This window comes from Streptomyces sp. SL06, from assembly GCF_058244745.1.
In genome coordinates, this window is sequence record NZ_JBSYOT010000002.1 from 5820073 (window position 1) to 5935415 (window position 115343).

A 115343-nucleotide genomic window follows, 5' to 3' on the forward strand; every position below is an offset into this window, starting at 1 on the left:
CGAGCTGTCGGAGGCCGTGGCCCGCCTCGGGCGGCACAAGTTCCCCGTCCGTGTCACCAAGACGACCCGGGCCTTCCTCGACGAGCTGGGCGACGCGCTCGGCACCGAACTCGACCCGGAGGACATGGAGGGCACGCTCGCCCGGCTCGGCGGCATCGCCAAGTTCATCGGCGCGACCCTGAGCAACACCGCCAACCCCACGCAGCTCGGCGCCGGTTACAAGGTCAACGTCATCCCCGGCGAGGCCACCGCGCACGTCGACGGGCGCTTCCTTCCCGGACACGAGGACGAGTTCCTGGCCGACCTCGACCGGCTCCTCGGTCCGAGGGTGCGGCGCGAGGACATCCACGCCGACAAGGCCGTCGAGACCACCTTCGACGGAGCGCTCGTGGCGGCGATGCAGACCGCGCTGGTGGCGGAGGACCCGGCCGCGAAGGCGATCCCGTACATGCTCTCCGGCGGGACGGACGCCAAGTCGTTCGACGACCTCGGCATCCGGGGCTTCGGTTTCGCCCCGCTCAAGCTCCCGCCGGAGCTGGACTTCGCCGGTATGTTCCACGGGGTGGACGAGCGGGTGCCGGTGGAGGGACTGCGGTTCGGCGTGCGGGTGCTCGACCGCTTCATCGACGCGTCCTGACCCGCCCGCCGCAGGACGACCTGCCCGCCCGGAATTCGGCCGCCCGTACGGGAGCCGACCGGGAAGAGTGAATGTGCTCATAGGCTCGTAGCCTCATTACTTCCTCCTCGTTACACGTGATGCGATCGGCAAGTTGGGATCGCGTTTGCCAACTAGGAGGAATAATGCTCAAGAAGGTCGTCGCCGCCGCGGCAGCCACCGGTGGTCTGGTTCTCGCGGGCGCGGGCATGGCCGTCGCCGACTCCGGGGCCCAGGGTGCCGCCGTGAACTCGCCCGGCGTCCTTTCCGGCAACGTCGTTCAGGTCCCCGTGCACGTCCCGGTGAACCTCTGCGGCAACACGATCTCCGTGATCGGTCTGCTCAACCCCGCCTTCGGCAACGTCTGCGTCAACAACTGACGTTGTGCCTCACCCCATGAGGGTCTGAGTTCGCCGGCCCCGGAGTGCACGCCATGCGCTCCGGGGTCGACGGCCTTTCGAGGGACCTTCCGGGCGGGGAAGTGGCGGCAGCGTCGGAATTATCGGCATTCTCGGTACCACGGCACTAGGGCAAGGCAGGGATTCAGGAAATGCGACAGGTAACCCGCAAGGGCCTGATGACTATGGCGGCGGCCACCGGTGTGATCGCCGCCGCGGGCGGTACCGCCCACGCGGACTCGGGGGCGCACGGCTCGAGTTCGGGTTCGCCCGGCGTACTGTCGGGCAACACCGTGCAGGCGCCGGTGCACGTCCCGGTGAACGTCTGCGGCAACACGATCGACGCCGTCGGCGTCCTCAACCCGGCGATGGGCAACTCGTGCGCCAACCGGGGCGGCGGCGCCTCCGGTGGGCACGGCGGCGCGCACGCCGGTGGACACGCCTCCGACTCGCCGGGCGTCGGCTCCGGCAACACCGTGCAGGCGCCGATCCACGTGCCGGTGAACGTGTGCGGCAACACCCTCGACATCATCAGCCTGCTCAACCCCACCACCGGCAACGACTGCGCCAACGAGAGCGGCGGGGGTGACGAGGATCACTCCACGCCGCCCGGCAAGCCGGGTGAGCCGCCCGCCGAGAAGCCGGGAGGCTCCTCGCACGTCAACCAGCCGGAGACCCAGACCGTCGCCGAGTCCGGGACCGACGTGAAGCTCGCCGAGACCGGCAGCGGGCTGCCGCTGGGCCTCGCTCTGCCGGTGGGCGCGGGCGCGCTGCTCGCGGGCACGGTGCTCTACCGCAAGGCGCGCGTCGCGGCGTGACGCGGACAGACCGGTACGCAGCGGGCCCCGCGTCGGCGGGGCCCGTTCCGTCTCCGTCACCCGCGGCCGGTCGGGGCCGATCACCGGCTCACCAGGTCGCGCGTACCTGGCGGATGATCCGCCGACGCAGCCGCACCTTGCGGCTGCCGTCGAGCAGCAGGGTCAGACGGTCCAACTCCCAGTGTCCGTACTCGGCATGGTCCGTGAGCAGTCGTGTCGCCTCCTTGCGGGTGACCCCGCGCGGTAGGTACACATCGACAAATTCGTATTCCGGCATCGAATCTATTGTGCGGGCTGGGGCCCGGTACGGATAGCGTCTGCACTATGTCTGATGCTGCGCAGCCCACCGCTGCCGAGGTACGCGCCGCCGCCGAGGCGGTCAAGACCGCGCTCGACCGCCACCTTGCCGCGGTCGAACGCCGGTCGGGGGAGGACGACCCGGCCGTCTACGAGGCGTTCAACGAGCTGGCCGCGGCCGCGGAGGCGTACGACGAACTGCTCTACGACCGGTACGACGAGGTCACCCCCTTCGAGATTCCCGGCGCGGACGACACGCTGCCGCCGTACACGGGGCCCGAGGAGCCCAACGCGCTGAGCGTCCTGATCCGCCGTGACTACGCCGTGGCCGAACCGCAGCGCCTCATGGCCCAGGCCCGGCGGGTCGAGTCCGCGGACGACGAGGGGGCGGGCGCGGAGGCCTCCGGCACGGTGCACGGGGCGCTCCGCCTCATGTTCGGCGAGTTCGAGCCGGACGAGATCGCCTCCCGGCACAAGGAGTTCGGCTTGGAGGAAGGGGACTCCACGCTCTGGGTGACGGCCGCGGACGAGGCCGCCGACCCGGGAGAGTGGCTGGAGGCCCCGTTCGACCAGGTCGACGCGCAACGGGTGGTCTGCCGCTTCAACGTCAGCGCCGTCTTCGACGACGAGTTCGACGACGGCTTCGACGAGGACGAGGACGAGGACGACGGCGACCTCGGCGCAGTCGAGGGCGTACCGGTAGGCGCAGGGGTGCTGGGGGAGGACCCTCTCGACACGGATCTGGACGAGGACGACGGGTCGGAGCGGCTGGGGGCGGATCGCTGAGCGCCGAGTGCTGAGCGCCGAGCCGCGCGGGCCCGCGAGGGACGGTCGGCATGGCCTGACGGCCTGACCGCGGCGCCCCCCCGGGAGACAGAGGCCGTCCACGGGCCTCTCTCCACCCCTGGAGCCGGCGCGGGACGGGCCGGGTGACCGTCCCGCGCTCGGGCTCAGCCGGCCACCGGGACCTGCGGCGCGAGCAGCACCGGCAGCCGGGTCGTGCGCGGCTTGGCCGGGACCTCGGCCACGGCACGGGGCAGTGCCTGCTCCACTCCGTGCACCACGGACAGATGACGGGCGGCCCGGCCGAACGCCGTGTAGATCCACGGTCGGCTGAGGGCCTGCGCGGCGTCTCCCGGCAGGACCACGACCACCGCGGGCCACCGGCCGCCCACCGCCTGGTGCGCGGTCAGCGCCCACCCGTGCCGCACGGACCGCTCCACCCGTTTTCTGGGTACGACCACGGCCTCGCCCGCGCACGACAGGTGCAGCCCGTCGGCGTCGGCCTTCACCACCCGGCCCGGCAGCGTACGGCCCGGCGTCGGGGAGTAGGCGATACGGTCGCCGGGGTCGAAGCCGCCGAAGCGGCCGGGGCCCGGGTTCAGCCGTTCCTTCAGCGCCGTGTTCAGCGCCCGTGTGCCCACGGCGCCGCCGTGGCCCGGCGTGATCACCTGCGTCTCCTCGGCGGGCACGCCGATCGCGCGCGGCACCGAGTCCGCGACGAGCTGGACGGTGCGGTGCACGGCCTCGCCCGGGTCCCGCACCGGCACGATCACGACCTCCTTGCCGGGCGCCTCCACCTGGCCCAGCTCCCCGACGCCGATGCCGGAGACCAGTTCGCCGAGCGGGCCCGGGTCCGGACGCCGCGAGGCGATCTGGGGGCAGATCCGCGCCGCCAGCAGATCCGCGAAGATCCGTCCGGGGCCCACGGACCACAGCACCGCCGGGTCCCCGGCAAGCACCAGCCGGGCCCCGTCCGGCAGCGACTCCGTCAGCAGGGCGCCCGCCTCGACATCGAGCTGCGGCGCGTCGAGTACGACGAGCAGATCGAGGTCCAGCGCACCGTCGGCGTCCCGCCCCGGCCCCTCGGCCCCGGCCAGCAGCCCGGCCACGGTGACGACGGCGGGACCGGCCGGAACATCCGGGGTGGAAACGTCCGTTGCGGCGGTGCCCGAGGGATGCGCCGCAGGCGGTGGGTCGCCCAGCAGGGCGGTGAAGCGGTCGCGGCCGAGCGGACCGTGCGCCGCGCCCCAGGCACGCAGGCCCAGGGCGTGCGCGGCGCGCAGCAGGGCCGCCGGCTCGGCCAGGGACGCCTCCCCGCCGGTGTGCAGGACCAGCCCGTGGTCCGCGGCGGCGCGGATCAGCTCGGCGGCGGAACCCCGCGCGGAGGCGGCGGCGCTCTCCCAGTCGGCGGCGGAACCGTCCTGCTTCGGCGCCGAGTTCGCCAGCCGGGCCAGGCCGTCGGCGAGGCTCTCCTCGGCGAGTGCGTACCGCTCCAGGCCGATCAGGACCCGGACGGGGCGCTCCTCGCCCTCGTCGGACGCCTCCGCGCCGCCCGCCGCCTTCTCCGGGCGGGCGCCGGTCTCCTCCTCCAGGGCGTCCTGGAAGGCCAGTGCCTCGCCCTCGGCTAGCGTGTTCTGTACGGCGCTGTCGGGGTCGGGCACGCCCCGCTGGGCCAGGGTGGCCGTGAGCCGCGGCAGCTCCAGGGCCGTGTGCCCGGCCAGGGCCGCCTGCTCCAGCAGCCACACGGTGACGGCCCGGCCGCGCCGCTCGTCGTCCGGACCGCACTCCGCGCCGAGCAGTGCGCGGGCGAACCCGTCGGCCTGCTCCGGCCGCACTCCGCCGACCCGGAGCAACTGCCAGGGGTCCGCGCGCAGCGCCTGTGCCGCACCCTCGCCGAGCAACTCGGTGGCCTGCGGCGCGAGCGCCTCGGGGGCGCCGCCCTCGGCCAGCACGTGCCGCACGTCCTGGACGGCCTCCGGTGCGGGGGCCGCGGGCCCGGCGGCCGACTCGACCGGCGCCGGCCGGGGCGGTCGTACCGGCTCCGGTGCGGGGGAGCGCCGCGCGGGCTCGGGGGCGCCGAAGACCGCGGCCGCCGGCTTCTCGCCGCTCTCCACGGCCCGTACGGCGGCCAGCAGATCGGCCGCCGTGCCGCTGAGCTTGGCCCCGGCGGCGATCGGCGCCTGCTTCTCGGCCTTCCGCCGCTCGATCCGCTCCCGCACGAGCCGCTGCGCGGCCAACTCGGCCTCGGCCTCGGAGACCTGCCCTGCCGCGTTGCCGTCGGGCTGCACGGTGTCGGCCTCGGACGCCTGGCCCGTCGCGTCCCCGTCGGGCTGTGCGGCGGTCGGCCCGGTGTCGGCTTCGGAGATCTGCTTCGTGGTTCCGTCGCCATCGGTACCGCGACCGCCCGGTTGCGCGGCGACGGCTTCGGTATCCGTCTCGGACGCCTGCCCCGCCCTGTCGCCGCCGCCCGGCCGCGCGGTGGGCGTCTCGTCCGGGGTGTCGTCGGACTGCGGGGTACTCGCCGAGGCGGCTCCGGTCTCCCCGGCCGCTTCGGTGGCAAGGGCCCGCGTGTCGGACGGGGCCTCGGTGGCGGGGGACGGGGCGGCCGGTCCGGCGTCCGTGGTGTCCTCGGAGGCGGGCTCGGGCTCCGTGCTCACAGCGTGCTCCAGTCGTGATCGGGATAGCGGTGCACGGGCGCCGACACGTCGTCGAGCGCCCGGCAGATCTCGTCAGGAAGACTAAGGGCCTCCACTGACAACGCCGCCGTGAGCTGCTGCGCGTTGCGCGGGCCGATGATCGGCGCGACCACGCCGGGCCGGTCGCGCACCCAGGCCAGGGCCACCTGGAGCGGCGTCACCGCGAGCCCGTCCGCCGCCGTCGCCACCGCGTCCACGATGTGCCCGGCCGTGTCGTCGAGGTAGGGCGCGACGAAGGGGGCCAGATGCTCGGAGGCGCCCCGCGAGTCCGACGGCGTCGAGTCCTTGCGGTACTTGCCCGTGAGCACCCCGCGGCCCAGCGGCGAGGAGGGCAGCAGCCCGATGCCCAGGTCCAGGGCGGCCGGCAGCACCTCGCGCTCGACGCCCCTCTGGAGCAGCGAGTACTCCATCTGTGTGCTCGCCACCCGGTTCCGCACGCCGGGCGCCGCCAGCTGCCAGGTCGCCGCCTTGGCCAACTGCCAGCCGCAGAAGTTGGACACTCCCGCGTAACGGGCCCGGCCGCTGCTCACCGCCACGTCGAGGGCGTGCAGCGTCTCCTCCATCGGCGTGTGCGGGTCGAAGGCGTGCAGGTGCCACACGTCGACGTGGTCCGTGCCGAGACGGGCGAGCGAGGCGTCCAGCGCGGAGAGCAGATGGCCGCGCGAACCGTCGAAGCGGCGGTCGGGATCCGGCACGCTGCCGGCCTTCGTCGAGATCACCAGGTCACGGCGCGGCACCAGGCCCTCGATGAGGCGCCCGAGCAGGTACTCGGACTCCCCGTCGCCATACACGTCCGCGGTGTCGACGAGGGTCCCGCCCGCTTCCCAGAAGGTCTTCAAGAGGTCCGCGGCGTCGTGCTCGTCCGTGTCCCGGCCCCAGGTCAGGGTGCCGAGACCGATGCGGGACACGCGCAGGCCGGTATGGCCGAGATGCCTCTGCTCCATGAACGCCGACATTACTGGCCACGGCTTGCCCTGTGGGCGCCTGTGGACAACCGGATCCGGCACGCTAAGGTCGGGGCACCAGCCACGTTACTGATGAGTAAGGGGAATCGGCCATGCAGCTCGGGATCAACCTCGGCTACTGGGGCGCCGGAATGGACGCGGACAACCTGGCCGTCGCCCAGGAGGCCGACCGGCTGGGATACGCCGTGTGCTGGGCCGCCGAGGCCTACGGCTCCGACGCGGCCACCGTGCTCACCTGGGTCGCGGCCCATACCGAACGCATCGACGTGGGCTCGGCCATCTTCCAGATCCCGGCCCGCCAGCCGGCGATGACCGCGATGACGGCCGCCACCCTGGACTCACTCTCCAAGGGCCGCTTCCGCCTCGGCCTCGGCGTGTCGGGACCGCAGGTCTCCGAGGGCTGGTACGGCGTCAAGTTCGACAAGCCGCTCGCCCGCACCCGCGAGTACGTCGAGATCGTACGGAAGGCCATGACGCGGGAGCGGCTGTCCTACGAGGGAGCGCACTGGACGCTCCCGCTGCCGGACGGTCCCGGCAAGCCGATCAAGCTGACCGTGCACCCGCAGCGCGAGCACATCCCGCTGTACATCGCCGCGATCGGCCCGAAGAACCTGGAGCAGACCGGCGAGATCGCCGACGGCGCCCTGCTCATCTTCCCGTCCGCCGACCATCTGGAGGAGACCGCGATCCGGTACCTGCGCGCCGGTCGGGAGAAGGCGGGCAAGACCCTCGAAGGCTTCGACATCGTCCCGACCCTGCCGCTCGCCCTGGGCGACGACAAGGACGTGGCCCAGCTCGCCGACACCTTCCGCCCCTACACGGCGCTCTACGTCGGCGGCATGGGAAGCCGCAAGCAGAACTTCTACAACCAGCTCGCCCGGCGCATGGGGTACGAGAAGGAGGCCGCCGAGATCCAGGACAAGTACCTGTCCGGCGACAAGGAGGGCGCCGCCGCCGCCGTACCGCACGACCTGATCGACCGGACGACGCTGCTCGGTTCCGTCGACCGCATCGCGGACCGGATGAAGGCCTACGCCGCGGCCGGTGTCACCACCCTGACCCTCGCCCCCGCGGGCTTCACCCTGGACGAGCGGCTCGCCGCGCTCCGCGCCGGCAGCGAGGCCCTGGAGCGCGCCGGACTGGCCTGACGGCCGACGGGCGCTTTCGGACAGGAGCCTGAGAAGTTCCGCGGCCGTGGTGGGGGCTCGGGGGTCTTCCCCGCCACGGCCGTCACGGGGAACAACGCGCCCACGCCCGTGTGGTTACGCCTCCTCGTGTTCCCGGCCGTCCTTCTTTTGGCGGAGTTGTCCGCCGCACCTGTTGCCGCGCCCCGGCTTCCGCACTTGACTCGTCCTTTGCGGAGTGTGCGGAACCTGCGGAGCCCGCAGCGGCAGAGAGGTGCCACCGATGCTTTCGGCGAAGAGCCTGTTCCAGGAGATCCTCGACAACGACGAGTCGTTCCGTCTTTTCTGCTCCGTCGCCGCCAGTGGCGAGTCGCAGGGCGGCTGGGAGAACGCGCGCATCGCGGCGCTGGTGCCGGAGAGCGAGCGCGCCCTCGCCCCCAAGATCACCCGGCATGGCGCGGACGAGGACAAGCACGGCCGGATCTTCGACGCGCTGTTGAAGAAGCGCGGCCTCGAACCCGTCGAGGTACCGCCCGAGACCGACTACACCATGCTCCTGGAGAGGCACGGCATCGGCCTCGCCCACGAGAAGCTCAAGGCCGAGCAGCCCCTCACGGTGCGGGACGTGATCACCTACCTCGCGCACAGCAGGGTCACCGAGCAGCGCGCGGCCGAGCAGATGGCGCTGCTCCTCAAGCACTTCGAGGACCACCCGGACCTCGGCCGGGCCGTGCGGATGATCTCGGCCGACGAGGACAACCACCTCGCCTACTCCCACGAGGAACTGCTGCGCTACGCCGCCGCAGGACACGGCCGGTACATCCAGCGCACGCTGCGCGAGTGCGCGCTCGCCGAGATCCGCGTCCACCGGGACGTCAGCCTCGCGGTGATGGCCCGCATGGGGCGTCTCCTCGGCTGGTCGCGCGCCAGGTCGGCGATCCTCGCGGCGGGCATCCACGCGACGTACGCCTACGAGCGGCTGGCCGGCTGGCGCCGCATGGTGACGCTGCGGACCCCCGGCCACCGCGACGCACTCGGCGGCCCCGCCCCCGCGGCCCCCGAGGTCGCCTGACAAACCCCGAACCGGAACCGGAACCGACCCTCGCCTCCGGCCCGCTGCCCGCCCGGCCCCCGGGCCCCCTGGCCCCTACAGCCACCCCCGGCGCTTGAACTGCAGGTACAGGAGTACCTCCAGGGCCGCCATCAGCAGGATCACCGCCGGGTAGCTCCAGACCCAGTGCAGTTCCGGCATGTGTTCGAAGTTCATGCCGTAGATCCCCGCGAGCATCGTGGGGACCGCCGCCATGGCCGCCCACGCGGAGATCTTCCGCATGTCGTCGTTCTGGCGGACGCTCGTCTGGGCCAGATGCGCCGACAGGATGTCCGAGACCAGCCGGTCCAGGCTCTCCACCGACTCGTTCACGCGCGTGAGGTGGTCGCCCACGTCCCGGAAGAACGGCCGCGCCCGGTCGTCCACGAACGGCACTCCGCCGCCGAACACCCCCGTCCCGGACAGCCGGGCCAGCGGCGGTGCCAACGGCCCGGTCGCCCGGCGGAACTCCAGGATCTGCCGCTTGAAGGTGTAGATCCGGGAGGCGGTGTGCCGCGAACCGCCGCCGCCCGGCGAGAAGACCTCGGCCTCCAGCTCCTCCAGGTCGTTCTGCAGCTCGACCGCCACCTCCAGGTAGTGGTCGACGGTGGCGTCCGCTATCGCGTACAGCACCGCGGTGGGACCCTTGCCGAGCAGTTCGGGCTCGTGCTCCAGGCGCCGCCGCACGGCCTTCAGCGGGGCACCCTCGCCGTGCCGGACGACGACCACGAACGCGTCGCCCAGGAAGATCATGAGTTCGCCGGAGGAGACCGCGTCGCTCTCCGGCTCGTACACCACCGGTTTGAGGACGGCGAAGAGCGAGTCCTCGTACACCTCCAGCTTCGGCCGCTGGTGCGCCTTCAGGGCGTCCTCGACCGCCAGCGGGTGCAGCCCGAACTCGTGGCTGACCAGGTCGAACTCCATCTCCGTCGGCTCGTGCAGCCCGATCCAGACGAAGCCGCCCGCGGCCCGCGCCTCGCCGAGCGCGTCGGAGAAGTCGTCGGGCCCGTCCGCGCGGTGCCCGTCCCGGTAGATGGCGCAGTCGACGATCACCGAACGCATTCTCCCCTCGTCCCGGCGCCCTCGCACCGCGCCGTACGCCTACCCTGGCCGCATGCCCACGCTGATCCTGGTCAGGCACGGACGTTCCACCGCCAACACCGAGGGGGTGCTCGCCGGCTGGACGCCCGGCGTCGCCCTCGACGAACGCGGCGCCGCACAGGCCGCCGCGCTCCCCGGGCGGCTCGCCGGCCTGCCACTCTCCGAGATCGTCGCCAGCCCGTTGCAGCGCTGCCAGGAGACGGTCCGGCCGCTGCTCGACGCCCGGCCCGAGCTGCGGGCGCACACCGACGAACGGATCGGCGAGTGCCACTACGGCGACTGGTCGGGACGCAAGCTCGCCGAACTCAAGGACGAGCCGCTGATGGAGGTGGTGCAGGCGCACCCCTCCGCCGCGGCCTTCCCCGGCGGCGAGTCGATGCGCGCCATGCAGACCCGCGCCGCCGAGGCGGTGCGCGAGTGGAACGCGCGCGTGGAGCGCGACCACGGCGCCGACGCCGTCTACCTCATGTGCTCCCACGGTGACATCATCAAGTCCCTCGTCGCGGAGGCGCTCGGCCTTCACCTCGACCTCTTCCAGCGGATCTCCGTCGAACCCTGTTCCGTCACCGCGATCCGCTACACCCGGTTGCGCCCGTTCCTCGTCCGCCTCGGCGACACCGGTGACTTCGCCTCCCTGGCCCCGCGGAAGGATTCGCCGGGCGAGGAGGCCGCGGTCGGGGGTGGTGCGGGCGCACCGTGATCGTCCGCCGCAGTAGGGTGAACCGGTCGCAGCAGCCCCCCGATCTTCCGCCCACCCCGACTTCCATGGAGACAGGACGTGTCCCGTCAGGTGTTCCTCTACGACCAACCGGAACGTTTCGTGGCCGGTACGGTCGGACTGCCCGGACGCCGTACGTTCTTCCTCCAGGCCATCGCCGGCTCCCGGGTGACCAGCGTGGCCCTGGAGAAGACTCAGGTCGCCGCGCTCGCGGAGCGCATGGACGAACTCCTGGACGAGGTCGTACGGCGCAGCGGCGGCAGCACCGCCGTCCCCGCCGTGGCACCCACCGAGCCCGCCGACACGGCGCCGCTCGACACCCCCGTCGAGGAGGAGTTCAGGGTCGGCACCATGGCGCTGGCCTGGGACGGTGAGGACCAGCGCATGATCGTCGAGGCGCAGGCCCTCGTGGAGCTGGACGCCGAGTCCGAGGAGGACCTGGCCGAGGCCGAGGAACGGCTGCTCCAGGACGAGGAGAACGGCCCGCCGATGCTCCGGGTCCGCCTCACCGGCGCGCAGGCCAGGGCCTTCGCCAAGCGCGCCCTCGACGTCGTCAATGCCGGGCGGCCGCCGTGCCCGCTGTGCAGCCTCCCGCTCGACCCGGAAGGACACGTATGTCCGCGCCAGAACGGATACCGCCGCGGAGCGTGACCACTGACGCGGCGTCCGCCGAGCTGCTCGCGCTGGGCGAACTGACCGTGCGCGGACGCATCCGTGACGCGTCCAATGCGGCGCTGTACTGCACGGTGACGCACGAGGGACGCGAGGCGGCCTGCGTCTACAAGCCGGTCGCCGGGGAGCGGCCCCTGTGGGACTTTCCCGACGGCACCCTCGCCCAGCGCGAGGTCGCCGCCTACGAGGTCTCCGAGGCCACCGGCTGGGGCCTGGTACCGCCCACCGTGCTGCGCGAGGGGCCGTACGGCGAGGGCATGGTCCAGCTGTGGATCGAGGCGGTGCCGGAGACGGAACTGCTCGCCCTGGTGGACGAGGAGGAACCCGGCCCCGGCTGGAAGGCGGTCGCCTTCGCCGAGGTCGGCGAGGGGCGCACCGCGCTGCTCGTGCACGCCGACGACGAGCGGCTGCGGCGGCTCGCCGTACTGGACGCGGTGATCAACAACGCCGACCGCAAGGGCGGCCACCTGCTGCCCGCGCGGGGGGAGCGGCTGTACGGCATCGACCACGGGGTCACCTTCCACGCCGAGAACAAGCTGCGCACCCTGCTGTGGGGCTGGGCGGGCGAGGCGCTCACCGGGGAGGCCCTGGGGGTGCTCGCCGTCCTCAAGGAGGCGCTGAAGGACGGCGGAACCCTGGCGGGCCGGCTCGGCACCCTCGTCACCCCCGCCGAACTCGACGCCACGCGCGCGCGGGTCGACGCCCTGCTGGCCTCCGCGAAGCACCCCGAGCCGAGCGGCGAGTGGCCCGCGATCCCCTGGCCGCCGGTCTAGCCGGCCGGCGTCCGGGCAAGGCACGACGGGCCGGTGTCGCGCAAGAGCGCCTCACCGGCCATCCGGTCCGGTCCGGTTCGTGTACGGATCATCCGTCCGGTTAGGCTCATGACATGCATGCCTGGCCCGCTTCCGAGGTCCCCGCCCTGCCTGGTCAGGGTCGCGACCTGAGGATCCACGACACCGCGACCGGAGGCCTGGTCACCCTCGACCCCGGTCCCGTCGCCCGCATCTACGTCTGCGGCATCACGCCGTACGACGCCACCCACATGGGGCACGCGGCGACCTACAACGCGTTCGACCTCGTGCAGCGTGTGTGGCTCGACACCAAGCGGCAGGTTCACTACGTCCAGAACGTCACCGATGTCGACGACCCGCTGCTGGAGCGGGCCGTGCGCGACGGCGTCGACTGGACCGCCCTCGCCGAGAAGGAGACCGCGCTCTTCCGCGAGGACATGACGGCGCTGCGGATGCTGCCCCCGCGGCACTACATAGGCGCCGTCGAGGCCATACCCGGCATCGTCCCGCTCGTCGAGCGGCTGCGTGACGCCGGTGCCGCCTACGACCTCGAGGGCGACGTGTACTTCTCCGTCGAGTCCGACCCCCACTTCGGCAGCGTCTCCCACCTCGACGCGGCGGCCATGCGGCAGCTCTCCGCCGAGCGGGGCGGTGACCCGGACCGGCCGGGCAAGAAGAACCCGCTCGATCCGATGCTGTGGATGGCCGCCCGCGAGGGCGAGCCCAGCTGGGACGGCGGCACGCTCGGCCGCGGGCGCCCCGGCTGGCACATCGAGTGCGTGGCCATCGCCCTCGACCACCTCGGCATGGGCTTCAACGTCCAGGGCGGCGGCTCGGACCTCGCCTTCCCGCACCACGAGATGGGCGCCTCGCACGCCCAGGTGCTCACCGGCGAGTTCCCCATGGCCAAGGCGTACGTGCACGCCGGCATGGTCGGTCTCGACGGCGAGAAGATGTCCAAGTCCAAGGGCAACCTGGTCTTCGTGTCGCAACTGCGCCGCGAGGGCGTCGACCCCGCCGCCATCCGGCTGGCGCTGCTGGCCCACCACTACCGCTCCGACTGGGAGTGGACCGACCAGGTGCTCCAAGACGCCCTCGCCCGGCTCGGCCGCTGGCGGGCGGCCGTGTCCCGCCCCGACGGCCCGCCCGCCGAGACGCTCGTCGAGGAGATCCGCGGAGCCCTCGCGAACGACCTGGACTCGCCGGCCGCCCTCGACGCGATCGACCGCTGGGCGACGACCCAGCGCAGCGCCGGCGGCCAGGACACCGGCGCCCCCGGCGTCGTCTCCCGCACGGCGGACGCCCTCCTGGGCGTGGCGCTCTAGCGACGAGGAGGGGGCCCGCCCGGACCGCGTCCGCGGGCCCCCTCCGGACATGCCTGTGGGGCGCTTCCGGCCCGGAAGCGCCCCACAGGCATGTCGGCTCAGTCCTCCGACGAATCCTCGTCGTCCCCGCCCGCCTTCGGGGGCCTCGGCGGCCGGGTCCGGCCGCTGGGGTTGTCCCGCAGGAACGGCGCCCCGGGTGTGCTGTCGCCGCCTTCCGCCGTGGCGTGGCCGCCCGGCGCGGAGCCGTCCCGGCGGCGCAGATACCGCTCGAACTCGCGGGCGATCGCCTCGCCCGACGCCTCCGGCAGCTCCGCCGTGTCCCGGGCCTCCTCCAGCGACTGCACATACTCGGCGACCTCGCTGTCCTCGGCGGCCAGCTGGTCCACCCCGACCTGCCAGGCCCGCGCGTCCTCGGGCAGCTCGCCCAGCGGGACACGCACGCCGATCAGGTCCTCGAGGCGGTTCAGGAGGGCCAGCGTCGCCTTCGGGTTCGGCGGCTGCGACACGTAGTGCGGCACCGCGGCCCACAGCGACACGGCCGGGACACCCGCGTGCGTGCATGCCTCCTGGAGGATGCCGACGATGCCCGTGGGCCCCTCGTACTTGGTCTCCTCCAGGTCCATCCGCCGGGCCAGGTCGGTGTCCGACGTGGTGCCGCTGATCGGTACCGGACGGGTGTGCGGGGTGTCGCCCAGCAGGGCGCCCAGGACGACCACCATCTCGACGCCCAGCTCATGGGCGAAGCCGAGCAGCTCGTTGCAGAACGAGCGCCAGCGCATCGAGGGTTCGATGCCCCGGACGAGCACGAGGTCGCGCGGTTTGTCGCCGCCGATCCGGACCACCGACAGCCTGGTCGTCGGCCAGGTGATCTTGCGGATGCCGTCCTCCACGAACACCGTGGGACGGTTGACCTGGAAGTCGTAGTAGTCCTCGGCGTCCAGCGCCGCGAACACCTCGCCCTTCCACTCCCTGTCGAGATGCGCGACCGCGGTGGAGGCGGCGTCGCCGGCATCGTTCCAGCCCTCGAACGCGGCCACCATGACCGGGTCGACCAGCTCGGGAACCCCCTCGAGCTCGATCACCCAGCGCCTCCTTCCGACGTGCTCTCGCGTACCCCCCAACCTTACGGCGTGCCGAGGGACCGCCCGCAGCCCCCTTGCGTGGGGGATGAACGGATCACTGCCCCGTTCCATGTGGCCGGACACCCGCCGCGCGGTCCCGGATCGCCGGCCGGACCGGCCGGTCACAGGGTGGAGCGCAGCCACTGCTCCACGGACGCGATGTGCACCGTTGCCCAGGAACGCGCCGCCTCCGCGTCCCGGTCGCGCAGCGCGCCGAGGATCGCGCGGTGCTCGTGCAGGGTCCGGCTGACCGCGTCCTCCTGGGTGAGCCCGCGCCAGACCCGGGCCCGGGTGGTCGGGCCGGACAGCCCGTCCAGGAGCGAGCAGAGCACCGAGTTGCCGCAGCCGCGCACGATGCCCCGGTGGAACTCCAGATCGCCGGCGACCAGCTCCTCCACCGAGGGCTCGGTGCCGAGCGCCGCCAGCAGGGCGTCCAGCGCGTCCAGCTCCGCGTCGGTGAGCCGGGAGGCCGCCATCGCGGTGGCGGCCGGCTCCAGGATGCGGCGCACCGCCAGGAACTCCAGCACCGTGTCGTCCCGGTGGAAGTCGACGACGAAGCTGAGGGCCTCCAGAAGCAGTTGCGGGTCGAGGCTGGTGACGTACGTGCCGTCGCCCTGCCGCACGTCCAGGATCCTGATCAGCGACAGGGCGCGGACCGCCTCGCGCAGGGAGTTGCGGGAGAGCCCGAGAGAGGCGGCGAGTTCGCTCTCCTTGGGCAGCCGGTCGCCGGGGCGCAGCGCGCCGGAGACGATCATGCCCTTGATCTTCTCGATCGCCTCGTCGGTGACCGCCACGGCCGACCTCCCTGTGTCTCCGGGATGCCGCTGAGACATCCGATGTCTCACGACATTATGGGGGTCGCCACGACCGGGACACGCAGGCGCGGGCCCGGACGCACGGGCCGGGCGGCGGCTCCGCCCGCGCGGAGCCGCCGCCCTGTCACCGACGGGTGGGCCGGTGGCTACTTCTTGTCGAGCATGTCCCGCACCCTGGCGCGGATGTCGTCCGTGGCCAGACCGCGGATCGTCAGCGTGGTCCGCCGCCGCAGCACGTCGTCCGGCGTCTCGGCCCACTCGTTGTCCCGGGCCCACACGACCTGCGCCCAGATCTCCGGGGCGTCCGGGTGGATCCGCTCGGACAGCTCCGGGTTCTCGTTCGCGAGCCGGACGATGTCGAAGGCCAGCGAGCCGTAGTGGGTGGCCAGATGCCTGGCGGTGTCCGCCGCCATGCGCGGGCCGGCCGCCGGGGCGTCCACCAGCAGCCGGTGGGCGACCGCACGCGGATTGGCGACACCGGGCAGCGGCAGCTTCTTCGGCAGCGACCCGATCGGCTCGATGTCGTCGCCCAGCGGGTGGCCCGGCAGTGTCTCCAGCTTCTTCATGACCGTACGGCCGATGTGCCGGAAGGTGGTCCACTTGCCGCCCGCGACGGACAGCATGCCGCCCCGGCCCTCGGAGACGACCGTCTCGCGCTTGGCCTTCGCGGTGTCGCCGGGGCCGCCCGGCAGCACGCGCAGACCCGCGAAGGAGTACGTGATCAGATCCCGGTCGAGCTGCTGGTCGCGGATGGAGAACGCGGCCTCGTCGAGAATCTGGGCCACGTCCCTGTCGTTGACCGCGACATCCGCCGGGTCGCCCTCGAACTCCTCGTCGGTGGTGCCGAGCAGCAGCATGTCCTCCCAGGGGAGGGCGAAGGTGATGCGGTACTTGTCGATGGGGGTCGCCAGCGCGGCCTTCCAGGGCGCGGTGCGCTTGAGGACCAGGTGGGCGCCCTTCGACAGACGGATGGACGGGGCCGCGCCCGCATCCTCCATCCGGCGCAGGTGGTCGACCCAGGGGCCGGTGGCGTTGAGCACCAGCCGGGCGTCGATCCCGAACTCGTCGCCGGACAGCCGGTCCTTCAGCTCGGCGCCGGTCACCCGGCCCTTGGTGAAGCGCAGGCCTGTCACCTCGGCGTGGTTGAGGACGACCGCGCCGGACTCGACGGCCGCGCGGACCGTCATCAGCGCCATGCGGGCGTCGTTCATCTGGTCGTCGCCGTACACGGCCACGGCCTTGAGGTTCTCGGTGCGCAGCTCCGGCACGTCCTGCGCGGCCTTGGCCGGGGAGAGCAGGTGCCCGACGCCGTCGCCGAAGGCGGACAGCGCCGAGTACGCGAAGACACCGGCACCGAGCTTCGCCGCGCCGTGCGGCCCGCCCTTGTACACGGGGAGGTAGAAGGTGAGCGGGTTCGCCAGGTGGGGGGCCACCTGGCGGGAGACCGCACGGCGCTCGAAGTGGTTCTCCGCCACCAGCCTCACCGCGCCGGTCTGCAGGTAGCGCAGTCCGCCGTGGAGCAGCTTGGAGGAGGCGGAGGAAGTGGCACCGGCGAAGTCGCCGGCGTCGACCACGGCCACCCTGAGACCGGACTGCGCGGCGTGCCAGGCGGTGGAGATGCCCAGGATGCCGCCGCCGATCACGAGAAGGTCGTACGACGCCTTGGAGAGCTGCTCCCGGGTCTCGGCCCGGCTCGGGTTGGAGCCGGAGGCCGGGTGCGTACCCAGGGCAGGCACGGACTGCAGGGTGGACTGAGTGGCCATGGCGGTTCTTACTCCTCGTCAGCTTTCGTCCTCGAGCCAGCCCATGGTCCGCTCGACGGCCTTGAGCCAGCTCTTGTACTCACGGTCGCGGGTGTCCGCGTCCATGCGGGGGGTCCACTCGGCGGCCCGGCGCCAGTTGGCGCGCAGGTCGTCGGTGTTGTTCCAGAAGTCGACGGCGAGGCCGGCGGCGTAGGCGGCGCCGAGGCAGGTGGTCTCGGCGACCATGGGGCGTACCACGGGGGCGTCCAGGAAGTCGGCGAGGGTCTGCATCAGCAGGTTGTTCGAGGTCATGCCGCCGTCGACCTTGAGGGCGGTCAGCTCGACGCCGGAGTCCTTGGTCATGGCGTCCGCGATCTCGCGGGTCTGCCAGGCGGTGGCCTCCAGCACGGCGCGCGCGAGGTGCGCCTTGGTGACGTACCGGGTGAGGCCGGCGATCACACCGCGGGCGTCGGAACGCCAGTACGGGGCGAACAGGCCGGAGAAGGCCGGTACGAAGTAGGCGCCGCCGTTGTCCTCGACCGACAGGGCGAGGGTCTCGATCTCGGCGGCGGTGGAGACCAGGCCCATCTGGTCGCGCATCCACTGCACCAGCGAGCCGGTGACGGCGATCGAGCCCTCCAGGGCGTAGACCGTGTCCTGGTCGCCGATCTTGTAGCCGACCGTGGTCAGCAGGCCCGAGTAGGAGTTGATGATCTTGTCACCGGTGTTCATCACCATGAAGGTGCCGGTGCCGTACGTCGACTTGGTCTCGCCCTCGGAGAAACAGGTCTGGCCGAACAGGGCCGCCTGCTGGTCGCCGAGCGCGGAGGCGACCGGGATGCCGCCGAGCAGCTCGCCCAGCCTGCCGCCCCTGATCTCGCCGTAGACCTCGGCGGAGGAGCGGATCTCGGGGAGCATCCGGGTCGGCACGCCGATGGACTCGGCGATCTTCTCGTCCCACTGCATGGTGTGCAGGTTCATCAGCAGGGTGCGGGAGGCGTTGGTGACGTCGGTGACGTGCCTGCCGCCGTCGACGCCGCCGGTGAGGTTCCAGATGACCCAGGAGTCCATGGTGCCGAAGAGCAGGTCTCCCGTCTCGGCACGCTCGCGCAGGCCGTCGACGTTGTCGAGCAGCCAGCGGGCCTTGGGGCCGGCGAAGTAGGAGGCGAGGGGGAGGCCGGTCTCGCGGCGGAAGCGGTCCTGGCCGACGTTGCGGCCGAGTTCCCGGCACAGGGCGTCGGTGCGGGTGTCCTGCCAGACGATGGCGTTGTGGACGGGCTCGCCGGTGGTCCTGTCCCAGACGAGGGTGGTCTCGCGCTGGTTGGTGATGCCGATGGCCTTGATGTCGTCGCGGGTGATGCCGGCCTTCTCGACGGCTCCGGCGACGACCTCCTGGACGTTGGTCCAGATCTCGGTGGCGTCGTGCTCGACCCAGCCGGGCTTGGGGAAGATCTGCTCGTGCTCCTTCTGGTCGACGGAGACGATGCGTCCGTCGCGGTCGAAGACGATGCAGCGCGAGGAGGTCGTGCCCTGGTCGATCGCGGCGATGAAGGGGCCGGTGGTGTGGGCGTCGGTCACTGTGTGCTCCTGGGTTTGCGTGGTGGGGTGGCCGGTGCGTACGGCGCGTGTGCTGCGGCTCGACGACGGCCGAGCGGATGCCCGCTCAGACGAACGCGACGTTGTAGACACCTGCGGCGAGCGCGCCGCCGATCAGCGGACCGACGATCGGGACCCAGGCGTAGGACCAGTCGGAGCCGCCCTTGTTGGGCAGGGGCAGCAGGGCGTGCACGATGCGCGGACCGAGGTCGCGGGCGGGGTTGATCGCGTAGCCGGTCGGACCGCCGAGGGACAGGCCGATCGCCACGACCACGAACGCGGTGATCAGGTAGCCCAGGACGCCGAGGCCGTCGCCCTCGCCGTTCAGGCCCTGGGTGAGGATGGCGAGCAGCAGGACGAAGGTGCCGATGACCTCGGTCGCGAGGTTCTGCACCGCGTTGCGGACCTCGGGTCCGGTGGAGAAGATGCCCAGCACCGGCCCGGCGCCCTTCTCCTGGGCCTCGACGGACTTGGCCGCGGTGTCCTGGGCGCCCGGACCGCCGACGATCTCCCGGTCGGTCAGGTGGGCCTGGAACTGGCCGTAGTAGGCGACCCAGACCAGGGCCGCGCCGATCATCGCGCCGAGCATCTGTCCGGCGAAGTACGTCGGGACGTTGCTCCATTCGCCGTCCTTGATGGCGAGGGCGAGCGTCACGGCCGGGTTGAGGTGGGCGCCGGACAGCGGGCCCGAGATGTACGCGCCCGTCAGCACGGCGAAGCCCCACCCGAAGGCGATGGCGAGCCAGCCGGCGTTGCGGGCCTTGGAGGCCTTGAGCGTCACGGCGGCGCAGACACCGCCGCCGAGCAGGATGAGTACGGCGGTACCTATGGTCTCGCCGATGAAGATGTCGGAGCTGGACACCCGCGACTCCTTTGTCCTTCGTCCAGGGGAAGCCGAACCCCCGGGTCCCTCCGGGTGTTCAGGCGCCCTCGGTGTGAGAGCGATGGCGGCCCTTGGCGTTGTCACACTCTAACGCGTATTACCGGTAGGTGTTCGACAATGCCGACCGATGGACGCGAGTCTCGCTTCGGCGTCGCGCATGCGTCAAGAGTCCTGTTATCGAAAGTACGATCGTTATTGATCGCCGCCGGTTATGGATCGGCGTTCGCCGGACCGGGCGCGTCGGGAGACGCCGGAGGCCGGAACGCCGTCCGGCGTTCCGGCCTCCCTGTCCGTGCGCGGTCAGAACCGCCCGGCGCCCAGGTCCCGCGACACCGCGCGGGCGCAGTCCCGTACCGCCGCGACCAGCTCGGGCCGCAGCTCACCCTCCCGGCACAGCCGTTCCACGGCCCCGGTGATGCCGACCGCGCCGACCGGCATGCGCCTGCGGTCGTGGATGGGGGCGGCGATGGAGGCGACGCCCTCCCAGGTCTCCTCGACGTCGGCCGCGTAACCACGCGCGCGCGTGATGTCCAGGATGTGCTCGAACCTGTCCGGCTCGCAGACGGTGCGGTCCGTGTACGCCTTGCGGTCGCTCTCCAGGACCTCGCTGTGCGCGACCGGGTCGTACGCCGACAGCACCTTGCCCAGCGCCGTGGAGTGCAGCGGCTGCATGGCGCCGATCTCCAGGACCTGCCGGCTGTCGTCGGGCCGGAAGACGTGGTGCACGACCAGGACGCCCCGCTGGTGCAGGACGCCGAGATGGACGCTCTCGCCGCTGGAGCGGGCCAGGTCGTCCGTCCACACCAGGGCGCGCGCCCGCAGCTCGTGCACGTCGAGGTACGTCGTGCCCAGGCGCAGCAGCTCGGCGCCCAGCTGATAGCGCCCGGAGGTCTCGTCCTGCTCCACGAAGCCCTCGTGCTGGAGGGTGCGCAGGATGCCGTGCGCGGTGCCCTTGGCCAGACCGAGCGACGAGGCGATGTCCGACAGGCCGAGCCGCCGTTCGCCGCCCGCGAGCAGGCGCAGCATCGCGGCCGCCCGTTCGAGCGACTGGATGTTCCGTGCCATCGACGTACTGCCTCCGTCCCCTTCGACTGCCGATCTCGGTGCCACTGACGCCGTTCGGCAATGCCGAACACTACCGGTCGATGCCGACCTCCCGCCAATGCTCGGCGGGCAACTGTCGCACTCCGGCCATGTCCCCGTGCGCCCGCCGTCCGACCGAAGCGGCCGAAGAACCGGGCGCACCCGCGCCCCGGACCTCCCGCGACCGGCGGTCCGCCCGGAGCGGCGGTTCATTCTTTCGGCGGGCGTGCGCCCCGCCATACTCGTCCGTCTCGTGGACGCCCCGACCCCCGGCCCCGGGTCCCGGCTACCCTGGCGGCGTGCGTTCTCCTCCCGGAACGTCCCTCGCGGACGGCACCGGGCAGCGCAAAGCCGACAGCCGTCGCATCCTAGGGAGCCCTTTCATGGCCTCGTCGCCGTCCACCCCGACCGCCGGCACCCGGACCCGCGTGTCCGCCCTGCGCGAGGCGCTCGCCTCCCGTGTGGTGGTCGCCGACGGTGCGATGGGCACCATGCTCCAGGCGCAGAACCCCTCGCTGGACGACTTCCAGCAGTTGGAGGGGTGCAATGAGGTCCTGAACCTGACCCGGCCCGACATCGTGCGTTCCGTGCACGAGGAGTACTTCGCCGCCGGTGTGGACTGCGTCGAGACCAACACCTTCGGGGCCAACCACTCCGCGCTCGGTGAGTACGACATCCCCGAGCGCGTCCACGAGCTGTCCGAGGCCGGTGCCCGTGTCGCCCGTGAGGTCGCCGACGAGTTCGCCGCCCGCGACGGCAGGCAGCGCTGGGTGCTCGGTTCCATCGGGCCCGGCACCAAGCTGCCCACCCTCGGTCACGCCCCGTACACCACCCTGCGCGACGCCTACCAGCGCAACGCGGAGGGCCTGGTCGCGGGCGGTGCCGACGCGCTGCTGGTGGAGACCACGCAGGACCTGCTGCAGACCAAGGCCTCCGTGCTCGGCGCCCGGCGCGCCCTGGACGCCCTGGGTCTGGACCTGCCGGTGATCGTGTCCGTCACGGTGGAGACGACCGGGACCATGCTGCTCGGCTCGGAGATCGGTGCCGCGCTCACCGCGCTGGAGCCGCTGGGCATCGACATGATCGGCCTGAACTGCGCGACCGGTCCCGCCGAGATGAGTGAGCACCTGCGCTATCTGGCCCGTCACTCCCGCGTCCCGCTGTCCTGCATGCCCAACGCGGGTCTGCCCGTCCTCGGCAAGGACGGCGCGCACTACCCGCTGAGCGCGCCCGAGCTGGCCGACGCGCAGGAGACCTTCGTCCGCGAGTACGGCCTGTCGCTGGTGGGCGGCTGCTGCGGCACCACTCCCGAGCATCTGCGCCAGGTCGTCGAGCGGGTCCGCGGCGCCGAGCCCGCCGAGCGCCGGCCGCGGCCCGAGCCGGGTGCGGCCTCGCTGTACCAGAGCGTGCCCTTCCGGCAGGACACGTCCTATCTGGCCATCGGTGAGCGGACCAATGCCAACGGTTCGAAGAAGTTCCGCGAGGCCATGCTGGAGGGCCGCTGGGACGACTGTGTGGAGATGGCCCGCGACCAGATCCGCGAGGGCGCGCACATGCTCGACCTGTGCGTGGACTATGTGGGCCGCGACGGTGTGGCCGACATGGAGGAGCTGGCCGGGCGTTTCGCCACCGCGTCCACGCTGCCGATCGTGCTGGACTCCACCGAGGTCGACGTGCTGCGCGCGGGTCTGGAGAAGCTCGGCGGCCGGGCGGTCATCAACTCGGTCAACTACGAGGACGGCGCGGGGCCCGGGTCCCGGTTCGCGAAGGTCACCGGGCTTGCGCGGGAGCACGGCGCCGCGCTGATCGCGCTGACCATCGACGAGGAGGGCCAGGCCCGCACCGCCGAGAAGAAGGTCGAGATCGCCGAGCGGCTGATCGGGGACCTCACCGGCAACTGGGGTGTCCACGAGTCGGACATCCTCGTCGACTGCCTGACCTTCACCATCTGCACCGGCCAGGAGGAGTCCCGCGGGGACGGCATCGCCACCATCGAGGGCATCCGTGAGCTGAAGCGGCGCCACCCGGACGTGCAGACCACCCTCGGCCTGTCGAACATCTCCTTCGGCCTGAACCCGGCCGCCCGTATCCTGCTCAACTCCGTCTTCCTGGACGAGTGCGTCAAGGCGGGCCTGGACTCGGCGATCGTGCACGCGAGCAAGATCCTGCCGATCGCGCGTTTCGACGAGGAGCAGGTCACCACCGCCCTCGACCTCATCTACGACCGCCGCCGCGAGGGCTACGACCCGCTGCAAAAGCTCATGGCCCTCTTCGAGGGCGCCACCGCGAAGTCTCTGCGGGCCTCCAAGTCCGAGGAACTGGCCGCGCTGCCGCTGGACGAGCGCCTCAAGCGGCGCATCATCGACGGCGAGAAGAACGGCCTTGAGGCGGACCTGGACGCCGCCCTGACCGAGCGTCCGGCTCTGGAGATCGTCAACGAGACCCTGCTGGACGGCATGAAGGTCGTCGGTGAACTGTTCGGATCCGGCCAGATGCAGCTGCCGTTCGTGCTCCAGTCCGCGGAGGTCATGAAGACCGCGGTCGCGCACCTGGAACCGCACATGGAGAAGACCGACGACGAGGGCAAGGGCACCATCGTGCTGGCCACCGTCCGCGGCGACGTCCACGACATCGGCAAGAACCTCGTCGACATCATCCTGTCCAACAACGGCTACACCGTCGTCAACCTCGGCATCAAGCAGCCGGTCTCCGCGATCCTGGAGGCGGCCGACGAACACCGGGCCAACGTCATCGGCATGTCCGGACTCCTGGTCAAGTCCACGGTGATCATGAAGGAGAACCTGGAGGAGCTGAACCAGCGCAAGCTGGCCGCCGACTACCCCGTCATCCTCGGCGGCGCCGCCCTCACCAGGGCCTACGTCGAACAGGACCTCCACGAGATCTACGACGGCGAGGTCCGCTACGCCCGCGACGCCTTCGAGGGCCTGCGCCTGATGGACGCCCTGATCGGCATCAAGCGGGGCGTGCCCGGCGCGAAGCTGCCCGAGCTGCGGCAGCGCCGGGTGCGGGCCGCCGCCGTGGAGGCCGAGGAGCGGCCCGAGGAAGGGCACGTCCGCTCCGACGTCGCCACCGACAACCCCGTCCCCGTACCGCCCTTCCGCGGCACCCGCGTCGTCAAGGGCATCCAGCTCAAGGAGTACGCGTCCTGGCTCGACGAGGGCGCCCTGTTCAAGGGCCAGTGGGGCCTGAAGCAGGCCCGCACCGGCGACGGACCCTCCTACGAGGAACTGGTCGAGTCCGAGGGCCGGCCACGGCTGCGCGGCCTGCTCGACCGGCTCCAGACCGAGAACCTGCTGGAGGCGGCCGTCGTCTACGGCTACTTCCCGTGCGTGTCCAAGGACGACGACCTGATCGTCCTCGACGACGACGGCAACGAACGCACCCGGTTCACCTTCCCGCGCCAGCGCCGCGGCCGTCGCCTGTGCCTGGCCGACTTCTTCCGCCCGGAGGAGTCCGGCGAGACCGACGTGGTCGGCTTCCAGATCGTCACCGTCGGCTCCCGCATCGGCGAGGAGACGGCCCGCATGTTCGAGGCCAACGCCTACCGCGACTACCTCGAACTGCACGGACTGTCCGTCCAGCTCGCCGAGGCCCTCGCCGAGTACTGGCACGCGCGCGTACGCTCCGAACTCGGCTTCGCCGGGGAGGACCCCGACGCCATGCAGGACATGTTCGCCCTCAAGTACCGGGGCGCCCGCTTCTCCCTCGGCTACGGCGCCTGCCCGGACCTGGAGGACCGCGCGAAGATCGCCGCCATGCTGGAGCCCGAGCGCATCGGCGTCCACCTGTCGGAGGAATTCCAGCTCCACCCCGAACAGTCCACCGACGCCATCGTCATCCACCACCCCGAGGCCAAGTACTTCAACGCCCGCTGAGGCCGCCCGCCGCCTCCCTGGCCACATCAGGCGTTCGCGACCCGCACGACGTAGACTGGTCGGTCCACTGCAGGCCGGCTCCCTCCGAGGGAGCCGGCCTTATCGTCCCTCAAGGAGGTACGTGGATGACCAGTACGGTCCCCGCGCTCGGAACCCGTACGGCCGAGGGCTCCGCCCTCCAGGCCGTGCTCCTCGACATGGACGGCACCCTGGTGGACACGGAGGGCTTCTGGTGGGACGTCGAGAAGGAGGTCTTCGCCTCCCTCGGCCACCCCCTCGACGACTCCTGGCGCCATGTGGTGGTCGGCGGCCCCATGGCCCGCAGCGCGGGCTTCCTCATCGAGGCCACCGGCGCCGACGTGTCGCTCGCCGAACTCAGCGTGCTGCTCAACGACCGCTTCGAGCAGCGCATCGGCCGCGGCCTGCCGCTCATGCCGGGAGCCGCCCGGCTGCTCGCGGAGCTGTCCAGGCACGAGATCCCCACGGCCCTGGTCTCCGCCTCGCACCGGCGCATCATCGACCGCGTTCTGGCCACACTCGGCCCCCAGCACTTCGCCCTCACGGTCGCGGGCGACGAGGTGCCGCGCACCAAGCCCCACCCGGACCCGTATCTGGCCGCCACGGCAGGGCTCGAACGTCGACCCGCTGCGGTGCGCCGTCGTCGAGGACACCGCGACCGGGGTCGCCGCCGCGGAGTCCGCCGGGTGCCATGTCGTGGCGGTGCCCTCGGTCGCCCCCATCACCCCGGCCGTCCGGCGCACGGTGGTCGGCTCGCTGGAAGAGGTCGACCTGACATTCCTGCGCGGCCTGATGACACGAATGCACTAGGCGTTCACCCAGCGTGCGGCGGTGTTAGGGCGGGAATTCCGGAAGCGGCGGCGGGGACAAACCCGGCGGGCGCGCGGGGGGCAATTCCCCCCGCGCCGGATGACTGAATTCCGGTACTGCCCGCACCCGCTCATGTGTGACGTTCCCCACGTTGCCAGGGGTCGACAGAGGGGGAAAGGTGTGCTGCCTCACGCCCCGCGAACGTTGTCCGGCAGTCTTTGTGTCCTGATTGGTGAGAGCCTGCACTAATCCTTCCACTGTCGGGTTTTCGGTGCGTCCACACCCGGTTTCACTCCGTGATGAGTCCTCAACTCCGGTGACTGCGGACCCCCGTGCGGGCGCGGACTAATCTCGTCGCGAGAACATCGGCCACTACCCCCGTGATCCGTCGCGACACCCCCCCTGCATGCCGGATACACGGACCGACAGCTCTGGAGAAACTCGAGCATGAACCGTAAGACTTTGGTGCTGCCGGCCGTCGTCGGCCTGCTCGCGCCGGTGCTCGCTGCCTGTGGCGGGTCCGACGGTGGCAGTGGCGGCGGGGACGCGATCGTCGTCGGCACCACGGACCGGTTCACCATCACGAAGGACGTTCCGGCGCCCTTCGACCCGGCCTGGGCCTATGACATCGGTGCCTGGAACATCATGCGCAACACCGTGCAGACGCTGATGACGCTGCCGCGCGGCGACGGCGAGCCCGTCCCCGAGGCCGCCGAGAAGTGCGGCTTCACCGACAAGGGCAACGAGCGGTACGCCTGCACGCTGCGCGACGGCATGAAGTTCGCGAACGGCAACCCCCTCACCGCGGAGGACGTCAAGTACTCCATCGAGCGTGCCATCTCCCTGAACACCGACAGCGGCGTGTCCGCGCTGCTGTCGACGGTGGACAAGGTCGAGACCCAGGGCGACCGCGAGGTCATCTTCCACCTCAACAGCGCCGACGCGACCTTCCCCTTCAAGCTGTCGACCCCCGTGGCCGGCATCCTGAGCAAGGACTCCTACCCGAAGGACAAGCTCCGCGACGGCTTCGACCTGGACGGATCCGGCCCCTACACGATGAAGGGCGAGTCCAAGGACGGCGTCCTCTCCAAGGTCGTGCTCACCAAGAACCCCAACTACAAGGGGAGTCTCAAGGTGAACAACGACAAGGTGGAGCTGGAGAGTTTCGACGACGCCGACTCCATGGGCGCCGCGCTCGACAAGGGCGACATCGACGTGATGACCCGCGCGATGACGCCGGAGCAGATCAACAAGCTCTCCAACAGCTCCGGCGGCAACGTCAAGCTGGTCGAGGTGGCCGGTCTCGAGATCCGGTACCTGGGCTTCAACGTGGACGCGACCAGCGTGAAGGACAAGGCCGTCCGGCAGGCGATGGCCCAGGTCATCAACCGCGACGAACTCGTCTCCAAGACCTACGGTTCGCAGGCTCAGCCGCTGTACTCGATGGTCCCGGCCGGCATCACCGGCCACTCGAACTCGTTCTTCAACAAGTACGGCGACCCGGACCCCGGCGCGGCGAAGCAGACGCTGAAGTCGGCCGGCATCGAGACGCCGGTGAAGCTGACCCTGAACTACACCACGGACCACTACGGTGCCGCGACCAAGCAGGAGTTCGAGGAACTGCAGCGGCAGCTGAACAGCAGCGGCCTCTTCGACATCGAGATCAAGGGCACGCCCTGGGACGTCTTCCGGCCGGCCGAGCGGAAGCTCAAGTACGACATCTTCGGCATGGGCTGGTTCCCCGACTTCCCGGACGCGGACAGCTTCATCGCGCCGTTCCTCGACAAGGGCAACACCCTCAACTCGCCCTACCTGAACCCGAAGATCATCAACGATCTGATCCCCGAGTCCCGCAGCGAGGCCGACCGCCTCTCCGCGGTGGACACCCTGGGGGACATCCAGGACATCACCGCCGACGACGTCCCGCTGATCCCGCTGTGGCAGGGCAAGCAGTACGTGGCCGCCTCGGACGACATCACCGGCACGGCCTACCTCCTCAGCTCCTCCTCCACGCTCCAGCTGTGGGAGCTGGGCCGGGGTGTGAGCGGCTGACGCCCCGCCCGGCACAAACCCCGAAGGGCGCCCGCTTCTCGTGAGTTCCGCGAGAAGCGGGCGCCCTTCGGGGTTCTCGAGCGCCGGTGAAGCGGGCGGGCCGTGCCGGGCGGCTACTGCGCGCCGGGACGGACCAGACCGCTCTCGTACGCGTACACCGCGGCCTGCACCCGGTCGCGCAGGCCCAGCTTGGTGAGCACATGGCCCACGTGTGTCTTCACGGTGGTCTCGCTGACGAAGAGGTCGGCGGCGATCTCCGCGTTCGACAGACCGCGGGCCACCAGCTTCAGCACCTCGACCTCACGGTCGGTCAGCGTGTGCAGGGTGTCCGGCACCGGCTCCTCGCCCGAGGGCAGGTGCGTGGCGTACTTGTCGAGCAGCCGCCGGGTGATGCTCGGGGCGAGCATCGCCTCGCCGTTCGCCACCACGCGGATGGCCTGCACCAGTTCGTTGGCCGGGGCGTCCTTGAGCAGGAAGCCGCTGGCACCCGCCTTCAGCGCCTCCACCACGTACTCGTCGAGGTCGAAGGTGGTCAGCACCAGTACCTTGGCCGGGCCGTCCCGCTCGGGCCCGGTGATCTGCCGGGTCGCCTCCACACCGTCCATCCGCGGCATGCGGATGTCCATCAGCACCACATCGGGCTGGAGCGCCCGCACCTGGTCGAGTGCCTGGAGGCCGTCTCCGGCCTCGCCGACGACCGCGATGTCCGGCTCCGCCTCCAGAATCATCCGGAAGCCGGTGCGCAGCAGCGGCTGGTCGTCGACCAGTAGGACGCGGATGGCCACGTAAGTCTCCTTCTCGCTAGTCCGGTCCCATTCTGCCCTGCTCGGCGGCGCCGGAGTCGGCCGCCCTCACCGGCAGCGGATAGGGCGGGGGAGTGCCGCCGAACTCCGGGCAGTGCGCCTGGTGGTCGCACCAGCCGCACAGCTTGGTGGGGCGCGGCCGCCAGTCGCCGGTCTCGGTCGCCTGCCGGATCGCCTCCCACAGCGCCAGCAGCTTGCGCTCGACCCGCTCCAGGTCGGCGAGGACCGGGTCGTACGTGAGCACGTCGCCGCTGCCGAGATAGACGAGTTGCAGACGGCGCGGGACGATCTTCTTCAGCCGCCACACCACCAGCGCGTAGAACTTCATCTGGAACAGCGCGCCCTCGGCATACTGCGGGCGGGGCGCCTTGCCCGTCTTGTAGTCGACGATCCGCACCTCACCGGTGGGGGCCACGTCGACCCGGTCGATGATGCCGCGCAGCCGGAGCCCGGAGTCCAGCTCGGCCTCCACGAACAGCTCACGCTCGGCGGGCTCCAGCCGGCTCGGGTCCTCCAGGGTGAACCAGCGCTCGACGAGCCGCTCCGCCTCGGTGAGCCACCGCGCCAGCCGCTCGCCCTCCGGGTCGTCCGCGAACAGCTCGCCGACCTCCGGCCTGCTCTCCCGCAGCCGGTCCCACTGGCCCGGGACCAGCTCCCTCGCCCGTGGAGCCGTGCGCTCGGCCGCCGGGGCGTCGAAGAGCCGTTCGAGCACCGCGTGCACCAGGGTGCCCCTGGTCGCCGCCTCGCTGGGCTTCTCCGGGAGCCGGTCGATGACCCGGAACCGGTACAGCAGCGGGCACTGCATGAAGTCGCCGGCCCGGGAGGGCGAGAGCGAGGCGGGCGCCATGGGCACGCGGACGGGCGCGGGCCGTGCGGCCGTCGTGCCCACCACCGCGCCCGCCCGGTCCGCCACGGTCGCCACGGCCGGTGGTACGGGTGCGCCGGCGTCCGCCGCGGCGTCCTCGATGCTCGTCTTCATGCCCCCAGACCTTACGGCCCGCCACTGACAGCGACCCGGTCCGCGGCCGTGACCCGTGCGACGGAAGGGAGGCACAGGGGTGCCGGGGCGGAACGGGCCGGGACGGACGCATACCATCGACACGAGACCCTCCCGTCCGGCAGGCGGGAGACGCTTCGAACGAGGGGAAACCGTGGACGTGAGCGGCGGGAGCGGGCAGCCGCGATCCGGCAACGACGAGCCGGCCGAGCCCCAGGCAGGGTCCACGCCTGCGGCCACCGACGCCGTCGGGCCGGACCCCACGGATTCCGACCCGCCCGAGCACGGACCCGCGCCCGAACCCCGGCCCGCCTCTGAACCTGGGTCCACGAGCGAGCTGCCGGCGTCGGGGGAAGAGCCCGGCAGGGCCGGCACCGGGAGCAGCGGTGGGGTGCCGGACCCGACGCCGCAGGGGGAGACCCCGGCCGGATCCGCCGCCGCGCGGAACGAGACGGGCGCCGGCGACAGCCCGGACGATGCCACTCCGGACCCGCGGGGAGCCCCGGAGGAGCCGGCGAGACCGGTCCCGTTGGCGAAACCGGACCAGCCGGCGCACCCCGACCCGCACGGCGGCGCCGACACCCACCCCGACCGGGCCCGTGCCGACGCCCACCAGGAGGCCGGCGGCGGTCCGGGCCGTCCGCCGCGGCGTCGGCCGGAGCCCGGGGGCGGGCTGCTGGTGGGCAGGCCCTTCGGCGTGCCCGTGTACGTGGCGCCCAGCTGGTTCCTGGTCGCCATCCTGATCACCTGGGTGTTCGGCGGCCAGCTGGACCGCGTGCTGCCCGAGCTGGGCGCCGCCCGCTATCTGGTCTCCCTCTTCTTCGCGATCGCCTTCTACGCCTCCGTCTTCGTCCACGAGCTGGCCCACACCGTCGCCGCCCTCCGCTTCAAGCTCCCGGTCCGCCGCATCCAGCTCCAGTTCTTCGGCGGCGTCTCCGAGATCGAGAAGGAGGCCGAGACCCCCGGCCGCGAATTCGTGCTGGCCTTCGTGGGCCCCCTGCTCTCCCTCGTCCTCGGCGGCCTCTTCTACGTCGCCCTGCTCGCCGTCGAACCCGGCACCGTCCCCGGCGTGCTGCTGGCCGGCCTGATGATCTCCAACCTCATCGTGGCCGCCTTCAACCTGCTGCCCGGCCTGCCCCTCGACGGCGGCCGGATGCTCCGCGCCGTCGTCTGGAAGATCACCGGCAAGCCGATGCACGGCACCGTCGCCGCCGCCTGGGTCGGCCGGGCCCTCGCCGTCTCCGTACTGATCGGACTGCCGCTGCTCACCCAGTCGGGCGCGCTCGGCTCCGACGCCGTGGACAACGTCGGCATGGACACCGTGATGGACGCCCTGCTGGCCGCGATCCTCGCCGCGATCATCTGGACCGGCGCCGGAAACAGCCTGCGCATGGCCCGCCTGCGCGAACACCTCCCGGAGCTGCGCGCCCGCGCCCTCACCCGGCGCGCCGTCCCCGTCCCGGCCGACACCCCGCTCTCCGAGGCGCTGCGCCGCGCCAACGCCTCCGGGGCCCGCGCCCTGGTCGTCGTCGACCCGGACGGCAGGCCCGTCTCGCTGGTCCGCGAGGCCGCCATCGTCGGCGTACCCGAGCACCGCCGCCCCTGGGTGCCCGTCAGCACCCTCGCCCAGGACCTCACCGACGGCATGCGGGTCTCGGCCGAGCTGTCGGGCGAAGAGCTGCTGGACGCCCTGCGCACCAACCCGGCGACCGAGTATCTGGTGGTCGAGGAGACCGGCGAGATCTACGGCGTCCTCTCCGCGGCCGACGTGGAACGCGCCTTCGTCAAGGCCATGGCCCGGCCCTCCCAGGGGCTTTGACGGGTACCCCGCGTGGTCGGTGGCCCCCGTCGGGACCGGTAGGCTGGTCACATGTCCGAACCGACCGGTGCCGCCCGCAGGCGCGGGCCCTTCAAGGTCGGGGACCAGGTTCAGCTGACCGACCCCAAGGGCCGCCACTACACGTTCACGCTCGAGGCCGGGAAGAACTTCCACACCCACAAGGGTTCCTTCCCCCACGACGAACTGATCGGTGCTCCCGAGGGCAGCGTCGTCCGCACCACCGGGAACGTCGCCTACCTCGCGCTGCGCCCCCTGCTCCCCGACTACGTCCTGTCCATGCCCCGCGGGGCCGCAGTCGTCTACCCGAAGGACGCGGGGCAGATCCTCGCCTTCGCCGACGTCTTCCCCGGCGCACGCGTCGTGGAGGCGGGCGTGGGCTCCGGCTCACTCAGCAGCTTCCTGCTGCGCGCCATCGGCGACCAGGGCATGCTGCACTCCTACGAGCGCCGCGAGGACTTCGCCGACATCGCCCGGCAGAACGTGGAGCGCTACTTCGGCGGCCCGCACCCCGCCTGGCAGTTGACCGTCGGCGACCTCCAGGACAACCTGTCCGACGCCGACGTCGACCGCGTCATCCTGGACATGCTCGCCCCCTGGGAGTGCCTGGACGCCGTCTCCAAGGCGCTCGTGCCCGGCGGCATCCTGTGCTGCTACGTCGCGACGACGACCCAGCTGGCCCGGACCGTCGAGTCCATCCGTGAGATCGGCTGCTTCAACGAGCCGACCTCCTGGGAGACGATGATCCGCAACTGGCACGTCGAGGGCCTCGCCGTCCGCCCGGACCACCGGATGATCGGCCACACCGGCTTCCTGCTCACCGCCCGCCGCCTCGCCGACGGCGTCGAGCCGCCGATGCGGCGCCGCCGCCCCGCCAAGGGCGCCTACGGCGAGGACTACGACGGCCCCAACGCAGGCGGCGGCTCCGGCCGCTGAGGCGGCCCGTGCCGCGACCGACGCATGGACGCCGTGGTGAAGTCCCGGACACTCCGGAACTTCGCCACGGCGTCCCCGCGTTGACGGGCACCCGTCGAGGGAAGCGGCGGGTCCGGAAATCCGTGCGAGTAACCACCCCGCCGTTCCCACTCACTGTGACGTGTGGCACGATGCTGGCCACCCCTCCCCCCGCCGGCACAGCCCTCACAGGAGACACTCCTCGTGCAGCATCCCGCCGTTCCGGACCTGTCGCACACGCACACCCGCCCGATCCACTGGGTCGCCACGGCCACGGCCCTCGCCGGAGTGGTGGCCCTGTCCTCGGTCCTGCAGCCCGACGCCGCGACGGCGGCGCAGCCCGGCGCCCACAAACCGAAGAGCGCCCCGGCGCACGCCGCGGCGCCCGATCCGGCGGCCGTCACCTTCCCCCTGGAGTGCGGTCCGGTCGACGCGGTGGTGCAGAAGAAGGCCTCCGGCGACCTCGACGGCGACGGCCGGCCCGAGACGGTTGCGGTCGTGCACTGCGACGCGCCCATGGGCACCCCGCCCGACGGGGTGTACGTCATCACGGCGGACGCGGACAGCGGCAAGCCCCGTGTCGTGGCCACCCTCGTGGACCCTCAAGAACGCAGGACGGTCACCGACCTCTCCGTGCGTGACGGCGCCGTACTCGCCACACTCCTCGGCTACTCGTCGGCCGACGTGCCCAGTTGCTGCCCCAACGTCACGGACGACGTGAAGTGGCAGTGGAAGAACGGGTCCTTCGTCAGCGACACGCCGTCCCGGGCACGCACCGTGTGAGCGGCACCCTGCGGCAGGCGGTGTGACACAACAGACAGCGGTCACGCGGCGTGACCAAGAGGTCACATTTTGATTACTCTGAGTCCGGCCCGTAGACCTCGGCCCTGTCCGAAACGCGACGTACGTGGATGCACTCGCCCGGACACTCCTTGGCGGAGTCGACCACGTCCGTGAGCAGCGGCAGCGGCACGGGTGTTGTCGCCCCCCTGGCCTGCAGAAGCTCGTCGTCGGCGCCCTTGACGTAGGCCAGACCGTCGATGTCCAGCTCGAACACCTCGGGCGCGTACTGGGCGCAGATGCCGTCGCCGGTACACAGGTCCTGGTCGATCCAGACCTCCAGGGCCTCGCCCTCGACTCCGGCCTCCTGCTGCACGCTCATCTCTCCTGCCGCTTCCTGCGCCGAGCCGCTCGGGAATCCGGCCAGCTCTGACGGGTGTTGAACACTTCGACCCTACCTCCGGCTGGGTTCCCGTCACGTTCGGTGGGTATTCCCCTGGCGTGAGGGAGAGCGCAAGGGTGAAGATCGGACACACCCCCATAGTCTTTGTGATCTAGGGGTTTCAATCGACACCCACCCAGGTAGGGTCTGGAAGCGTCCAGCTCCCCTTGGAGGAGGTGAGGACCGTGGCAGCCCACGACGACGACATGAACCGCGGCATCCGCCCGGGACGCGGGTCCGAGGACCCGGCCGGGCAGGTGGCCTACCTTGAGCAGGAGATCGCCGTCCTGCGACGCAAGCTCGCCGAATCTCCGCGACACACGAGAATTCTCGAAGAGCGGATCGTCGAACTGCAGACCAATCTGGCCGGCGTGTCCGCCCAGAACGAACGACTCGCCGGCACGCTCCGCGAGGCCCGCGACCAGATCGTGGCCCTCAAGGAGGAGGTCGACCGTCTGGCCCAGCCGCCGGCCGGTTTCGGCGTCTTCCTGCAAGCGAATGAGGACGGCACCGCCGACATCTTCACCGGCGGCCGCAAACTCCGGGTGAACGTCAGCCCGAGTGTCGAGCTGGACGAGCTGCGGCGCGGCCAGGAACTGATGCTCAACGAAGCCCTCAACGTGGTCGAGGCCATGGAGTACGAGAGCGTCGGCGACATCGTCACCCTCAAGGAGATCCTGGAGGACGGCGAGCGGGCCCTGGTGCTCGGACACACGGACGAGGAGAGGGTGGTGCGGCTCGCCGAGCCGCTGCGCGGCCTCACCATCCGTCCGGGCGACGCCCTCCTGCTCGAACCCCGCTCCGGCTATGTGTACGAGGTCGTGCCCAAGAGCGAGGTCGAGGAACTCGTCCTCGAAGAGGTCCCCGACATCGGCTACGAGCAGATCGGCGGCCTCGGCGGACAGATCGAGGCCATCCGGGACGCGGTCGAGCTTCCCTATCTCTACCCCGACCTCTTCCGGGAGCACGAGCTGCGTCCGCCCAAGGGCGTCCTGCTCTACGGACCTCCCGGCTGCGGCAAGACGCTCATCGCCAAGGCCGTCGCCAACTCGCTGGCCAAGAAGGTCGCCGAGGTGACCGGCCAGGCCGCGGGCAAGAGCTTCTTCCTCAACATCAAGGGCCCCGAGCTGCTCAACAAGTACGTCGGCGAGACCGAGCGGCAGATCCGCCTGGTCTTCCAGCGGGCCCGTGAGAAGGCCAGCGAGGGCACTCCCGTCATCGTCTTCTTCGACGAGATGGAGTCCCTCTTCCGCACCCGCGGCTCCGGTGTCAGCTCGGACGTGGAGAACACCATCGTCCCCCAGCTGCTCGCCGAGATCGACGGTGTGGAGGGCCTGCAGAACGTGGTGGTGATCGGTGCCTCCAACCGTGAGGACATGATCGACCCCGCCATCCTGCGGCCCGGCCGGCTCGATGTGAAGATCAAGATCGAGCGTCCGGACGCCGAGGCGGCCAAGGACATCTTCGGCAAGTACCTCACCGAGCGCCTCCCGCTCCACTCGGACGACCTCGCGGAGCACGAGAAGGACAAGTCGGCCACCGTCCAGAGCATGATCCAGACGGCGGTGGAACACATGTACGCCGAATCCGACGAGAACCGCTTCCTGGAGGTCACCTACGCCAATGGCGACAAGGAAGTCCTCTATTTCAAGGACTTCAATTCCGGTGCCATGATCGAGAACATCGTGGGCCGCGCCAAGAAGATGGCGATCAAGGACTTCCTCGACAAGGACCAGAAGGGCCTTCGCGTCTCCCATCTCCTCCAGGCCTGCGTGGACGAGTTCAAGGAGAACGAGGACCTGCCCAACACCACCAACCCGGACGACTGGGCCCGGATCTCCGGAAAGAAGGGCGAGCGGATCGTGTACATCCGTACGCTCGTCACCGGAAAGCAGGGCGCGGACACCGGACGCTCCATCGACACGGTGGCGAACACCGGTCAGTACCTGTAATAGGCGGGGCGGCTGCGGGTGCCCTCGACGGGGGTACCCGCAGCCGACTGTTTTTCGGAGCCCCGGCTGGAGCAAGGCAATGACGCAAATGATCTCCCCACCAGCGCAAAGGCGTTCTAGGCTCTTCCGTACCGCCGAGTCGCGCAGTGCGGGGACGGGTACCGCACACGCATCGGAGCGCCAGCGGTACTTGAGCGGAGCCCACGACCGAGGGCACCGCCGGGCAAGGAGGGCCGCATGACCGTACGGCGAGTAATGGGCATCGAGACGGAGTACGGGATCTCCGTCCCCGGCCACCCGAACGCCAATGCCATGCTCACCTCGTCCCAGATCGTCAACGCCTACGCGGCGGCGATGCACCGGGCCCGCCGGGCCCGCTGGGACTTCGAGGAGGAGAACCCGCTGCGGGACGCGCGAGGCTTCGACCTCGCCCGTGAGGCCGCCGACTCCAGCCAGCTCACCGACGAGGACATCGGCCTGGCCAACGTGATCCTCACCAATGGAGCACGCCTCTACGTCGACCACGCCCACCCCGAGTACAGCGCTCCGGAGGTCACCAACCCGCGGGACGCCGTGCTGTGGGACAAGGCCGGCGAGCGGATCATGGCCGAGGCCGCCGAGCGGGCCTCCCAGCTGCCCGGTGCCCAGCCCATCCATCTCTACAAGAACAACACCGACAACAAGGGCGCCTCCTACGGCACGCACGAGAACTACCTGATGAAGCGGGAGACCGCCTTCTCGGACATCGTGCGCCACCTGACGCCCTTCTTCGTCTCCCGCCAGGTCTTCACCGGCGCCGGCCGCGTCGGCATCGGTCAGGACGGGCACGAGCACGGCTTCCAGCTCAGTCAGCGCGCGGACTACTTCGAGGTCGAGGTGGGCCTGGAGACGACGCTGAAGCGCCCCATCATCAACACGCGCGACGAACCGCACGCGGACGCCGAGAAGTACCGGCGGCTGCACGTGATCATCGGCGACGCGAACCTGTCGGAGATCTCGACCTATCTGAAGCTGGGCACGACGGCGCTGGTCCTGTCCATGATCGAGGACGGGTTCATCGCCGTGGACCTGGCCGTGGACCAGCCGGTGCGCACCCTCCACCAGGTGTCGCACGACCCGTCCCTCAAACAGCTGGTCACTCTGCGCAGCGGCCGGACACTGACTGCGGTGCAGCTCCAGATGGAGTACTACGAGCTGGCGCGCAAATACGTCGAGGAACGGTACGGGGCGGACGCCGACGACCAGACCAAGGACGTCCTGGGCCGCTGGGAGGACACCCTCAACCGGCTCGAGAACGACCCGATGAGCCTGGCCGGCGAGCTGGACTGGGTCGCCAAGCGGGAACTCATGGAGGGCTACCGGCGCCGGGACGACCTGGACTGGGACGCCGCCCGGCTGCACCTCGTGGACCTCCAGTACGCCGACGTACGGCCCGACAAGGGCCTGTACAACCGTCTCGTGGACCGCGGCCGCATCAACCGGCTGCTGGACGAGGCGGAGGTCGAGCGGGCCCGTACGAAGCCGCCGGAGGACACCCGGGCGTACTTCCGGGGACGCTGTCTGGAGCAGTACGCGGACAACGTCGCGGCGGCCTCCTGGGACTCGGTGATCTTCGATCTGCCGGGCCGGGACTCGCTCCAGCGGGTCCCAACCCTGGAACCGCTTCGCGGAACGCGTAATCACGTCAAGGAGCTTCTGGACCGCTGCCGTACCGCGGAAGACCTGGTCAAGGTCCTTTCCGGCGGGTGACGGCGCCGAGCGGGTACACGGGAGGAGACCGCCGGGCAGGGTGGAAAGTCATCCGGTCCGGGAACCATCGAGATGGCCCCCGTACGTTGTGCAAACAGCGGGGCCGATGTCGGACCCGGCTTGTAGGGTCTGATCTTGACCGAGCAACTGTGTCGGGCGAACCGAGCGGGGTGAGGGTTATGGCGACCAAGGACACCGGCGGCGGGCAGCAGAAGGCCACGCGTTCCACCGAGGAGGCCGAGGAGCAGACACAGGAGGCGCAGGCTTCCGAGGACCTCAAGGAGCGTCAGGAGAAGCTCAACGACGACGTGGACTCCGTCCTGGACGAGATCGACGACGTCCTCGAGGAGAACGCGGAGGACTTCGTGCGGTCCTTCGTGCAAAAGGGTGGCCAGTAGGCCTGCTCCTCCTCCGTCTCGAAGGCCCGCGGGCTCGAAGGGACGGACGAGCAGTGCGTGAGGCGCGGCGCGCGGTGCGGTGGGAACCGTGCCGCGCGCGGCTCGCGACGGGGGCCGGGGCGTTCGTCCCGTGGTTCCCGCCGAGTATGTGGATCACCGCCGTGGGGCGGGTAGGGTCCGTGACACAGCTGTCGCATACGTGGAAGGAATCGCGTGGAAGCCAACACTCGTAGCACCGGGCGTCTGCCGGCTGCCTTCCTGACGCCCGGGTCCTCTTCGTTCATGGACTTCCTCGGTGAGCACCAGCCCGAGCTGCTCCCGGGAAACCGGCAGCTGCCGCCGGTGCAGGGCGTGGTCGAGGCGCCGCACGGCACCACGATCGTGGCGGTCACGTTCCCCGGCGGTGTCGTCCTCGCCGGTGACCGGCGGGCCACCATGGGCAACATGATCGCGCAGCGGGACATCGAGAAGGTGTTCCCCGCCGACGAGTACTCGGCGGTGGGCATCGCCGGTACGGCGGGTCTGGCCGTGGAGATGGTGAAGCTGTTCCAGCTGGAGCTGGAGCACTTCGAGAAGGTCGAGGGCGCCCAGCTTTCCCTGGAGGGCAAGGCGAACCGCCTGTCCACCATGATCCGGTCCAACCTGGCCATGGCCATGCAGGGGCTCGCCGTGGTGCCGCTCTTCGCCGGGTACGACGTGGACCGCGACCGGGGCCGCATCTTCTCGTACGACGTGACGGGCGGGCGGTCCGAGGAGCGGCACTTCGCGAGCACGGGGTCGGGATCGATCTTCGCGCGCGGTGCGATGAAGAAGCTCTTCCGTGAGGATCTCACCGAGGAGCAGGCCACGACGCTCGTGGTTCAGGCGTTGTACGACGCGGCGGACGACGACTCGGCGACCGGTGGTCCCGATGTCGCGCGCCGGATCTACCCGATCATCACTGTGATCACCGCGGACGGCTTCCGCCGACTGGCCGAGGACGAGTCCTCGCAGCTCGCCCGTTCGGTCCTGGAGCGGCGGCTGGAGCAGCCCGACGGGCCTCGGGCCGCGCTGCTGTAGCGGTCGCGGTCGCGTTTGTTGTGTTGAGGGCAGGTGGTCCAGTGACTTCCACAGAAAGGGACGGATAACCGGTGTCGACGCCGTTCTATGTCTCACCCCAGCAGGCCATGGCCGACCGGGCGGAGTACGCCCGCAAGGGCATCGCCCGTGGCCGCAGCCTGGTCGTGCTGCAGTATGCCGACGGCATCGTGTTCGTCGGCGAGAACCCGTCCCGTGCGCTGCACAAGTTCAGCGAGATCTACGACCGGATCGGCTTCGCCGCCGCCGGCAAGTACAACGAGTACGAGAACCTGCGGATCGGCGGAGTGCGCTACGCCGACCTGCGTGGCTACACCTACGACAGGGACGACGTGACGGCCCGGGGGCTGGCCAACGTCTACGCCCAGACGCTGGGCACGATCTTCTCCAGCTCGGCCGAGAAGCCGTACGAGGTGGAGCTGGTCGTCGCCGAGGTGGGGGAGAGTCCCGACGGCGATCAGATCTACCGGCTGCCGCACGACGGCTCGATCGTGGACGAGCACGGCTCGGTCGCGGTCGGTGGTAACGCGGAGCAGATCAGCGGGTACCTGGACCAGCGGCACCGGGACGGCATGACGCTGGCCGAGGCGCTGAAGCTGGCGGTGCAGGCGCTGTCCCGCGACACGAACGGCAGCGAGCGGGAGATTCCGGCGGAGCGGCTGGAGGTCGCCGTGCTGGACCGTACGCGGCCGCAGAAGCGGAAGTTCAAGCGGATCGTGGGGTCGCAGTTGTCGCGGTTGTTGGAGGCGGGGGGTGGCGATGTGTCCCTCGACGACGCGGACGCGGACACCGGTGGCGATTCGGGTGATGCCGAGGAGTAGGGGTGCGGCCGTCGTGGGTGGCGGGTGCCTGCGGCGGCCTGTTCGGGTTCGGTGGGGGCTTGGGCGCGCGTTCGGTTGTGTGGGGGTCGGGGGCGTGCCGGGGGGTGTCCGTCCCCGGAACGGCGGGGAATCGGTCACTTGTGAGGGTGCGGGGTGTTGACGCGCCAACCGCTGCGGGCGGACGCCCCCGTTCCGCCCCCTCCTCGCCGTACGCGGCTACCGGTTCGGTTCTTGGCGTGGGTGGGCTGTGGAGGCTCGGGTCATCAGGGTCACCGGGATGTCGCCCTCTTCCACGGGGCGGCCTTCCATGACTGCCAGTAGGGCGTGCATGCCGCGTTCGCCGAAGAGTTCCGCGTCCAGGCGGACGGTCGTCAGTTCGGGGTCGATGGCCGTGGCCAGGCCCAGGTCGTCCAGGCCCGTGACCGAGAGGTCGTCGGGGATGCGCAGGCCCACCCGGCGGGCCGCCTTGTAGGCGCCGGCCGCCAGTTTGTCGTCGTCGCAGACCAGTGCCGTCGGCCGCGGGCCCGGGGCGGTGAGCGCGGCCTCCGCGGCGGTGCGGGCGCCCTCGATCGAGATGGGGGCGCGGATCGTGCGCAGGTCGGTGCCGGGGACGGCGGCCAGCCGTGTCGCCAGTTCGCGGGCGCGCACCTCGAAGGTCCAGGACGGGACGTCCGCCGCGAGGTGGAGAAAGCGGCGGTGGCCCAGGGACAGCAGGTGTTCCGTGACCTGGCGTATGCCGTCGGCGATGTCCAGATTGACCGTCGCGGCGCCCAGGCTGCCCTCCGGGTCGCTGTCCAGCATGACCAGGGGGAGCTGGTCGCCCCGGATCGCGGTCAGCGCCTCGGCGGCCATGGAGGAGGCGAGCACGCCGTCCAGGGCCGCCTGCGCGGAGGCGAAGGGGTCCCGGGCCGGGCCCACGCCCTCGGGGGAGGGGTAGAGGACCACCCCGAAGCCGTGCTCGGCGGCGACCCGGGCGGCGCCCGTGTACACCTCCGCGAAGAACTCCGTGGTGAGCGCGGGGACGACCAGCAGGATCGTGCGGGTGCGGCCCAGGCGCAGGTTGCGCGCGGCCAGGTTGGGGCGGTAGCCGAGGTCGTGCGCGGCCTCGCGGACCCGCTGGGCCGTGGACTCCGACACCCGGCCGCGCCACTTGTCGCCGAGGACCAGGGACACCGCTGCCTGGGACACGCCGGCGGCGCGGGCGACGTCCCGGCTCGTGGGGCGGGTGCTGCCTCGTGCCACCGTTCGCCTGCGCTTTCGTCTGGACTCGTGAACAGGCGACATGGTACGTATGGCCACGGTAGTTATACGTAACACGTGGCAGAAGGAGGTGCGTCGTGGTCGCCGGGTATCTGGAGGTTCTCCGGGCGCGGCACGCGGTACGGCTGCTCGCCGGCACGCTGGTGGGGCGGCTGCCCAACGCCACCGCGGCGATCGCGATCGTGCTGTTCGTACGGTCCGAGGGCGGCTCGTACAGCCTGGCGGGGGCGCTGGCCGCCGTGTACGGCGTCGCCAACGCCGTGGGCCAGCCGGTGCTGGGGCGGCTCGTGGACCTGCGCGGGCAGCCGCGGGTGCAGTTGCCGGCGGCCGTGCTGTCGGGGCTGGCCATGGCCGCGTTCGCCTTCGCAGGAACCGGGACGGCCGTGCTCGCGTACGTGGCCGTGGGCGCCGGAGGGCTGTTCACACCGCCGCTGGAGGGCGGGCTGCGGGCGCTGTGGCCGAGTGTGCTCGGCGAGGAGGGGCGGGTGCACACGGCCTACGCCATGGACGCCGTGGCGCAGGAGGTCATGTTCACCGTCGGACCGCTGCTCGTGACGGTGTGCGTGTCCCTGTGGTCGCCGCTGGTCGCGCTGCTCGCGCTGAACGCGGTGGGTGTGCTCGGTGCCCTGTCCGTCGTGGTCTCGCCGCCCTCGCGCGCGTGGCGGTCGGCGCCGCGCGAGGCGCACTGGCTGGGGGCGCTGCGTTCGTCGGGGCTGCTGGCGCTGCTGGGCGCGTTCCTGTTCGTCGGGACGGCGCTCGGGTCCATCACCGTCGCCTCCGTGCCGTACGCCGATGAGCACGGCGGTGACGCCGTCTACGGGTGGCTGATGGCCGCCCTGGGGCTCGGCGCGCTGATCGGCGGGAGCGTCTACGGGGCGCGGCAGTGGGCCGGTGAGCCCGCTCGGCGACTGCGCGTGCTGGTGGCGCTGCTGGCGGTCTGTTACCTGCCGCTGATGCTGATGCCGGGCGCGGTGGCCATGGTGCTGCTCGCGGTGGTCGCGGGTGTCTTCCTCGCGCCGTGCATCGCGTGCGCGTTCGTCCTCGTCGATCTGCACGCGCCGCGCGGCACGGTGACGGAGGCGTTCTCCTGGCTCGTGACGACGTTCACCGTGGGCGCCTCGCTGGGCACGGGCCTCGCGGGGCCCGTCGTGGAGCACGGCGGGGTGCTGTGGGGCTTCGCCGTGCCCGGGGCGGCCGGGGCCGTGTCCCTGCTCGTACTGATGTGCACGGGACGGGTCCTCGCAGCTCCCGCGCGGGAGGCGGTCGTTGCGGCTTCACCGGAAAATGATCCAAACCGTGCCGTCGAACCCCGTTTCAGTTCGGGTCATCAGGCGTAATGTTCAGTCATGGACCGCCGCATTTTCGGGCTGGAGAACGAGTACGGCGTCACGTGCACGTTCAGGGGACAGCGCCGCCTGTCGCCTGACGAGGTGGCGCGGTACCTCTTCCGCCGTGTCGTGTCATGGGGCCGCAGCAGCAATGTCTTTCTGCGCAACGGGGCCCGCCTCTATCTCGACGTGGGATCACATCCGGAATACGCCACACCCGAATGTGACAATGTGATCGAACTCGTCACCCACGACAAGGCGGGCGAGCGCATTCTCGAAGGACTCCTGGTGGACGCCGAACGACGCCTGCACGAGGAGGGAATCGCGGGCAACGTCTACCTCTTCAAGAACAACACCGACTCCGCCGGAAACTCCTACGGCTGCCACGAGAACTATCTGGTGGCGCGGCACGGGGAGTTCTCACGGCTCGCGGACATTCTCATCCCGTTCCTGGTGACCCGGCAGCTGCTCTGCGGCGCCGGCAAGGTGCTCCAGACCCCGCGCGGTGCCGTGTACTGCGTCAGTCAGCGCGCCGAGCACATCTGGGAGGGCGTGTCCTCCGCGACCACCCGGTCCCGGCCCATCATCAACACCCGCGACGAGCCGCACGCCGACGCCGAGCGCTACCGGCGCCTGCACGTCATCGTGGGCGACTCCAACATGTCCGAGACGACCATGCTGCTCAAGGTCGGCGCCACCGACCTGGTGCTGCGCATGATCGAGGCGGGCACGGTGATGCGCGACCTCACCCTGGAGAACCCGATCCGGGCCATCCGCGAGGTCAGTCACGACATCACCGGGCGCCGCAAGGTGCGCCTGGCCAGCGGCCGGGAGGCCTCCGCCCTCGAGGTGCAGCGGGAGTACTTCGAGAAGGCCGTGGACTTCTGCGAGCGCCGCGGTATCCGCACCGGGACGGTGGAGCGGGTCCTGGAGCTGTGGGGGCGCACGCTCGACGCCATCGAGGCCGAGGACCTCGACCGCATCGACACCGAGATCGACTGGGTCATGAAGTACAAGCTCATCGAGCGGTACCGGGCCAAGCACAACATGACCATGTCGCACCCGCGGGTCGCGCAGATAGACCTCGCCTACCACGACATCCACCGTCGTCGTGGCCTGTACTACCTGCTCGAGAAGAAGGGCCAGGCCGCCCGGGTCGCCAACGACCTGAAGATCTTCGAGGGCAAGTCCGTACCGCCGCAGACCACTCGGGCCCGGCTGCGCGGCGACTTCATCCGGCGGGCCCAGGAGCAGCGCCGGGACTTCACCGTCGACTGGGTCCACCTCAAGCTCAACGACCAGGCCCAGCGCACGGTGTTGTGCAAGGACCCGTTCCGTTCGGTGGACGACCGGGTGGAGAAGCTGATCGCCGGGATGTGACCCGGACGAGGTGAGACAAGCGTTCCCGCGCGAAGGGGCGGAACGCCACACGGGCACCGTACGTTAGCCGTGCGGTGCCCTTCTCACGCCGTAGAGTTGCGCGCACGCCATCAGGCAGGACCGACCGACACACCGATACGAGGCCCCCACCGTGCGCCGACGCTCACTCCTTATCGCCGTACCCGCCGGACTGGTCACGCTCGCCGCATGCGGAGACGACGACGACTCCGGTTCGAGCGTCGCCGACGACTCCGCGAGCCCCGAGGCCTCGGCCTCGTCCGCCCCGCCGCCGAAGATCGTCGACGGTCCGCTGCCGGCGATCACCGCGGGGACGAAGTTCGACGAGAAGCCGACCGTCGCCAAGGGCAGCGGCGATCCCTCCAAGGACCTCGCGGTCAAGACGGCCATCGCCGGCGGCGGCAGGGCCGTCGCCGAGAACGACTTCGTCGTGGCCAACTACCTGGGCCAGATCTGGAGCAGCGCGAAGGTCTTCGACAACTCCTACGACCGCAAGACCCCGCTCGTCATCCAGCTCGCCCAGGGCAGCATCATCGAGGGCTGGCGGTACGCGCTCACGGGCAAGAAGGCGGGCAGCCGCGTCCAGTTCGCCGTGCCGCCCACCTGGGGCTACGGCGAGCAGGGCAACGAGGAGGCGGGCATCAAGGGCACCGACACGCTCGTGTTCGTCGTCGACGTGCAGGACACCTTCAACGCCAACAGCTCCGCCAAGGGCAAGGAGGTCCCGCAGGACGACGCGGGGCTCCCCAAGGTGGGCATCAACACCGACGGCAAGGCGCCCTCCATCGAGGTGCCCAAGGCCGACGCGCCGAAGAAGCTCGTGGCGGACTACATCCTGGAGGGTGACGGCGCCGAGGTCGGGGCCGAGGACAGCGTGCTCGTGCAGTACAAGGGCGTGGTGTGGGACGGCGGCAAGGAGTTCGACTCGACGTACGGCAGGAAGCAGCTGACGTTGTTCTCGCTCCAGCAGGTCGTCAAGGGGTGGTCGCAGGGGCTGACCGGCAAGAAGGTCGGCAGCCGTGTCCTCGTGGTCATCCCGCCCGACCTGGGCTACGGCGACAACCCGCCGCAGGGCAGCGGCATCGAGAAGGACTCCACCCTGGTCTTCTCGGTCGACATCCTGGCGAAGATGTGACCCCTCGGGGATGTAAGACTTGGCCCGTTGCCTTTCCGCAGACAAGCAGGAGCTGAACACGTGAGCATCGACAAGCCCGAGGTCGACTTCCCGGGCGGCGAGCCCCCGGCGGACCTCGAGATCAAGGACATCTGGGAGGGCGACGGCCCGGTGGCCGAGGCCGGCCAGACCGTCACCGTGCACTACGTGGGTGTCGCCTTCAGCACCGGCGAGGAGTTCGACGCCAGCTGGAACCGCGGCGCGCCGTTCCGCTTCCCGCTGGGCGGCGGCCGGGTCATCGCCGGCTGGGACCGGGGCGTGCAGGGCATGAAGGTCGGTGGCCGCCGCCAGCTGACCGTCCCGGCCCACCTCGCCTACGGCGACCAGAGCCCCACCCCGGCGATCAAGCCCGGCGAGACGCTGATCTTCGTGGTCGATCTGCTCGGAGTCTGATCGAAGTCCGATCGGAGCCGGTCACCTGGGGTCCATGCCTGTCCGGGCGTGGGCCCTCGGCTTTTGCCGCGCCCCCGCGGGGCGGTACGGTCATCCGTCGTAAGCACCATAGGGAGAAGGGCGTCGATGGCCATTGCCAAGGCCGAGCGGCTGATGAACCTGGCGCTGTGTCTGCTCGGGACACGGCGGCCACTCAGCAAGCGCGAGCTGCGCGATTCCATCGAGGCCTACGTCGAGGCTTCCCGGCCGGGGCAGGGCACGGCGGGTTCCGAGGACTCCTTCAACCGCATGTTCGAGCGCGACAAGGACGACCTGCGGGAACTCGGGCTGGTCATCGAGACCGTCGAGAGCCTCGACGGCGAGTTCGGCTATCTGGCCCGCCGCGACAGCAACCGCCTGCCGCCCATCACGCTGGACGCCGAGGAGGCCGCCGCGCTCGGGCTCGCCGCCAAGGTGTGGCAGCAGGCCCGGCTCGCCGGTGCCGCGAGCGGCGCCCTGCAGAAGCTGCGCGCGGCCGGGCTGCCCGAGGACGTTGACCCGTACGAGGCGCACAGCGCGCTGGAGCCGCGCATCCCCGTGCACGAGGCCGCGTTCGAGCCGCTGATGCTGGCCTGCCGCGACCGCCGGCCGGTCGTCTTCGACTACCGCAAGGCCAACGCCGCCCAGCCCGAGCCCCGGCACGTCGAACCCTGGGCGCTGGAGTGCTGGCGCGGCCACTGGTACCTGGCCGGCTTCGACCGCGACCGCGGCGCCGAGCGGGTCTTCAGGCTGTCCAGGATCACGGGCCGGGTGCGCTCGCGCGGCGCGCGGTTCACGGCGCCCGTGCCCGATGTCGTCACCGTCCGGGAGACGGTCGCGAGCTGGGCCGGCGAGACCGCCGACCGCTCCGCCCTGATCCGGCTGCGTACCGGCGCCGGGTACCCCCTGCGGGCGAGGGCCTCCCGGGTGCGGGAACTCGGCGACGGCTGGGACGAGTTGGAGATTCCGTACGGGCACGGCCTGGACGCCTGGCTGGTCGAGTTCGGGCCCGACGTGGTGGTGCTGGAGCCCGCGGAGTTGCGTGCGGACGTGGTGGACCGGCTGCGTGCCGTCGCCAAGGGCTGAGGGGGAGCGGACAACACAGTGGCAGGCAAACCGGCCAGGGCAGTGAACGCCATCGACCAGACCCGACGGATGCTGTCCCTGGTGACGTATCTGCGCGAGCGCCCCGGCGCCCGGGTCGAGGATGTCGCGCGGGCCTTCGGCATCACCGAGGACGAGCTGGTCTCCGACCTCGATGTGCTGCCCATGTGCGGCACCAGCTTCCGCGGCGGTGATCTGCTCGACATCGACACCGACGGCGAGCGCATCTGGTGGCACAATCCCGCCGCCCTCGGCGCGGACGCCGCCGAGCCGCTGCGGCTCGCCGCCGACGAGGCCACCGCGCTGCTCGTCGCCGCCCGAGCCGTGGCGACCCTGCCCGGCCTGCGCGAGAGCGACCGGCAGGCGCTGGTGCGGGCCACCGCCAAGGTGGAGACGGCGGCCGGCGAGACGGCCGGCGCCAGCTCCCGCCTGTCGGTCACCTTCGAGTCCGAGGGCGGTGTCTTCGCCGACGTCGACCGGGCGATCTCCGAGCGCCGCCGGCTGTGGATCCGCTACTACTCGCCGGCCCGGGACGAACTCACCGAGCGCGAGATCGACCCCATCCGCCTCGTCAGCGTGGGGCACACATATGTGGAGGCCTGGTGCCGCCGCTCCGAGGCCCGGCGCACCTTCCGGCTCGACCGGGTCGCCGAGATCCGCATCCTGGACGAGCCGTCCGCGCCGCCCGAGGTCGAGCTGCGGGACCTGTCGGAGGGGCTGGTGCAGCCCGCGGCCGAGGACCCCGAGGTCGTCGTGGAGGTCGGTCCGGGCGGACGCTGGGTCGCCGAGTACTACCCGCACGACAGCGCGGAGGAACTGGACGACGGCGGGCTGCGCATCACCCTGCGCACCCCGGACCCGGCCCACCTGCGGCGGCTGGCGCTGCGGCTCGGGCGGGACGGCCGGATCGTCTCCCCGCCCGCGCTCGCCGACAGCGCCCGGCACGCGGCCCGCGAGGCGCTGGCCGCGTACGACGGGATCGAGGCGGCAAAGACGCACGGCGGCACCGAGCCGGACGAGGTGCGCGGCGGGACGGACGCGAGGCGGCACGACAGGCAGGAGCGAGGACTGTGAGCGAGCCCCTGGGCCCGGGTGTGACGGGCACGCCGGTTGTGACAGGTGCGCCGGGTGTGACGGCGGCGTCGGCGTTCGCCGGCATGAGACGCGTGTCACCGGTCGTGTTCAAGGCGGGCTGCCCGGACTGCCGGGGCCGCTTCGAGCTGGCCGCGAGCGCCCTGCGCCTGGCCATCGGTGCCACGAGCCGCACCACGTTCTACTCGTTCACCTGTCCCGACTGCGGGACCGTCGTCCGCAAGCCGGCCGGGGAGCGGGTCGTGGAACTGCTCACGGGCGGCGGGGTCAGGACCCTGCGGCTGCACTCCACCGTCTAGGCTCGGTGTCATGTTCTGGCCGATGTTCGCGGTTGCCGTGGGTTTTCTGGGTCTCGCCGTTCTCGCGGTGTTCGCCGTGAAGGTGTTCGTGGAGGCGCGGCGCCTGGGCCTCCAGGTGACGGACTCGGCCCGCAGGATCGGCCGGGCCGCGGAGGACCTGGAGCGCGCGGCCGGGAGTGCCGCCCGTGCCGCGGACGCGCTCTGACGGATCCCGCCGCGGGGCTTCGGGGGTGGCCCGACAGACACGTGTGAGTTGCGTTTTGGGGCACTTCGCCCTGTCACCTCACAGGCCCCTGACGGTACGCTGCTGGTCGCGGCCCGGAATACGAGGCTCGGTCGCGGACGGGAGTATGCAGGGGGATTGCCTCCCGTTTACCCCTGAGCGTTACGATCGCTGCACAAGACGATCGATCGGACGTGTGTCCGACCGGTTGGACAGCACCCCCACCCAACCGCCTCGGTGAGAAGGTAAAGACTTATGTTCGGAAGGCTCGGCGCTCCCGAGATCATTCTCATCCTCGTCGTCATCGTCCTGCTGTTCGGCGCGAAGAAGCTTCCGGACATGGCGCGGTCGCTCGGCAAGTCGGCGCGCATCCTCAAGAGCGAGGCCAAGGCCATGAAGAGCGAGGGCAGGTCCGACGAGGCCGCCCCCGCCGACCCGCCCCAGCCGGAGCAGGGCGCGGCACACCGCACCATCCAGGCCGCCCCCGGCGACGTGAGCAGCTCCCGGCCGGTCACCGAGCCGACGGACACGACCAAGCGCTGACGCAGGGCCGGTGACCTCCGGCCCGCCGCACGAGATGGGAACGTGGGTTGCTGAAGCCTGCCCGCAACAAGGAGAAGGACCCGGAGGGCCGGATGCCCCTCGGGGAGCACCTTCGTGAGCTACGCAACCGGCTCGCGAAGGCCCTGCTGGCCGTCGTCGTCGTCACCGTGGTCGCCGCCTTCTTCTATCAGGAGATCATCAATCTCCTCACCGAGCCGATCCTCAAGTCGGTCGGATGCGCGAAGTCGTTCGAAGAGCTGGCCAATGAGTCGGACAGCTCGCAGCCGTGCGCGCAGATCACCATCAACGGTCTGCTCGGTCCCTTCACCCTGGCCCTGAAGGTGTCGCTGACCGCCGGCATCGTGCTGGCCTCGCCGGTCTGGCTCTACCAGCTGTGGGCGTTCGTCGCCCCGGGACTGCACAGGAACGAGAAGAAGTACGCCTACGCCTTCGTCGCAAGCGGTGCGCCGCTGTTCCTGATCGGCGCCTACTTCGCCTACGCGGTGCTGCCCACCTCCGCGAAGGTGCTGATCGACTTCACCCCGAACGACGTTCGACAACCTGCTGCCGCTGGACGACCTGCTCGACCTCGTCACCCGTATGGTGATCGTCTTCGGTCTCTCCTTCGAGCTGCCCCTGCTGCTGGTGATGCTCAACCTCACCGGCGTGCTGTCCGGCAAGCGGATGCTCGGCTGGTGGCGCGGAATGATCATGGGTATCACCGTGTTCGCGGCCGTCGCCACGCCGAGCACGGACCCGCTGACCATGATGATGCTGGCCGGTCCGATCTGGGTCCTGTACTTCGGCGCGGTCGTCATCGCGCTGGTCAACGACAGACGCAAAGCCCGCCGCAGGGCCCTGGAGCCCGACGACGACGAGGCGTCCGAGCTGGACCTCACCCCCGAGGACATCGGCGAGGCCGAGGCCGTGACCACCTCCCGCGCCCTGCCCGAGCAGGCCACCAGGGACCGGGTCAACGGCTACGACGACGTGACCTGATGAGGGCCGGGGGCGGTGACGGCACACCGCGCCGCCCCCACGCAACCCCCACAGGGCCGATCCGATAATGATCGTCCTGTTGTCAGTGCGGCCCGGTACGCTCGAAAGCACGATGACAGAGGATCTCTCACCGGCCGAGCGGTACGCGGCAGCCCGCCGGCGTGCTGCCGAGCAGGCCACCGCGCTCGCCTCCTTCCGCGAGATGTACGACTTCGGCCTCGACCCCTTCCAGATCGAGGCCTGTCAGGCGCTCGAAGCGGGCAAGGGTGTGCTGGTGGCCGCGCCCACGGGCTCCGGCAAGACGATCGTCGGCGAGTTCGCCGTCCACCTCGCCCTCCAGCAGGGCAAGAAGTGCTTCTACACCACGCCCATCAAGGCCCTGTCCAACCAGAAGTACGCCGACCTGTGCCGTCGCTACGGCGCGGACCGGGTCGGCCTGCTCACCGGCGACAACAGCGTGAACTCCGACGCCCCGGTCGTCGTGATGACCACCGAGGTCCTGCGGAACATGCTGTATGCCGGTTCCCGGACCCTCCTGGGCCTCGGGCACGTGGTCATGGACGAGGTGCACTACCTCTCCGACCGCTTCCGCGGCGCCGTGTGGGAGGAGGTGATCATCCACCTCCCCGAGTCCGTGACCCTGGTCTCCCTGTCGGCCACCGTGTCGAACGCGGAGGAGTTCGGCGACTGGCTCGACACCGTGCGCGGCGACACCCAGGTGATCGTCTCCGAGCACCGGCCCGTGCCGCTGTTCCAGCACGTGCTGGCCGGGCGCCGGATGTACGACCTGTTCGAGGAGGGCGAGGGCCACAAGAAGGCCGTCAATCCCGACCTCACCCGCATGGCCCGGCTGGAGGCGAGCCGCCCGTCCTACCAGGACCGCAGGCGGGGCCGTGCCATGAAGGAGGCCGACCGGGAGCGTGAGCGCAGACAGCGCTCCCGCGTGTGGACGCCGAGCCGCCCCGAGGTCATCGACCGGCTCGACTCCGAGGGGCTGCTGCCCGCGATCACCTTCATCTTCAGCCGCGCCGCCTGCGAGGCCGCCGTCCAGCAGTGCCTCCACGCCGGCCTGCGGCTCAACGACGAGCGGGCGCGGGGGAGAGTGCGCGCCCTGGTCGAGGAGCGCACCGCCTCCATCCCGACCGAGGACCTGCACGTCCTCGGGTACTACGAGTGGCTGGAGGGCCTGGAGCGGGGCATCGCCGCCCACCACGCGGGCATGCTCCCGACGTTCAAGGAGGTCGTCGAGGAGCTGTTCGTCCGCGGGCTGGTCAAGGCCGTCTTCGCGACCGAGACCCTGGCCCTCGGCATCAACATGCCCGCCCGCTCGGTCGTGCTGGAGAAGCTCGTCAAGTGGAACGGCGAGCAGCACGCCGACATCACCCCCGGCGAGTACACCCAGCTCACCGGCCGGGCCGGGCGGCGCGGCATCGACGTCGAGGGCCACGCCGTCGTGCTGTGGCAGCGCGGGATGAGCCCCGAGCACCTCGCGGGACTGGCCGGCACCCGCACGTATCCGCTGCGCTCCAGCTTCAAGCCGTCGTACAACATGGCGGTCAACCTGGTCGAGCAGTTCGGCCGGCATCGCTCGCGGGAGCTGCTGGAGAACGTCCTTCGCGCAGTTCCAGGCGGACAAGTCGGTCGTCGGGATCTCCCGGCAGGTGCAGCGCAACGAGGAGGGCCTCGAAGGCTACAAGGCCTCCATGACCTGCCACCTCGGCGACTTCGAGGAGTACGCGCGGCTGCGCCGTGAGCTGAAGGACCGGGAGAACGAGCTGGCCAGGCAGGGCGCCAACCAGCGGCGTGCCGAGGCCGCCGTGGCGCTGGAGAAGCTGAAGCCGGGCGACGTCATCCATGTGCCGACCGGCAAGTACGCCGGCCTCGCCCTGGTGCTGGACCCGGGGCTGCCCGCCGGGCGGTCCAACGGCCACCGCGGCTTCGAGCACCACGACGGACCGCGCCCGCTGGTGCTGACCGCCGAGCGGCAGGTCAAGCGGCTGGCGTCGATGGACTTCCCGGTGCCGGTCGAGGCGCTGGAGCGGATGCGGATCCCCAAGTCCTTCAACCCGCGCTCGCCCCAGTCCCGCCGGGACCTCGCCTCCGCGCTGCGCACCAAGGCCGGGCACATCCCGCCGGAGCGGGCCCGCAAGAAGCGGTCCCAGGCGGCCGACGACCGGGAGATCGCCCGGCTGCGCAAGGACCTGCGGGCCCATCCCTGCCACGGCTGCGACGACCGCGAGGACCACGCCCGCTGGGCCGAGCGCTACCACCGGCTGATGCGCGACACCACGCAGCTGGAGCGCCGGATCGAGGGCCGGACGAACACCATCGCCCGCACCTTCGACCGCATCGTCGCGCTGCTGACGGAGCTGGACTACCTGCGCGGCGACGAGGTCACCGAGCACGGCAAGCGCCTCGCCCGGCTCTACGGCGAACTCGACCTGCTCGCCAGCGAATGCCTGCGCGAGGGAGTCTGGGAGGGCCTGTCCCCGGCCGAGCTGGCCGCCTGCGTGTCGGCGCTGGTCTACGAGTCCCGGGCCGCCGACGACGCGATGGCGCCGAAGGCCCCCTCGGGCAGGGCCAAGGCCGCGCTCGGCGAGACGGTCCGCATCTGGGGCCGCCTGGACGCCCTGGAGGAGGACTTCCGGATCAGCCAGACCGAGGGCGTCGGCCAGCGCGAGCCCGACCTCGGCTTCGCCTGGGCGGCGTACATGTGGGCATCCGGCAAGGGCCTCGACGAGGTGCTGCGCGAGGTGGAGATGCCGGCCGGCGACTTCGTGCGCTGGTGCAAGCAGGTCATCGACGTCCTCGGCCAGATCTCGGCCGCCGCGCCCGTTGCGGGCTCGACGGTCCCGAAGAACGCGCGCAAGGCGGTCGACGGACTGCTGCGCGGGGTGGTCGCCTACTCGTCCGTGGGGTAGCCACCGCCCCCGCCACCGCGCGGAAGCAGACATGCGAAGGCCCGGCGTACCCCGCCGGGCCTTCGCATGCGCGTTCGCATGCCTTTTCTTCGTTACGCAAAGTGTTCGAATGGCTCCTCGTCGTACAAATGGGCCCGACCCTACTTCAGTCCAGGTGTCCGTTTCAGGTGCTTGCTGAATATGACATGGCGATGATCCCCTCGGGCTAAGCTCGCCCGCAGCGCACCGAGTTGAGGTGTAATCGCGCGCTTGTTCCCAATGCGCCGAAAATCCCGACAACTCCCCGACATACCCAGCTGCAAGCTTCCCCATCCCAGCCGATTCGTTTCAGAAGGCCTACATGGTGAGTGTTGATTCCCCTCCAGGTCGCGGTGAAGTTCCCTACGCGCGAACGCTGTTGCTGCCGGCCCTCGTGATGGTCGCGGCCACCGGGGCCGCCGTCGCCGCGGTGACGGAACCGGCCCGGCTCGCCGTCGGCTGGTGCGGTGCCGTCGCCACCCTGCTGGTGCTCGCCATGGCGTACGAGGCGGTACGCCGCGGCCGTGCGCTGCGGGCGCTGCGCGCCGAGCACGCCCGGCACAGCGAGTACCTGGAACGCCGCGCCGCGAGCCACCACGAGGAGATGGTCCGCCTCGGCGGCGAAGTCATCCCCAACATCCTGGACTTCATGCGCTCGGGGAGCACCCCCCAGGAAGTGATGCACCGCCTCGGCGAGGTGGACCCCTCCTACACCGGACTCGGCGAGCCGCAGCGTCAGTTGATCCGCATGGTCTGCGGCATCGTCGACCACCAGGACTCCATGCGCGAGTCCGCCGAGCGCTCCTTCGTCGACATCGCCCGCCGCGTCCAGGCGATCGTCCACCAGCAGAACAAGGAACTCCGCGAGATGGAGGAGGACCACGGGCGCAACCCCGAGGTCTTCGACGACCTCCTGCGCATCGACCACGGCACCTCCCTGATCGGCCGCCTCGCCGACTCGATCTCCGTCATCGGCGGCGGCCGGCCCGGACGCCAGTGGCCCCAGCCGGTCGCCCTGTACAGCGTGCTGCGCGGCGCCATGTCCCGGATCCTGGAGTACCGCCGGATCAACCTGGCCTCCATCGCCAAGGTCAACATCAAGGGCACCGCGGTCGAGCCGGTCATCCACGCCGCCGCCGAACTCCTCGACAACGCCACCCGCTACTCGCCGCCCGGCTCCAAGGTGCACGTCACCGCGACCGAGGTGCAGAGCGGTGTCTGCATCGAGATCGAGGACGCCGGCGTCAGCCTCAGCGAGGAGTCCCGCGCCCGTATCGAGGGCCTGCTGGAGCACGCCAAGCGCGGCACCGACGTACAGGACCTCGCCCACCACCCGCGCCTCGGCCTGTCCGTCGTCGGCCGGCTGTGCACGCAGTTCGACATGGACGTGTCGCTGCGCGCCTCCGCGTACGGCGGAGTGCGGGCCATCCTGATCGTGCCCAGCAAGATGATGACCACCGAGCCCGGCGTCGGACTCGCCCACGGCATCGGCGCCACCTCGATCCCCACCCCCGGCCCCGACGCCCTTCCCGGGCCCGAGCGCAAGCCCAAGAAGCGCCGTCCCACCAGCCCCCGCATCCCGGCCACGGTCTCCCTGGAGGACGACGTTCCCGAGGTGACCGAGTGGACGGCGGGCGGCCTCCCGCAGCGTCGCAGCCGGGTCAGGATGCCGCTCAGCCAGCGCCTTGCCGAACAGGCCGTCTGGGAGCGGGAGGACGCCGAGCGCGAGGCCCGCGAGGCCGCCGAGCGCGCCCGGAGGGGCCTGCCGGCACAGGCGGCCCCCGAGCCCGAACGCGACAAGAGCGAGGAACTCCCGCCGGGGCACTGGATCGGCGCCTTCTGGGAGGGCCTCAAGCAGCACCCGGGCATCACCCAGGCCCACCAGCAGTCCAGCAGCAACGAGCCGGCCAACGCCCCGGCAGACGACGAGGGGAACCTCAAGTGATCGAGCAGCAAGGCAAGTTCGACTGGATGCTCAGGGATCTCTACGACGGTGTCCCGGGCATCGAGATGATCGTCGTGCTCTCCGCCGACGGCCTGCGCATCGCCCGGTACTCCGGCGACCCGGACGCCGCCGACCGGGTCGCCGCGGCCTGCGCCGGCCTGCAGAGCCTCGCGAGCGCCGTCAGCCAGGAGATCCCGACCAGCGACGGCGAGATGAAGATGGTCCTCATCGAGATGAACGGCGGCTACTTCTACCTGATGGCCGCCGGTCCCAACGCCTACCTCGCCGTGCTCTCCGACGTGCGCTGCGAACCCGGCCGGATGGGCCTCAGCATGGCCGACCTGGTCGCCCGTATCGGCCCGCATCTGACCAGTCCCGCACGGCGCAACGGGCAGACCGTATGACTCCTCCGCAGCGCCAGAGGCGATCTCCGGGGCAGGGCGGGGCCGCCGCGCCCGGCCCACCCGCGGGGGAGGGCGAGACCCGCAACCCCGAGCGGCTCTTCGTCATCGGCGGCGAGGGGGGAGGCGAGCGCGCCGACATCGACCTGGTCACCCTGATCGTGGCCCGCGCCGACCCCCCGGTGTCCGCCACACCGGAACAGGCGGCCCTGCTGCGGCTGTGCGCCGCACCCCTGTCCGCAGCCGAGCTGTCGGCCTACCTGAGCCTGCCGTTCAGCGTGGTGACCGTGCTGCTCACCGATCTCCTGGCGACGGAACAGGTGCAGGCCCGCGCCCCGATCGTCCGCCAGAAGGTCGCCGACCGAAACCTCCTCGAAGCGGTGATGCATGGACTCCAAAAACTCTGACACCATCCCTGGCCCGCGGACCGAGGACCGGCTGCCGCACACGGCAGAGGCGGCCGTGAAGATCGTCATCGTGGGCGGCTTCGGCGTCGGCAAGACCACGATGGTCGGCTCGGTCAGTGAGATCAGACCGCTGACCACCGAGGAGACGATGACCCAGGCCGGCATCGGGGTCGACGACAACTTCGGTTCCGCCTCCAAGACGGCCACCACGGTGGCCATGGACTTCGGCCGCATCAGCATCACCGACCAACTGGTGCTCTACCTCTTCGGCACGCCCGGCCAGGAGCGCTTCTGGTTCCTGTGGAACGGCCTGTTCGAGGGCGCCCTCGGCGCCGTCGTACTCGTCGACACCCGCCGGCTCGAGGTCAGCTTCGACGTCATGGGGCGTCTGGAGGAGCGCGGCGTGCCGTTCGTGGTCGCCGTCAACACCTTCCCCGACGCGCCCCGTTACCCCCTGGCGGAGCTGCGGACCGCGCTCGACCTGCCCGAGGAGATCCCCATCCTCGACTGCGACGTCAGGCGCCGTGCCTCCAGCCGGGACGTCCTGCTGACCCTGATGCGGCTCCTGCACTCCCTCGCCATGAAGGGCGCGCTCACCTGACCCCGAGCGGCCCACCCCCTACGTGACCCACACCTCTGTTGCGGAGCGACACTGTGACGCCTGAACGCCACTCCCTGACCGGAACGGGCGACCCCCTGCTCGAACCACCGCCCGGCTGCCCCGCGCACGGCCTCGGACCGGGCGGACTGCACCGGCTGCACGAGGCGGACGACCTGGACCAGCTGTACGAGAAGCTGCGCGAGCGGCACGGGCCGGTGGCACCGGCGCTGCTCCACGACGACGTACCCGTGTGGGTGGTCCTCGGACACGCCGAGAACCTGCACATGGTGAGCACCCCCGCCCAGTTCTGCCGCGACAGCCGGATCTGGACGCCGCTCAACGAGGGCATGGTCAAGCCCGACCACCCGCTCATGCCGCACATCGCCTGGCAGCCCGTCTGCTCCCACGCCGAGGGCGACGAGCACAAGCGGCTGCGCGGCGCGGTCACCAGCGCCATGTCCGACATCGACTTCCGCGAACTGCGCCGGCACATCAAGCGCTACACCCAGCGCATCGTCAACCGGTTCTGCGAGGAGGGCCGCGCCGACCTCGTCGGCCAGTTCGCCGAGCACCTCCCGATGGGCGTGATGTGCCATCTCCTCGGCACGCCGGAGGAGTACAGCGACCGGATGGTGGAGGCGGCCCGCGACACGCTCAAGGGCACCGAGACGGCGATCGCCAGCCACACCTACGTCATGGAGGCCCTCGGCCGGCTCACCGCCGCCCGCCGGGAAAAGCCCGAGGACGACATCGCCGGCCACCTCGTCACCCACCCGGCCGGACTCACCGACGACGAGGTCAGGGAGCATCTGCGGGTGGTCCTCCTGGCCGCCTACGAGGCGACCGTCAACCTCATCGGCAACGTGCTGCGCGTGGTCCTCACCGACCCCGGCTTCCGCGCCCAGCTCAGCGGCGGCCAGATGACGGTGCCCGAGGCGGTCGAGCAGTCCCTGTGGGACGAGCCGCCGTTCAGCACCGTCTTCGCCTACTTCGCCAAGCAGGAGACGGAACTGGGCGGTCAGCGCATCCGGGCCGGCGACGGGCTGCTGTTCGGCGTCGCACCGGGCAACGTCGACCCGCGCATCCGCCCCGACCTGGACGCGAGCATGCAGGGCAACCGCGCCCACCTCGCCTTCGGCGGCGGCCCGCACGAGTGCCCCGGCCAGGACATCGGGCGGGCCATCGCGGACGCGGGCATCGACGCGCTGCTGATGCGGCTGCCCGACGTCCGGCTCGACTGCGACGAGGACGCGCTGCGGTGGCGGTCCTCGATCGCGTCGCGGCACCTGGTGGAGCTGCCGGTGCGGTTCGAGCCCAAGGCGCAGCAGGACATCAGGCAGCAGCCGAGCCACGCCCCGGCCCCGGCGCCGCGCCCCGCCTGGCGCGTCGGCATCCCGAAGCCGCAGGAGCCGCCGGCGCAACCGTCCGTCGCGTCGTCCCCTGCGCCGGAGTCCGTGTCGGTGACGGCCGCGGAGCCGCAGCGGGCGCCGGTGCCGGAGCAGCCCCGCCCGAGCGGCACCCTGCAGCGCTTCCTGCTCTGGTGGCGCGGCTACTGACCGCCGGCCCAGTCCTCGTACGCCGCCCAGGCCGCCAGGGACCGCCCGCTGCGGAAGCGGTGCTCGCGTCCCGTCACCGGATCGGTGAACGCCAGCTCCCGCGCCAGCAGTTGCAGCGGGCGCCGGAAGTCGCCGGCCGGCACGGGGGAGGTCACCTCGGGGTAGAGGGGGTCGCCGAGGACCGGCACGCCGAGGGCGCTCATGTGCACGCGCAACTGGTGGGTCTGGCCGGTGCCGGGCACCAGCCGGTACCGGCCCAGCTCACCGCGCGGTCCCGGTGCGGTCCGCGGGCGGGGGCGGTGTCCGAGCAGTTCGACGCGGCTCACGGCGTTCGGCTCGCCCTCGACCTCGCGGGCGGCCGGCACGCCGCGCTCCTTGCGGATCCGGCTGCGCACCGTCCGGGGCAGGGCGAGCGCGGGATCGTACGGGGCGAGGGCCTCGTACTCCTTGTGGACCCGCCTCTCGCGGAACAGGCCCTGGTACGCGCCACGCTCCTCGGGGCGCACCGTGAACAGGACGAGTCCGGCGGTGAGCCGGTCCAGGCGGTGCGCGGCGCCGAGCGACGGGATGCCCAGCTCCCGGCGGAGCCGGGCCAGCGCGGTCTGGGTGACATGGCCGCCGCGCGGGGTGGTGGCCAGGAAGTGCGGCTTGTCGGCGACGACGATGTGCTCGTCGCGGTGGACGACCTCCAGCGGGAAGGGCACCGGCACCTCGGCGGGCGGCTCGCGGTGGAACCACACGAACATCCCCGGCTCGTACGGCGTGTCCCCCGGCACCGCCCGTCCGTCCGCCCCCACGAACAGCCCGGCGTCGAACATGCCGTCGACCACGCCGGCACCGGCACGCGACAGCCGCTCGGCGAGGTGTTCGCGCACTGTGGACCACGGCCCGCCCGCGGGCAGCCGCACCCGCACCGCGTCGATGCCGTCGCGCTGCGGGAGGGGTGAGGGCGGGGGAGGGGTACGGCGTCTCATCAGCGGCCAGCCTACGGGCGGTGGAGGGCGCCGAAAACCGCTGGGCGCCCGGACCGCTCCGTTGGCAGGATGCGGCCCATGCCCTATCTGACCCGCCCGGTCCTCGCCGCGAACGCCCTGGCCCGTGCCCCGCAGCCCACGATCCCCACCGGCGACGGGCTGCTGCTGCGCCCGTGGCGCGCCGAGGACGCTCCCGCCGTCCACGCGGCCTTCCAGGATCCGGTGATCCACCAGTGGCACGCGCGCGCCGCCGACTCCGAGGAGGAGGTGCGCGGCTGGATCACCGAGTGGCAGCGGGCCTGGGAGCAGGAGCGCGGCGTCCAGTGGGCCGTCGCCGACGCGTCGCGGGACCTGCTGCTCGGCCGGGTCGCGCTGCGGGAGGTCAGGCTCGGGGACGGGGTGGGCGAGGTCGCCTACTGGACCACGGCGGCGGCACGCGGCCGGGGCGTCGCCACCCGCGCCACGCGGGCGCTCGCCCACTGGGCCCTGGACGAGATCGGCTTCCAGCGCCTGGAACTCCTGCACTCCGTCGCCAACGACGCCTCCTGCCGGGTCGCCCGAAAGACCGGCTTCGCCCTGGAGGGCACCAAGCGCCGCGCCCTGCTCCATCCCGACGGCTGGCACGACATGCATCTGCACGCGCGCGTACAGGGCGACTGAGACGGCTCCGGGCCGGGCGCCGCCTTCGGCGGCCTCCGGCGGGCCGGGGTGTGCGGGACGGGTCGCCGCGGGTGCCCGCGGGCAGGGGTGGGCGGCCTGCGATGTGCGGGAGGCGGGGCGGCTACGCGGCCGGCGTGCCCTCCTGCTCGGCCTCGATGCGCGCGTTCCACTCCCGCTTCGAGGCCTGCCAGCCGTCCTCGTTGTGGCCAAGCCGCCAGTAGCCGGAGATGGACAGGTCCTCGCGGGGCAGCCCGCGCTCCACCCGCAGGAACTTGCGCAGCTCCTTCACGCAGGCGGCCTCGCCGTGCACGAACGCGTGCACCCGGCCCTCGGGGAAGTCCAGCCCGCGCACCGCCTCGACCAGGGCCTGGCCGACCGGCCGCGCGCCGCGGTGCAGCCAGACGACCTCCACGTCGGAGTCGATCTTCTGCTCCTCCTGGGGCCCGTCGACCTCGACGAAGGCGAAGGCACGGGCGCCGTTGGGCAGCGCCTCCAGGGACCGGGCAATCGCCGGCAGCGCGCTCTCGTCACCGGCGAGCAGATGCCAGTCGGCGGTGGTGTCGGGCGCGTAGGCGCCGCCGGGGCCCATGAAGCGGACGACCTCGCCCGGCCGCACGCGCCTGGCCCAGGGGCCGGCCAGCCCCTCGTCGCCGTGGATGACGAAGTCCAGCGTCATCTCGCGGGCCTCGGCGTCCCAGTGGCGCACCGTGTACGTCCGGGTCACCGGCCACTGGTCACGGGGGAACTCCTCGCGGATCCGCTCCAGGTCGAAGGGCTCCGGGTAGATCACATTCCCGGGGGCGAACAGCAGCTTCACATAGTGGTCGGTGCAGGTGTCCGCGGAGAGAGCGGAGAGTTCCTCGCCGCCGAGCACCACGCGCTGCATGTGCGGGGTCAGCCGCTCGGTGCGGACGACCCGCGCGGTGTGTGGTTTGCGTGGTTTGCGTCCCGGACGGTCTGCCATGACGGCCTCCCTGCTCCCTGCGTGAGGGTCCCTGAGTTAGGTTAACCTAAGTTAGCATCTCCGCCCCACTTGTCGCGTCATGGGGAAAAGCTCCACGACGCCCCGCGCGCAGCGTACGACTTCCCCCCGCGGGCGCACCGATGCGCGGCGCAAGCATTGCTTGCCCCGCGCGGCACGGCTCAGGCGGTGAGCGTCCTCAGCAGGCGTTGCAGTGATCCGCCCAGGCCCCAGCGGGTCGCCAGTCCGTCCAGCGCCGCGGCGTCGCGCGGGGCGTGCGGCAGCGTGGTGTCGACGTCCGGCAGCGGGACGTCGTCGGCGACCCGGACGACCTTCGGGGCGAGGGCGAGATACGGGGCGGCCTCGGTCAGCCGCTTGCGCTGCGAGGGCGTGAGCCTCGCCCCGGGGTCGTCCACGGCGGCCCGGATCCCGGCCAGGTCCCCGAACTCGGCGAGCAGCTTGGCCGCCGTCTTCTCGCCGATGCCGGCCACGCCGGGCAGGCCGTCGCTCGGGTCGCCCCGCAGCAGCGCCAGATCGGCGTATCCGCGGCCGTCGACGCCGTACTTCTCGCGCAGCGCGGCCTCGTCGGTGAGGTCGAGGGTGCCGACGCCCTTGACCGGGTAGAGCACGCGCACACCGCGGGCGTCGTCGACGAGCTGGTAGAGGTCCCGGTCGCCGGTGACGATGTCGACCGGGCCCGTGGCCCGCGCGGTGTACGTGCCGATCACGTCGTCCGCCTCGTACCCGGCCACGCCGACACGGGCGATGCCGAGCGCGTCGAGGACGGCCTCGATGACCGGCACTTGCGGCGACAGCGCGTCGGGCACCTCCTCCTCGTCCGGGCCCGCCCCCCGCTCCTCGGCGACGCGGTGCGCCTTGTAGGAGGGGATCAGCTCCACCCGCCACCGCGGGCGCCAGTCGGCGTCCATGCAGGCGACCAGATGGTCGGGCCGGTGGTCCTTCACCAGGCGGTCGATGAAGTCGAGGAGGCCGCGCACGGCGTTCACCGGGCTGCCGTCGGGTGCCTTCACCGATTCCGGCACGCCGAAGTAGGCGCGGAAGTAGAGGGAGGCGGTGTCGAGAAGCATCAGTCGTCCGGTCACGCCTCGCAATCATGCCGCAGGCCGGGTGAACGAACGGGGGACGCCATGTGAACTGGGTCACACAAAAGTTTGGCTCATAAGGATCGGGGCAGGCGCGCACCCGTGCCGAAGCTGGTTGATGCATTCAACTGTTAGAGGTGCTTCGCACCCTGTCCCTGCCCCCGACTCAAGAGGTAAGCGTGTCAGCCAGACTAGAGGCCGAAAACCTGTACAAGGTCTTCGGCAGGAAACCGGACCAGGCAGTCGAACGACTGCGTCAGGGAACCGACCGGGAGGAACTGCGTGCCGACGGCACCACGGCCGCCGTCATCGACGCGTCCTTCACCGTGGAACCCGGCGAGATCTTCGTGGTCATGGGGCTGTCCGGATCCGGCAAGTCCACGCTGCTGCGCATGCTCAACGGTCTGCTGGAGCCGACCGCCGGGCACGTCCGCTTCGGTGGCGAGGATCTGACGAAACTCGGCGACCGCGGACTGCGCGAGGTCCGCTCCAAGAAGATCAGCATGGTCTTCCAGCACTTCGCGCTCTTCCCGCACCGCAGCGTCCGTGACAACGCCGCCTACGGTCTTGAAGTGCAGGGCGTGCCCCGCGCCGAGCGCGAACGCCGCGCCGACGAGGCGCTCGCCCTGTGCGGCCTGGCCGGCTGGGAGAAGTCCTGGCCCGACGAGCTGTCCGGCGGTATGAAGCAGCGCGTGGGCCTCGCCCGCGCGCTCGCCACCAACGCCGACCTGCTGCTGATGGACGAGTCCTTCAGCGCCCTCGACCCGCTGATCCGCCGCGACATGCAGGACCAGCTGATCGAACTGCAGAAGAGCCTGAAGAAGACCATCGTCTTCATCACCCACGACCTCAACGAGGCCATGCGCCTGGGCGACCGCATCGCCATGATGCGCGACGGCGAGATCGTGCAGATAGGCACGGCGCAGGACATCCTGATACGTCCCGCCAACGACTACGTCGCCTCCTTCACCCAGGACGTCGACCGCTCCCGCGTCCTGACCGCCGGTGCCGTCATGGAGACCGACGTACGCGGCGACGAGGCCGACTGCACCTGCGAGACCGCGACGCCAAAGACGCCGTTCACCGAACTGTGCGCGATCAGCGCCCGCGTGCCGCACGCCGTCGCGGTCGTCGACGGCGACGGCGAACTCGTCGGAGTCGTCCCGACCCGCCGCCTCGTCGGCTTCCTGGGCGACGAGCAGGCCGAACCCGGCACCTGCGACTCCCCGCGCGACAAGGGACCCAAGGTGATGGCCCGTGCCTAGGATTCCGCTCGGCGACTGGGTCAACGACACCGTCGACTGGCTGCTCGACCACGTCGCGTGGCTCTTCGACTTCCTCAAGACCATCTTCACCGGCACCTACGACGGCATCAACGCCGTCCTCCAGGCGCCCGAACCGCTGCTCCTCGTCGGCATCTTCGCGATCATCGCCTTCTGGCTGCGCGGCACGGTCGCCGGTGTTCTCACCTTCCTGGGATTCGCGTTCATCGTCTCCATGGAGCTGTGGGAGAACGCGATGGTCACCCTGGCGCTGGTGCTCGTCGCCACGATCATCGCGCTGGTCGTCGCGGTGCCCGTCGGCATCTGGGCGGCCCGCTCCGACCGGGTCAGCGGCTTCGTGCGGCCCGTGCTGGACTTCATGCAGACGCTGCCCGCGATGATCTACCTCATCCCGGCGATCCTGTTCTTCGGCACCGGCGCCTCCGCGGGCATCGTCGCCACCCTGATCTTCGCGCTCGCCCCCGGCGTGCGCATGACCGAGCTGGGCATCCGCCAGGTCGACAAGGAACTGGTCGAGGCCGCCGAGGCCTTCGGCACCACCCCCCGCAACACCCTGCTGCGCGTCCAGCTCCCGCTGGCGCTGCCGACCGTGATGGCGGGCGTCAACCAGGTCATCATGCTCGGCCTTTCCATGGCCGCGATCGCCGGCATGGTCGGCACCGGCGGCCTCGGCGGCGACGTCAACGAGGCCATCGGCCAGCTCAACGTCGGCCTCGGCTCCGAGTCCGGTGTCGCCATCGTGATCCTCGCGATCTACCTGGACCGCATGACCAGCGCCCTGGGCACCCAGGTCTCGCCGCTCGGCCGGCGTGCCGCCGCACGCGCCCGCAGCGTGCAGGGTCTCAAGATCTGGACCTACCGGCCGAACCCCAGGATCGCCGTGGTCGGCGTCTTGGTCCTCGCCCTCGTCGCCGGCGGCATGGGACTCTTCGGCGGCAGCGACAGCTCCTCCGACACCGCGGCCGACGCGAAGAACGTCGGCCAGGGCAAGAAGATCAGCATCGGCTACATCCCCTGGGACGAGGGCGTCGCCTCCACCTTCCTGTGGAAGGAGGTCCTCGAACAGCGCGGCTTCCAGGTCGACGCCAAGCAGTTCGAGGCCGGACCGCTGTACACCTCCCTCGCGCAGGGCGACATCGACTTCCAGACCGACTCCTGGCTGCCCACGACCCACGAGCAGTACTGGAAGAAGTACGGCGAGCAGCTCGAGGACCTCGGCTCCTGGTACGACGAGACCTCCCTCGAACTGTCCGTCCCCGCGTACATGAAGGACGTCAACTCCCTGGCCGACCTCAAGGGCAAGGCCGCCGAGTTCGACGGGAAGATCACCGGCATCGAGGCCAGCGCCGGTGAGATGGGCCTGCTGAAGAGCAAGGTCCTCAAGGAGTACGGCCTCGACAAGGAGTACAAGGTCGTCGACAGCTCCACGCCCGCGATGCTGGCGGAGCTGAAGCGCAAGATCGCGAACGAGGAACCGGTCGTCGTCACGCTCTGGTCGCCGCACTGGGCGTACAACGACTACGAGCTGAAGAAGCTGAAGGACCCCAAGGGCGCCTGGGGCAAGGGCGACGGCGTGCACACGCTGTCCCGCAAGGGCTTCACGGGCGACAACCCCACCGTCGCCGAGTGGCTCAAGAACTTCTCGATGACCGAGAAGCAGCTCACCAGCCTCGAAGCCGAGATCAACAAGGCCGGCAAGGGCAAGCAGCAGGACGCCGTCCGCACCTGGCTCAAGGCCAACCCGGAGGTCGTCGACAAGCTCGCCCCGGTCAAGGAGAGCGCCGGCACCCCGGCCGAGGCCAAGCGCGCGCTGGACATCGCCTGGTTCCCCTGGGACGAGGACATCGCCGTCACCTACCTGTGGCAGAACGTCCTGGAACGGCGCGGCTACAAGCTGAACCTGAAGCAGATGGACGTGGGTCCGGCCTACACCGGCCTGGCCTCCGGCGACCTCGACCTCAACTTCGACGCCTGGCTGCCCTACGGCCAGAAGAACTACTGGGACAAGAACAAGGACAACCTCAACGACCTGGGCACCTGGTACGAACCGACCTCCCTGGAGATCGCCGTCCCCTCGTACGTGAAGGACGTCAAGTCCCTCGCGGACCTCAAGGGCAAGGGCAACCTCTTCGGCGGCAGGATCATCGGCATCGAGCCCGGCACCGGCGAGATGCAGTTGCTGAAGAGCGAGGTCATGCCGGGCTACGGCCTGGAGGGCGAGTACAAGGTCGTCGACGGCTCCACGCCGGCGATGCTGGCCGAACTCAAGCGCGCGATCGCCAAGAAGCAGCCGGTCGCGGTCGTCCTGTGGTCGCCGCACTGGGCGTACAGCGACTACGAGCTGACCAAGCTGGCCGACCCCAAGAAGGCCTTCGGCGAGGGCAACACCATCCGCACCATCTCCAGCAAGAAGTTCCCCGAGCAGTACCCGGAACTCACCAAGTGGATCAAGGGTTTCCATATGAGTGAGGACGAACTCGGCAGCCTGGAGGCCGAGATCAACAAGGGCGGTCAGGGCCACGAGAAGGAAGCCGTGGCGACCTGGCTGGAGGAGCACCCGGACATGGTCGACCGGATGACCCCGCAGCAGTAGCACCGCACTTGTACGGCAGCCCCGTACCGGCCACCTCGACGAGGGGTGGGTCCGGCAGCGCCTCCCCGGAGCGCGCGGCCTGGCCCGCCCCTCGGGTCGTCCGGGGCTGCGACACGGTAAGGATTTGGACAACCACGGAGCGACAACCCCGCGCCTGAACCTCGCCTCTGTGAGACATGAAGGGCTGGCGGGAACACGGAGAGCCGTCGACGACTTGAACCGGTAGGGCGTCCGACACGCGGACGGACGGGTCCCGCGGTGGCGAGAACTGTGAGGTCCCGGCCACCGCACCGTGACGTCGATGTGACGGCCGCATGAAACGGTTTGCCGAACATGCGTAGGGTGCAGAGAACTCATCAGGAGGACGGCGCCCCGCGGACGGCGCGGCGGCGGTACGGCGACGGGCGAAGGAGGGAGCGGGAGCGATGGGCGACCACAAGGATCAGCCCCTTCGGGTGGGCGCGGCCGTACGGCGACGGCGCCGGACCCTCGAACTCACCCTCTCCGTGGTGGCCGAGCGCAGCGGCCTGTCCGTGCCCTTCCTGAGCCAGATCGAGAACGACCGGGCACGGCCCAGCCAGAGTTCCCTGGAGAAGGTGGCCGACGCCCTGCGCACCACCGCCGTGGAACTGCTCGCCGCCGCCGACCCCGCGTGCAGCGTCGACGTGGTCAGGGCCGAGGACCCCGGCCCAGGGCTGTCGCCCAGGGTGCGCTCCCTGGTGCGCGGACACCACCAGATGCACGCCTCCGAGTTCACCGGCGACCACGACGCGGGCCGCGAACTGCAGTACCGAAACGACCAGTTGATGTTCGTCACGGAGGGCGCCGTGGAGATCGAGGCGGAGGGCCGCGCCTACCGGCTGGGGCGCGGCGACACGCTGTACCTCACCGGCGGGGTGCGGCACCGGTGGCGGGCCACGGTGCCCGACACCCGGCTGATCGTGGTCGCCGTCGCCGAGCACATCGAGGCGGTCCGGGAGGGACCCCGCCGGTGAGGGTGGTCTCCCTGGTGCCGTCCCTGACCGAGGCCGTGGCCCGTACGGTCCCGGGCGCCCTGGCCGGTGCCACCGACTGGTGCACCCACCCGGCAGGCCTCGACGTCGTGCGCGTGGGCGGCACCAAGAACCCGAAGACCGACCGGATCCTCTCCCTCGCTCCCGACCTGGTGATCGCCAACGAGGAGGAGAACCGCGCCCCCGACCTGGACGCCCTGCGCACGGCGGGCGTCGAGGTGCTGGTGACCGAGGTGCGCACCGTGCCGCAGGCCCTCACCGAGCTGGACCGGGTGCTGACCGCCTGCGGCGCGCCGTCCCGGCCCCGGTGGCTGGACGAGGCGGAGGCGGCCTGGTCGGCCCTGGAGCCGCCGTCCCCGCGGCGGCGCCGTACGGCCGTGGTGCCGGTGTGGCGCAGGCCGTGGATGGTGCTGGGCCGCGACACCTTCGCCGGCGACGTGCTGTCCCGGCTGGGCGTCGACCACCTGTACGCCTCGCACGCCGAGCGCTATCCGAAGATCCCGGTGGAGGAACTGCGGGCGGCCCGCCCCGACCTCGTGGTCCTGCCCGACGAGCCGTACCGCTTCACCGCCGACGACGGCCCGGAGGCCTTCCCCGACGTGCCCAGCGCCCTCGTCGACGGGCGGTACCTCACCTGGTACGGACCGTCGCTGGCCGAGGCACCCCGGGCACTGGACCGGGCGCTGCGGGCGGCGCACCGCTGACCGGGTGCGTACGGCGCGCCCGACCGCGAGGCGCCTGACCAGGGGCCCTTTCCGGACAGGACATAAGCTGGGGTTATGGGCAGTGGTACGGAGAGCGGACAGGGCGCGGCGGAGCGGCACGTGGCGGGCTCACTGGCGCACCGGGTGCCGGACCTGCGGGCCATGGAACTGCTGCTGGCGGTGGCACGCCTGGGCAGCCTCGGCGGCGCGGCCCGCGAGCTGGGCATCACCCAGCCGGCCGCCAGCAGCCGCATCCGCTCGATGGAACGCCAGCTGGGGGTCGCCCTGGTGGACCGTTCACCGCGCGGCTCCCGGCTCACCGACGCGGGTGCGCTGGTCACGGACTGGGCGCGGCGCATCGTGGGGGCCGCCGAGGCCTTCGACGCGGGCGTGCAGGCGCTCCGGGACCGGCGGGACTCGCGGCTGCGGGTGGCGGCGAGCATGACCATTGCCGAGTATCTGCTGCCGGGCTGGCTGGTGGCGCTGCGCACCCAGCTCCCGGACACCGCCGTGTCGCTGCTCGCCGGGAACTCGGCGACGGTGGCCGAGCGGCTGCTGTCCGGCGCGGCCGACCTCGGCTTCGTGGAGGGGGTGGGCGTCCCGGCGGGCCTCGACTCCGCGGTCATCGCCCACGACCGGCTGATCGTCGTGACCGCGCCCGGCCATCCGTGGGCCCGGCGCCGGCGCCCGCTCGCGGCGGCGGAACTCGCGGCGACCCCGCTCATCCTGCGCGAGAAGGGCTCGGGCACCCGGCAGGTCCTGGACGCGGCCCTGGGCGGACTGGCCCGCCCCCTGATCGAGCTGTCGTCGACCACGGCGGTGAAGGCGGCGGCCGTGAGCGGCGCGGGACCGTCCGTCCTCAGCGAACTCGCCGTCGGCGAGGAGCTGACCACCCGACGCCTGGTGAGCGTGCCCGTGACGGGCGTCGCCCTGGCCCGCGACCTCCGGGCGGTATGGCCCACGGGCCACCGCCCGACGGGCCCGGCCCGGCACCTGCTGTCCCTGACGCGGTCGTAGGGGCGGCGCCGGGGACGGGCACTGCGGCCGACCGCGCCGCGCGAGGCGGCACGCGCTCAGGCGCGCCGCGCCGCGTCCACCAGGGCCCGCATCACCCGTACGTCCTCGCCCATCTCGGGGTGCCACTGCACCCCGAGGACCCAGCTCGGGCCGGAGGGCAGCTCCAGCGCCTCCACGGTGCCGTCCGCCGCGTGGGCCGACGCGACCAGGCCCGCGCCGAGCCGGTCCACCGCCTGGTGGTGGTACGTCGGCACGAACGTCTCCTCGGGCACGACAGCGGCGTACAGCGTCCCCGGCACCGGCTTGACCGGGTGGCCGCCGAACACGCCCACCACCTCGGCGTGGCCCTCGATGTGCTGGACGAGGGTGCCGCCGAGGGCGACGTTGAGCAACTGCATGCCCCGGCAGATCCCCAGCAGCGGGACGCGCGCGGCCAGGGCCGCCTCGACGAGCGCCAGCTCCCAGGTGTCCCGGGCCCGGTCGGGCGGACCCGTGCGCGGGCCGGCTTCCGCGCCGTAGCGGACCGGCTCCACGTCCGGGCCGCCCGCGATCACCAGGGCGTCGAGGCGGGCGACGGTGGCGGCGGCCCGCTCCGGCGCGTCCGGCGGCAGCATCGCGGCCAGCCCGCCCGCGCGCTGCACCAGCCGGGGATACCCGGCGGGCAGCAGCGCCGCCTCCAGCTCCCACACACCCCAGCGCGCCCCGGACTCCAGGTACGTGCTGACGCCGATCAGCGGCCCGTCCGGCTCCATCCGACCTCCCCGCAATGGATCGATCTCATACCTTTATGTCCTCTCCGTCCTTGCCGTCCTTGGCGCTCCTGTCGCCCGGTGCCGGCACGGCGACACGCTCACGCGAGGAACCCGCGCAGCAGCGCCGCCGTCCCCGCACAGTGTTCCCGCGCGATCTCCCGCGCCCTCTCCGCGTCCCCGTCGAGCACGGCCTCCACGAGCGCGGTGTGCTGCCGCTGGGAGTGCTCCAGGTTGCGCACCAGCAGCGGGATGCAGTCCAGCAGGTCGTTCACGGTGGCCCGGACGGCCGCGTACTGGGCCGCGAGGGACGGCGAGCCGCACAGCTCCGCGAGGGTGAGGTGCAGCCGCGTGTCCAGCCGCCGGTACTCCGCGAGCGGCGCGTCCCGCGTGCCGGCCAGCGCCTCGCGCAGCCGCGCCGCCCGCGCGTCCGCCGGCCCGTGCGTCGCGCACAGCCCGGCCGCGCCCACCTCCAGCACCTCCCGGAAGCGCAGCACGTCCTCGATGTCGGTCCCGGCCACCCGCCGCCGCAGTTCGTCCTCGCCGGCCGCGTCCGCGCGGGGCAGCACGAAGGTTCCGCCGTACCGGCCGCGCCGCGCCTCCAGCAGCCCCTGCTCCTGGAGCACCTTCAGCGCCTCGCGCAGCGTCACCCGGCTGACCCCGAGCCGTTCCGCCAGCTCCCGCTCGGCCGGCAGCCGCTCGCCCCCCGCCACCAGGCCCAGCCTGACGACCTGGAGAATCTGCTCCAGCGCCTCCTCGAAGCCGTTTCCGGCCCGCACCGCCCGCAGCACCGGTGCGAGCCGGTCCGTCACACTCCCGGCGGTATCCTCCCGCATGCGGCCGCGCCCCCTTCCCAAGCAAAGGTTCTCGGCAATACCTTATGGCTCCCGGCCAGAAGGAGGCTCTCCCCGTGGCAGACCGCACACCCCCGCTCGGGACCGAGGCGTTGCAGGCCCTCGTCGCCGCCGGTGACATCGACACCGTCGTCCTCGCCTTCCCCGACATGCAGGGCCGCCTCCAGGGCAAGCGGTTCGCCGCACGCTTCTTCCTCGACGAGGTCCTGGCGCACGGCACCGAGGGCTGCAACTACCTCCTCGCCGTCGACGCCGACATGAACACCGTCGACGGCTACGCGATGTCCTCCTGGGACCGCGGCTACGGCGACTTCGCCATGCACGCCGACCCGGACACCCTGCGCCACCTGCCGTGGAACGAGGGCACCGCGATGGCCGTCGCCGACCTCGCCTGGGCGGACGGCTCACCGGTGCTCGCCGCGCCCCGCCAGATCCTGCGCCGCCAACTGGAGCGCCTCGCCGGGCACGGATACACCGCGCAGGTCGGCACCGAGCTGGAGTTCATCGTCTTCCGGGACACCTACGAACAGGCCTGGGACGCCGACTACCGCGGCCTGACCCCGGCCAACCAGTACAACATCGACTACTCGGTCCTCGGCACCGGCCGCATCGAACCCCTGCTGCGCCGCATCCGCAACGAGATGGCCGGCGCCGGCCTCACCGTCGAGTCCGCCAAGGGCGAGTGCAACCCGGGCCAGCACGAGATCGTCTTCCGCTACGACGAGGCCCTGGTCACCTGCGACCAGCACGCGGTCTACAAGACCGGCGCCAAGGAGATCGCCGCCCAGGAGGGCATGTCCCTCACCTTCATGGCCAAGTACAACGAGCGCGAGGGCAACTCCTGCCACATCCACCTCTCGCTCGCCGACGAGAACGGCGACAACGCCATGGCCGGCGAAGAGGCGGACGGGATGTCCGAGGTCATGCGGCACTTCCTCGCCGGACAGCTCGCCGCGCTCCGCGACTTCTCCCTCCTCTACGCCCCGCACATCAACTCCTACAAGCGCTTCCAGCCCGGCTCCTTCGCCCCGACCGCCGTCGCCTGGGGACACGACAACCGCACCTGCGCCCTGCGCGTCGTCGGCCACGGGCGCTCCCTGCGCTTCGAGAACCGGCTCCCCGGCGGCGACGTCAACCCCTACCTCGCGGTTGCGGGCATGGTCGCGGCCGGTCTGCACGGCGTGGAGCACCGCCTCGAACTGCCCGAACCCTGCGCCGGCAACGCCTACACCGCCGACTTCGCCCACGTCCCCAGCACCCTGCGCGAGGCCGCCGAGCTGTGGGAGAACAGCCCCGTCGCCAGGGCCGCCTTCGGGGACGAGGTCGTCGCCCACTACCGCAACATGGCGCGCGTCGAACTGGACGCCTTCGACGCCGCGGTCACCGACTGGGAGCTGCGCCGCTCCTTCGAACGCATGTGAGGCCCCACGTGTCCGAGCAGCCCGAACCCCTTGGTGAGCTGCGGGTACTGAACCCCGCCAGCGAAGAGGTCGTCGCCACCGTCCCCGCCGCCTCGGCCGCCGACGTGGACGCCGCCGTCCTGCGGGCCGCGCGGGCCCAGACCGCCTGGGCCGCCCTCGCCCCCGGCGACCGGGCCCGGCTGCTGCGCCGCTTCGCCGCCGCCGTCGACGAGCACCTGGAGGAGCTGGCCCGTCTGGAGGTCCGCGAGGCCGGGCACACCCTCGGCAACGCCCGCTGGGAGGCAGGCAACGTCCGCGACCTGCTCGACTACGCCGCCGGGGGAGTGGAGCGGCTCACCGGGCGGCAGATCCCCGTCGCCGGCGGCCTGGACGTGACGATCCTCGAACCACTCGGCGTCGTCGGCGTCATCGCCCCCTGGAACTTCCCCATGCCCATCGCCGCCTGGGGCACCGCACCCGCGCTCGCGGCGGGCAACGCGGTCCTCCTCAAGCCCGCCGAGACCACCCCGCTGACCGCGCTGCGCCTGGCCGGGCTCGCCCTGGAGGCGGGCCTTCCCGAGGGCCTGTTCCAGGTGCTGCCGGGCCACGGGCCGGTCGCGGGCGAGGCGCTCGTCACGCATCCGGGCGTGGCGAAGGTCGTCTTCACCGGGTCGACCGCCGTGGGCCGGCGGGTCGCGGCCAGGGGCGCGGCCCTCCTCAAGCCCGTCACCCTCGAACTCGGCGGCAAGAGCCCCAACATCGTCTTCGCCGACGCCGACATCGAGGCCGCCGCGGCCGCCACGCCCATGTCCTTCCTCGACAACTGCGGCCAGGACTGCTGCGCCCGCACCCGCGTCCTCGTCCAGCGCACGGTGTACGACCGCTTCCTCGCCCTGCTCGCCCCCGCGATCGAAGCCGTCCGGGTCGGCGACCCGGCCGACCCGGACACCGACATGGGCCCGCTGATCTCCCGGGCCCAGCTCGACCGCGTCCGCTCCTACGTCCCCGCCGACGCCGAAGGCATCCGCGGCGGGGCACCCGAGGGCGGCCCCGGTTTCTGGTTCCCGCCCACCGTCCTCACCGGCGTCGACGCGCAAGCGCGCGTGGCCGTCGAGGAGGTCTTCGGACCCGTCGCCGTCGTCCTGCCCTTCGACGACGAGGCCGACGCGGTCCGCCTGGCCAACGCCACCGACTACGGCCTGTCCGGCTCGCTGTGGACCCGGGACGTCGGCCGCGCCCTGCGGGTGTCGAGCGCGGTCCGGGCCGGGAACCTGTCCGTCAACTCCCACTCCAGCGTCCGCTACTGGACGCCGTTCGGCGGGTTCAAGCAGTCCGGCCTCGGACGCGAACTCGGCCCGGACGCGCTGACCGCCTTCACCGAGACCAAGAACGTCTTCATCAGCAACGTCCCGTCGAGCACGGAGGCCTAGCCACTCATGACCGAGGACATCATCTGCCGCCGCCTGGTCGGCCGTACCGCCGTCGTCACCGGGGCCGGCAGCGGAATCGGCCTCGCCGCAGCCCGCCGGCTCGCCGCCGAGGGCGCGCACGTCGTGTGCGGCGACGTGGACGAGACCCGGGGCAGGGCGGCTGCCGAGGCGAGCGGCGGGACCTTCGTCAAGGTCAACGTCACCGACCCCGAGCAGGTCGAGGCGCTGTTCAAGGCGGCGTACGACACCTACGGCAGCGTGGACGTCGCGTTCAACAACGCCGGTATCTCGCCGCCCGACGACGACTCCATCCTGGAAACCGGCCTCGATGCGTGGAAGCGGGTCCAGGAGGTCAACCTCACCTCCGTCTACCTGTGCTGCAAGGAGGCCATCCCCTACATGCGGCGCCAGGGCAGGGGGTCCGTCATCAACACCGCGTCCTTCGTGGCCAGGATGGGCGCGGCCACCTCGCAGATCTCGTACACCGCGTCCAAGGGCGGCGTGCTCGCCATGTCCCGGGAACTGGGTGTGCAGTTCGCACGGGAGGGCATCCGCGTCAACGCGCTGTGCCCCGGCCCGGTCAACACACCACTGCTGCGGGAGCTGTTCGCCAAGGATCCGGAGCGGGCCGCGCGCCGCCTCGTCCACATTCCGGTCGGGCGGTTCGCCGAGGCCGAGGAGATCGCCGCCGCCGTCGCGTTCCTGGCCAGCGACGACTCCTCCTTCGTGAACGCCACGGACTTCCTGGTGGACGGCGGGATCTCCGGGGCGTACGTCACTCCGCTGTAGATCACCGCGGGCGGCGTCCTACAGTGCCGGAATGAGCATGACGCCGCCGCCCGGCTGGTACCGCGATCCGTCGGCCCCCCACCAGGAACGCTGGTGGGACGGCACGGCCTGGACGGAACACCGGCGCGCCCCCGGGCCCGCCGGGTACGGACCGGCGCAGCCCCCGCAGCAGCCGGTGCCCCAGGCGCCGCCCGGCGGGGCGCCGACCGTGCCGTTGTCCACGGGCGGCGGCGGTACCGGGAGCGGGAAGGCCGTGGCCCTCACCGCCGCCGCGGCCGTGCTGGTCGCGGCGGTCGTCGCCGGCGTACTCGTCCTGCGCGAGGACGACGACGGCGGACCGCAGGCGCGGACCCCGCCGGTCACGGCGACCCCCACCGACCCCGCGCCGGTGAGCGAGCCGCCGTCGCCCTCGCCCACCCCCACCGAGCCGTCCGCCGACGACCCGGCCGTGGTCGAGGACCAGCTCAACGGCATCACCTTCCCGATGCCGGACGGTTGGGTCCTGCCGAAGTACGTCACCGAGCACAACGTCATGATGACCACGGACGGCACCTACGACTGCCCCGGCGACAGCGGCCGGTGCCGGCACGGCCTCGTCATCTCCCGCACCGTCACGGCGAACGCCGAGTCCTCCCCGAAAGTCCTCGCCACGCAGGACATCGAGGACGCGGCCGACGACGCCTACGAGGAGGACCTGATCGGCAACAAGCCCTTCGGCGGCATCGAGTCCCACCAGGAGGTGGCGTCCGGGCCGGTCGCGGTCGCCGGACGCGCCGGGTACTACGTGCGCTGGCGGGTGACGACGGCCAAGGGCCCCGGCGGTTATGTGCAGTCGCTGGTGTTCCCCTCCACCGTCGGCACCGAGTCCCCGATCCTGGTCCGCTACGTGTTCGACGCCGGCGAGGACGGACCGCCGCTCGCCGACATGGACCGGATCACCAAGGGCATCCGGCCCGCCGGCGACGCGGACACCGCCGGCGGCGTGGGCAGCGGCATCGGCCCGTCGAGCTGACCGGTCCGGGCCATGGAGGGCCGGCCGCCGGGCTACAGGAAGGTGTGCCCCTCGCCCCGGTACGTCGGAACCGTCTGCGTCACCGCGTCCCCCTCCACCAGGTGCAGCGTGTCGAACCGCTCGCACAGCTCACCGGCCTTGGCGTGCCGGAACCACACCTTGTCGCCGATGAGGAGGTCGTCGGCGGGGGAACCGAGCAGCGGCGTCTGCACCTCGCCCGGCCCCTCCTGGGGGTCGTAGCGCAGCCCCTCGGGCAGGTACGGCACCGGCAGCCGGTCGGCGCCGGCCGCACCGGAGGCCGGGTATCCGCCGCCGAGCACGGTCACGACCCCCACTGCCGGCCGCCGCACGACGGGCTGCGCGAACAGCGCCGCCGGACGCCCGCTGAACGACGTGTAGTTGTCGAAGAGACGCGGTACGTACAGCCCCGACCCGGCGGCGATCTCCGTGACCGCGTCCTCGGCGGCGGTGTGCTGCACGCTGCCCGTGCCGCCGCCGTTGACGAACTCCAGGCCGGGCACCACGGCCCGGACCGCCCGCACCACGGCGGCACGCCGCTCGGTGAGTTCCCGCCGGGCGGCGGCCTGCATCAGCCGCACCGCCCGCGACCGCAGCGGCCGGCCGGCCACCGCGTCGCCGACCCCGGCGACATGGCCCTCGTACGCCATGACGCCGACGACCTCGAACCCCGGCCGGCGCTCCACCGTCCGCGCCAGGTCGGCGAGCTGGGCGGGGGAGTACAGCGGGGAGCGGAGCGCGCCGACCCGCACCCGCCCGCCGAGCAGCTTCAGCGAGGTGTCCAACTCCAGGCAGACCCGCACGACTTCCCGTCCGCCGTCGCGGGCCGCGTCGATGAGGTTCAGCTGCGCCGGGTCGTCGATCATCACGGTCACGGCGGAGGCGAGCTTGGGATCGGCGGTCAGCTCGGCGTACCCGGCGCGGTCCACCGACGGATAGGCGAGGAGCACGTCCTCGAAACCGGAGCGGGCCAGCCACAGGGACTCGGCCAGCGTGAACGACATGACGCCCGCGAAACCGTCCCTTGCCAGAACCCGTTCCAGCAGCGCACGGCAGCGTACGGACTTGCTGGCGACCCGGATCGGCTTGCCGCCGGCCCGGCGGACCAGGTCGTCCGCGTTGCTGTCGAAGGCATCCAGGTCCACGATCGCCACGGGGGCGTCCAGATGGGCGGTGGCCCGGTCGTATCGGGCCCGGTCGGTGGCGCGCGCAGTCATGGTCGCAGCCTGCCAGACAGGATTACCGCAGGGTAGGGGGACGTTCCGGGCCAATGCCACGGGCCTGCGCACTGGTTCCCCGCCGGGCGGGGTCACGCCGTAGAGTGACGCGCACGCACGGCGGGACGACTCCGGCGGCAGGGCCTCGGGGGCCCGCGCCGGGATGGCGGTCCTCCCGTGCGGGTATGCGTGCCCGGGACGGATCGATCCGCGCCGGGCCGGGGCAGGAGACCACATCACCGGCCCGCGCCGGAGAAGCGGCCCGGACCCGAGGAAACGGGGGGTGCATGAGCACGGAAGCGCGCCGCGCCCCCCTTCCCCCCAACACCCCGCCCCGCCCCACCGCCCCGCCGGCCCCGGAGGCCCCACCGCGCCCCGACGCCGCCGCCTCCGATCCGCAGGCGCCGCCGCGTGCCGGTACCTCACCCCGTCCCGGTCCCGCCGCGCCCAGGCCGCAGACACCGCCGCCCCCCGGGACACCGCCCCGCCCCAGCGCCGCCCCGCGTTCGAGCGCCCCGCCCCGGCCCACCGCGCCGCCCCGCCCCGGCGTTCCGCCGCGTCCCGCCCAGGGGCCCGCCGCGGGCGGCGCGGGCGAGGACGGCCGGCGCTCGTCGAATACGCCGGCCGCCGACGCCGGACGGCCGGCGCGGGCTCCGTACCGGAACAGCGCGGACACCTCGGCCCGGGGAAGCGACGACGCCGCGTACCGACGGCCGGAGACGGGCGGCGGGCGCGCGTACCGGCCCGGCTCCGCGCGGCCCGAGGGCCCGTCGGACGACCGGACGGCGCCGGGAGACGGCGCCTCCGGGAACACCCGGCCCACCTACCCGCGCTTCCGACTCGGCCGCTCCCTCGGCACCGACCCCACGCCCTCGCCCCCGAGTACCGCCGTCCCGTTCCCGGACGCCCCGCCGCCCCGTACGCCCGGCGGGTCCTCCGACGATCCGCCGCGGCCTGCCTCTGCCTCTTTCCCGGACGACCCGTCCCCGCGTGCCTCCGCTTCTTTCCCGGACGACCCGCCGCCGCGGGCGTCCAGTCGTCTCCCCGACGGCGCGTCCCCGCGCGGCTCCGCTTCTTTCTCCGGTGAGTTGCCCTCGCGCGGCTCTGCTTCTTTCTCCGGTGAGTTGCCCTCGCGCGGCTCTGCTTCTTTCTCGGCCGAGCCGCCGCCGCGGGCGTCCAGTCGTCTTCCCGACGGCCCGTCCCCGCGCGGCTCTGCCGCATTCCCGGACGACCCGCCCCCGCGGGCCTCCAGTCGTCTCCCCGACGATCCGGCCCCGCGTGCCTCCTCCTCTCTCTCCGACGCCCCGCCCCCGCGGGCCTCCAGCCGGCTGCCCGATGGTCCGCCCTCGCGTGGGCCCGGTCGGTTCCCCGACGATCAGCCCCCGCGTGCCTCCACCCGATTCCCCGATGTCCCGCCGGTCGTCGGTCGGGCGGAGACGGCCGGGGCACGCCGTACGGGTGAGGCGGCGGGAGGCGGCGGTGAGCCGCAGGCGCTGTTCCAGCGGGGCGGTGCCCCCGTGGAGAGTCCGTCCGAGACGACCAGGCGTCTGCGGCCGGTCCCGGCACAGCCGGAGCGGAAGTCCGAGTGGAGACCCGGGCCGGCGGACGAGTCCGTGGGTGTCTCCGCCACCGGGCCCGACCCCACGTTCTCCTGGAGCGCACCGACGCCCCCCGGCGACGGGCGGCCCCGGGTGTCGTTCGGGGAGCCGGAGGGCTACGACGAGCGCGCCCGGCCACGGCCGCTCGGCGGGCGGCTGCGGTCCCAGGCCGTCGCCGCGGCCGCCTGTCTCGTGCTCGGGACGGGACTCATCACCGGTGCCGTCACCGGCAGTTGGCTCGCCGGAGACTCCGCGGACAGCGGCACGCGCAGCGCGTTCAGCGAGGCCGGGGACCTGTGGCACAGCGTGCCGGTCGACCAGCTGTTCCCGCCCACCGTGCAGGGGCAGGGCGCGGGCCCCGGCGGCGCCGACCGCGTCTGGACCCGCGTCGCAGTCGCCCCGGACGGCGACTGCGCGGGCGCCCTCGACCGGCTGCTGGCCCAGGTGCTCGACCCCCTCGGCTGCCGGCGCCTGCTGCGCGCCACCTACACCGACGCCACCCAGAGCCACGTCACCACCGTCGGCCTGCTCTTCACCAAGGCCGACGCCGCCGCCATGACCTCGCTGGCGACCCGGTTCGAGAAGGAGGGCCTGGCCCGCCGCGACGACCTCATGCCGCTGCCGTACGCCGCCAAGGACACCGTCGCCGCCGGCTTCGGCGCGCCGCAGCGGGCCTCGTGGACCGTCTCCGTCCTCACCGACGCCCCCGTCGTCGTCTACGCGGTCTCCGGCTGGTCCGACGGCCGCACCGTCGACGAACCCGAGCCCGCCCAGGAGGCCACCGAGTCCGGCGCCACGTCGGCCCCCGCCCAGGCCGGCCTCGGCCACGAGGCGCAGGGCCTCGCCGACCGCGTCGAACGTGCCCTGCGCAAGAACGTCGGCCCGGCCACGGAGCGCCCGTCGTGAGCGCCCCCGGGATCCGCCGGACGGGCCGCGCGCTGAGCCTGTTCCTCGCCGCCGCCCTCGTCCTCGTCCCCGCGCCCGCCGCCCACGCCGACGGCATCCGCGCCCAGCAGTGGGCCCTGGACGCCATGCACACCGAGGACGCCTGGCGCACCACCAAGGGCGCGGGCGTCACCGTCGCCGTCCTGGACACCGGCGTCGAGGCCGACCACCCCGACCTGACCGGCAACGTCCTCACCGGCAAGGACCTGGTCGGCTTCGGCGCGAGCGAGGGCGACCGCGCCTGGGCCCGGCACGGCACCGCCATGGCCGGGATCATCGCCGGGCACGGCCACGGCGACGGCAACTCCGACGGCGTCATGGGCATCGCCCCGGAGTCGAAGATCCTTCCCCTGCGCGTGATCCTGGAGGACGGCGACCCCGCCCGCGCCAAGGCCCGCAAGACCCGCGGCAACGCCCTCGCCGAGGGCATCCGCTGGGCCGCCGACCACGGCGCGGACATCATCAACCTCTCCCTCGGCGACGACTCCGCCTCCGCCCACCCGGAGCCCGCCGAGGACGAGGCCATCCAGTACGCCCTGAAGAAGGGCGTGATCGTCGTCGCCTCGGCCGGCAACGGCGGCGAGAAGGGCGACCACGTCTCCTACCCGGCCGCCTACCCGGGCGTCATCGCCGCGACCGCCGTCGACCGCTACGGCACCCGCGCCTCGTTCTCCACCCGCCGCTGGTACGCCACGGTCAGCGCACCCGGCGTCGACGTGATCATCGCCGACCCCGACCACCGCTACTACGAGGGCTGGGGCACCAGCGCCGCCTCCGCCTTCGTCTCCGGTGCCGCCGCCCTGGTGAAGGCGGCCCACCCCGGCCTCACCCCGGCCCAGGTCAAGTCCCTGCTGGAGGACACCGCCCGCAACGCCCCCACCGGGGGCCGCGACGACTCCCGCGGCTTCGGCTTCGTCGACCCCGCCGCCGCCATCGAGGCCGCCGGGCGGCTGAAGCCGCAGGGCCTGAAGGCGGCGGCGTACGGCGACGAGTACTTCGGCTCGGGCCCGCGTGACCCCGACTCCGACGGCGGCACCTCCGCCTGGGCGGCCCCGCTGGCCGGCGGCGCGGGCGGCGTCCTGGTGGTCGCCGCCGTGGTCCTGTGGCGGGGCCGGCGCGAACGCTACGACGACTTCTGACCCTGCCCGGCCCCGGCCCCGTCGGCGAACACGGACACCGCCGCCCGCGCCGCCGCCTCGGTCAGCGTGATCCCCTCCGCCTCGGTCGCGCTGCCCCGCGACACCACCGCCACCAGGTAGTCGTGGCCGTCCGACGTGACCCGCCCGATGCTGTTGACCACCCACAGCCCGCTGGTACTGCGCCGCAGCCAGCCGTTCTTCAGCGCCCACGCCGAGCCGTCCGCGCCGTCGGCCGCCGCCGACACACCCCACCGCTGACCGTCGGCTATCCGCCCCATCAGCCCGCTCACATACGCCCGCGAGGCCTCGCTCAGCGCGGAGCCGTCCGCCACGAACACCTGCCGCAGCAGCGCGATCTGGTCGGCGGCCGTGGTCTGCGTCAGCCCCCACAGCGCCCCGTCGCCGCCCTTGGTCCGGGTGAGCCCGAGGCGCTCGTTGGCGGCGTCGAGCCCGTCCGCCGTGCCGATCGCCCGCCACAGCGCCGACGCCGAGTCGTTGTCACTGTCCTCGATCATGGCGACGGCGTACGCCTTCTCCTCGGCGGTCGGCGAACGCCCCGCGTCCTGCGTCTGGAGCAGCAGCGCCGCCAGGATGTCGACCTTGACGATGCTCGCCGTGTCGAAGGCGCCGGAGCCGTACGACGCGCTGTCGCCGGAGTCCGGGTCGAGCACCGCCGCCGACACCTCGGCACCCTCCGGCACGGTCACCGAGGCCATGGCCTCGGCCAGCAGCGCGTCCCGGTCCACGGCCGGCTCGACGGTCTTCACCGATGCCTCCCCGCCCGCGGTTGCCGAGGCCGACGACGATACGGATACGGCGCCGGGCCGCGCGTGCACCTGCCAGTACGCGCCACCGGTGGCCGTACCGGCCACGACGACGAACGCGACCAGCGCGACACTCACCGGTGCGCGCCGGTGCCGCCCGGCCCCGTGGGCTCCCCGCGCCCTTCGCGCTCGGCGGGCTCGCCGGGTTCTGGAGGGATCCATGCCCGCGATGATTCAGGCGGCGGCTGTGCGATCCATTGGGCGGACGTTAAATCTGGGTCAGATCTCCGTGAGAGGCCGGTGAGGACCGCCGGCCGCCCCCCGATAGGCTCGTCGACCGTGGCGAACAAGAACATCCCCGACTCCCCCTTCTCCGACGACGACGGCTCCGCCGATCCCCGGCTGAGCGCCGCGCTCGCCGCCTGGGCCGAGGACCGCACCGCCCTGGCACCCGTACTGGAGGCGCTCAGCGGCGCCCGGCTGCTCGTCCCCGTCGTGGCCGTCCTCGGCGAGGTGACGGAGGACGACAACGGGCTGCGCCGTGAGAAGACCAGCGACATGGCCGTACCCACGCTGAAGGCCGGCGACCGCACCGCGCTGCCCGCCTTCACGTCCACGGACTCGCTCGCCCGCTGGGATCCGGGAGCCCGCCCCGTCGCCGTACCCGTGCACCAGGCGTTGCGGGCCGCCGCGCACGAGAAGGCGGACACGGTCGTACTGGACATGGCGGGACCGGTGCCGTTCGAGCTGACCGGGCCGGTGCTGCTGGCGCTGGCCGAGGGCCGTACGACGACCGACCCGCTCGCCGACCCGGCCGTCACCGGGGCGGTACGTGCCGCGCTGGCCGCCGAGCCCGCCGTGCTCCGCGCCCATCTGGGCCCCGGGCAGGCCGACGGCACCCTGGCGCTGGTCCTGGACCCCGGGGCACGGCCGGGGGAGGCCGCCCGCGCCGTCGCCGAGCGCCTTGCCGCCGACGAGACACTGAGGGCCCGCCTGGTGCGCGGCCTCGACCTGGCACTGCTGCCGGCCGGGGCGGCGCCGTCGGGCGAGCCCCTGTACGTCGCGGCGGCGGCTCAGCCGTAGATCGCGCCGGTGTACTTCTCGCCCGGACCCCGGCCCGGCTCGTCCGGGACCAGGGAGGCCTCGCGGAAGGCCAGCTGGAGCGACTTCAGACCGTCCCGCAGCGGCGCCGCGTGGAACGAGCTGATCTCGGTCGCGGTCGCGTCCAGCAGACCGGCCAGCGCGTGCACCAGCTTGCGGGCCTCGTCCAGGTCCTTGTGCTCCTCGCCCTCCTCGGTCAGGCCCAGCTTCACGGCGGCGGCGCTCATCAGATTGACGGCGACCGTCACGATCACCTCGACCGCGGGAACCTCGGCGATGTCGCGGGCCATGGCGTCGAAGTCGGGCGTCTCAGGAGGGGTCTCACTCATGCCGCACACGATAGGGGCACCGGGCGGCACGGCCCCACCCGGTCTCGGTTAGCCCTTCCCCCGCCGAGCTGCTAACCTTGTGTTACGACCGGTCGGACACGCACGCCTCATGGCAGCGGATCCGGCCCACAAGTGGAGGCTTCGAACTCCCACCTGGCCGTCCTCCGGGCGGCGGGTCACCGGTCAGGCGGTCCCGTCCCAGCGGCGGTGACCAGCCCGAAATCGCGCCCCGCGACTGTCGCGGCGGTGCTCCGGTAGCAGTTCGAGGAGCCCCGCCTGTGATCGGCCGGGGCATTTTTCTTGTCCCGGTGCGGTTAGGTCCGTCGAACCCAGATGTTACGCGGCTGTCCGCCAGACCGTCGCGTGGTGCTACCGAGGAGGATCCATCAGCGCCGAGCCCCGCATCAACGACCGGATTCGCGTTCCCGAGGTGCGACTTGTCGGTCCCAGTGGCGAGCAGGTCGGGATTGTCCCGCTTGCCAAGGCCCTGGAGCTTGCGCAGGAGTACGACCTCGACCTCGTCGAGGTCGCGGCGAACGCCCGTCCGCCCGTGTGCAAGCTCATGGACTACGGGAAGTTCAAGTACGAGTCGGCCATGAAGGCCCGTGAGGCGCGCAAGAACCAGGCGCACACGGTCATCAAGGAGATGAAGCTCCGGCCGAAGATCGACCCGCACGACTATGACACCAAGAAGGGTCACGTCGTCCGGTTCCTCAAGCAGGGCGACAAGGTCAAGATCACGATCATGTTCCGTGGCCGCGAGCAGTCCCGCCCCGAGCTGGGCTACCGACTGCTCCAGCGTCTCGCGGAGGATGTCGCCGACCTCGGGTTCGTGGAGTCGAACCCGAAGCAGGACGGCCGAAACATGATCATGGTCCTCGGTCCGCACAAGAAGAAGACCGAGGCGATGGCCGAGGCTCGCCAGGCGCAGGAAGCCCGCAAGGCCGAAGCGAAGGCCAACCCGGGCCGCTCGCAGAACGCCGCGGACGACGACGCCGTGAACGCCGAGGCCTCGGCCGAAGCTCCGGCCGAGGCTTCCGCCGAGGCGTGACTGCGGGGGACGCCAGTCCCCAGGACGTAACCGATACAAGCGACGCTCCACCGTGCCCGGTTCTCACGACCGGGCACCGGAGCGCCATCGACGAGGAGAGAACGGCGCCATGCCGAAGAACAAGTCGCACAGCGGTGCCAGCAAGCGCTTCAAGGTCACCGGTTCCGGCAAGGTGCTCCGTGAGCGCGCCGGCAAGCGCCACCTGCTCGAGCACAAGTCGTCGCGCCTGACGCGCCGCCTCACCGGCAACGCCGAGATGGCCCCGGGCGACGCCAAGAAGATCAAGAAGCTTCTCGGCAAGTGACGTACGGGCGCCACTGAGCGCCGTACGACAGGACCGGGACCCATTCGATACCGGGCCGCGTGAGGACCACCGCGGCCCCGCTACAAGGAGTCAACAAGTGGCACGCGTCAAGCGGGCAGTCAACGCCCACAAGAAGCGCCGGGCGATCCTCGAGCAGGCCTCCGGCTACCGCGGTCAGCGTTCGCGCCTGTACCGCAAGGCCAAGGAGCAGGTCACCCACTCGCTGGTCTACAACTACAACGACCGCAAGAAGCGCAAGGGTGACTTCCGCCAGCTGTGGATCCAGCGCATCAACGCCGCCGCCCGCGCCAACGGCATCACGTACAACCGCTTCATCCAGGGTCTGAAGGCCGCCAGCGTCGAGGTCGACCGCAAGATCCTCGCCGAGCTGGCCGTCAACGACCCGAACGCGTTCGCCGCGCTCGTCGAGGTCGCCCAGAAGGCGCTGCCGAGTGACGTGAACGCGCCGAAGGCCGCGTGACGCCGCGCCGGCCCTGAGCCGACGTGACCGGACCCGCAGGTTTTGATGCCTGCGGGTCCTGTTGTTGCCGCCTGGACCTCGGTTCTTCGGCTGCGGGTGCGTCGTGGCTTGTCGCGCAGTTCCCCGCGCCCCTTCGGGGCGTGTCGCGGTCGGCGTCGATCCAAGAGCGAAGGTGAGTAAGAGTGCGTCCCGTCAGCCCCGAGCTGATCTCCCCCCGGTCCTCCCGGGTCGCCGCCGCGCGGCGGCTGGGGAAGCGGAACTTCCGGGGGAAGGAGCGGTTGTTCCTGGCCGAGGGGCCGCAGGCGGTGCGGGAGGCCGCGGTGGGCGCGGACCTGCTGGTCGAGCTGTTCGTCACCGTCGAGGCCGCCGAGCGGTACGCCGACATCGTCGGCGCCGCCCGGGAGGCCGGCGCCCGGGTCCACCTCGCCGCCGAGCAGGTGATCGAGGACATCTCCACCACCGTCACCCCGCAGGGCCTGGTCGGGGTGTGCCGGTTCCTGGACACCCCCTTCGACGAGATCCTCGCCGCCCGCCCCAAACTCGTCGCCGTCCTCGCCCACGTCCGCGACCCCGGCAACGCCGGCACCGTACTGCGCTGCGCCGACGCCGCGGGCGCCGAGGCCGTCGTCCTCACCGACGCCTCCGTCGACCTGTACAACCCCAAGGCCGTACGCGCCTCCGTCGGTTCCCTCTTCCATCTGCCGGTCGCCGTCGGCGTCCCCGTCGAACGGGCCGTCACCGGGCTGCGGGAGGCCGGCGTCCGCGTGCTGGCCGCCGACGGAGCGGGCGAGCACGACCTCGACGCCGAACTGGACGCGGGCACCATGGGCGGGCCCACTGCCTGGGTGTTCGGCAACGAGGCCTGGGGCCTGCCGGAGGAGACCAGGGCGCTCGCCGACGCCGTGCTGCGGGTTCCGATCCACGGGAAGGCCGAGAGTCTGAACCTCGCGACCGCCGCCGCCGTATGTCTCTACGCGTCGGCGCGTGCACAGCGCGCCGCCGGAGGGTGCCGCTCCGTCACCAAGGCCTAGTAGGGTGACCGGCTCAAGGCCCCCGCGCGGCTGAGAGGTGGGGTACGGGGATGAGCGTCGGCACGAGCAGCGCACCGGGAGCACGGGAGGCGCCGCGACCGCCCGCGCCCCGCCCGCCCGGCGATCTCTCCGACCTCGGCGTCGACCCCGACGACCTGCCCGACGGCCTGGTCGTCGCGGACGAGCACGGCCGCGTCGTCTGCTTCAACGCGGCCGCCGCCCGGATCACCGCCGTCCCCGCCGCCGCTGCCCTCGGACGGCGCCTGGAGCAGGCGCTCCCGCTGGAGGACATCGAGGGCCGGCGCTGGTGGCAGCTGACCGACCCCTACGGCGGACTCGCCATCCGGGTCCGCCAGCCCGAGCGCAACCTCCTCCTGCCCGGCGGCAGGGAGGTCCTCGTCTCCGCCCGCTACGTCCGCACCGAGCCCACCGGCCCCGTCCACCGCGTCGTCGTCGGCCTGCGCGACACCGAGGCCCGCCGCCGCACCGAGCGCAGCCACGCCGAGCTGATCGCCACCGTCGCCCACGAACTGCGCTCACCGCTCACCTCCGTCAAGGGCTTCACGGCCACGCTGCTGGCCAAGTGGGAGAGGTTCACCGACGACCAGAAGCGGCTGATGCTGGAGACCGTCGACGCCGACGCCGACCGGGTCACCCGGCTCATCGCCGAACTCCTCGACATCTCGCGGATCGACTCGGGCCGCCTCGAGGTCCGCCGCCAGCCCGTCGACATCGGCGCCGCCGTCGGCCGGCACATCCAGGCGTACGTCGCCGCGGGCCTGGAGGCCGACCGCTTCCTGCTCCGCCTCGCCCAGCCGCTGCCCGATCTGTGGGCCGACCCCGACAAGATCGACCAGGTACTGAGCAACCTGCTGGAAAATGCCGTGCGACACGGCGAGGGAACCGTCACCATCGACATCACGCCCACGGCGTCCCCCCGGGAAGGGGAGGAGGCCGGCACGTCGGTCACGGTGAGCGACGAAGGGGCCGGCATCCCGGAGGAGTCCATGAACCGCGTCTTCACCCGCTTCTGGCGGGGCAGCAAGCGCGGCGGCACCGGCCTCGGGCTCTACATCGTCAAGGGCATCGTCGAGGCCCACGGCGGCACCATCACCGTCGGCCGCGCCCCCGGCGGCGGCGCCGAGTTCCGATTTACGCTGCCCGTGGCGGCACCGGCGTACCTCAGCTGAGACGGCCGACGACCCCACGGGCGCATTCGCCTTCCTCCACCCCGTTAGACTCGGCCTTTGGCACCTTTGTGTCCCGCAGACGAAGACGCCCGCACGCGGACGCCTCGTCCGCAGAGGCTTCGTCCACGAGCCGGTGACGGGGACCATCAGCCAGCCAATCGGAAGCACGGGAAGAGATGTCGGCACCGAATAAGTCGTACGACCCTGTCGAGGTCGAGGCGTTGAAACCGGAAGAGATCGAGCGCATGCGGGACGAGGCGCTCGCCGCCTTCGCCGCCGCGGACTCCCTCGACGCCCTCCAGGAGGCCAAGGTCGCCCACACCGGCGGTGCCTCCCCGCTGGCGCTGGCCAACCGCGAGATCGGCGCCCTGCCCCCGCAGGCCAAGGCCGAGGCCGGCAAGCGCGTCGGCATGGCCCGGGGCGCCGTGAACAAGGCGCTGGCCGCCCGCCAGGAGCAGCTGGAGGCCGAGCGGGACGCCCGCGTCCTGGTCGAGGAGGCCGTGGACGTCACGCTGCCCTACGACCGGGTACCGGCCGGCGCCCGCCATCCGCTCACCACGCTCTCGGAGCGCATCGAGGACGTCTTCGTGGCCATGGGCTACGAGGTCGCCGAGGGCCCCGAGGCGGAGGCCGAGTGGTTCAACTTCGACGCCCTCAACATCGGCCCGGACCACCCGGCCCGCGGCGAGGCCGACACGTTCTTCGTCGCGGGGCCGGACGGCGGCACCGAGTCCGGCGTCGTGCTGCGCACCCACACCTCGCCCGTGCAGATCCGCTCCGCGCTCGGCCGCGAGCTGCCGGTCTACGTGATCTGCCCCGGCCGCGTGTACCGCACCGACGAGCTGGACGCCACGCACACCCCCGTCTTCCACCAGGTCGAGCTGCTCGCCATCGACGAGGGCCTGACCATGGCGGACCTCAAGGGCACCCTGGACCACATGGTCCAGTCGCTGTTCGGCGCGGAGATGAAGACCCGGCTGCGGCCGAACTTCTTCCCCTTCACCGAGCCGTCCGCCGAGATGGACATGCTCTGCTACGTCTGCAGGGGCGCGTCCGTCGGCAACCCCGACCGGCCCTGCCGCACCTGCTCGAACGAGGGCTGGATCGAGCTGGGCGGCTGCGGCATGGTCAACCCGCGGGTGCTCACCGCCTGCGGCGTCGACCCGGAGAAGTACAGCGGCTTCGCCTTCGGGTTCGGCATCGAGCGGATGCTGATGTTCCGCCACAACGTCGAGGACATGCGAGACATGGTCGAGGGTGACGTCCGGTTCACCCGGCCGTTCGGGATGGAGATCTGATGCGGGTCCCGCTTTCCTGGCTGCGGGAGTACGTCGACCTGCCGGCCACCGAGACCGGCCGCGACGTGCAGGCCAAGCTGATTTCGGCCGGCCTCGAGGTCGAGACCGTCGAGCACCTGGGCGCCGACCTCAAGGGGCCCCTCGTCGTCGGCCAGGTGCTGACCATCGAGGAGCTGGAGGGCTTCAAGAAGCCGATCCGCTTCTGCACGGTGAACGTGGGGCAGGCCAACGGCACCGGTGAGCCGCAGGAGATCGTCTGCGGCGCGCGGAACTTCGCCGTCGGCGACAAGGTCGTCGTGGTCCTGCCCGGCGCCACCCTGCCGGGCGGCTTCTCGATCTCCGCCCGCAAGACCTACGGCAAAACGTCCCACGGCATGATCTGCTCCAGCGACGAGCTGGGCATGGGCGACGACGGCACCCACGGCATCATCGTGCTGCCGCCGGAGACCGAGGTCGGCAAGGACGCCGTCGAGCTGCTGGAGCTGGTCGACGAGGTCCTGGACATCGCCGTCACCGCCAACCGCGGCGACTGCCTGTCCATCCGCGGTGTCGCCCGCGAGACCGCCATCGCCTACGGCCTGCCGCTGCGCGACCCGGCGCTGCTCGACGTGCCCGGCCCCAACGCCTACGGCTACCCGGTGAAGATCGCCGACCCCGCGGGTTGCGACCGCTTCACCGCCCGCACCGTGACCGGCCTCGGCGCCGAGGCACGCTCCCCGATCTGGCTCCGGCGAAGGCTGCAGAAGGTCGGCATGCGCCCGATCTCGCTCGCCGTCAACGTCACCAACTACGTGATGATGGAGCTGGGCCAGCCGCTGCACGCCTACGACCGCGCACTGGTCCGGGGCACCATCGGCGTGCGCCGGGCCGAGCCGGGCGAGAAGCTCACCACCCTCGACGGGGTGAAGCGCACGCTGTCCCCCGAGGACCTGGTCATCACCGACGACCGCGGCCCGATCGGTCTCGCCGGTGTCATGGGCGGCGCCAACACGGAGATCGCGGACCACGGCGACGCCGAGAACGCGACGAGTGACGTGGTGATCGAGGCCGCGCACTTCGACCAGGTGTCCATCGCGCGCACCGCCCGCCGGCACAAGCTGTCCTCCGAGGCGTCCCGGCGCTTCGAGCGCGGCGTCGACCCGCAGGCCGCCGCCGCTGCCGCGCAGCGCACCGTCGACCTGCTCGTGCTGCTCGCGGGCGGCACCGCCGAGGCCGGCGTCACCGAGATCAGCGCCCCGTCCGCGCCGCACACCATCAGCCTCCCGGCCGACCACCCGGACAAGGTCGCGGGCGTGGTCTACGGCCGCGAGAGCGTCGTACGCCGCCTCCAGGAGGTGGGCTGCGACGTGTACGGACAGGACGAGCTGATCGTCACCGTGCCGTCCTGGCGGCCCGACCTCACCGACCCGAACGACCTGGCCGAAGAGGTCATCCGCCTGGAGGGCTACGAGAACCTGCCCGCCACCCTGCCCAGGCCGCCCGCGGGCCGCGGCCTGACCCCCCGGCAGCGGCTGCACCGCCGGGTCGGCCGGGCACTGGCAGGCGCCGGTTACGTCGAGGCGCCGAACTACCCGTTCGTCAGCGAGCAGGTCTTCGACCGGCTCGGCTTCGACGCCGACGACCCGGTCCGCCGTGTCGTCAAGCTGGTCAACCCGCTCAGCGACGAGGAGCCCGCGCTGCGGACCTCGCTGCTGCCGGGCCTGCTCGGCGCGCTGCGCCGCAACGACGGCCGGGGCTCGCACGACCTGGCCCTCTTCGAGACCGGCCTGGTCTTCCACCCGCGCGAGGAGCGGCGGGTCGCCGTGAACCTGCCCGTCGACCGGCGCCCCGGCGAGGACGACCTCGCCGCGCTGGACGCCGCGCTGCCCGACCAGCCGCGGCACGTCGCCGTCGTCCTGGCCGGCGCCCGGGAACAGGCCGGCTGGTGGGGCAGGGGCCGTCCGGCCGACTGGGCCGACGCGGTCGAGGCGGGCCGCCTCGTCGCGCGGGAGGCCGGAGCCGGGCTGATCGTCCGCAAGGGCCAGTACGGGCCCTGGCACCCCGGGCGCTGCGCCGAGCTGGCGGTCACCACCGACGGTACCGAGCGGGTCGTCGGGCACGCCGGTGAGCTGCACCCGCGGGTGCTCAAGGCGCTCGGTCTGCCCGCACGCACCTGTGCGATGGAACTGGACCTCGACGCGGTGGAGCGGGCCGGCGACGACACGCCCCAGGCGCCGGGCATCTCCACGTTTCCCGTCGCCACGCAGGATGTCGCCCTGGTGGTCGACGAGTTCGTCCCGGCGAGCGAGGTCGAGGCGGCGCTGCGCGAGGGCGCGGGCGAACTGCTGGAGTCCATCCGGCTGTTCGACGTCTACGACAACGCGGAGCAACTGGGCGACGGGCGCAAGTCGCTGGCGTACGCGCTGCGCTTTCGCGCGGGGGACCGGACGCTGACGGTCGACGAGGCGTCCGCCGCCCGCGACGCCGCGGTCGCCCTCGCGGGCGACCGGGTGGGAGCGGTGCTGCGCGGTTAGCGGTCCGCCCCAGGGGGCGCGTCGCTCGCGCGGTTGCCCGCGCCCCTTTCGGGGGCGCGGGCAACCGCGCGACCAGTCACAGCGCACCCGGCGGCGCCGTCCGCCCTGCCGCGGAGCGTCGGGCAGGCAGCCGGGCGGACGGCGTGAACGCGGGCCGCCGCACTGTACGAGGGGGGAGCCGGCGGCCCGGCCGGCCTCTTTCGAGGCATTTCAGTCAACCGGCCCGGAACTCTCCGCGACAGTGCGCGCACGGTGCGGATGCACGTACTCCGTTCACACCCCGTGCGAAGGCAGACGCACTACGCTGTCGGCACCGAGCCACCGGGGGCACCCATGCAGCCCAACACCCTGCTCGACGCGATCCTGGACGAGGCCGGGATCTCGCACGCGGGACTGGCCGCGCACGTCAACCAGGCGGGCCGGACCCGTGGACTCGCACTGAGATACGAACACACCGCCGTCGCACGGTGGTTGAAGGGGCAGCGCCCGCGCGGCCAGGTGCCCGACCTGATCTGCGAGGTCCTCGCGACCCGGCTGCACCGCCCCGTCACCCTGGACGACATCGGCCTCGGCGTGCCCGGTGAGCCGGCCGCAGCGCACACCGGCTCGCTCTGCGGGTTCGTGGAGCGGGCCACCGCCCTGTGGCGCTCCGACCAGCAGCGCCGCCCGCACGTCCTCGGCGCCCCCGCGCTCACCGGCACGCCCGCCGTGATGCCGGTGTGGGAGTGGGAGAACCCGCCCGGGGACGTGGACGTCTCCCGCGGCGGCCGGCACCGGGTCACCGCGGCCGACCTGGAGATGCTGCGCAGCGCGCGCGCCCACTACGAGCAGATGTACCGCAAGACCGGCGGCATGGCGACCCGCGCCCGCATCGTCGGCTTCCTCAACTCCGAGGCCGCCCCGCTGCTGCGCGGCGGCTACACGGACGCCACCGGCCGCCAACTGCACCGGGCCACCGGCGGTCTGGTCGCGGTGGCCGGCATCTGCGCGTACGACTCCGACGCGCACGGCCTCGCGCAGCGCTACTTCCACCAGGCGCTCAGGCTCGCGAAGGCCAGCGAGGACCGGGGACTCGGCGCCTACGTCATCGCTCTGCTGGTCAACCAGGCGCTGTTCATGCGGGAGAACCGGCAGGCCGTCGCCTTCGCCGAGGCCGCCCTGCGCGCCGCCGGCCGGCACATCACCCCGGCGCTCGCCTCCGACCTGTACGCGATGCAGGCGAAGGCGTACGCGCACCTCGGCGACGGGACCAGCGCCCTGTCCTGCATCCGGCGGGCCGAGCAGGCCGCCGAACGCATCCGGCGCGGACACGAACCCGACGAGACCGGCTATGTCCAGCCCGGCCTGGTCAATGTGCAGGTCGCCGAGGCCCTGCTCAGCCTGGGTGAACTCGCGGCGGCGGGGGAGCACGCCGCGGCGGCCGTCGACAACCCGGCGCACGACCGGGGCCGGGTGCACCGCCTGGCCATGCTCAGCACGATCGAACTGCGCCGGGGCAACGCCGACAAGGCGGCGGCCAGCGCCGTGCAGATGGCCGAGCAGGCCCGTGGGATGGAGTCGCAGCGGCTGCGCGACAGGCTCCGCGCGGTCCGCGAGCACCTGGTGCGCAGTGGCCACGCGGGCACGGCCGAGGCCGCCGAACTCATCGACGGGGCACTGCGCGTACCGCTGTAGGCCCTGGCGTCCGGGGCGGTGTCCCCGCCGCGCCCGTCGCCGCGCCCGTCGCCGCGCCGTGAGCGGGCGTCGTGCGCCTGCTGCCGGGGCGTTCCTGCTGCGATATTGCCACCTACCCAAGGAAAGGTGGCAGAACCGTGCAGTGGACGAAACTGAACGAACAGAACGTGTACTCAAATCGCTGGTTCAGCGTCAATCTCGCCGATGTGGAGTTGCCGGACGGCCGGCATCTGGACCACTTCCTCATACGGATGCGCCCCGTGGCCGTGGCCACGGTCGTGAACGAGGCCAACGAGGTCCTCCTGCTGTGGCGGCACCGGTTCATCACCGACAGCTGGGGCTGGGAACTCGCGGCCGGCGTCGTCGAGGACGGCGAGGACGTGGCGGTGGCGGCGGCCCGGGAACTGGAGGAGGAGACCGGCTGGCGGCCGGGACCGCTGCACCACCTCATGAGCGTGGAGCCGTCCAACGGACTCACCGACGCCCGGCACCACATCTACTGGGCCGGCGAGGGGGCGTATGTCGGGCACCCCGTGGACGACTTCGAGTCGGACCGCCGGGAGTGGGTCCCTCTCAAGCTGGTTCCCGACCTGGTCGCCCGGGGCGAGGTCCCGGCCGCCAACATGGCGGCCGCGTTACTGCTGCTCCACCACCTCCGGCTCGGGCAGGACGCTCCGCCCGGCCTCGGTGGCGGAGCCTAGTGCCCGAAGGCCTGCCAGACCGCCACGGCCAGGGCGCCCACGGCCGCGACGACCGCGATGGAGGGAAGCGGCCAGCGGGCGTGTTCCAGGGCGGTCAGCCGTGTGCTCAGTTCCGCCAGTTCCTTGGCGGTCTCCTCGGTGCGGTGGGAGAGCAGGGCCAGTCCGCCCTCGACGCGGGCGTAGGCCACGTCCAGTCGGCGTCGTAACTCCGCGAGTTCTCCCTGGGCGACGGAATGCTCGGGATCGGCGGTCACGAACCGCTCCTTTCCGTAGTCGTCTCACATCCCTTGCATGTGCATGGCTAGTCAACTCCGCCAGGTGGGCGCCCGGGAGAGTGTGCGCGGGGCATATGCGGGCCCGATGCGCACACTCCGTGTGAACGCCGCGGGCCCGGCACCTCATCAGGTGCCGGGCCCGTAGCCGTCGCTCTGTGTGATCAGCCGTAGGTGTAGAACCCCGAGCCGCTCTTGCGGCCCAGCCGGCCCGCGTCGACCATGCGCTGGAGCAGCGGGGGAGCGGCGTACAGCGGCTCCTTGTACTCCTCGTACATCGAATACGCCACCGAGGCGACCGTGTCCAGGCCGATCAGATCGGCCAGCTTCAGCGGGCCCATCGGGTGGGCGCAGCCCAGCTCCATGCCGTTGTCGATGTCCTCGCGGCTGGCGATGCCCGACTCGAACATCCGGATCGCGGAGAGCAGGTACGGGATCAGCAGCGCGTTCACCACGAAGCCGGAGCGGTCCTGGGCGCGGATGGCGTGCTTGCCGAGCACCTTCTCGGTGAACACCTGCGCCCGGCTGAGCGTGCCCTCGGAGGTGGTGAGCGCCGGGATCAGCTCGACCAGCTTCTGCACCGGGGCCGGGTTGAAGAAGTGGATGCCGATGACGTGGTCGGGCCGCGAGGTGGCGACCGCCAGCTTCACCAGCGGGATCGAGGAGGTGTTGGAGGCCAGGATCGCGTCCGGGCGGGTCACCACCTGGTCGAGCACCTGGAAGATCTCGGTCTTGACCTGTTCGTTCTCGACGACGGCCTCGATCACCAGATCACGGTCGGCGAACTCGCCGAGGTCGGTGGTGAAGCGCAGCCGCGCCTGTGTCGCGTCCCGCTCCTCCTCGGTGATCTTGCCGCGTTCGGCGGCCTTGGCGAGCGAGTTGTACAAGCGGGTGCGGCCGATCTCCAGAGCCTCGCCGGTGGTCTCGGCGACCATCACCTCCAGACCGGAGCGGGCGCACACCTCGGCGATGCCCGCCCCCATCTGACCGCAGCCCACCACGCCGACGCGTGCGATATCTCCCGAGATTCCGGTCACATCGTCCCCTTCGCTGATCCACGGCTGTGGCAGCAGGCGGGCCGGGGTCCCCGGTGCCTGCTCCGATCGAGCACGTTACCCCCGAATGGCCACGGATCCGTCCCCCGGGTCGGGCATCCTGAAGGGCCGTACACGATCCGTGACCGAGCGGATCCGCAGCGTTCAGGAGGTCTTCCCATGGGTGGTGTCTCGCGCCGTGCCTTCGCGGTGGCGGCGTTGTCGGCGTTGACGACGATCCCCCGCGCGTCGGCGGCACCGGTCCCGTCGGACGCGCCCGCGCACCGCGCCGACACCGGGATGCGGGGCATGTGGCTGGCCACGGTGGCGGGCCGCGACTGGCCCAGCCGCGCGGGGCTGCGCGCCTTCGAGCAGCGCGCCGAGCTGATCGGGTACCTCGACACGGCGGTACGGCACCACCTCAACACGGTGTTCCTCCAGGTCCGCCCGACGGCCGACGCGCTGTGGCCCTCGGCGTACGAACCGTGGTCGCAGTACCTGTCCGGCAGCCAGGGCCGGGACCCGGGCTGGGACCCGCTGGGCACGGCCGTGAAGGAGGCACACGCCCGCGGCCTGGAACTGCACGCCTGGTTCAACCCGTACCGCGTCGCCGTGCACGACGACCCGAGCCACCTGGTGCCCTCCCACCCCGCGCGCAAGCACCCCGGGTGGGTGGTGCCGTACGCCGGAAAGCTCTACTACAACCCCGGGCTTCCCGAGGTCAGGGCCTTCGTGCAGGACGCGATGATGGACGCGGTCAAGAAGTACGCCGTGGACGGCGTCCACTTCGACGACTACTTCTACCCCTACCCGGTGGCCGGCCGGAGCTTCGACGACGCCGGGACCTACCGCGCGTACGGCGGCGGCTTCGCCACCCGGGCCGCCTGGCGGCGGGACAACATCGACCGGCTGGTGCGCGAGACGGCGGCCCGCGTCAAAAAGGTCCGGCCGGCCGCCCGCTTCGGCGTCAGCCCCTTCGGCGTGTGGCGCAACGCGGCCACCGACGCGCTCGGCTCGGACACCCGGGCGGGCGTGCAGACCTACGACGACCTGCACGCGGACACCCGCAAGTGGGTGCGCGAGGGCTGGCTCGACTACATCGTGCCGCAGCTCTACTGGAACATCGGCCTGGACGAGGCCGACTACGCGAAGCTGCTCCCCTGGTGGGCCGAGGTGGCGCGCGGCAGCCGGACGCAGCTGTACGTGGGGGAGGCGCTGTACAAGTCCGGGGACCCGGCGCAGCCCGCCGCCTGGCAGGACCGGGGCGAACTCTCCCGCCACCTCGCGCTGGCCCGGGACCACCCCGAGGTGCGCGGACACGTCTTCTTCTCCGCGAAGGACGTGGCCCAGGACCGGTCGGGAGCGATGGCGCGGGTGGCCACCGACCACTACGCGCGGCCGGCCGCCGCCCCGCGCTGAGCTACCGCCGGGTCTTCTTCTGCCGGATCTCGGAATCGGGTCCGGGCGAGCACACGCTCTCGTGCCCGTCCTCGAACCGGACCCGGTACGGGGGAGAGCCCTTCTCGCCCATCACTTCGACGATCTCCGCGACCTGGTCGTGCTCACCGACCACCCGGCCGTGCCTGACCAGTCGGTCGCCCTTGGTTGCGCGCATGTGTGAGGCCTCCTCACCTGTGTGCGGGCTCACTTGTGTGCGGGCTCACTTGTGTTCGGCTCAGCCCCGGGCCCGCTGGGTGACCGCGATGCACACCAGTACCGCCGCGGCCGTCAGCGGAGCGGCCACCGTCAGGTGCTCGCCCAGGAGAAGTACCGACCACACCAGTGTGAGCAGCGGCTGGGCCAGCTGCAACTGGCTGGCCTTCGGGATGCCGATGGCCGCCATGCCCCGGTACCAGAGGACCAGGCCGAGGAACTGCGAACCCGCCGCCACCCACAGCAGCCCGGTCACACTGTGCGCCGTCATGCGCACCGGCTCGAACGACAGGGCCACGGCGGCCAGCGGCACCGTCAGCGGCAGGCACAGCGCCAGCGCCCAGCCGATGACCTGCCAGCCCGGCATCACCCGGGCCAGCCGCCCGCCCTCCGTGTAGCCGGCCGCGCACACCAGCAGCGCCCCGAAGAGATAAACGTCCGCAGCGGTCAGGGCGCCGCCGCTCTGCTGCACCGTGAAGGCGAGCACGGCCGCCGCACCCGCGAGGGCGGCGATCCAGAAGGTGCGCGAGGGGCGGGTGCCGACGCGCAGGGCGGACAGCAGCGCGGTGGTCAGCGGAAGCAGGCCGACCACGACGGCGGCGTGCGCGGTGGTCGAGGTGCGCAGGGCGAGAGTGGTCAGGAGGGGGAAGCCGAGGACCACTCCCGCGCCCACCACCGCCAGCCCGGACCAGTGCCGGCGCTCCGGCGGCGGCACCCTCAGCGCCAGCAGGCAGCCGCCGGCGATCACCGCGGCGAGGATGCTGCGCACCGCGATCAGGGACCAGAGGCCGAAGCCCTCCAGCCCCCAGGCGGTGGCCGGGAAGGTGAGGGAGAAGGCGACGACACCGAGCGCGGCCTGAAGGGTGCCGGGGGCCGTACTCCCGTGGGCCGCGCCTGCGCTGTTGACTGCTATCGCGGACGGATCGGTAGCGCTACTCTGTGCTCTCATGCACGAGCGTAGCAGCGTTGCTGACCTGGCGAACGAGCTGCGACGGGAGCTGGACCGCTACTCTCCCGGCGGAAAGCTCCCATCCAGCCGGGCCCTCGTCGACCGATTCCGGGTGAGCCCGGTGACCGTCTCCCGGGCCCTGGCGCAACTGGCCGCCGAGGGACTGGTGGTCACCCGTCCCGGCGCCGGTGCCTTCCGTGCCCGGCCGCGCCCCTCGGCCGCGCCCGCCGGGGACACCTCCTGGCAGGAGGTCGCGCTCAGCGCCGACGGCGCCGCCGACCTCGTACCGCGCTCGGTGGACGCCTCCGGGGTACTGGTCTCGCTGGCCGCCCCGCCGCCCGGTGTCGTGGAGTTCAACGGCGGCTATCTGCACCCGTCGTTGCAGCCGGAGCGGGCGATGGCGGCGGCCCTCTCCCGGGCGGGGCGGCGGCCCGGCGCGTGGGGGAGGCCGCCCATGGAGGGGCTGCCCGAGCTGCGGGAGTGGTTCGCGCGCAGCATCGGCGGGCCCGGGGGAGGTGTCAGCGCCGCCGAGGTACTGGTCACCGCGGGCGGCCAGTCCGCGCTGACCACCGCCCTGCGCGCCCTCGCCCCGCCCGGCACCCCCGTGCTGGTCGAGTCCCCGACCTACCCCGGCATGCTGGCCATCGCGCGCGCGGCCGGACTGCGCCCGGTTCCGGTCCCGGTGGACGCCGACGGCGTGCGGCCGGCCCTGCTCGCCGACGCCTTCCGGGCCACCGGCGCCCGCGTCTTCGTCTGCCAGCCGCTGTTCCAGAACCCGACCGGCGCCGTGCTCGCCCCCGAGCGGCGCGGCGAGGTGCTGCGCATCGCCCGCGCGGCCGGCGCCTTCGTCGTCGAGGACGACTTCGTCAGGCGGCTCGTGCACGAGGACGCGGGCCCGCTGCCGGCCCCGCTCGCCGCCGACGACCCGGACGGCGTGGTCGTCCACGTCTGCTCGCTGACCAAGGCGACCTCGCCCAGCTTCCGGGTCAGCGCCCTGGCCGCGCGCGGACCGGTGCTGGAGCGGCTGCGGGCCATCCAGGTCGTCGACACCTTCTTCGTGCCCAGGCCCCTCCAGGAGGCGGCGCTGGAACTCGTCGGTTCGCCCGCCTGGCCGCGCCATCTGCGCGTGATCTCGGCGGAGCTGAAGGCCCGCCGGGATGCGATGACGTCCGCGCTCGGCCTGCATCTGCCCGAGGTGTCGCTGCCGCACGTCCCGTCCGGCGGCTACCACCTGTGGCCGCGCCTGCCCGAGGGCACCGACGAGGCCGCCCTCACCGCGGCCGCCCTGCGGGCCGGCGTCGCGATCACGCCGGGCCGCCCGTACTTCAGCGCCGAACCCCCCGCCGCCCACCTCCGGCTGAGCTTCGCGGCGGTCGCGGGCGTCGGGGAGATCGCGCAAGGGGTACGGCGTCTGCGCACGGCCTGCGCCGAGGTGTGGGGCGGCTGACGCGGACGGCGGCGTCCCGCCCGAAGGGACGCGCGCACGGGTGTCCACGGCGGCCTAGGTCCGACGGCGCCGGACCGATCGGGCCGGTGGCTGCCGCCCGCCCTCGCCGAGTGAACCGGGGCGTACTGTGGATAACCCACAGCTAACGCCCCTTGACCTGCCCACTTTTGCGCAGCACCATCACCGCATGGCGCTTCGGCTCACGTTCGTCGCGGCTGCGCGCAGCTCACCGCTGCTCGCGGAGCGCTTCGAGGACGACCGGCCGCTGGACCAGGGCGGCTGGGACGAGGTGCTGCGCGTCGCGGGGGAGCTGCTGCCGCTCGCCGCGGCCGAACTGCGCTACTGCTCGCCGACCCCCCGCAGCCGGGCCACCGCGGACGCCCTCGGTTACGCGGCGCTGATGCAACTCGCCCTGAGAGAATGCGACATGGGCCGCTGGCGCGGGCTGACCCTGGGCGAGGCCATGGCCCGCGAGCCGACCGCCGTGGACGCCTGGTTCGCCGATCCGCGCTCGGCCCCGCACGGCGGGGAGTCACTGCTGGACTTCATCACCCGCGTCGGCGGCTGGCTCGACACCCGTCCGGGCGACGACGGCGACCGCATCGTCGCCGTGGCCGAACCCTCCGTGATCCGGGCCGCACTGGTCTACGCGCTGAAGGCACCGCCCGCGACCTACTGGAACCTGGACGTACGCCCGCTGTCGGCGACCACGGTCACCGGTCACGCGGGCCGCTGGAGCCTTCGCTTCGAGGGGACGCCGGCCCGGGGCTCACCCAATCCGGCGTTTCGCGGCGGTAATCCGTTGTGAGCAGCAGGTCCTTGGCCGGACCGCCCACACGCCACACGGTCCGCCAGCGGTTCTCGTCCCGGACGGTGAACTCGCCGCGGTAGAGGTCGGCGGCGCACGGATGGTCGGCCACATGGCGCCCGGAGGTCAGATCAAGGCCGTGGAAGGGCCGGCCGTCCGCGAAGCGCACATCGGCGGTGCCCGGCACGGCCCCCGGCGCGTAGCGCAGCGTCCGCTCGGCGGGGCGGGCCACACCCTGCCAGGTGAAGGCGCCGGACTCCCGGCTCAGCAGTCCGCCGCCGGCGAGCGCCTCGAACACCGTGGTCCCCTCGAAGCGGCCCTCCGCGCCGCTCGCCAGATCCCGCACCGACCGCTCGGTGCGCCACCGGCCCGCGAGATACGCCAGCACGTCCGGCACCGGCCACGACTCGCCCATTTCCACTCGCTTTCCCGCTCCGGCCCACTGGTTGCCGCGCGACCCATTGACGTGCCCACGCGCCCTCCCTATCTTGCCGTTCGAAGTGCTGACCAATGTCCGACATCTCGAACGATCTGGTGAGAGCCGCGGAGGATCCATGTCACGCACCCGCCGGAGAATCGGTCTCGGCGTCACCGCCCTCCAGAAGCTGTTCATGAACAACACCGGCGACCGCGTCGTGCCCTCGAAGGCGACCGGCACGCCCGCCGTCAGCGGTCCCATCACCGGCGCCGTCGGCCTGTCCACCTGGGCGACCAGTGCGGCCTACGACGACGTGGAGGTGACCTCGGCGGACGGGAGGACCCTGCTGTCCGACGACTTCTCCGGCGGCGCGGCGCGGTGGACCCACACCGGCGCCGGCGACTGGACGGTCCGGGACGGCGCGTACGTCCAGACGGACGAGTCCGCCGAGAACACCATGGTCACGGCGGGCGACCCGGCCTGGCACGACTACGACCTGCGGGTGAGGGCCACCAAGAAGTCCGGCAGGGAGGGCTTCCTCGTCGCCTTCGGCGTCCAGGACACCGGCAACTACTACTGGTGGAACCTGGGCGGCTGGGACAACACCCGGTCCGCCGTCGAACAGGCCTCGGACGGCGGCAAGTCGACGCTCCTGCCGAAGGCCGGGTCGATCGAGACGGGCCGCGCCTACGGCATCGACATCCGGGTGCGGGGCCGGCAGGTCACCCTCTACCTCGACGGAGAGGAGTGGGGCGGCTTCACCGACGACAGGCCGGCCGAGCCGTTCCGCCAGATCGTCACCGAGGACGAGCGGACCGGCGAGCTGATCGTCAAGGTCGTCAACGCCCAGGACACGCCGGCCCCTACGACCGTCGACCTCGGGGGCGCCGAGGTCGAACCCAACGCCCAGGTCACCACGCTGTCCGCCGACCGCGACGCCGTCAACACCGAGACGGAGACGCCGGTCGCCCCGGTGCGGTCGAACTTCACGGGGGTGGCGGACGCGTTCACGTACACCTTCCCGCCGAACTCGGTGACCTTCCTGCGGATCGGACGGCGGTGAAGCCCTGCCTGTCGACCACGGCACGGGCCTCGCCCGCCCCGACCCATGGATTGCATAAACGTGCAACCTTACGTATAGTCATGCCATCCAGGAGGAGGGTTTTTCATGGCGGTACGTGCGGCGGTGGCCGGGGCGAGTGGGTATGCGGGCGGTGAGCTGCTGCGTCTGCTCCTGACCCACCCCGAGGTCGAGATCGGCGCCCTGACCGGCAACTCCAACGCGGGTCAGCGCCTCGGCGCGCTCCAGCCGCAGCTGCTGCCGCTGGCCGACCGGGTGCTTGAGCCGACCGCGCCCGAGGTGCTCGCCGGGCACGACGTGGTCTTCCTCGCGCTGCCGCACGGGCAGTCGGCGGCCGTCGCCGAGCAGCTCGGGCCGGATGTGCTGGTCGTCGACATGGGCGCCGACTTCCGACTCAAGGACGCGGCCGACTGGGAGACGTTCTACGGCTCCCCGCACGCCGGCACCTGGCCCTACGGCCTGCCCGAACTGCCGGGTGCCCGCGCCTCGCTCGAAGGGTCCAGGCGCATCGCGGTGCCCGGCTGCTACCCGACCGCCGTGTCGCTGGCCCTCTTCCCGGCCTACGCCGCGGGCCTCGCCGAGCCCGAGGCCGTGATCGTCGCCGCCTCCGGCACCTCCGGCGCGGGCAGGACCGCCAAGCCGCACCTGCTGGGCAGCGAGGTCATGGGCTCCATGTCGCCGTACGGCGTCGGCGGCGGCCACCGGCACACCCCCGAGATGATCCAGAACCTCGGCGCGGTCGCCGGCGAGCCGGTCACCGTCTCCTTCACACCGACCCTCGCGCCGATGGCCCGCGGCATCCTCGCCACGTGCAGCGCCAGGGCCCGCGCGGGAGTCACCGCCGAGTCGGTCCGCGCCGCCTACGAGAAGGCCTTCGCCGACGAGCCCTTCGTGCACCTGCTCCCCGAGGGCCAGTGGCCCGCGACCGCGTCCGTCCACGCCTCCAACGCCGTCCACGTGCAGGTCGCCCACGACACCGCCGCGGGCCGCGTCATCGCCGTCGCCGCCATCGACAACCTGACCAAGGGCACCGCCGGCGGTGCCGTCCAGAGCATGAACATCGCCCTGGGTCTCGACGAGACCACCGGACTGACGACGATCGGAGTTGCGCCGTGAGTGTGACGGCAGCGAAGGGATTCACGGCGGCCGGCGTCGCCGCCGGAATCAAGGAGAGCGGCAACCCCGACCTGGCCCTCGTGGTCAACACCGGCCCCCGCCGCGCCGCCGCGGGCGTCTTCACCGCCAACCGCGTCAAGGCCGCGCCGGTGCTGTGGTCCGAGCAGGTCCTCAAGAGCGGCGAGCTGACCGCCGTCGTCCTCAACTCCGGCGGCGCCAACGCCTGTACCGGTCCCAAGGGCTTCCAGGACACCCACGCCACCGCCGAGAAGGCCGCCGAGGTGCTCGGCATCGGCGCGGGCGAGGTCGCCGTCTGCTCGACGGGACTCATCGGCCTGCTCCTGCCCATGGACAAGCTGCTCCCGGGGGTCGAGAAGGCCGCGGGCCGGCTCTCCGAGCACGGCGGCGAGAAGGCCGCCCTCGCCATCAAGACCACCGACACCGTGCACAAGACCTCCGTGGTGACCAAGGACCGCTGGACCGTCGGCGGCATGGCCAAGGGCGCCGGCATGCTCGCCCCCGGCCTCGCCACCATGCTCGTCGTGATCACCACCGACGCCGACCTGGACGCCGAGGCCCTCGACCGCGCCCTGCGCGCCGCCACCCGGGTCACCTTCGACCGGGTCGACTCCGACGGCTGCATGTCCACCAACGACACGGTGCTGCTGCTCGCCTCGGGCGCCTCCGGCGTCACCCCGGAGTACGCGGACTTCGCCGAGGCCCTGCGGACCGTCTGCGACGACCTCGGCCGGCAGCTCATCCGGGACGCCGAGGGCGCCAGCAAGGACATCAAGGTCGAGGTCGTGAACGCCGCCACCGAGGACGACGCCGTCCAGGTGGGCCGCACCATCGCCCGCAACAACCTCCTCAAGTGCGCCATCCACGGCGAGGACCCCAACTGGGGCCGCGTCCTGTCCGCCATCGGCACCACCTCCGCCGCCTTCGAACCGGACCGGCTGAACGTCGCCATCAACGGCGTCTGGGTCTGCAAGAACGGCGGCGTCGGCGAGGACCGCGAGCTGGTCGACATGCGCTACCGCGAGGTGCACGTCGTCGCCGACCTCGCCGCCGGTGACGCCACGGCCACCATCTGGACCAACGACCTCACCGCCGACTACGTCCACGAGAACAGCGCCTACTCCTCATGACCGACGGACCCACGCGGAAGCACACCGCGCTCCCCAAGGCCCAGATCCTCATCGAGGCGCTGCCCTGGCTGACCCGGCACCACGGCAAGACGGTTGTCATCAAGTTCGGCGGCAACGCCATGGTGGACGAGGACCTCAAGGCCGCCTTCGCCCAGGACGTCGTCTTCCTGCGCCACGCCGGTCTCAGGCCCGTCGTCGTGCACGGCGGCGGCCCCCAGATCAGCGCCGCCCTTGACCGGCACGGCATCGTCAGCGAGTTCAAGGCCGGCCTGCGGGTCACCACCGAGGACGCCATGGACGTCGTACGGATGGTGCTGGCCGGGCAGGTCCAGCGCGAACTGGTCGGGCTGCTCAACCGGCACGGACCGCTCGCCGTCGGCCTCACCGGCGAGGACGCGCACACCCTCACCGCCACCAAGCACCAGCCCGAGATCGACGGCGAGTTCGTCGACATCGGGCGGGTTGGCGAGATCACCGAGATCGACACCGGCGCCATCGAGGCGCTGCTCGCCGACGGCCGCATCCCGGTCGTCTCGTCGATCGCCCGCTCCCAGGACGATCACCATGTCTACAACGTCAATGCTGATACGGCGGCTGCGGCACTCGCTGCGGCGCTCGGCGCCGAGACTCTCATGGTCCTCACCGACGTGGAGGGCCTCTACGAGGACTGGCCGAACTCCGACGAGGTGATCAGCCGCCTCACCGCGACCCAGCTGGAGAAACTGCTGCCCGACCTGTCCTCGGGCATGGTGCCCAAGATGGAGGGCTGCCTGCACGCCGTACGGGGCGGCGTCACCACCGCCCGCGTCATCGACGGCCGGGTCCAGCACTCGATCCTGCTGGAGATCTTCACCGACGAGGGCATCGGCACGATGGTCGTGCCGGACGAACAGGGGGAGCCGTGAGCAACACAGCGGGAGCCGTGACCAACGCGGAGCTGACCGAGCGGTGGCAGGGCACGCTCATGAACAACTACGGCACGCCGCGCCTGCCGCTGGTGCGCGGTGAGGGCAGCCGGCTCTGGGACGCCGACGGCAAGGAGTACCTCGACCTCGTCGGCGGCATCGCGGTCAACGCCCTGGGCCACGCCCACCCGGCGGTGGTGGAGGCGGTGAGCCGGCAGATCGCCTCCCTCGGACATGTCTCCAACCTCTTCATCGCCGAGCCCCCCGTCGCCCTCGCCGAACGGCTGCTCCAGCGCTTCGGCCGGGACGGCAAGGTCTTCTTCTGCAACTCGGGCGCGGAGGCCAACGAGGGCGCCTTCAAGATCGGCCGGCGCACCGGGCGACCGCACATGGTCGCCACCCGGGGCGGCTTCCACGGCCGCACCATGGGCGCCCTGGCACTCACCGGCCAGCCCGCCAAGCAGGAGCCGTTCCTGCCGCTGCCCGGCGACGTCACCCATGTGCCGTACGGCGATCCGCAGGCGCTGGCCGCGGCCGTCACCGAGGACACCGCCCTCGTCGTCATCGAGCCGATCCAGGGCGAGAGCGGCGTCGTCGTCCCGCCCCCCGGCTATCTGAAGGCGGCTCGCGCCATCACCGCCGCCACCGGGGCGCTGCTGGTCCTCGACGAGGTCCAGACCGGGGTCGGCCGGACCGGGCACTGGTTCGAGTACCAGGCCCACGAGGGCGTCCTGCCGGACGTGGTCACCCTCGCCAAGGGCCTCGGCGGCGGACTGCCGCTGGGCGCGACGGTCGCCTTCGGCCGCGCCGCCGAACTCCTCGGGCCCGGCCAGCACGGCACGACCTTCGGCGGCAACCCGGTCGCCTGCGCCGCCGGACTCGCCGTCCTCGACACCATCGCCGACGAGGGACTGCTCGACAACGTCAAGCGGCAGAGCGAGCGGATCCGCGGTGGGATCGAGGCTCTCGGGCACCCGTTGGCCGGTCACGTCCGGGGCGCGGGACTGCTCCTGGGTATCGTGCTCACCGAGCCGTTCGCGCCCCAGGTGCAGCAGGCGGCTCAGGACGCCGGAATCCTGGTGAACGCGCCCGCGCCCGATGTCGTACGCCTGATGCCCGCCCTGAACCTCGGCGACGACGAGGTGGACGCGTTCCTCGGGGCGCTGCCCGGCATCCTTGACCAGGCCGCCGACACGGCCCACGGGGACGGACGATCCGGAGAATGAGACGACGATGAGCCACGCGCAGGAGCACGAGCAGACGGCGGGGCCCGCCCTGCCGCAGACCCGCACCGCACGCCACCGCCGGATCGTGGACATCCTCAACCGGCAGCCGGTGCGCTCGCAGAGCCAGTTGGCGAGGCTGCTCGCCGACGACGGGCTGACCGTCACCCAGGCGACGCTCTCCCGGGATCTCGACGAGCTGAACGCGGTGAAGATCCGCAACGCCGAGGGCGACCTCATCTACGCGGTGCCCAGCGAGGGCGGCTTCCGTACCCCGCGGGCCCCGCTCGGGGAGTCGGCGAAGGAGGAGCGGATGCGGCGGCTCTCCGCGGAGCTGCTGATCTCGGCGGAGGCGTCCGCGAACCTCGTGGTTTTGCGGACCCCTCCGGGGGCGGCGCAGTTCCTCGCCTCGGCGATCGACCAGGCGGAGCTGCACGACATCCTCGGGACGATCGCGGGCGACGACACGCTGATGCTGATCAGCAGGGAGCCGATGGGTGGGCAGGCGCTGGCGGACCATCTGCTGCGGTTGACTCAGAACGGCAACTGAGGAGGGGGAGAGGGGCGGCGCGCTGGTCGGCCGGCCGAGGACGCGGCGAGTCAAAACGCCGGTACCTCGGCCACCGCACGGTTACCCCAGCCACCCCGCCAGACCGCCCGTGCACCGCACCTCGTCCCCCGCGGTGATCAGCAGCGCCTCCACCCCGTCGAGGGACTCCAGCCAGCGCAGTCCCTCCCGCGCCCCCATCGCGAAGGCCGCCGTGGCCCAGCAGTCCGCCCAGGTCAGTCGGGGGGCCACCACGGTCACCGAGAGCAGGTCGGTCACCGCCGAGCGGCCGGTGCGGGGGTCGACGACATGGGCGCCGCGCTCGGCGGAACCGGATGTCGCCACGGCCAGTTCGTCCGCGCCCGCCGCCGAGACGACCGCCGCGAGCCCGCCCGGACGCAGCGGGTCCGACACCCCGACCCGCCAGGGCCGCCGTGCCCCCGGTGTCCCGAGCAACTGCACGTCCCCGCCGCCGTTGACGCTGACCCCGCTCGCGCCCGCCGCCGCGATCCGCCGGGCGGCGCGCTCCACGGCCCAGCCCTTGACGATCCCGGTCGGATCGAGCCGGCCCTCGTAGCGCGTGCTGAACCAGCCGTCGCTGACCCGCTCCGCCTCGGCCGCCAGCTCCAGCACCTCGGCGACCTCGGGTCCGCACGCCTCGACGGTCAGTTCACCGCGCGCCAGCCGGGAGACCTGGCTGTCCTCCCGGTAGGTGCTGAACACCTCGTCGGCACGGCGCAGCGCGGCGACGGCCTCGTCCAGCGCAGTCCGCACCGCCGTGGATTCCCCGCCGCGGACGTCGAAGGAGAAGACGGTCCCCATCGTCTCCTCCACCCGACGCACCGCGGCGGGAGCCTGTGCGGACTCGGCCACGGTGTCAGCCACCGGCCCGGTCCAGGGCCGACTGCAACGACTGCTTGTATCCGGCGCTGGTGTAGGTGGCGCCGGAGACGGCGTCGATGTCGGCGGTGCCGGCGGTGATGGCGGCCTTGTTGAGTTTGGGCATGGCGTCGGCGGTGACCTGGTCGCTCCGGCCGCCCTTGGGCGCCTGGAGCGCCTCGACGTCGGTGATCCTGCCGCCGCTGACGGTGACCCGGACCTGTACGGCCCCGTACTGGGTCTGGGCGGCGTCACCGGTGAGGACCTGTGTGCCCTGGTTGCCGCCGCCCGCTTCCTGGCCGGCGTCGTCCGAGCCCTGTTCGGCGGGGGCGGCGGCCAGTTTGTCCAGGGCCGATTGGAGGGACTTCTGGTATCCGGCGCTGGTGTAGGTGGCGCCGGAGACGGCGTCGATGTCGGCGGTGCCGGCGGTGATGGCGGCCTTGTTGAGTTTGGGTACGGCGTCGGCGGTGATCTGGTCGCTCTGCCCGCCCTTGGGTGCCTGCACGGCCTGGGCGTCGGTGATCTTCCCGCCGCTGACGGTGACCCGGACCTGTACGGGCCCGTACTGGGTCTGGGCGGCGTCACCGGTGAGGACCTGTGCGCCTTGGCCGCCGCCGCCCGCTTCCTGTTCGGCGGAGGCGGCCAGTTTGTCCAGGGCCGATTGGAGGGACTTCTGGTATCCGGCGCTGGTGTAGGTGGCGCCGGAGACGGCGTCGATGTCGGCGGTGCCGGCGGTGATGGCGGCCTTGTTGAGTTTGGGTACGGCGTCGGCGGTGATCTGGTCGCTCTGCCCGCCCTTGGGTGCCTGCACGGCCTCGGCATCGGTGATCTTCCCGCCGCTCACCGTGAGCCGGACCTGTACGGGCCCGTACTGGGTCGTGGCCGCGTCACCCGTGACCGTGCCGTCCCCGGCCCCCCGGCCGCCCTGCGGCGACTGGGCGGCCACGGGCGGAGCGGCGCCGCCCGCCGCAGAGGCGGAGCCCGGGTCGGACGCCGGTTTCAGCGACAGCAGCAGCACGATCCCGGACACGGTCGCGGCGCCGGCGATCACGGCACGTCGTACGGGGTGGCTTTTCCTCATCTGTCCTGGACTCCTGATGTCCGTCGCTCACATCTCGAACGACTCGTGGTGGATACGGCGGGCGGGGACCCCCGCACCGCGCAGTGCCTCGTACACCGACTGGGCGAAACCGGGCGGTCCGCACAGGAAGACGTCGTGGCGCTCAACGTCCGGAATCTTGCGGGTCAGGCTCTCCGCGGAGATGTCGGGGCGCTCGCCCTCCGGGCTGTTGACCGCGTACATCAGCCGGGCCCCGCGCTCGTCGGCGATCCCGGCGAGTTCGTCCCACAGCGCCAGCTCCTGCGTGCTGTTGGCCCGGTAGAGCAGAGTGATGTCGCCGGCCGCGCCGGGCAGCGTCTCGAACAGCGCCCGCATCGGAGTGATGCCCACCCCGCCCGCCACCAGCAGCACCTTGCCGCGGCTGCGGCGCTGGGCGGTCAGGGCGCCGTACGGGCCCTCCGCCCACACCCGGGTGCCGGGCGTCAGCTCCCGCAGCCGGGTGCTGTGGTCGCCGATCGCCTTCACCGTGATGCGCAGCATGTCCGGCCGGGGCGCCGCCGACAGCGAGTACGGGTGCGAGCTGAACCGCATGCCGGGGGCCAGGAACCGCCAGCGGAAGAACTGCCCGGCCTCCGCGCCCATCCGGTGCAGCCGGCGCCCGCCGATCAGCACCGACACGATCCCAGGAGCCTCCTCGATCACCGCCTCGACCCGCATCCGGTGCCGCAGGTTCAGGCGGAGCGGGGTCAGCACGCGGTACCAGAGCACGAGCGCGGTCACCGTCCCGTACAGCACGTACCAGACGGTCTTGGCGACCGGTTCGACGGCGAAGTCGTTGCCGGTGGTCAACTGGTGCCAGAAGGTCAGGAACACCGCCGCGTAGGTGAGCAGATGCACGTGGTACCAGGCGTCGTACGGGATCCGGCGGCGGACCGGGCCGATGGAGAGCAGCCCGATCAGCACCAGCAGTCCGGTGCCGATGGCGGCCTTGCCCATGTCCGGCAACTGGTTCACGGAGTCGACGGTCTGCGCGACGATGTCGCCGAGGCCCTTGCCGGCCTGCGCGGCGTAGCCCCACATGATCAGGAAGACATGGGCGAGGACCAGGCAGAGCGTGTAGCGGCCGGTCATGGCGTGCCAGCGGGCGACCCGGTCCGAGCCGACCCGCCGCTCCAGCGCCGGTACCCGGGCCATCTGGAGCACCACCAGGGCCATCAGGTACCCGGCGAGCAGACCGGTGATCCGGCCGGCGTTGATGATCTTGCCGGTGTCGTCGGAAATGGCGGGCGTGTTGCGCCACCACAGCCACAACACGCCCGCCGCGCCCGCCCATACGGCGAGCAGTAGGGGGACGGCGGGGGAGCGGCGCGGACGGATGCGCCGCATCGTCTGACGGCGGGCGGCACGGCCGCCGGCGAGCGTGGTGGTCACGGTTCCTCCGTGGGGACTTGACCCTTGACCCACAGATACGCGCCGCGCCGTCCGAGCGTTCAGCCGGTGCCGGTACTCCTGCCCGCGTTCAGTAGCGGGTGACGGCCGTCGCCCCGTCCGCGGTGCCGATCGCGATGTGCGGCCGCTTCCGCGGCTCGGCCCAGCGCAGGATCCGGCGCATCGCCTCCGCCGGCACCGACACGCAACCGGCGGTCGCCCCGCTCCCGTTGACATGCAGGAAGATGCCCGCGCCGCGTCCGCGCACCGGACGCCGGTAGTTGAAGCCGACGACCAGGGCGTGCGCGTACTGCGCGGTGTAGGTGACCAGATGCTCGGCCTCGGCGGCGCGGCAGTCGGCGGGCAGTGGTTCGCTCCAGCGGTTGTAGGAGCGGGAGGCGTTGTCCTGGCACCACCAGGAGTCCTGGCGCACCGGGCGGTAGGGGTAGGCCGTGCCGTGCGGCGCCACCCGGATGCCGAAGGCGTACGGCAGGTCGTACAGGCCGGTCGGGGTGGTGCTGGTGCCCTGTTCGCGGGCCGCCCCGTCGGTCAGCCCGCCGGCGCCGAAGCGGGCGCGCGCGGAACCGGCCCTCACCCATCGGCCGCCGCTGCCGCGCCCGCGGTCCCACCAGGTGACGGTGCCTGTCGTCGAGCCGGTGTCCGGCGCGACCGCGGTGATCAGCTGGCTGCCGCCGCCGGTGTCCGCCATCCGGGCGGGCAGTGGCCGGGGCGGTGGCCCGCCGGCGGGCGCGGCACCGAGCGCGAGGAGGGACGCGGAGACGAGGACGGCGACGACACCGGGGCGCATGCCTCAGACGCCAGACGGGGGGAGCGGCAACGGCAGCCCGGGAAGGCCGTCCAGGCTCGTGGCCACGTGCTCCTTCTTGGTGAAGTACGCGCTCAGCGAGGCATCGTCCTCGCGGGCGAACCGCTTGCCGTGCACGTCCCGGTCGCTCTCGTACGTCATGAGCGGGACGGCGAATCCGCAGGCGTCGCGGATGAGTTCGGCGGCCACGACGATGATGGCGCGCAGCCCGTGGTCGTGGGCGTCGATGTCCGGGAAGCGGGTGAGCAGGTCCGGGAAGCGCGGGTCGTCGCGGAAGACCGGCTCGCCGCGGCCGTGCACCCGGACGATGGTCGGCGGGCCCTGGAAGGCGCACCACATCAGGGTGATCCGCCCGTTCTCCCGCAGATGGGCGATGGTCTCGGCGTTGGAGCCGGCGAAGTCGAGGTAGGCCACGGTGAGTTCGTCGAGCACCGCGAAGCTGCCGGTGAGACCCTTGGGGGACAGGTTGACCGTGCCGTCGCCGGCCAGCGGAGCGGTGGCGGTGAAGAACAGGGGCTGTGCCTCGATGAAGGCGCGGAGTCTGCCGTCGATGCGCTCATAAGTCTTTCCCATGTCCAACGATTATGGGGCGCGCTCCCGCGTCTGTCCGGAGAAGATCCGGCGAGATTGACGAGTCATGCATTACTCTGCATACTCATGCATAGCAACGTCCCTGATGAGGAGCGAGTCAAGTGAGCAGCAACAGCGGTGACGTCCGGCTCTGGGGCGGCCGTTTCGCCGACGGTCCCGCCGAGGCCCTGGCGAAGCTGTCCGCGTCCGTCCACTTCGACTGGCGCCTCGCGCCCTACGACATCGCCGGATCGCGCGCCCACGCGCGCGTGCTGCACGCGGCGGGGCTGCTCACCGAGGACGAGCTGGCCCGGATGATCGCCGGCCTCGACCGGCTGGAGGCGGATGTCGCCGACGGCTCCTTCACCGGCACCATCGCCGACGAGGACGTCCACACCGCCCTGGAGCGCGGCCTGCTGGAACGGCTCGGCCCCGACCTCGGCGGCAAGCTGCGCGCCGGCCGCTCCCGCAACGACCAGGTGGCCACCCTCTTCCGGATGTACCTGCGCGACCACGCCCGCACCGTCGGCGCCCTGGTCGCCGACCTCCAGGACGCGCTGATCGGCCTCGCCGAGGCCCACCCCGGCGTGGCGATGCCCGGCCGCACCCACCTCCAGCACGCCCAGCCGGTGCTCTTCGCCCACCATGTCCTCGCCCATGTCCAGGCCCTGTCCCGGGACGCGGAGCGGCTGCGCCAGTGGGACGAGCGCACGGCCGTCTCGCCGTACGGCTCGGGAGCGCTCGCGGGCAGCAGCCTCGGCCTGGACCCGGAGGCGGTCGCCCGCGACCTCGGGTTCGAGCACGGCAGCGCGGCCAACTCCATCGACGGCACGGCCTCCCGCGACTTCGTCGCCGAGTTCGCCTTCATCACCGCGATGATCGGCGTCAACGTCTCCCGGATCGCCGAGGAGATCATCATCTGGAACACGAAGGAGTTCTCCTTCGTGACCCTGCACGACGCCTTCTCCACCGGCTCCTCGATCATGCCGCAGAAGAAGAACCCCGACATCGCCGAGCTGGCCCGCGGCAAGTCCGGCCGCCTCATCGGCAACCTCACCGGGCTGATGGCCACTCTCAAGGCCCTCCCGCTCGCCTACAACCGCGACCTCCAGGAGGACAAGGAGCCGGTCTTCGACTCCATCGACCAGCTGGAGATCCTGCTCCCCGCCTTCACCGGCATGATGGCCACCCTCACCGTGCACCGCGAGCGGATGGAGGAGCTGGCCCCGGCCGGGTTCTCCCTCGCCACCGACATCGCCGAGTGGCTGGTCAGGCAGGGCGTGCCGTTCCGTGTCGCGCACGAGGTGGCCGGTGAGTGCGTGAAGGTGGCCGAGGCCGACGGCAAGGAGCTGGACGAGCTGACCGACGAGCAGTTCGCGAAGATCTCCGCCCACCTCACCCCCGAGGTGCGCACCGTCCTCAACGTCCCCGGCGCCCTCGCCTCCCGCGACGGCCGGGGCGGTACGGCGCCCGCCGCGGTCGCCGTCCAGCTCGCCGAGGTGAAGGCGGACGTGGCGGCCCAGCACGAGTGGGCGGCCGGGAAGCGGGGCTGACCCGGATCCGGGTCCCGGGGCGAGCCGCGGGGCCTCGCGGGTTACGTTGGTCGCGAGCCCCACCGGAGCCGACCGAACGGAGCCCGCGATGCCCTTCGCCCGACTGGCCACAGCAACGACCCCGACCTGCCACCTCGGCCTCGGTCTCGCCGCCGTCGGGCGCCCCGGCTACATCAACCTCGGCCGGGACAGGGACCTCGGGGAGGACCGCGGCGTCGAGGCGCTGCGCACCCGCACCCACGACCTCCTCGACGCGGCCTACGCGCAGGGTGTCCGGTACTTCGACGTGGCCCGCTCCTACGGGCGCTCCGAGGAGTTCCTCGCCGAGTGGCTCCGGGACCGCCCGGACGCCGACGACGTGGTGGTCGGCAGCAAGTGGGGCTACACCTACACGGCCGGCTGGTCGACCGACGCCGAGCAGCACGAGGTCAAGGACCACGGCCCGGCCACGTACGAACGCCAGCGCGCCGAGACCGACGCCCTGCTCGGCGACCGCCTGGACCTCTACCAGATCCACTCGCTCACCCCCGACAGTCCGGCCCTCACCGACAAGGAGCTGCACGCGAAGCTGGCCGAGTCGGCCGCGCGCGGCAGGAGTGTCGGCTTCTCCACCAGCGGCCCCGCCCAGGCCGACGCCATTCGCGCCGCGCTCGCCGTGACCGTCGACGGCGAGCCCCTCTTCCGTACCGTGCAGTCGACGTACAACGCGCTGGAGACCTCGGCAGGACCGGCGCTGGCCGAGGCGCACGAGGCCGGGCTCACCGTGATCGTCAAGGAGGGCATGGCCAACGGCCGCCTCGCCGAGCCCCACGCGCCCGCCGTGCTGAAGGCCGTCGCGCGGGAGACCGCCCTGGGCTGCGACGCGGTCGCCCTCGCGCTGGTGCTGCGGCAGCCCTGGGCCGGTGTCGTCCTCTCGGGCGCCGTGACCGTGAACCAGCTCGGCTCCAACCTGCACGCCGCCGCCGTCGACCTCGACGACGAGCAGGTGGCCCGCCTCGGTGGCCTCGCCGAGGACCCGGCCGCCTACTGGGAGCGGCGCGGGCAGCTTCCCTGGCACTGAGTCCCTCCCCCGTAATCCGTGACCCGCCCCGAGAGGTGAGTCACACATGTCCGGGGTGAGACATTGGTGTCTCATGTGGGTTATGGTCGTCTCATGGCTGTAGATCGCGACCACGTACTGCGCAGTGCCGCCGCCCTGCTCACCCGCAGAGCCACGGCGACCATGGACGAGGTCGCCAGGGCCGCCGGACTGAGCCGGGCCACGCTGCACAGGCACTTCGCCGGGCGCGACGCCCTGGTCCGGGCGCTGGAGTCCCTCGGCATCGCCGAGTGCGAGGCCGCCCTGGACGCGGCCCGCCTCGACGACGGGCCGGCGGCCGACGCGGTGCGCCGGCTGGTCCGCGAGATCGAGCCCGCCGCCGGTCTGCTCGCCTTCCTCTACACCGAGAACCAGCTGTTCGAGGGCGAGGCGCAGAACGAGGGCTGGGCCCGCCTCGACGCCCGGGTGGCCGCGCTCTTCCGCCGTGGCCAGGACAGCGGAGAGTTCCGCATCGACCTCACCCCGGCCTGGCTCACCGAGGCGCTCTACGGCCTGCTGGCCTCCGGCGCCTGGGCGGTGGCCGAGGGCCGCGTGGCCCGCAACGACCTGACCCACATGATCGTCGAGCTGCTGCTCGGCGGTGCGCTCCGGAGAGACGAACCATGACCTCTGCCCTGCGGCCGGCCCGCCCCGTCGAGGAGGTGAGGCGCCCCGGCCGCTGGCTCGCGCTGTCCGTCCTCGTGCTCGCCGTGCTGCTGGTGGCCGTCGACGCGACCGTGCTCGGTCTCGCGACCCCCTACATCAGTGAGGATCTCGCCCCCTCCGGCACCCAGTTGCTCTGGATCGGCGACATCTACTCCTTCGTCATCGCCGGTCTGCTCGTCTCCATGGGCAGCCTCGGCGACCGCATCGGCCGCAAGCGGATCCTGCTCCTCGGCGCCACCGCGTTCGGCGCGATCTCCGTCCTCAACGCCTACGCGCACACGCCCGAGTTGATGATCGTGGCTCGGGCGCTCCTCGGCGTCGCGGGCGCCACCCTGATGCCCGCCACCCTCGCCCTGATCCGCAACCTCTTCCACGACCCGCGCGAACGCAGCCTGGCCGTCGGCATCTGGGGCGCCGCTGCCTCGGCCGGCGCGGCGGTCGGCCCGGTCGTCGGCGGGTTCCTGCTGGAGCACTTCTGGTGGGGCTCGGTCTTCCTGATCAACCTGCCCGTGATGGCCGTCCTGGTCCTCGTCGGCGTCAAGCTGCTGCCCGAGTCCCGCAATCCCGCCCCGGGCCCCTGGGACCTGCGCAGCGTCACCCTCTCCCTGGTCGGCATGGTCGGCGTCGTGTACGCCGTCAAGGAGGCCGCCGCACACGGATTCGCGTGGTCCGCGCTCGGCGCCGGTCTGCTGGGCGCCGCCGCGCTCTGCGCGTTCGTCCGCCGCCAACTGGCGATGCCGGTCCCGCTGCTCGACATGCGGCTGTTCCGCAACCGCGGTTTCAGCGGCGCGGTCCTGGCCGACCTGCTGACCATCCTGGGCCTGTCCGGGCTGGTGTTCTTCCTCTCCCAGTACCTGCAACTCGTCCAGGGCCGGGGGCCCTTCGAAGCGGGCCTGGCCGAACTGCCCGCCGCCGTCGGCGCGGTGGCGGCCGGACTGGTCGCCGGCCGGGTGGCCCGGCGCTTCTCGGTGCGTGCCGTGGTCTCGGGCGGACTCGCCGCCGTCGGTCTCGCGCTCGGCGCGCTGACCGTCCTCGGCCAGAACACCGGCTATCCGCTGCTCGGCGCGGCCCTGCTGGTGGTCGGCGTCGGCGCCGGGTTCGCGTTCACCGTCACCGCCGACGTGATCCTCTCCAGCGTGCCCGGGGAGCAGGCGGGCGCCGCCTCCGCGGTCTCCGAGACGGCGTACGAACTGGGCGCCGCCCTCGGCATCGCCGTACTCGGCTCCATCGTGACCGGCGTCTACCGCGACTTCAGCGGGCCCGCGGGCACCCCCGCCGCGGCCCACGAGTCACTGGGCGGCGCGGTGGAGGCCGCCGCCGGCCTGCCCGCCCGGACGGCGGGGGCCCTGCTGGACGCCGCCCGGCAGGCCTTCGTCGACGGCCTGACCCTCGCGGCGGGCGTCGGCGCCGGCTTCCTCCTGGCCGCCGCCGCGGCGTCCTGGTTCCTGCTGCGGGGCCGGCGCCTGGAGGACGGGGTCGAGCATCCGTGACGAGGCGTCCGCCGTCCGTGCGTTCCGCGGCCCCGCGCCGCCCCGACCCCGAGGAGCCCCGCTCTCAGGCCGCCTTGGCCTTGCTCGCGTACATGTCCACGTACTCCTGGCCGGACAGCCGCATGACCTCGGTCATCACGGAGTCGGTCACGGCCCGCAGGACATAGCGGTCGCGGTCCATGCCCTCGTAGCGGGAGAACTCCATCGCCTCGCCGAAGCGGACGGTGACCTTGCCCGGCCGGGGCAGACCCGTGCCGCCCGGCTGGAGCTTGTCGGTGCCGATCACGGCGAACGGGACGACGGGGGCGCCGGTCATCAGGGTGAGGCGCGCGATGCCGGTACGGCCCCGGTAGAGGCGGCCGTCGGGGGAGCGGGTGCCCTCCGGGTAGATGCCGAAGACCTTGCCCTCCTCCAGCACGCGGCGGCCGGTCATCAGCGCCGCGACCCCGCCCCGGCCGCCGTCCCGGTCGACCGGGATCATGCCGACGCCGGTGAAGAACCAGGCCATCAGCCGGCCCTTGAAGCCCTTGCCGGTGACGTACTCGTCCTTGCCGATGAAGAAGACCTGCCGGTCGCAGTTCAGGGGCATGATCACCGAGTCGATGAAGGTCAGGTGGTTGCCGGCCAGGATCACCGGACCGTCGCCGGGGATGTTCTCCACGCCCTCCACCCGTGGGCGGAACATCAGGCGCATGATCGGGCCGAGCACTGCCTTGATGAACGCGAAGCGGGACAACGGGTCCTCCGGTGTCGGGGATGCGGTATGAGTCTGTGCAGGTGAGGACATTACTCGCGATCCAGGGGGTTGCGCACGTCGGGTCACCTGGGTCTTACGCACTGTTGACGCGTGTTCACCTGTGGTGCGGGGGTGTTGCACGGCCGTAACGGCCACGGGAACGCGAGGCAGGTCACGCGCGCGGGAGCCGGCGCCGCCCCGGCGACCGCGGCCACTGACCGGGTACCCCGCCCCGCCCCCGCCAAGCCGACGCCACGTCAGACATCCGGCTCCCTGGTCCCCGTCGGCCCCTTCATACCTGCCCACCGATTTCCCCCCTTCCCGACAACACGCGCACGCGACATTCCCACGCACCCGCGTGTTCCGGTCGCGGTCTCCCGTTCGTCATGTACGCGCCCCTACGATCGGCCCGCACTGACGGTCAACGGCAGGAGGGCACCATGGGAACGCAGGAGTCGGACGAGCGGACGGGCGGCGCAACCGGACGGCGGGCGCTTCTCGGTGCGGCGGTGCTCGGCGCGGGTGGGGCCGTGCTCGGCCTGTCCGGCACGGCGAGAGCCGCCGACGCCCGGCACGGCGGCGGACACGGCGGCGGCGTCAAGAGCCTGCCCGTGCCGACCGTCATCGGCCACCGCGGCGCCAGCGGCTACCGCCCCGAGCACACCTTCGGCTCCTACGAGCTGGCCCTCGACATGGGCGCCGACATCGTCGAGGCCGGCGATCTGGTCCCGACCCGGGACGGCCACCTCGTCTGCCGGCACGAGCCGGAGATCGGCGGCACCACCGACGTCGCCGACCACCCCGAGTTCGCCGACCGCAAGCGCACCAAGCTCCTCGACGGCGTCTCCACCACCGGCTGGTTCACCGAGGACTTCACGCTCGCCGAGCTGAAGACGCTCAGGGCGACCGAACGCATCCCGGCCAACCGGCCGCACAACACCCTCTACGACGGCCGCTGGGAGATCCCCACCTTCGAGGAGGTGCTGCGCTGGCAGAACGAGCAGACCCGCAGGCGCGGCAGGCAGGTCTGGATCTACCCCGAACTCAAGCACCCCGCCCACTTCCGCAAGCTGGGCCTCGGCACCGAGGAGCGCCTCGCGCGGCTGCTGCGCAAGTACGGCAAGGACAAGAAGGACTCGCCCGTCATCATCCAGTCCTTCGAGCCCACCAGTGTCCGGCGGATGAGCGGGCTCGTCGGCAACCCCCTCGCCGTCCTGCTGTCCGACGCCGACACCCGCCCCTGGGACTTCGTCGAGGCCGGCGACCCGCGCACCACGGCCGACCTCATCACACCGAAGGGCCTGAAGGAGATCGCCTCCTACGCGCAGGGCATCGGCCCGACCCTGGACCTGATCATCCCCCGGGACCCGGCCGGCCGGCTCACCGAGCCGACGACACTCGTCCGCGACGCGCACCGCGCGGGCCTGATCCTGCACCCCTACACCATGCGCAACGAGAACCCCTTCCTGCCCGCGGACTTCGCCAAGGGCAGCGGCCCCGACGCCTACGGCGACGCCTTCGGCGCGTTCAGGACGTACTTCGCCACCGGCATCGACGGCGTCTTCACCGACAACCCGGACACGGGCGTGCTGGCCCGCGAGGACTTCGTCAACAACTGAGC

Annotated in this window: 101 protein-coding genes and 6 pseudogenes (1 of these 107 running past the window's edge); 74 read left to right on the top strand and 33 right to left on the bottom strand. The window is 72.0% G+C overall.

The features are described from left to right. The 3 genes from AC4IHM_RS26695 to AC4IHM_RS26705 all read left to right on the top strand — a co-directional run. Positions 1-637: the end of a M20/M25/M40 family metallo-hydrolase gene (locus AC4IHM_RS26695; protein ID WP_490869530.1), read on the top strand. 689 nt of this gene lie to the left of the window's left edge; the window shows 637 of its 1326 coding nt (coding positions 690-1326); its start codon lies off the left edge, out of view; it ends in the stop codon at positions 635-637. Positions 638-801: 164 nt separating this feature from the next. After that, positions 802-1035: a chaplin ChpH gene (chpH, locus tag AC4IHM_RS26700; protein WP_490869531.1), complete on the top strand. Its 234-nt coding sequence runs from the start codon at positions 802-804 to the stop codon at positions 1033-1035. Between the two features lie 170 nt (positions 1036-1205). Further along, positions 1206-1871 (top strand): chaplin, encoded by a 666-nt coding sequence (locus AC4IHM_RS26705; protein WP_490869532.1) that lies wholly within the window; start codon positions 1206-1208, stop codon positions 1869-1871. An 88-nt stretch (positions 1872-1959) separates the two neighbouring features. Here the strand turns inward: AC4IHM_RS26705 and AC4IHM_RS26710 are convergent, their stop codons facing one another. Continuing rightward, on the bottom strand, positions 1960-2148 hold the full coding sequence (locus AC4IHM_RS26710; protein WP_490869533.1) for a DUF5703 family protein: 189 nt from the start codon (positions 2146-2148) through the stop codon (positions 1960-1962). A gap of 47 nt (positions 2149-2195) precedes the next feature. Between AC4IHM_RS26710 and AC4IHM_RS26715 the strand changes: the two genes are divergently transcribed. Next, positions 2196-2954: a hypothetical protein gene (locus AC4IHM_RS26715; protein ID WP_490869534.1), complete on the top strand. Its 759-nt coding sequence runs from the start codon at positions 2196-2198 to the stop codon at positions 2952-2954. Between the two features lie 164 nt (positions 2955-3118). Here the strand turns inward: AC4IHM_RS26715 and AC4IHM_RS26720 are convergent, their stop codons facing one another. Then, a complete protein-coding gene (locus tag AC4IHM_RS26720) occupies positions 3119-5608 on the bottom strand; it encodes a helix-hairpin-helix domain-containing protein (RefSeq protein ID WP_490869535.1) in 2490 nt (829 codons plus the stop codon). Continuing rightward, a complete protein-coding gene (locus tag AC4IHM_RS26725; RefSeq protein ID WP_490869536.1) occupies positions 5605-6591 on the bottom strand; it encodes an aldo/keto reductase in 987 nt (328 codons plus the stop codon). Before AC4IHM_RS26725 ends, AC4IHM_RS26720 begins: the two co-directional genes overlap by 4 nt. Positions 6592-6704: 113 nt before the next feature. On the opposite strand from AC4IHM_RS26725, the gene AC4IHM_RS26730 reads away from it, so the two are divergent. Together AC4IHM_RS26730 and AC4IHM_RS26735 are read left to right on the top strand one after the other, a co-directional pair. After that, positions 6705-7760 carry an LLM class F420-dependent oxidoreductase gene (locus AC4IHM_RS26730; protein WP_490869537.1) on the top strand — a complete coding sequence of 352 codons (1056 nt, stop codon included), beginning with the start codon at positions 6705-6707 and terminating at the stop codon, positions 7758-7760. Between the two features lie 259 nt (positions 7761-8019). Then, positions 8020-8808, top strand: coding sequence for a ferritin-like domain-containing protein (locus tag AC4IHM_RS26735; protein WP_490869538.1), 789 nt, complete (start codon positions 8020-8022; stop codon positions 8806-8808). Positions 8809-8883: 75 nt separating this feature from the next. Here the strand turns inward: AC4IHM_RS26735 and AC4IHM_RS26740 are convergent, their stop codons facing one another. Continuing rightward, positions 8884-9879 (bottom strand): magnesium and cobalt transport protein CorA, encoded by a 996-nt coding sequence (locus tag AC4IHM_RS26740; protein WP_490870946.1) that lies wholly within the window; start codon positions 9877-9879, stop codon positions 8884-8886. 61 nt (positions 9880-9940) lie between these two features. Here AC4IHM_RS26740 and AC4IHM_RS26745 point away from each other — a divergent pair, with 61 nt between their 5' ends. The 4 genes from AC4IHM_RS26745 to mshC all read left to right on the top strand — a co-directional run bounded on the left by AC4IHM_RS26745 (position 9941) and on the right by mshC (position 13433). Continuing rightward, a complete protein-coding gene (locus AC4IHM_RS26745) occupies positions 9941-10627 on the top strand; it encodes a histidine phosphatase family protein (RefSeq protein WP_490869539.1) in 687 nt (228 codons plus the stop codon). Between the two features lie 78 nt (positions 10628-10705). After that, a complete protein-coding gene (locus tag AC4IHM_RS26750; RefSeq protein WP_490869540.1) occupies positions 10706-11296 on the top strand; it encodes a DUF3090 domain-containing protein in 591 nt (196 codons plus the stop codon). Next, a complete protein-coding gene (locus tag AC4IHM_RS26755; RefSeq protein WP_490869541.1) occupies positions 11260-12090 on the top strand; it encodes an SCO1664 family protein in 831 nt (276 codons plus the stop codon). The genes AC4IHM_RS26750 and AC4IHM_RS26755 overlap by 37 nt, the downstream gene beginning before the upstream one ends. A 113-nt stretch (positions 12091-12203) precedes the next feature. Continuing rightward, positions 12204-13433: a cysteine--1-D-myo-inosityl 2-amino-2-deoxy-alpha-D-glucopyranoside ligase gene (gene mshC, locus AC4IHM_RS26760; protein ID WP_490869542.1), complete on the top strand. Its 1230-nt coding sequence runs from the start codon at positions 12204-12206 to the stop codon at positions 13431-13433. Positions 13434-13531: 98 nt separating this feature from the next. On the opposite strand, the gene AC4IHM_RS26765 is transcribed toward mshC, so the two are convergent. The 6 genes from AC4IHM_RS26765 to AC4IHM_RS26790 form a co-directional block, all read right to left on the bottom strand. Beyond that, entirely contained in the window at positions 13532-14515 is a 984-nt protein-coding gene (locus AC4IHM_RS26765; RefSeq protein WP_490869543.1) for a PAC2 family protein, read from the bottom strand. Positions 14516-14676: 161 nt separating this feature from the next. Beyond that, positions 14677-15348 (bottom strand): FadR/GntR family transcriptional regulator, encoded by a 672-nt coding sequence (locus AC4IHM_RS26770; RefSeq protein WP_490869544.1) that lies wholly within the window; start codon positions 15346-15348, stop codon positions 14677-14679. 167 nt (positions 15349-15515) lie between these two features. Continuing rightward, positions 15516-17132 (bottom strand): glycerol-3-phosphate dehydrogenase/oxidase, encoded by a 1617-nt coding sequence (locus AC4IHM_RS26775; protein WP_490869545.1) that lies wholly within the window; start codon positions 17130-17132, stop codon positions 15516-15518. A gap of 18 nt (positions 17133-17150) precedes the next feature. Continuing rightward, positions 17151-18689 (bottom strand): glycerol kinase GlpK, encoded by a 1539-nt coding sequence (gene glpK / locus AC4IHM_RS26780; RefSeq protein WP_490869546.1) that lies wholly within the window; start codon positions 18687-18689, stop codon positions 17151-17153. A gap of 85 nt (positions 18690-18774) precedes the next feature. Further along, positions 18775-19569, bottom strand: a complete 795-nt coding sequence (locus AC4IHM_RS26785) for an MIP/aquaporin family protein (RefSeq protein WP_490869547.1) — start codon at positions 19567-19569, stop codon at positions 18775-18777. A gap of 321 nt (positions 19570-19890) precedes the next feature. Then, positions 19891-20655 (bottom strand): IclR family transcriptional regulator, encoded by a 765-nt coding sequence (locus AC4IHM_RS26790; RefSeq protein WP_490869548.1) that lies wholly within the window; start codon positions 20653-20655, stop codon positions 19891-19893. Between the two features lie 401 nt (positions 20656-21056). Here AC4IHM_RS26790 and metH point away from each other — a divergent pair, with 401 nt between their 5' ends. From metH to AC4IHM_RS26805, 3 genes and pseudogenes are all read left to right on the top strand, one after another. Further along, positions 21057-24569 (top strand): methionine synthase, encoded by a 3513-nt coding sequence (gene metH, locus AC4IHM_RS26795; RefSeq protein WP_490869549.1) that lies wholly within the window; start codon positions 21057-21059, stop codon positions 24567-24569. A 125-nt stretch (positions 24570-24694) separates the two neighbouring features. Next, positions 24695-25397 (top strand): annotated as a pseudogene (locus tag AC4IHM_RS26800) (HAD family hydrolase). Positions 25398-25844: 447 nt separating this feature from the next. Next, on the top strand, positions 25845-27449 hold the full coding sequence (locus tag AC4IHM_RS26805) for an ABC transporter substrate-binding protein (RefSeq protein WP_490869550.1): 1605 nt from the start codon (positions 25845-25847) through the stop codon (positions 27447-27449). Between the two features lie 113 nt (positions 27450-27562). On the opposite strand, the gene AC4IHM_RS26810 is transcribed toward AC4IHM_RS26805, so the two are convergent. Both AC4IHM_RS26810 and AC4IHM_RS26815 read right to left on the bottom strand, forming a co-directional pair. After that, positions 27563-28234 (bottom strand): response regulator, encoded by a 672-nt coding sequence (locus AC4IHM_RS26810; RefSeq protein WP_490869551.1) that lies wholly within the window; start codon positions 28232-28234, stop codon positions 27563-27565. 16 nt (positions 28235-28250) lie between these two features. Next, a complete protein-coding gene (locus AC4IHM_RS26815) occupies positions 28251-29231 on the bottom strand; it encodes a RecB family exonuclease (RefSeq protein ID WP_490869552.1) in 981 nt (326 codons plus the stop codon). A gap of 172 nt (positions 29232-29403) precedes the next feature. On the opposite strand from AC4IHM_RS26815, the gene AC4IHM_RS26820 reads away from it, so the two are divergent. The 3 genes from AC4IHM_RS26820 (at position 29404) to AC4IHM_RS26830 (ending at position 32823) form a co-directional block, all read left to right on the top strand. After that, positions 29404-31068, top strand: coding sequence for a site-2 protease family protein (locus AC4IHM_RS26820; RefSeq protein ID WP_490869553.1), 1665 nt, complete (start codon positions 29404-29406; stop codon positions 31066-31068). 51 nt (positions 31069-31119) lie between these two features. Then, complete coding sequence (locus AC4IHM_RS26825; RefSeq protein WP_490869554.1) at positions 31120-32022, top strand: tRNA (adenine-N1)-methyltransferase; 903 nt, start codon at positions 31120-31122, stop codon at positions 32020-32022. Positions 32023-32244: 222 nt separating this feature from the next. Next, complete coding sequence (locus AC4IHM_RS26830; RefSeq protein ID WP_490869555.1) at positions 32245-32823, top strand: hypothetical protein; 579 nt, start codon at positions 32245-32247, stop codon at positions 32821-32823. Positions 32824-32896: 73 nt separating this feature from the next. On the opposite strand, the gene AC4IHM_RS26835 is transcribed toward AC4IHM_RS26830, so the two are convergent. Then, entirely contained in the window at positions 32897-33202 is a 306-nt protein-coding gene (locus AC4IHM_RS26835; RefSeq protein ID WP_490869556.1) for a ferredoxin, read from the bottom strand. A 245-nt stretch (positions 33203-33447) separates the two neighbouring features. On the opposite strand from AC4IHM_RS26835, the gene arc reads away from it, so the two are divergent. The 6 genes and pseudogenes from arc (at position 33448) to prcA (ending at position 39259) form a co-directional block, all read left to right on the top strand. Continuing rightward, a complete protein-coding gene (gene arc / locus AC4IHM_RS26840; RefSeq protein WP_490869557.1) occupies positions 33448-35214 on the top strand; it encodes a proteasome ATPase in 1767 nt (588 codons plus the stop codon). Positions 35215-35451: 237 nt separating this feature from the next. After that, on the top strand, positions 35452-36963 hold the full coding sequence (gene dop, locus AC4IHM_RS26845; protein WP_490869558.1) for a depupylase/deamidase Dop: 1512 nt from the start codon (positions 35452-35454) through the stop codon (positions 36961-36963). 179 nt (positions 36964-37142) lie between these two features. Further along, positions 37143-37361: a ubiquitin-like protein Pup gene (locus tag AC4IHM_RS26850; protein WP_490869559.1), complete on the top strand. Its 219-nt coding sequence runs from the start codon at positions 37143-37145 to the stop codon at positions 37359-37361. A gap of 136 nt (positions 37362-37497) precedes the next feature. After that, positions 37498-37623, top strand: a pseudogene (locus AC4IHM_RS26855) (endonuclease VII domain-containing protein); the annotation flags it as partial. Beyond that, positions 37575-38420: a proteasome subunit beta gene (gene prcB, locus AC4IHM_RS26860; RefSeq protein WP_490869560.1), complete on the top strand. Its 846-nt coding sequence runs from the start codon at positions 37575-37577 to the stop codon at positions 38418-38420. The pseudogene AC4IHM_RS26855 and the gene prcB, both read left to right, overlap by 49 nt. Positions 38421-38491: 71 nt before the next feature. Continuing rightward, the gene (gene prcA / locus AC4IHM_RS26865; protein ID WP_490869561.1) at positions 38492-39259 is read left to right on the top strand and encodes a proteasome subunit alpha; all 768 of its coding nucleotides are present in this window, start codon (positions 38492-38494) and stop codon (positions 39257-39259) included. A gap of 216 nt (positions 39260-39475) precedes the next feature. Here prcA and AC4IHM_RS26870 read toward each other — a convergent pair whose 3' ends face one another. Next, positions 39476-40501, bottom strand: a complete 1026-nt coding sequence (locus AC4IHM_RS26870; protein WP_490869562.1) for a LacI family DNA-binding transcriptional regulator — start codon at positions 40499-40501, stop codon at positions 39476-39478. Positions 40502-40596: 95 nt separating this feature from the next. Here AC4IHM_RS26870 and AC4IHM_RS26875 point away from each other — a divergent pair, with 95 nt between their 5' ends. The 16 genes and pseudogenes from AC4IHM_RS26875 to AC4IHM_RS26950 all read left to right on the top strand — a co-directional run bounded on the left by AC4IHM_RS26875 (position 40597) and on the right by AC4IHM_RS26950 (position 56939). Beyond that, on the top strand, positions 40597-41856 hold the full coding sequence (locus AC4IHM_RS26875; protein ID WP_490869563.1) for an MFS transporter: 1260 nt from the start codon (positions 40597-40599) through the stop codon (positions 41854-41856). 9 nt (positions 41857-41865) lie between these two features. Beyond that, a complete protein-coding gene (gene pafA / locus AC4IHM_RS26880; protein ID WP_490869564.1) occupies positions 41866-43227 on the top strand; it encodes a Pup--protein ligase in 1362 nt (453 codons plus the stop codon). A 151-nt stretch (positions 43228-43378) separates the two neighbouring features. Next, positions 43379-44380: an FKBP-type peptidyl-prolyl cis-trans isomerase gene (locus tag AC4IHM_RS26885; protein ID WP_490869565.1), complete on the top strand. Its 1002-nt coding sequence runs from the start codon at positions 43379-43381 to the stop codon at positions 44378-44380. A 60-nt stretch (positions 44381-44440) separates the two neighbouring features. Further along, a complete protein-coding gene (locus AC4IHM_RS26890) occupies positions 44441-44812 on the top strand; it encodes an FKBP-type peptidyl-prolyl cis-trans isomerase (protein ID WP_217170754.1) in 372 nt (123 codons plus the stop codon). Positions 44813-44938: 126 nt separating this feature from the next. Then, on the top strand, positions 44939-45916 hold the full coding sequence (locus AC4IHM_RS26895) for a helix-turn-helix transcriptional regulator (RefSeq protein ID WP_490869566.1): 978 nt from the start codon (positions 44939-44941) through the stop codon (positions 45914-45916). Between the two features lie 18 nt (positions 45917-45934). Next, the gene (locus AC4IHM_RS26900) at positions 45935-47008 is read left to right on the top strand and encodes a helix-turn-helix transcriptional regulator (RefSeq protein WP_490869567.1); all 1074 of its coding nucleotides are present in this window, start codon (positions 45935-45937) and stop codon (positions 47006-47008) included. Further along, positions 47005-47325 carry a hypothetical protein gene (locus AC4IHM_RS26905; RefSeq protein ID WP_490869568.1) on the top strand — a complete coding sequence of 107 codons (321 nt, stop codon included), beginning with the start codon at positions 47005-47007 and terminating at the stop codon, positions 47323-47325. The genes AC4IHM_RS26900 and AC4IHM_RS26905 overlap by 4 nt, the downstream gene beginning before the upstream one ends. 10 nt (positions 47326-47335) lie before the next feature. Beyond that, entirely contained in the window at positions 47336-47530 is a 195-nt protein-coding gene (locus AC4IHM_RS26910) for a hypothetical protein (protein ID WP_490869569.1), read from the top strand. 273 nt (positions 47531-47803) lie between these two features. Beyond that, entirely contained in the window at positions 47804-48091 is a 288-nt protein-coding gene (gene tatA, locus AC4IHM_RS26915; RefSeq protein ID WP_490869570.1) for a Sec-independent protein translocase subunit TatA, read from the top strand. Between the two features lie 47 nt (positions 48092-48138). After that, positions 48139-49090, top strand: a pseudogene (gene tatC, locus AC4IHM_RS26920) (twin-arginine translocase subunit TatC). A gap of 67 nt (positions 49091-49157) precedes the next feature. Further along, positions 49158-52011: pseudogene (locus tag AC4IHM_RS26925) on the top strand (DEAD/DEAH box helicase). Positions 52012-52351: 340 nt separating this feature from the next. After that, positions 52352-53974: a sensor histidine kinase gene (locus tag AC4IHM_RS26930; RefSeq protein ID WP_490869571.1), complete on the top strand. Its 1623-nt coding sequence runs from the start codon at positions 52352-52354 to the stop codon at positions 53972-53974. Between the two features lie 26 nt (positions 53975-54000). Further along, positions 54001-54378, top strand: coding sequence for a roadblock/LC7 domain-containing protein (locus AC4IHM_RS26935; RefSeq protein WP_490870947.1), 378 nt, complete (start codon positions 54001-54003; stop codon positions 54376-54378). Continuing rightward, the gene (locus tag AC4IHM_RS26940; RefSeq protein WP_490869572.1) at positions 54375-54782 is read left to right on the top strand and encodes a DUF742 domain-containing protein; all 408 of its coding nucleotides are present in this window, start codon (positions 54375-54377) and stop codon (positions 54780-54782) included. The genes AC4IHM_RS26935 and AC4IHM_RS26940 overlap by 4 nt, the downstream gene beginning before the upstream one ends. Continuing rightward, positions 54763-55383, top strand: coding sequence for a GTP-binding protein (locus AC4IHM_RS26945; RefSeq protein WP_490869573.1), 621 nt, complete (start codon positions 54763-54765; stop codon positions 55381-55383). Before AC4IHM_RS26940 ends, AC4IHM_RS26945 begins: the two co-directional genes overlap by 20 nt. A gap of 53 nt (positions 55384-55436) precedes the next feature. Further along, on the top strand, positions 55437-56939 hold the full coding sequence (locus AC4IHM_RS26950) for a cytochrome P450 (RefSeq protein ID WP_490869574.1): 1503 nt from the start codon (positions 55437-55439) through the stop codon (positions 56937-56939). On the opposite strand, the gene AC4IHM_RS26955 is transcribed toward AC4IHM_RS26950, so the two are convergent. Next, entirely contained in the window at positions 56933-57913 is a 981-nt protein-coding gene (locus AC4IHM_RS26955) for an RluA family pseudouridine synthase (RefSeq protein ID WP_490869575.1), read from the bottom strand. The genes AC4IHM_RS26950 and AC4IHM_RS26955 overlap by 7 nt on opposite strands. Before the next feature lie 78 nt (positions 57914-57991). On the opposite strand from AC4IHM_RS26955, the gene AC4IHM_RS26960 reads away from it, so the two are divergent. Next, positions 57992-58573: a GNAT family N-acetyltransferase gene (locus AC4IHM_RS26960; protein ID WP_490869576.1), complete on the top strand. Its 582-nt coding sequence runs from the start codon at positions 57992-57994 to the stop codon at positions 58571-58573. A gap of 121 nt (positions 58574-58694) precedes the next feature. Here AC4IHM_RS26960 and AC4IHM_RS26965 read toward each other — a convergent pair whose 3' ends face one another. Together AC4IHM_RS26965 and AC4IHM_RS26970 are read right to left on the bottom strand one after the other, a co-directional pair. Continuing rightward, on the bottom strand, positions 58695-59537 hold the full coding sequence (locus AC4IHM_RS26965; protein ID WP_490869577.1) for a siderophore-interacting protein: 843 nt from the start codon (positions 59535-59537) through the stop codon (positions 58695-58697). Between the two features lie 179 nt (positions 59538-59716). Continuing rightward, entirely contained in the window at positions 59717-60622 is a 906-nt protein-coding gene (locus AC4IHM_RS26970) for a 5'-3' exonuclease (RefSeq protein WP_490870948.1), read from the bottom strand. Between the two features lie 194 nt (positions 60623-60816). Here AC4IHM_RS26970 and AC4IHM_RS26975 point away from each other — a divergent pair, with 194 nt between their 5' ends. From AC4IHM_RS26975 to AC4IHM_RS26995, 5 genes are all read left to right on the top strand, one after another. Next, positions 60817-61902 (top strand): quaternary amine ABC transporter ATP-binding protein, encoded by a 1086-nt coding sequence (locus tag AC4IHM_RS26975; protein ID WP_490869578.1) that lies wholly within the window; start codon positions 60817-60819, stop codon positions 61900-61902. After that, complete coding sequence (locus AC4IHM_RS26980; protein ID WP_490869579.1) at positions 61895-64513, top strand: ABC transporter permease/substrate binding protein; 2619 nt, start codon at positions 61895-61897, stop codon at positions 64511-64513. Before AC4IHM_RS26975 ends, AC4IHM_RS26980 begins: the two co-directional genes overlap by 8 nt. 425 nt (positions 64514-64938) lie before the next feature. Continuing rightward, a complete protein-coding gene (locus tag AC4IHM_RS26985) occupies positions 64939-65508 on the top strand; it encodes a helix-turn-helix domain-containing protein (protein ID WP_490869580.1) in 570 nt (189 codons plus the stop codon). Next, positions 65505-66230: a helical backbone metal receptor gene (locus AC4IHM_RS26990; protein ID WP_490869581.1), complete on the top strand. Its 726-nt coding sequence runs from the start codon at positions 65505-65507 to the stop codon at positions 66228-66230. The genes AC4IHM_RS26985 and AC4IHM_RS26990 overlap by 4 nt, the downstream gene beginning before the upstream one ends. A gap of 75 nt (positions 66231-66305) precedes the next feature. Continuing rightward, positions 66306-67247: a LysR family transcriptional regulator gene (locus AC4IHM_RS26995; protein WP_490869582.1), complete on the top strand. Its 942-nt coding sequence runs from the start codon at positions 66306-66308 to the stop codon at positions 67245-67247. A gap of 56 nt (positions 67248-67303) precedes the next feature. Here the strand turns inward: AC4IHM_RS26995 and AC4IHM_RS27000 are convergent, their stop codons facing one another. Together AC4IHM_RS27000 and AC4IHM_RS27005 are read right to left on the bottom strand one after the other, a co-directional pair. Next, on the bottom strand, positions 67304-67999 hold the full coding sequence (locus tag AC4IHM_RS27000; protein ID WP_490869583.1) for a gamma-glutamyl-gamma-aminobutyrate hydrolase family protein: 696 nt from the start codon (positions 67997-67999) through the stop codon (positions 67304-67306). Positions 68000-68097: 98 nt separating this feature from the next. Further along, the gene (locus tag AC4IHM_RS27005) at positions 68098-68832 is read right to left on the bottom strand and encodes a FadR/GntR family transcriptional regulator (RefSeq protein WP_490869584.1); all 735 of its coding nucleotides are present in this window, start codon (positions 68830-68832) and stop codon (positions 68098-68100) included. 74 nt (positions 68833-68906) lie between these two features. Between AC4IHM_RS27005 and AC4IHM_RS27010 the strand changes: the two genes are divergently transcribed. From AC4IHM_RS27010 to AC4IHM_RS27025, 4 genes are read left to right on the top strand one after another with little or no spacing between them, the layout of a single operon-like run. Then, positions 68907-70271 carry a glutamine synthetase family protein gene (locus AC4IHM_RS27010; protein ID WP_490869585.1) on the top strand — a complete coding sequence of 455 codons (1365 nt, stop codon included), beginning with the start codon at positions 68907-68909 and terminating at the stop codon, positions 70269-70271. Between the two features lie 8 nt (positions 70272-70279). Then, on the top strand, positions 70280-71680 hold the full coding sequence (locus AC4IHM_RS27015; protein WP_490869586.1) for an aldehyde dehydrogenase family protein: 1401 nt from the start codon (positions 70280-70282) through the stop codon (positions 71678-71680). Positions 71681-71686: 6 nt separating this feature from the next. Further along, positions 71687-72469, top strand: a complete 783-nt coding sequence (locus AC4IHM_RS27020) for a 3-oxoacyl-ACP reductase (protein ID WP_490869587.1) — start codon at positions 71687-71689, stop codon at positions 72467-72469. 37 nt (positions 72470-72506) lie between these two features. Further along, on the top strand, positions 72507-73481 hold the full coding sequence (locus tag AC4IHM_RS27025; protein ID WP_490870949.1) for a DUF2510 domain-containing protein: 975 nt from the start codon (positions 72507-72509) through the stop codon (positions 73479-73481). A gap of 32 nt (positions 73482-73513) precedes the next feature. On the opposite strand, the gene AC4IHM_RS27030 is transcribed toward AC4IHM_RS27025, so the two are convergent. Beyond that, on the bottom strand, positions 73514-74716 hold the full coding sequence (locus tag AC4IHM_RS27030) for an amino acid deaminase/aldolase (RefSeq protein WP_490869588.1): 1203 nt from the start codon (positions 74714-74716) through the stop codon (positions 73514-73516). Positions 74717-76407: 1691 nt separating this feature from the next. Between AC4IHM_RS27030 and AC4IHM_RS27035 the strand changes: the two genes are divergently transcribed. Both AC4IHM_RS27035 and mycP read left to right on the top strand, forming a co-directional pair. Continuing rightward, positions 76408-77220, top strand: a complete 813-nt coding sequence (locus AC4IHM_RS27035; protein ID WP_490870950.1) for a hypothetical protein — start codon at positions 76408-76410, stop codon at positions 77218-77220. Continuing rightward, positions 77217-78398: a type VII secretion-associated serine protease mycosin gene (gene mycP / locus AC4IHM_RS27040; RefSeq protein WP_490869589.1), complete on the top strand. Its 1182-nt coding sequence runs from the start codon at positions 77217-77219 to the stop codon at positions 78396-78398. Before AC4IHM_RS27035 ends, mycP begins: the two co-directional genes overlap by 4 nt. Here mycP and AC4IHM_RS27045 read toward each other — a convergent pair. Beyond that, positions 78383-79384 carry a serine hydrolase gene (locus AC4IHM_RS27045; RefSeq protein WP_490869590.1) on the bottom strand — a complete coding sequence of 334 codons (1002 nt, stop codon included), beginning with the start codon at positions 79382-79384 and terminating at the stop codon, positions 78383-78385. The two genes, mycP and AC4IHM_RS27045, sit on opposite strands and share 16 nt — an antisense overlap. 117 nt (positions 79385-79501) lie before the next feature. On the opposite strand from AC4IHM_RS27045, the gene AC4IHM_RS27050 reads away from it, so the two are divergent. Further along, complete coding sequence (locus AC4IHM_RS27050) at positions 79502-80245, top strand: SseB family protein (RefSeq protein ID WP_490869591.1); 744 nt, start codon at positions 79502-79504, stop codon at positions 80243-80245. Here AC4IHM_RS27050 and AC4IHM_RS27055 read toward each other — a convergent pair. Next, positions 80236-80592 carry a DUF1844 domain-containing protein gene (locus AC4IHM_RS27055; RefSeq protein WP_490869592.1) on the bottom strand — a complete coding sequence of 119 codons (357 nt, stop codon included), beginning with the start codon at positions 80590-80592 and terminating at the stop codon, positions 80236-80238. The genes AC4IHM_RS27050 and AC4IHM_RS27055 overlap by 10 nt on opposite strands. A gap of 385 nt (positions 80593-80977) precedes the next feature. On the opposite strand from AC4IHM_RS27055, the gene infC reads away from it, so the two are divergent. From infC to AC4IHM_RS27100, 9 genes are all read left to right on the top strand, one after another. After that, a complete protein-coding gene (infC, locus tag AC4IHM_RS27060) occupies positions 80978-81643 on the top strand; it encodes a translation initiation factor IF-3 (protein WP_490870951.1) in 666 nt (221 codons plus the stop codon). A 109-nt stretch (positions 81644-81752) separates the two neighbouring features. Next, positions 81753-81947: a 50S ribosomal protein L35 gene (rpmI, locus tag AC4IHM_RS27065; protein ID WP_007829094.1), complete on the top strand. Its 195-nt coding sequence runs from the start codon at positions 81753-81755 to the stop codon at positions 81945-81947. A gap of 97 nt (positions 81948-82044) precedes the next feature. Further along, positions 82045-82428: a 50S ribosomal protein L20 gene (rplT, locus tag AC4IHM_RS27070; protein WP_490869593.1), complete on the top strand. Its 384-nt coding sequence runs from the start codon at positions 82045-82047 to the stop codon at positions 82426-82428. 182 nt (positions 82429-82610) lie between these two features. Continuing rightward, positions 82611-83459, top strand: coding sequence for a TrmH family RNA methyltransferase (locus AC4IHM_RS27075; protein WP_490869594.1), 849 nt, complete (start codon positions 82611-82613; stop codon positions 83457-83459). A 50-nt stretch (positions 83460-83509) separates the two neighbouring features. After that, the gene (locus tag AC4IHM_RS27080) at positions 83510-84649 is read left to right on the top strand and encodes a sensor histidine kinase (protein ID WP_490869595.1); all 1140 of its coding nucleotides are present in this window, start codon (positions 83510-83512) and stop codon (positions 84647-84649) included. Positions 84650-84825: 176 nt separating this feature from the next. Further along, complete coding sequence (gene pheS, locus AC4IHM_RS27085) at positions 84826-85947, top strand: phenylalanine--tRNA ligase subunit alpha (RefSeq protein WP_490869596.1); 1122 nt, start codon at positions 84826-84828, stop codon at positions 85945-85947. Further along, positions 85947-88460 (top strand): phenylalanine--tRNA ligase subunit beta, encoded by a 2514-nt coding sequence (gene pheT, locus AC4IHM_RS27090; protein ID WP_490869597.1) that lies wholly within the window; start codon positions 85947-85949, stop codon positions 88458-88460. The genes pheS and pheT overlap by 1 nt, the downstream gene beginning before the upstream one ends. 333 nt (positions 88461-88793) lie before the next feature. Further along, positions 88794-90134 (top strand): NsdA family TPR-like regulatory protein, encoded by a 1341-nt coding sequence (locus AC4IHM_RS27095; protein ID WP_490869598.1) that lies wholly within the window; start codon positions 88794-88796, stop codon positions 90132-90134. 137 nt (positions 90135-90271) lie between these two features. Then, positions 90272-90835 (top strand): NUDIX hydrolase, encoded by a 564-nt coding sequence (locus AC4IHM_RS27100; protein WP_490869599.1) that lies wholly within the window; start codon positions 90272-90274, stop codon positions 90833-90835. Here the strand turns inward: AC4IHM_RS27100 and AC4IHM_RS27105 are convergent. Then, positions 90832-91089 carry a hypothetical protein gene (locus AC4IHM_RS27105; protein ID WP_490869600.1) on the bottom strand — a complete coding sequence of 86 codons (258 nt, stop codon included), beginning with the start codon at positions 91087-91089 and terminating at the stop codon, positions 90832-90834. The two genes, AC4IHM_RS27100 and AC4IHM_RS27105, sit on opposite strands and share 4 nt — an antisense overlap. Positions 91090-91271: 182 nt before the next feature. Further along, complete coding sequence (locus tag AC4IHM_RS27110; protein WP_490869601.1) at positions 91272-92144, bottom strand: 3-hydroxybutyryl-CoA dehydrogenase; 873 nt, start codon at positions 92142-92144, stop codon at positions 91272-91274. A 177-nt stretch (positions 92145-92321) separates the two neighbouring features. Between AC4IHM_RS27110 and AC4IHM_RS27115 the strand changes: the two genes are divergently transcribed. Beyond that, positions 92322-93560: a glycoside hydrolase family 10-like protein gene (locus AC4IHM_RS27115; protein WP_490869602.1), complete on the top strand. Its 1239-nt coding sequence runs from the start codon at positions 92322-92324 to the stop codon at positions 93558-93560. A gap of 1 nt (position 93561) precedes the next feature. Here AC4IHM_RS27115 and AC4IHM_RS27120 read toward each other — a convergent pair whose 3' ends face one another. Both AC4IHM_RS27120 and AC4IHM_RS27125 read right to left on the bottom strand, forming a co-directional pair. Further along, positions 93562-93756 carry a DUF1918 domain-containing protein gene (locus tag AC4IHM_RS27120; RefSeq protein ID WP_490869603.1) on the bottom strand — a complete coding sequence of 65 codons (195 nt, stop codon included), beginning with the start codon at positions 93754-93756 and terminating at the stop codon, positions 93562-93564. 60 nt (positions 93757-93816) lie between these two features. Beyond that, the gene (locus tag AC4IHM_RS27125; RefSeq protein ID WP_490869604.1) at positions 93817-94743 is read right to left on the bottom strand and encodes a DMT family transporter; all 927 of its coding nucleotides are present in this window, start codon (positions 94741-94743) and stop codon (positions 93817-93819) included. Here AC4IHM_RS27125 and AC4IHM_RS27130 point away from each other — a divergent pair. Continuing rightward, positions 94742-96190 (top strand): aminotransferase-like domain-containing protein, encoded by a 1449-nt coding sequence (locus AC4IHM_RS27130; protein WP_490869605.1) that lies wholly within the window; start codon positions 94742-94744, stop codon positions 96188-96190. The genes AC4IHM_RS27125 and AC4IHM_RS27130 overlap by 2 nt on opposite strands. Before the next feature lie 187 nt (positions 96191-96377). Beyond that, positions 96378-96998: a histidine phosphatase family protein gene (locus AC4IHM_RS27135; RefSeq protein WP_490869606.1), complete on the top strand. Its 621-nt coding sequence runs from the start codon at positions 96378-96380 to the stop codon at positions 96996-96998. On the opposite strand, the gene AC4IHM_RS27140 is transcribed toward AC4IHM_RS27135, so the two are convergent. Further along, positions 96904-97413, bottom strand: coding sequence for a DUF6314 family protein (locus tag AC4IHM_RS27140; protein ID WP_490869607.1), 510 nt, complete (start codon positions 97411-97413; stop codon positions 96904-96906). The genes AC4IHM_RS27135 and AC4IHM_RS27140 overlap by 95 nt on opposite strands. Positions 97414-97594: 181 nt before the next feature. On the opposite strand from AC4IHM_RS27140, the pseudogene AC4IHM_RS27145 reads away from it, so the two are divergent. The 6 genes and pseudogenes from AC4IHM_RS27145 to AC4IHM_RS27170 all read left to right on the top strand — a co-directional run. Continuing rightward, positions 97595-98479 (top strand): annotated as a pseudogene (locus AC4IHM_RS27145) (alpha-L-arabinofuranosidase C-terminal domain-containing protein); the annotation flags it as partial. 105 nt (positions 98480-98584) lie between these two features. Beyond that, a complete protein-coding gene (argC, locus tag AC4IHM_RS27150) occupies positions 98585-99613 on the top strand; it encodes an N-acetyl-gamma-glutamyl-phosphate reductase (RefSeq protein WP_490869608.1) in 1029 nt (342 codons plus the stop codon). After that, entirely contained in the window at positions 99610-100761 is a 1152-nt protein-coding gene (gene argJ / locus AC4IHM_RS27155; protein WP_490869609.1) for a bifunctional glutamate N-acetyltransferase/amino-acid acetyltransferase ArgJ, read from the top strand. Before argC ends, argJ begins: the two co-directional genes overlap by 4 nt. Next, entirely contained in the window at positions 100758-101666 is a 909-nt protein-coding gene (gene argB / locus AC4IHM_RS27160; protein WP_490869610.1) for an acetylglutamate kinase, read from the top strand. Before argJ ends, argB begins: the two co-directional genes overlap by 4 nt. A 17-nt stretch (positions 101667-101683) precedes the next feature. Then, the gene (locus AC4IHM_RS27165) at positions 101684-102892 is read left to right on the top strand and encodes an acetylornithine transaminase (protein WP_490870952.1); all 1209 of its coding nucleotides are present in this window, start codon (positions 101684-101686) and stop codon (positions 102890-102892) included. Between the two features lie 7 nt (positions 102893-102899). Further along, positions 102900-103439, top strand: a complete 540-nt coding sequence (locus tag AC4IHM_RS27170) for an arginine repressor (protein WP_490869611.1) — start codon at positions 102900-102902, stop codon at positions 103437-103439. An 81-nt stretch (positions 103440-103520) separates the two neighbouring features. Here the strand turns inward: AC4IHM_RS27170 and AC4IHM_RS27175 are convergent, their stop codons facing one another. The 5 genes from AC4IHM_RS27175 to AC4IHM_RS27195 all read right to left on the bottom strand — a co-directional run bounded on the left by AC4IHM_RS27175 (position 103521) and on the right by AC4IHM_RS27195 (position 108202). Continuing rightward, entirely contained in the window at positions 103521-104258 is a 738-nt protein-coding gene (locus AC4IHM_RS27175; RefSeq protein WP_490870953.1) for an FAD:protein FMN transferase, read from the bottom strand. Positions 104259-104313: 55 nt separating this feature from the next. Next, complete coding sequence (locus tag AC4IHM_RS27180; RefSeq protein ID WP_490869612.1) at positions 104314-105396, bottom strand: FMN-binding protein; 1083 nt, start codon at positions 105394-105396, stop codon at positions 104314-104316. A 27-nt stretch (positions 105397-105423) separates the two neighbouring features. Next, on the bottom strand, positions 105424-106806 hold the full coding sequence (locus tag AC4IHM_RS27185; RefSeq protein ID WP_490869613.1) for a ferredoxin reductase family protein: 1383 nt from the start codon (positions 106804-106806) through the stop codon (positions 105424-105426). A gap of 88 nt (positions 106807-106894) precedes the next feature. Continuing rightward, the gene (locus AC4IHM_RS27190; RefSeq protein ID WP_490869614.1) at positions 106895-107611 is read right to left on the bottom strand and encodes a L,D-transpeptidase family protein; all 717 of its coding nucleotides are present in this window, start codon (positions 107609-107611) and stop codon (positions 106895-106897) included. 3 nt (positions 107612-107614) lie between these two features. Beyond that, positions 107615-108202 carry a pyridoxamine 5'-phosphate oxidase family protein gene (locus tag AC4IHM_RS27195; protein ID WP_490869615.1) on the bottom strand — a complete coding sequence of 196 codons (588 nt, stop codon included), beginning with the start codon at positions 108200-108202 and terminating at the stop codon, positions 107615-107617. A gap of 119 nt (positions 108203-108321) precedes the next feature. Here AC4IHM_RS27195 and argH point away from each other — a divergent pair, with 119 nt between their 5' ends. From argH to AC4IHM_RS27215, 4 genes are all read left to right on the top strand, one after another. Beyond that, positions 108322-109752 carry an argininosuccinate lyase gene (gene argH, locus AC4IHM_RS27200; protein WP_490869616.1) on the top strand — a complete coding sequence of 477 codons (1431 nt, stop codon included), beginning with the start codon at positions 108322-108324 and terminating at the stop codon, positions 109750-109752. 88 nt (positions 109753-109840) lie between these two features. Further along, a complete protein-coding gene (locus AC4IHM_RS27205; protein ID WP_490869617.1) occupies positions 109841-110812 on the top strand; it encodes an aldo/keto reductase in 972 nt (323 codons plus the stop codon). A gap of 93 nt (positions 110813-110905) precedes the next feature. Further along, positions 110906-111457: a TetR/AcrR family transcriptional regulator gene (locus tag AC4IHM_RS27210; protein WP_490869618.1), complete on the top strand. Its 552-nt coding sequence runs from the start codon at positions 110906-110908 to the stop codon at positions 111455-111457. Beyond that, a complete protein-coding gene (locus tag AC4IHM_RS27215; protein ID WP_490869619.1) occupies positions 111454-112986 on the top strand; it encodes an MFS transporter in 1533 nt (510 codons plus the stop codon). The genes AC4IHM_RS27210 and AC4IHM_RS27215 overlap by 4 nt, the downstream gene beginning before the upstream one ends. Before the next feature lie 64 nt (positions 112987-113050). On the opposite strand, the pseudogene AC4IHM_RS27220 reads toward AC4IHM_RS27215, so the two are convergent. Then, a pseudogene (locus AC4IHM_RS27220) lies at positions 113051-113783 on the bottom strand (lysophospholipid acyltransferase family protein). Positions 113784-114162: 379 nt separating this feature from the next. Between AC4IHM_RS27220 and AC4IHM_RS27225 the strand changes: the two are divergent. After that, positions 114163-115341 carry a glycerophosphodiester phosphodiesterase gene (locus AC4IHM_RS27225; protein WP_490869620.1) on the top strand — a complete coding sequence of 393 codons (1179 nt, stop codon included), beginning with the start codon at positions 114163-114165 and terminating at the stop codon, positions 115339-115341. The last annotated feature ends 2 nt before the right edge of the window (positions 115342-115343 follow it).

Excerpts from the sequence above, each read along its gene's own strand:
- chpH (WP_490869531.1), top strand. The coding sequence starts at position 802 with ATGCTCAAGAAGGTCGTCGCCGCCGCGGCAGCCACCGGTGGTCTGGTT.
- AC4IHM_RS26705 (WP_490869532.1), top strand. The coding sequence starts at position 1,206 with ATGCGACAGGTAACCCGCAAGGGCCTGATGACTATGGCGGCGGCCACC.
- AC4IHM_RS26710 (WP_490869533.1), bottom strand. The coding sequence starts at position 2,148 with ATGCCGGAATACGAATTTGTCGATGTGTACCTACCGCGCGGGGTCACC.
- AC4IHM_RS26715 (WP_490869534.1), top strand. The coding sequence starts at position 2,196 with ATGTCTGATGCTGCGCAGCCCACCGCTGCCGAGGTACGCGCCGCCGCC.
- AC4IHM_RS26725 (WP_490869536.1), bottom strand. The coding sequence starts at position 6,591 with ATGGAGCAGAGGCATCTCGGCCATACCGGCCTGCGCGTGTCCCGCATC.
- AC4IHM_RS26730 (WP_490869537.1), top strand. The coding sequence starts at position 6,705 with ATGCAGCTCGGGATCAACCTCGGCTACTGGGGCGCCGGAATGGACGCG.
- AC4IHM_RS26735 (WP_490869538.1), top strand. The coding sequence starts at position 8,020 with ATGCTTTCGGCGAAGAGCCTGTTCCAGGAGATCCTCGACAACGACGAG.
- AC4IHM_RS26745 (WP_490869539.1), top strand. The coding sequence starts at position 9,941 with ATGCCCACGCTGATCCTGGTCAGGCACGGACGTTCCACCGCCAACACC.
- AC4IHM_RS26755 (WP_490869541.1), top strand. The coding sequence starts at position 11,260 with ATGTCCGCGCCAGAACGGATACCGCCGCGGAGCGTGACCACTGACGCG.
- mshC (WP_490869542.1), top strand. The coding sequence starts at position 12,204 with ATGCATGCCTGGCCCGCTTCCGAGGTCCCCGCCCTGCCTGGTCAGGGT.
- AC4IHM_RS26775 (WP_490869545.1), bottom strand. The coding sequence starts at position 17,132 with ATGGCCACTCAGTCCACCCTGCAGTCCGTGCCTGCCCTGGGTACGCAC.
- AC4IHM_RS26790 (WP_490869548.1), bottom strand. The coding sequence starts at position 20,655 with ATGGCACGGAACATCCAGTCGCTCGAACGGGCGGCCGCGATGCTGCGC.
- metH (WP_490869549.1), top strand. The coding sequence starts at position 21,057 with ATGGCCTCGTCGCCGTCCACCCCGACCGCCGGCACCCGGACCCGCGTG.
- AC4IHM_RS26805 (WP_490869550.1), top strand. The coding sequence starts at position 25,845 with ATGAACCGTAAGACTTTGGTGCTGCCGGCCGTCGTCGGCCTGCTCGCG.
- AC4IHM_RS26815 (WP_490869552.1), bottom strand. The coding sequence starts at position 29,231 with ATGAAGACGAGCATCGAGGACGCCGCGGCGGACGCCGGCGCACCCGTA.
- AC4IHM_RS26825 (WP_490869554.1), top strand. The coding sequence starts at position 31,120 with ATGTCCGAACCGACCGGTGCCGCCCGCAGGCGCGGGCCCTTCAAGGTC.
- AC4IHM_RS26835 (WP_490869556.1), bottom strand. The coding sequence starts at position 33,202 with ATGAGCGTGCAGCAGGAGGCCGGAGTCGAGGGCGAGGCCCTGGAGGTC.
- dop (WP_490869558.1), top strand. The coding sequence starts at position 35,452 with ATGACCGTACGGCGAGTAATGGGCATCGAGACGGAGTACGGGATCTCC.
- AC4IHM_RS26850 (WP_490869559.1), top strand. The coding sequence starts at position 37,143 with ATGGCGACCAAGGACACCGGCGGCGGGCAGCAGAAGGCCACGCGTTCC.
- pafA (WP_490869564.1), top strand. The coding sequence starts at position 41,866 with ATGGACCGCCGCATTTTCGGGCTGGAGAACGAGTACGGCGTCACGTGC.
- AC4IHM_RS26895 (WP_490869566.1), top strand. The coding sequence starts at position 44,939 with ATGGCCATTGCCAAGGCCGAGCGGCTGATGAACCTGGCGCTGTGTCTG.
- AC4IHM_RS26910 (WP_490869569.1), top strand. The coding sequence starts at position 47,336 with ATGTTCTGGCCGATGTTCGCGGTTGCCGTGGGTTTTCTGGGTCTCGCC.
- tatA (WP_490869570.1), top strand. The coding sequence starts at position 47,804 with ATGTTCGGAAGGCTCGGCGCTCCCGAGATCATTCTCATCCTCGTCGTC.
- AC4IHM_RS26930 (WP_490869571.1), top strand. The coding sequence starts at position 52,352 with ATGGTGAGTGTTGATTCCCCTCCAGGTCGCGGTGAAGTTCCCTACGCG.
- AC4IHM_RS26935 (WP_490870947.1), top strand. The coding sequence starts at position 54,001 with ATGCTCAGGGATCTCTACGACGGTGTCCCGGGCATCGAGATGATCGTC.
- AC4IHM_RS26940 (WP_490869572.1), top strand. The coding sequence starts at position 54,375 with ATGACTCCTCCGCAGCGCCAGAGGCGATCTCCGGGGCAGGGCGGGGCC.
- AC4IHM_RS26945 (WP_490869573.1), top strand. The coding sequence starts at position 54,763 with ATGGACTCCAAAAACTCTGACACCATCCCTGGCCCGCGGACCGAGGAC.
- AC4IHM_RS26955 (WP_490869575.1), bottom strand. The coding sequence starts at position 57,913 with ATGAGACGCCGTACCCCTCCCCCGCCCTCACCCCTCCCGCAGCGCGAC.
- AC4IHM_RS26960 (WP_490869576.1), top strand. The coding sequence starts at position 57,992 with ATGCCCTATCTGACCCGCCCGGTCCTCGCCGCGAACGCCCTGGCCCGT.
- AC4IHM_RS26965 (WP_490869577.1), bottom strand. The coding sequence starts at position 59,537 with ATGGCAGACCGTCCGGGACGCAAACCACGCAAACCACACACCGCGCGG.
- AC4IHM_RS26970 (WP_490870948.1), bottom strand. The coding sequence starts at position 60,622 with ATGCTTCTCGACACCGCCTCCCTCTACTTCCGCGCCTACTTCGGCGTG.
- AC4IHM_RS26985 (WP_490869580.1), top strand. The coding sequence starts at position 64,939 with ATGGGCGACCACAAGGATCAGCCCCTTCGGGTGGGCGCGGCCGTACGG.
- AC4IHM_RS26995 (WP_490869582.1), top strand. The coding sequence starts at position 66,306 with ATGGGCAGTGGTACGGAGAGCGGACAGGGCGCGGCGGAGCGGCACGTG.
- AC4IHM_RS27000 (WP_490869583.1), bottom strand. The coding sequence starts at position 67,999 with ATGGAGCCGGACGGGCCGCTGATCGGCGTCAGCACGTACCTGGAGTCC.
- AC4IHM_RS27005 (WP_490869584.1), bottom strand. The coding sequence starts at position 68,832 with ATGCGGGAGGATACCGCCGGGAGTGTGACGGACCGGCTCGCACCGGTG.
- AC4IHM_RS27020 (WP_490869587.1), top strand. The coding sequence starts at position 71,687 with ATGACCGAGGACATCATCTGCCGCCGCCTGGTCGGCCGTACCGCCGTC.
- AC4IHM_RS27025 (WP_490870949.1), top strand. The coding sequence starts at position 72,507 with ATGACGCCGCCGCCCGGCTGGTACCGCGATCCGTCGGCCCCCCACCAG.
- AC4IHM_RS27030 (WP_490869588.1), bottom strand. The coding sequence starts at position 74,716 with ATGACTGCGCGCGCCACCGACCGGGCCCGATACGACCGGGCCACCGCC.
- AC4IHM_RS27045 (WP_490869590.1), bottom strand. The coding sequence starts at position 79,384 with ATGGATCCCTCCAGAACCCGGCGAGCCCGCCGAGCGCGAAGGGCGCGG.
- AC4IHM_RS27055 (WP_490869592.1), bottom strand. The coding sequence starts at position 80,592 with ATGAGTGAGACCCCTCCTGAGACGCCCGACTTCGACGCCATGGCCCGC.
- rpmI (WP_007829094.1), top strand. The coding sequence starts at position 81,753 with ATGCCGAAGAACAAGTCGCACAGCGGTGCCAGCAAGCGCTTCAAGGTC.
- AC4IHM_RS27080 (WP_490869595.1), top strand. The coding sequence starts at position 83,510 with ATGAGCGTCGGCACGAGCAGCGCACCGGGAGCACGGGAGGCGCCGCGA.
- pheS (WP_490869596.1), top strand. The coding sequence starts at position 84,826 with ATGTCGGCACCGAATAAGTCGTACGACCCTGTCGAGGTCGAGGCGTTG.
- pheT (WP_490869597.1), top strand. The coding sequence starts at position 85,947 with ATGCGGGTCCCGCTTTCCTGGCTGCGGGAGTACGTCGACCTGCCGGCC.
- AC4IHM_RS27095 (WP_490869598.1), top strand. The coding sequence starts at position 88,794 with ATGCAGCCCAACACCCTGCTCGACGCGATCCTGGACGAGGCCGGGATC.
- AC4IHM_RS27115 (WP_490869602.1), top strand. The coding sequence starts at position 92,322 with ATGGGTGGTGTCTCGCGCCGTGCCTTCGCGGTGGCGGCGTTGTCGGCG.
- AC4IHM_RS27120 (WP_490869603.1), bottom strand. The coding sequence starts at position 93,756 with ATGCGCGCAACCAAGGGCGACCGACTGGTCAGGCACGGCCGGGTGGTC.
- AC4IHM_RS27130 (WP_490869605.1), top strand. The coding sequence starts at position 94,742 with ATGCACGAGCGTAGCAGCGTTGCTGACCTGGCGAACGAGCTGCGACGG.
- AC4IHM_RS27125 (WP_490869604.1), bottom strand. The coding sequence starts at position 94,743 with ATGAGAGCACAGAGTAGCGCTACCGATCCGTCCGCGATAGCAGTCAAC.
- AC4IHM_RS27135 (WP_490869606.1), top strand. The coding sequence starts at position 96,378 with ATGGCGCTTCGGCTCACGTTCGTCGCGGCTGCGCGCAGCTCACCGCTG.
- AC4IHM_RS27140 (WP_490869607.1), bottom strand. The coding sequence starts at position 97,413 with ATGGGCGAGTCGTGGCCGGTGCCGGACGTGCTGGCGTATCTCGCGGGC.
- argC (WP_490869608.1), top strand. The coding sequence starts at position 98,585 with ATGGCGGTACGTGCGGCGGTGGCCGGGGCGAGTGGGTATGCGGGCGGT.
- argB (WP_490869610.1), top strand. The coding sequence starts at position 100,758 with ATGACCGACGGACCCACGCGGAAGCACACCGCGCTCCCCAAGGCCCAG.
- AC4IHM_RS27170 (WP_490869611.1), top strand. The coding sequence starts at position 102,900 with ATGAGCCACGCGCAGGAGCACGAGCAGACGGCGGGGCCCGCCCTGCCG.
- AC4IHM_RS27175 (WP_490870953.1), bottom strand. The coding sequence starts at position 104,258 with ATGGGGACCGTCTTCTCCTTCGACGTCCGCGGCGGGGAATCCACGGCG.
- AC4IHM_RS27180 (WP_490869612.1), bottom strand. The coding sequence starts at position 105,396 with ATGAGGAAAAGCCACCCCGTACGACGTGCCGTGATCGCCGGCGCCGCG.
- AC4IHM_RS27190 (WP_490869614.1), bottom strand. The coding sequence starts at position 107,611 with ATGCGCCCCGGTGTCGTCGCCGTCCTCGTCTCCGCGTCCCTCCTCGCG.
- AC4IHM_RS27195 (WP_490869615.1), bottom strand. The coding sequence starts at position 108,202 with ATGGGAAAGACTTATGAGCGCATCGACGGCAGACTCCGCGCCTTCATC.
- AC4IHM_RS27205 (WP_490869617.1), top strand. The coding sequence starts at position 109,841 with ATGCCCTTCGCCCGACTGGCCACAGCAACGACCCCGACCTGCCACCTC.
- AC4IHM_RS27210 (WP_490869618.1), top strand. The coding sequence starts at position 110,906 with ATGGCTGTAGATCGCGACCACGTACTGCGCAGTGCCGCCGCCCTGCTC.
- AC4IHM_RS27215 (WP_490869619.1), top strand. The coding sequence starts at position 111,454 with ATGACCTCTGCCCTGCGGCCGGCCCGCCCCGTCGAGGAGGTGAGGCGC.
- AC4IHM_RS27225 (WP_490869620.1), top strand. The coding sequence starts at position 114,163 with ATGGGAACGCAGGAGTCGGACGAGCGGACGGGCGGCGCAACCGGACGG.